Below are 115343 nucleotides of genomic sequence, written 5' to 3' on the forward strand. Positions count from 1 at the left end.
TGCCGCCCTTTGCCTCTGTCTCCTTTATCGTTTTCGCTTCTGCGAGCAGATCCTGTCCCGGTTCCACCGGCTCTGCTCCGATGCCCATAAGACCCGCAAGCCCCGACGGCGTGACCATCTCGGTATTCACATCCGCTGTACGGAAATCATAGCTGCAGTTTTCCCTCAGAGCCATCACTGCCGGCACCGGCACGCTGATTTCTCCGTGACTGCACACAACAGTACCCTTTCCATCGTATATCGCCGATGTGCGTATTTCGTCCGCATCTATGTACGATACTGCCATACCTGTAGCCAGAGCATTGATGACAGCCTCATCTCTGCCGACCTCATGAAAATGCACCGTTTCCGGCGCAGCACCGTGCACCTTTGCCTCGGCCCTTGCTATATTCGCATAGACAGCCGCAGCTGCAGCCTTTGCAGCTTCCGGGAAACGGCTTCCCGCTATGATCCTCTTCACTTCGTCATAGCTCCTGCCGTGTCCGTGATGCCCGTGATCATGATGACCATGCCCGTCAGCTCCGTGGCTTTCGTGACCGCAGCTGCAGCCTCCGTGTTCATGATGCGATTCCTCACATATGCCGTGCTCTGCGGCTTCATTTATTTTTTCGTATATCTCATCCGAGCGTCCGCTCAGATCAGCAGCAGCTTTTAGCAGCATATCCCCGCTGATACCGTTGCTGCAGTCAAAATACAATATTTTCATCTTCGTTCGAATACCTTCTTCCTGAAAATCTGCTACCTTTTAATATACATTGAATGACAGTAAAAGTAAAGTGACAAAAAGCCCTTAGTGCCCTGTACAAAAGACATGGCGCAGACCGATCCATGCAGTCTGCGCCACGTTTCTCATCGATATTTATTCTGATACCTGCGTCTCATCAGAAACGCCCATAATACGATCACCACTCCCAGTATGATCGGAACTGCACCCTTTGAAGCCGGTACACCGGAAACCAGACCCGCCTTTACCGCCAGTCCGAACAGAATGACTGCAGCTCCTGAAATGCCGCAGATCATATTCGATATTTTCATAAAGCCCATATCAACCCTTCTTTCAACGCTGTACCGAAAGATTACTCTTTATGTCTCTGACCTGTCCTTCGAAGATCGTGAATGCCACTTCCGTTTCAGAGATCTTCTCTGCCGGCATCTCGAATATGTCATTCTCCAGAACGACCATATTAGCCAGCTTGCCTTCCTCTATCGAGCCGATCAAATGATCCAGGCGCATCCTTATCGCATTAGTCATGGTGTAGCCGTGTATAAGCTGCTTCAGGTCCAGCTTCGCGCTTGCCGGCGGACGAACGCTTCCCGGATACCGGTCAGGATCCAGCGGGACAAGCGGGTCTACTCGAGTCATCGCCACCTGCATTCCGAAATAAGGATCAGCTCTCATCGCCTCCTGATAGCTGAATACATCGCTGGAAAATCCGACATGCTCACCTGCATTGATGATTTTCGTAAAATCATACATCGTATCCCATCGCTCACGTCCCAGATAATTCTGCGCTTCCTCTCCAAAGTATCCTCCTGACCAGTGAGTCGACCAGTCTATGTATATCCCGAGCTCATGCACCCTGTGCACGTCATCCGGATGAATGATCTCGCAGTGCGCCAGAGTCACCTTGATGCTCCAGTCATCCCCGCATATCTTCTGCGCCGCTTCAACAGCATTGCACATGCGCCTGAATGCGCCGTCGCATATCGTGTGCACATGCAGGTCTATCCTTTCTTCGTTCAGGCGAACGAGTATATCACGTACCTCTTCCTCTTCTGCAAAAGCACTGCCGTAGTTCGTTCCGGTCGGATCATTTGCAAAAGGCTGTGTGCTGAGACAGTCTCCCATTTCATTGGTACCGTCTATGAAAAACTTGATCGTATTGCAGTGTACATGCTCACTCGTATATTTTTCCTGCCACTCTCTTACCCTTGCGATAGAGGCCTCCAGATCCTCAGGCTGACCTAAAATAGACGTCGCCTCATAGAACATTCCCAGCCTGCCGGCCTTGTCAAGTTCATAGAAAAACTTCATGTTCTCATCGCCCTCTGTGAATCCATCCATCATGCACATGATCCCGTAATGCCTGAAAAAGTCCAGCAGCGGTTTTATCATCTCTTCATCGACGACTTCCGGCGGTTTCCATCCCAGTTTTTCATATATACCATAATCTCCATCAGCCCCCGCTTCATGGCACCAGCCCGTATACTCACCGTTTTCATCTTTTTTGAATTCCGCGCCGCCTACAGGGCTTGCCGAAAACGGCTTGCCGTCCTCTCCCGTGAGCATTTCAAGCGCCATGGAATTATACCAGCAGGCATGATCGGTGAAGTCCTGGATCCTTGCCGGTCTGTCGCTTACAAGCGCATCCAGTTCTTTTTTATCAGGCCCGTTCGGTCCGAAAACTTCAGCAAAATAGTTTTCACAGAAGAAATAAGGCCGTTCCTCTTTAGGATATTTTTTCAGAGCCTTCCTTATATTATCGAACAGCTCGTCCTTGTCATGAGTAAGCGGGATCCTCACTCTCCAGAAGGTTTTCGCCACTGTCGTCGGATGAGTATGCCCGTCGATCAGCCCCGGTATGACAGTCCTGCCGCCGAGATCTATCACCTCTGTGTTCTCCGAAGCAAGCTGCCTTGCTCCTTCATTGCTCCCTGTATATACGATTTTCTTTCCCTGTATCGCCACAGCTTCCACCCACGGTTTTCGCGGGTCTTCTGTATATATTTTTCCATTTAATATTATTTTTTCTACAGACATTCGTCTCCTCCTAAAACTCTATTCGATCGGTATCTGTATTTCTGCAAGATGGTCCGACAAGTTTTCACGATCCCATGGTCCATGTATCGCGCTTATCCTGCTGTCTCCACAGACAGTAAATCCTGCTTTTCCGATTTCTGAAAACGCACTTCTGATCGTCTTATCAATAGTTCGGAATGATCCCCTGTGCATCATGCACGCTGCCCTGATTTTCGGCACGACGACGAATCGATATTTTCCATCGGCATTATCTATACCTGCACGATCCACCATATCATAATAGTGGATATGCATCCTTCCTTTCGGAACAACACCCTGCGGATGTGTAAAATAATTATAATCGTTCGGCATCTCAGGCACATTCACGTCGGGATTTTCCCTATGCATCAGTTCTTCTAAATCAACCAGCGAATTACTATCAGTTTCAAAATCAAAAAAGTCATAGTAATCATCGATATCAAATTCAGCAGTATAAGCAATATGCTCAGGTATTTCCTTTATCTTTATATCAGTCATATAGTTCTTCCCTTTCTATATACATCGAAATCAGCTGCTTTTTTACCAGTCCGTCGATCTGAGACTGTGCATCCCTGATCTCAACTAACGTCTCAACATTATCCTTTTTCATCTCATTTCGATATTTCCGCCTGAATTCATTAGGTTTGCATTTATACCAGAATTCAAAGGCAGCATACATGTATTTAGGTGATGAAAAATGACATTCAGCTGAAATCTCTGCAATGCTCATATCCGTAGTCAGAAGCATCCTCTCTGCTTTCCATGATCTTATATATGTCAAAATATTATTGAAACCTATCGCATATCTGGAGAGCATACTGCTCATATATCCTTCTGTAACGCCTGCAAGATCTGCTACCTGTCTGAGCGTTACGGTTTCACTGCAATGCTGCAGCATATATTCGACGATTTTCTTCAAACGCAGAAGCGTTTTTTCCGTCATATCATTATCCCTGCTGCTCCACTGACATATATCGAATCTGTAATAGATAAGATCCATCAGCTTGTCTGTCGCTTTCCATATGTCTTCAATGAATCTCCGCTCCTCTCTGTCGTATTTCAGTAAATACTCCAGTATCGCCAGCAGTATGCCCCGCAGTTTCTTGTGATCTGCAGTGTTATACGGGACCTCACTGTCAGCGGTGCCTTCACATACGAACATCTGATCGATAAACTCTCTGTATATCCCTCTGTCCTGTTCCAGGTCTATGTAAAAAGATGCACATAAAGCTCCGTTTTCACTGTAGAGATAATGAGTATCTCTGTCTACCAGAATGAATTCACCAGCTCTCAGCTGAAATTCTTCAAAGCAGTAGGAAAATGTAACGCACCCTTCCAGGCACATCGTTATCTCGATCATTTTTTCATGAGCATGCGGCATAATAAAATTTATGTTCCGCATCGTTACGCCCAGCGCTGTTCCTTCGATCCACCTGATCGTTTCATTCTTACTCTCATACATGCTTCTGATATCCTGTTTACCTGTATATTACTGCAAAATATGACTATATTTCCATTTCCGGCGGCAACTCTTTGAATCCCTTTGTCTTGACTGCCAGATAAATAATCCCCAGCGCTGTCCAGATACATCCCAGGATCTTCGCACTTGTCCCGACAAATATGAATGCAACGACAAGTACGGCTACGCCGGCCCATGGTAAAATCAGATACATTACGATGTTCTTCAGGCCTTTACGCTGGCGTTTCTTTACAAAGAACAATACGAATACTGAGAAATTCACCATGATAAAACCTATTATAACACCAAATGATACCAGCTCCATTGCAGCCATTAAATTGTCAGCAAAGAAAATCCCCATACATGATATCAGCGTTATCAGTATGATATTCTTTACCGGCGTATTGAATTTCGGTGAAACCGAACCGAAAAATTTCTTCGGCAGCGCATTGTCACGACCCATACCAAGAAGTATTCTCGACGCAGCTCCTACGGCAGCTAACGAACAGATAAACGAGGCACAATTATCTACTACAAAGAAAATATCTCCGGCCCAGCCGCTTCCGATGCCATCATAGAATTCGTACACGCCTGTATCCGGATCCTGTATCAGCTGCACACCTTCCGGCCAGGCTATATTCATGCAGTATGATGTGATAAAGAACAATACGCCTGCGCCGACACAAGTCAGCATGATAGCCGGTGTCATGATTTTCTCCGGATTCTTTGTTTCCTCTGCCATCGTAGTGACTGCATCAAAACCTACAAAAGACAGACACAACACTGCTGAAGCATTTATAACTGCAGAGATGTTGAAGGTGTCCGGATCGTATATCGCTCTGGCAGATAAGATCGACCCCGCGCCTCCGCCTTTACATACATATATGATACAGAGAACGATCGTCAGTACCGTGAATGCGATCTGCGCAACAATGATTATCGTATCGACGATCGATGCGAGCTTTGCCCCTACTATGTTAAGGAAAGCTGCTATCGCTGCTACAATCAGCATTGCCAGCCATGTAGGTACTACCGGAAAATATAGATTCACATAAATTCCTATGAGCAGAAAGCCCGACATCGGCAGCAGAAGGTAATCCAGCAGCATTATCCATCCGGTAATAAAGCCTATATGCGGCTGTACAGATTTATGCACATAAACATATGCAGATCCTGCTACAGGGAATTCCTTTACCATCCTCGTGTAGCTGTATGCTGTGATAGTCATCAGTACCGTTGTTATCAGCAGTGCCAGTGGATAATGTCCCGCGGTCCCTGATTCCGCAGTCCATATCCCGTAATAATTGAATACTACAGTAGGCGCCAGATACGCAAGACCGAAGCCTACGAGCAGCGGCAGATTAAGCGTTCTTTTCAGTTCGCCCTGAGTTTGTGATTGACTCATGTCATTTTCTCCTTTTATTCTTATTTTTCTGATAACTGCATGTTATCACTTGAAAGACTTTTGCTCAATTTCAATTATTCCTTTTTTGTCAAAAAAAAATATAAAAATAAGCAACTGTTCTGTCTTTGCGGCAGCCATCAGACTACCCGATATCCTGCGTTTTGCATCAAAACACCGCAAAAAAGAACAAAAGTAGCTTCGCCACATATTTTCATATGAAACTTTTGTTGATATTCCGGAAATATCGAAATCGATATTTCCTACATAATAAAAAAGCACCTGTTTTATCAGATCATGATAAACAAGTGCTCTGCATCATCCTGTAAATATGTGCCGGCTTATTTCGCATCTATTGCGTTTTATGCCTTGTATGCCTTCTCTGCCGCCTCGATAACGTGCTTCATCAGCACCGCGGTCGTAACGCTGCCCACTCCTCCCGGAACAGGCGTTATCGCTGATGCGTTTTCCGATACCGCATCGAAATCCACATCTCCGCACAGCTTGCCTTCATCGTCTATATTAATACCCACATCTATTATTATCTTGCCGTCTCCGGTGATATCCGGTCCGACCATCTTCGCTTTACCCACAGCTGCAACGATAATATCGGCATCGTGCCCGACTGAACTCATGACATCGCTTCCCGTCCTGCTGTGACAGATCGTTACCGTGGCATTCCTTCGCAGCATCATCATAGCGACAGGCTTGCCTATCACGAGACTCCTGCCTATGACCGCCACGCGCTTTCCTGCCGGATCATATCCGTAATGATCCAGCATTTCCATGCATGCCTGTGCAGTGCACGGCGGAAATCCCGCGTCACTGTCCATGAACACTCCGGCCATCGACCCTGCAGTTATGCCGTCCACGTCTTTTTCCGGCGCGAGCGCGGCACACACTGCCTTTTCATCGATATGTCCGGGCATCGGTCTGAATATCAGCACGCCGTGTATGCTGTCATCTCGATTTATCTTATCCAGCTCAGCCAGCAGTTCGTCCTGCGTGATCGCTTCATCATAAATGAACTGTTTCACATCCACGCCCGTCTGCGCGGCGCGCTTCATCGCACCCCTCTCGTACGACAGGTCTCCCGGATTCTCACCGAGTCTCACTATCGCCAGAGTCGGACACATACCGCCCTTCCTGAGCTCATCTGCCTTTATCACATTTTTTTCAGTAAGTCTGTCAGCGACATCTTTCCCCCTGAGTATTTCAGTCATATATTACCCCCGCAGCCTGTCAGCGACCATCTCAAAAACTTCATCTGCCATCGTTGCGTAATTCATCAGATGCATAGCGCATATGGTGTTCAGCTCGTCAGCGCGCTTTCTGTTCGTCATCGATCCCGTGTTTATGTACACGTTTAGGCTTGCCGCCTGAAGCGCCGACTTGCAGATTATCGCGCTGGCTCCCGCATCGCTCACCGCCAGCCTGGAGCCTTTGGCAGCGAATTCCTTCGAAAGCTCTATAGCCCTGCCGCATTTTTCCATTATGCTGATCGGAACACTGCACGCATTCTCCAGAGCCTCTTCGAGAAGAGCCGCTTTATTTTCCTTTTCGATATCAGTCTCCGCTTTCATACCGTAAAGCTCGGACAGCGGCCTGAATATGTCTATGTCAGCCTGCACGAGCTCCAGAAGCTCAGCCTGCAGACTGTCCGCCTCGCGCGCGAGCTCGAGCATTTCCGCCTGGACGTCAGCATATTTTTTCTTTCCAAGCGTGAGCGAACCCACCATTCTCCCGAGTGCCGCTCCCAGCGCTCCTACAAGCGCAGAAACACTGCCGCCTCCGGGCACCGGCGTTTTTCCCGCCGTATTTTCAACGAATTCTCTGCATGTCTTATCGGTATAAAGCATGATACCTCCTGTTATCCTGCGGTCCCGGGATCAGAAGAGTCCCGAGATCTTTCCTGTACTGTCAACGTCTATTTTCTCTGCCGCCGGTCTCTTCGGCAGTCCCGGCATCGTCATAATATCTCCTGTGAGCGCCACTATAAAGCCTGCGCCTGCTGAAACCTTGAGGTTTCTTACCGTAAGTGTAAAGCCCTTCGGAGCGCCGAGCAGAGTCTGATCGTCCGAGAAGCTGTACTGTGTCTTGGCAACGCATATCGGCAGTTTTCCAAAGCCCAGAACTTCCAGCTGTCTGAGTTGCTTCATCGCTGCCGGCAGGATGCTGATATCGTCTGCGTGATATATCTTCTGAGCTATCGCTCTTATTTTCTCTTCAATAGAAAGCTCTGTATCGTATGCAAATCTGAAATCGCTGTCTGCCTCGCAGAGTCTCACGACTTCTTCCGCAAGTGCGATACCGCCTTCACCGCCCTTGCCCCATACTTCGCTGAGCGCAACGTTCACGCCGAGCTCTCTGCACTTGTCTTCGACGAGCTTCAGCTCTGCCTCGGTGTCGGTAGGGAATCTGTTGATCGCTACCACTGCCGGGAGGCCGTATACTCCGGTTATGTTCTCAACGTGCTGGAGCAGATTAGGAAGTCCTTTTTCCAGAGCTTCGAGGTTTTCCGTACCCAGCTCGCCCTTCGCTGCACCTCCGTGATGCTTGAGTGCTCTTACAGTAGCGACAACGACTACGGCTGAAGGTCTGATTCCTGACATCCTGCACTTTATATCGAGGAATTTCTCAGCGCCGAGGTCGGCTCCGAAGCCCGCCTCTGTCACTACATAATCAGCCATCTTCATCGCCATTCTTGTAGCCATCACTGAATTGCATCCGTGTGCGATGTTTGCAAAAGGTCCGCCGTGTATGAACGCAGGGGTATGCTCGAGCGTCTGTACGAGATTCGGCTTGAGCGCGTCTTTCAGGAGTGCTGTCATCGCGCCCTGTGCATTGAGCTGTCCCGCAGTTACCGGCTCGTCGTCATAGCTGTAGCCTACTATTATATTTGATATCCTCTGCTTCAGGTCATCTATCCCGGAAGACAGGCAGAGTATCGCCATGATCTCGCTCGCAACGGTGATATCGAATCCGTCTTCTCTCGGTGTTCCGTTTGCCTTGCCGCCGAGACCGTCTGTTATGAATCTGAGCTGTCTGTCGTTCATGTCGACGCATCTCTTCCATGTGATCCTTCTCGGGTCTATCCTGAGCTCGTTGCCCTGCTGTATGTGATTGTCGATCATCGCTGCCAGCAGATTGTTGGCTGCGCCTATCGCGTGCATGTCTCCTGTAAAGTGCAGGTTGATGTCTTCCATCGGCACCACCTGAGCATATCCGCCGCCGGCTGCTCCGCCCTTTACGCCGAACACCGGTCCGAGCGAAGGCTCTCTGAGAGCCACCAGCACGTTCTTGTCTATCTTTCTGAGAGCGTCGGCAAGTCCTACTGTAGTGGTCGTCTTGCCTTCGCCTGCAGGCGTCGGTGATATCGCCGTCACAAGTATCACCTTGCCGTCTTTTTCATCCTTCTTGTCATTCAGTAAATTGTAATCGACCTTCGCCTTATAGTTGCCGTACAGCTCTATGTATCTGCTGTCCAGGCCTGCAGAAGCGGCGATTTCCTGAATGTTCCTCATTTCCGTTTCCTGTGCGATCTGAATGTCGGTTTTGAATTCCATAATTTCATTCCTTTCATCTGTTTGTCGACGCATGCCGACATCAGGTTATCCTCTTGAGGGTTTCATTGGGATGTCGGCGCACGCCGACATCAGGTCATACCCTTGCGGTGTTTCATCTGTCTGTCAGCCGGAAGCCGGCATCATGCTGCACCCCTGCGTGATCCCTGATTTGAATGCGAAAAGAGCCAGACTGCCCGGGCTCTCTGCCCAGACGGTCGGCTCACTTTTTCATTATACTTCACGTGGTCGATTCCACTATTACCGTCAGTCGTATAACGGTTTTATATTACCATGAAAAGACCCTGCGGGCAAGCTTTTTTGATGCGCCCGGCGACGCTCACCGCATTCCGCAGCGCCTGTCATTCGAAATATTTTTTCAGAAACGTCTTCCTGTGTATCGGACATATGCCCCGGCTGTCGATACCCTCGTAATGCTGTCTGGTGCCGTAGCCCTTGTTCTTCTCGAATCCGTAGCCCGGGAACTCCTGCGCATACCCGACCATCATCCTGTCTCTCGTCACCTTCGCGACGATCGACGCCGCTGCGATGCAGAGTATCTTCGCATCGCCCTTTATCACCGACTCCTGGGGTATATCGATATCCTCTATCTCAACTGCATCGAACAGTACATAGTCGATCCCGCCTGCAATTCCAGCTGCATCTCCGCCGCTGCGCGCACTGCGGCTTTCCAGCATCGCATCCAGCCCCGAGATCGCCTGCCTCATGGCCTGCTTCGTCGCCTGCAGGATATTCATCTCATCTATCACATCGTGGTCTGCCATGCCTATGCCGTAGGCCACGGCTTTCTCCATTATCACATCGTAAAGCTCCTCGCGCTTCTTTTCGGAAAGCTTCTTTGAATCATCGACGCCGAGCGCATCGAAATCGTCCGGTAGCACCACGGCTGCTGCGACTACAGGGCCTGCAAGAGGTCCGCGTCCAACTTCATCGACTCCCGCGATATTGCGGTATCCCGCAGCATGCAGCTCCGCTTCACGTTCTTTCATCTCGGCCAGACGCGCTTTCTGCCTTTCCAGCCTTTCTGCTTTTGTCATTCCCATATCAGCTCTGCCTTTCTCTGCTCTCTGCCCGGCACGCCGATCAGCTGCCGCTTTCCGAAACACCATCAGAAGTGTCGGCATTCTGCGGCTTTTCCAGCGTTATACGTCCTATCTTCGCGCTTCTGAACTCGTCGAGCACCAGTCTGCCTATGCGCTCGTAGTCGATGCGCTTGCCCGGCAGTATGCAGCCTCTCTTCACAGCCATGTTCTCCATGTTTTCCAGCGGAGTTTCCGCGATCTCATCCAGCTTGTAGCGCTCCATCAGCATCTCCGGATACTGCGACGCCAGCACGCCGATCAGCTCCATCCCCAGCGTCGGCACATCGAGTATCTCGTCCTTTATCGAGCCGCAGAAGGCGAGATCCATACCTGCTTTAGGGTCTTCGAACTTAGGCCACAGTATGCCCGGCGTATCGAGCAGCTGCATGCCGTTTTTCAGCTTCAGCCACTGTTTTCCTCTGGTGACTCCCGGCCTGTCTCCCGTCTGCGCGCTCTTTTTTCCCGTCATCCTGTTTATCAGCGACGATTTGCCGACATTCGGGACTCCTACTATCATCAGCCTGAACGGCTTCTGCATGCTACGCTCTCTGTTTTTTTCTTCGGCCATTTTCTCCAGTATCCCGAACAGCTGCTTCACGCCTGTCCCGCTCATGCAGTTCATGGAAAGCGCACGGCTGCCTTCTTTTCTGAAGTGTTCCTCCCAGCTGCGGCTCATGCTGCCGTCAGCCAGATCGCTCTTGTTGAGCACGATTATCCGCGGCTTGCTCTTCACCAGCTCATCTATTATCGGATTCCTGCTCGAAACAGGTATCCTGGCGTCTATCACCTCGATTACCGCATCGACAAGCCTGAGGTTTTCCTGTATCAGCTCACGCGTTTTTTTCATATGCCCGGGGTACCAGTTGATATTTTCCATTGATTCCGCCTTTCTTCATTTTTTCTTCTGTATTTCAGTATTTTGTCTCTATATTGAAAAGGAGCCTTAAAGGCTCCTCTTTTTTATTTTTCTTCTTTTGTCTTGATCTTAGCTGATTTACCGGTTCTTTCACGCATGTAGTGAAGTCTTGCTCTTCTTACAGCACCCTTTCTTACAACTTCGATCTTCTCAACCAGCGGTGAGTGGATAGGGAATGTCTTTTCAACACCTACACCTGAAGCGATCCTTCTTACTGTGAATGTCTCGCCGATGCCGCCGTTCTGTCTCTTTAAAACAAAGCCTTCGAATATCTGGATTCTTTCTCTGTTTCCTTCCTTGATCTTAACGTGCACCTTTACCGTGTCACCAACTCCGAAAGCAGGGATATCAGATTTGATATATTCCTGTACAACTGAATCTAATACGTTCATTGATTCTTCCTCCTTAATTCCTAGACGTTCTTGGCTATGACCCGTTCATAAGACCAGAGGACCGCCCGTAATACCAAGATATTATACTACAGAACATGTACACGGTTCAAGCACTTTTTCCCGTACATCCCGAAAACTCCCGAAAAACATCAGCATACCGGAAAGCTGCAGCTTTACACCTCCATACCGTGCAGCCGTAGCGTCACTGCTGTAAGACCATTGAGCCGGGATCCCGCTGCGCACATCCGCCGGTAATGCAGCTACGCTCTCGGGTGCGACTTGTCGTATACGTCCTTGATCCTGTTTTTTGTTACCGACAGGTACACCTGAGTCGCCGTGATGTCTTCGTGCCCCATCAGCTCCTGCAGCGATTTGAGATCTGCACCGTTCTGAAGCATATGCACCGCGAAAGAAGTCCTGATGATATTCGGAGTCAGCTTCTTGTCTATGCCTGCCTTGACCCCGTATTCCTTGAGGATCTTCCACAGCCCCTGTCTCGTGATGCGCTTTCCGCTGTAATTTACAAAGAGTGCAGGTTCGTCAGTATTGTCTTTTATGAGTTTTGTCCTGCTGTCGTATATGTAGTTCTCGAGTGCGGCTCTCGAAGGTCTTCCCAGCGGCACGATCCTCGGGCGGCTCTGTTCGCCGTCGCAGGTGATGAAGCCCATCCTGAGGTTGATGTCGTCCACGTTCGCCTCTATCAGCTCGCTGACTCTGATGCCGGTCGCGTAGAGGACCTCGAGTATCGCCCTGTCTCTGATCCCCTTCACCGAATCGTCCGGTACAGCCAGAAGCCTGTCTATCTCTTCTATCTCCAGATAGTCGAGTTTTTTTCTTTCGATCTTCGGTGACTTGATGTTAGCCGTCGGATTGACTTTTATCAGCCCTGCTTCGATGAGATAATTGAAAAACGCCCTCACTGATGCCAGCTTCCTGTTCACCGTCGCCGCGGATTTCCCTGATATCTTGAGATTGTGCAAAAATGCAACTATCTCTGTGCTCGATGTATTCAGTATGTCTGTCATGCCTCTGGAGCCTTCGAATGCCATGAATTCCAGGACGTCGCGGTTGTACGCTTCAAGTGTGTTCTTCGACATTTTTCGCTCTTTCTGCAGATATTCCATAAAATCTTTAGTGTACATATGACATTCTCACCCTTTTTCTCTGACTGATGTATATAACATGTCATATTATACTCTCATGACTGATGGTTTACAATAATCTTTTCCAAACTTCAAAAAAGTGTTTTGTCTATGCCGGATTTTGCATAAATACAGAGGAGGCGCTCTTTACGCTCAAAAAAAGAAGGCAGCGGTTTTGTCATCTGCCTTCTTGTCTGCTCCTGTATGCAGGATATCATTCATCTGTTACAACATGATAATGTGTGCGATCTAGTTCTTCGCCTTTCTTCTGTAAAGTACTGCTGTGCCTGCACCGGCTGCCGCCAGCAGCAGGATACCTGCGTAAAGCATCGGATCTGCAGCATCGCCTGTCTTTGCAGCGGAATCGCTCTTATTTCCCTCAGGATCTGTCTTGCCGGCAGCGCTGCCGTCCTGACCGGGCTGCGGACCGGCTTCGTCGGTCGGAGCCATTGCCGCAACGTCGTAGAAGTATACATATCCGCTGCCTGCGGCCTTTGAAGAATACGTAACTTCTTTGCCATTCAGGATCAGCCTCGTGTTCTCATCAAATCTGCAGTTCTTCTGACCTGCCGCAGATGTCAGTTCTACAAAAACGGAATAATAATATTTCTTATCCTTTTCAAAGGATTTGAATGCATATCTGTCAGGTGTATCTGAAGCATGCACGATCTGCGTGCTGCTCACCCACGGACCTACGCTCCAGTCCTGACAGAAAAGGGTATAAAAATCTCCATATCCATCGGTCACGTTCGCGGTAAACTCCGGTGCAGCTCCTGTTTTAAAGGAAAGCTTCGCATTGTCGATACGAATAGTCTTTATGATGCCGCTTTCGATATCTGCGGTATTCAGATTCAGCTTACATTTAAAATTATATCTCGTATAGTAATCATCTCTTATTTCACCGATTACCTGCTCTTTTGTTTCCGGATCCGTGGTTGTTCCGGTATATGTCAGCATGGAACCTGTATACTGAGTGTAACTGAAACCCAGCTGGTAAGATGCTCCCGCACTGGCATCATTCACCAGAGTCATCACTGCCTTGTTTTCATCTTTATCCACGACGAATTTCAATAAAGCTTCCTCCTGTTTTTCCGTTTCAACAAGTGCTTTATTGTCCGAATTCTGGAATTTATAATACCTGGTTCCATTTCGACCTGCCAGAGCCTTCAGGGCATATGACAAATCATCTTCTTTAGTGAAATCGATGATATAACCTTCACCTGCCATCATGTCGATATCATCGGTTATACTTAAATCCGTATAATTATCTCTGACAGTTGTATCGACTCTGATGCCAGCTCCACCGGGAGTATCTTTAATACCTGACACCCCGTTCTCATCTTCTGCAAATGCAGCTGCCGGCATGAGCATTACAACCATGCACATCGCAAGCAAAACTGCGAGCAGACTTCTCTTTCTCATAGCCTTCTTCATGTGGCGCCCTTTCCTTTCCTGATCACTCGGAAAAATCATCTTATACATATACCCATACTTTAACACAACATCCCCTCCCTGTACAGATTACATATGTCTCAAATTCCTGTTTTCTGCAGTTTTTCCGTATGCATCGCGAATATCAATGTCACCGCCGGCATATCATTTTACCGGATGATTTATAACTGTGCCGCTGCGGCCGGTTTTCGGACCGCAGTGACGCTGCCGGAAAAAGAGAGGATATACATATGAAAAAACTTATACCGATATTTGTTTTCATTTTTACGACAGGCCTGTTCACAGGGCTTTTTTTCAGCATGAACCTTGCGGAGGAAAACAATTCGTATCTGTTTTCTCTGCTGATCTGCAGCTTTTCAGATCCGTCCGCAGGCTTTTTCAAAATGCTCGTGTCTGCACTTATATCAAATCTCATACCTGCCGCAGCCGCGCTGGCAGCTATACTCAGCAGATACCTCAGCCCGCTCCCACCTGTGATACTCTGGTTCAAGAGCTTTGCAGTCGGCTTCTGCAACGGTCTGATATATGTAAACGCCGACAACGCCGTATCGCTGTCGCTGTTCAACATACTGCCGCCGAACCTCTTTATCATACCTGCCTTCATAGCACTGACGGTCACCGCATTTTACGGTTCCTCGTCTGAAGTGCTCAAAAAAAACAGACCTCATCAGGAGATGAAAGGTCTGCTCATTATACTGTCTGCCGCCGCTTTCCTTATCTTCACAGGCTGTGTCACGGAAGCAGTATGTCACGCAGCTGCTCTTTAGCCATCAGCAGCCCGGCTACCGTCTTCGCATCGATCAGCTTTCCCTGCGCCGCCATTTCGTAGATCTCTCCGAACGGATACTCGACAACGTCGAGCGCCTCATCGTCGTCGAGGTCCTGTTCACCCGGCGTGAGATCCGTCATCGCGTAGATATATATCACTTCTTCCGAATACGCCACACTCGGATTTATCTTGCCAAGATACTTTATGTTCCCTGCTGTGTAGCCGGTCTCTTCCCTAAGTTCGCGAGCCGCCACCTGTGCAGGATCTGTCTCGCCTTTGTCGATCTTGCCCGCAGGGATCTCGAGCACCGCTCTGCCGCATGCATACCTGTACTGGCTCACCATGATGACATTGCCGTCATCCTTTATCGCGATCATCGCCACTGCGCCGTTATGCTCTATTATCTCCCTGTACGCGTGGCCTTTGACAGCGGTCACCTCGTCGCGTCTGACATTGAGGATAGCTCCCTCGTATATCCTTTCGCTGGCGATCTTCTTTTCTTCAAAAATCATTATTCTTCCTTCCCCATCTCTATGGATCTGTCCACAGCCGCCTGGAATCCTTCCTTGACGTCGTCCATGAACCCGTTTGCAAAGAGCCTGTCGACCGCTTCGATAGTGGTGCCGTTAGGCGAGCATACGTTTATCCTCAGCTGTTCGACTGACTCGCTGCTTTCCAGCACCATCCTGGCTGCTCCGAGCACCGACTGCGCCGCGAACACTCTCGCCTTCTGCTCGTCCATGCCGTTTGCTGCCGCCGCCTCGATCAGCGCCTGGATATACATGTACGTGTACGCAGGGCTGCTGCCGCTCACTCCGATCACGCAGTCTATCAGACTTTCATCGATGTGCTCGGCTCTTCCTATCCCCGCGAATATCTCTGTCGCCTCATCGAATATCTCATCGCTGACATTGTCATTGCGGCACATTGCGACCATTGCTTCTCCGACCTTTGCCGGAGTATTCGGCATTATCCTTATTATCTTCGCACCGTCTCCGAGATAACGCTGCACCTTTTCGATGCTGATACCTGCTGCCATGGAAATCACAGTCTTGCTGCTGTCATACGAGCCTGCGATCTCCTCGAGCACTCCGCCTATCACCTGCGGCTTCACGCCTATGATCACAGTGTCTGCTATTTTGCAAAGCTCGCTGCCGCTGCTGCAAAGCTCAAGCTGCGGGATCTTTTCCTTCGTGCTGCTGCAAAGCTCGCTGTTCATGTCGAATGCCAGAAGCTCCACATTCTTTGAGTTTTCCGACTGCGCATATCCTGCGAGGATAGCGCCGCCCATATTTCCTATGCCTATAAATCCTATTTTTTTCATGATATATACCTCTGATCCGCCTGTGGCTCTATTTGTTTATCGTTCCGAGGAACAGCGTTCCTCTGCCGTTCCCTTCGATGCTGTCTTTGATGATATTCTTTTCGGATCCATTCAGAAGTATCATCGGGATACCGAATTTGTTGACCTTTGACGCGGCTTCTATCTTGGTCTTGATGCCGCCGGTGCCGAACGAACTCTTTTCTCCGATGCTGATCGAAGACAGCAGCTTTTCTGCGCTTTCCACGGTCTCTATCAGCTTCGCGTCCTCGCAGGCCTTAGGATCCTTGTCGAACACGCCGTCTATATCGCTGAGTATTATCATCAGATCAGCGTTCCACAGTATCGCGGTGAGTGCCGCCAGTGTGTCATTGTCTCCGATCTTGATCTCTTCTACGCACACGCTGTCGTTTTCGTTGATGATCGGCACGACGCCCTCGTCTATCAGCGTGAACATCGTGTTCCTTATGTTCAGCGTCCTGTGATTGTCGTCGAAATCATCTCTCGTGAGCAGCATCTGTGCCACGTGTATATCGTAGTCGCCGAAATATTCCTTGTATGCCATCAGCAGCTCGACCTGTCCGATGGCGCACAGCGCCTGCTTGTAGTTGATATCGCCGCGCCTGCTCCATTTGTTGATCGCTCCGACTCCGCAGATGCCGGCTCCCGATGATACGAGTATCACCTGCTTGCCCATTTCCATGAGGAAATTGACCTGTTCGACTATGTTATGTATGACCGCTTTGTTGACGGCCCCGTCTTTATCTGAAAGGACGTTGCTTCCTATTTTTATAACTATTTTCCTGCTATCCAGGATATGATTTTTCAACTGTTCCATTTTTTCATCCGCCTCCTGCCGGCGTTAAGCTCTGCCGACTTGAAAATTATACAACAATAGCCGTAAAAGGTAAAGGGGTAGCGACATGCCGGATGCATGGTATCCGCCGTTTATGCCGGACGTAAAAATGATCCCCGCATCGAACGAGGATCATCTTTCATTTTTCTGTTAAAGCTGTGCAGATCAACTAACAATTACTGGATCTTTTTCCCATCGATCGTAACGGTGAGATGCGCTGCATCCATGCTGTTCTTGTTTGCCCACAGCTTGGAACCGGTGTTTTTGCCGTCAGCGAAGCCGTTGACAGTTGCGTTATTGATCGTCAGCGTATAAGTAGCGTTGTAATCGTTGCCGACTTCAACAGCAGCTTTACCGGCAGTACCGTTGCTGCGGTCATTGAAAGTGCAGTTGTTCACAACAAGATTTGTAGGCTTTGCTGCAGTAGCCTGTCCATAAAGCAGGATCGCCTTGCCATTTGTGTTGAATGTACAGCCCTTAAATGTCACATCCGTGCCGCCCCAGGTCCAGATGGAATACTGGTTGTCCATTGTGTTGTCAAATTTGCAGTTGATGAATGTAGCCTTGCCGTACAGAGTCAGCTTGCCCTTGATAGTGCAGTTTTTGTATGTCAGCTCATCGCAGACGATACCGTCGAAGCTGCCTTCGCCCGCCTGAATGTTGAGGTTCTCAAATGTAAATGATGAACCGCGCTGGTAGTTCAGCTGACCGCCTTCTGCGCTAATGGCATTTGTAATAACATCGACCGTCTGGGTACCATCACCAACGAATGTGATGTCACGCGATTTATCTCTTTCGTTTGCAATGCCGTTATCGAGAGTGATCGTCTTTTTTGCAGGAATCGTAATGGTAGCCTTCTTGTCTGTAGCATTCTTGATTATATCGTTTACTTCATTCTGATCTTTAGCTACAACAGGGTATGCAGCATTTGCATCATATGTATTACCAAAGCTGTCATTCTCAACAGTATCCTGTGTAGCGATAACTGTGATGCTCACTCCATCGATAGCCTTGTCCTGATATTCATTGCCGGCTTCTTCTCTCATGTGGCCCTGGATCGTTAAAGTATCAAATACATCATTATCGCCGATCTTCGCAGCCAGATGACGCTCGGTGTCCAGAGAAGCAACCGCTTCTCCGCTAACACTGTATGTCCAGTCAATTACTTTATTCAGTTCTTCATCGCCCTGGATCCCTGTTATCTGGATTTTGTACTTGAGTGCAAGGTTGCCGTTGTTCACAACACGGAGTGCCGGGAGTTCATATGTACATCCAGGCTCCCAGAGAATCTGTGTTCCTTCTGCCGGAATCGTTTTATTAACTTTGAACTGTAATGTCTTTCCTTCTGCATTGACCCATTTACCATCATTGTCCTTCATTTCCAGACCTACATCCAGTCTGCCTGACTGGATCTTGTTCACGCCTGTGCTCGCAGTGTCTGTGAACCATGCGAATGTCGTTCCGATCAGCAGCACGATGCATAAGAACAATGCAAAGAGACTGCCGCGAAGGGCTTTTTTAGTTTTCGTGCTTTCGTTCATTGCTTCTTCCTTTCTTTTTTGATCATGAAATAATTGCTTTGTCTCAATCCCTTATCCTTTTTCTTTCGTTCGAAAATCCTTCCATTTCCGTATTAGAACGAATTTTAAATACAGAAATATGATATACCCCCCGATAATTTGGCAAGCATTTTTTCGTACAAAAAAGCCCGCATCCATTCACGGAACGGGCCTTGCTATCAGTCTTCCTGCAGGAAAAAGCTCCCTGCGCTTTCTTCTGTTTTCTGATTTGTTTCTAAGTTCGAAATTCTGCCGTCTGTTATCTCGGCTCTACGATCAGTTTTATCGCAGTCCGCTCTTCTCCCTCGATCTCTATATCCGTAAATGCCGGCACTGAAACGAGATCGATACCTCCGGGGGCGACGAACCCTCTTGCGATAGCTATCGCTTTCACGGCCTGATTCAATGCTCCTGCACCTATCGCCTGTATCTCTGCTCCTCCTTTTTCCCTTAAAACTCCAGCTAATGCACCTGCTACTGAATTAGGATTTGACCTAGCTGATACTTTCAAAACTTCCATTTTCATTCCTCCATAATTTATTACAATAATCTGCTGCATGGGTTTCCCCTCTGACAGTTAAATTATATAGTCGTGGAAGCGCGTTTTATATCTGTTTCACTCGACATTTACAAACAAAAAACATCATGAAGCAGTATTCTTGAATTTTTTTCGACTTTTACTTGCATTTTTTCATTAAGTAACTTATAATTTAGCTGAGGTTATCCCCCTGATAGCCTCATTAATCTCTAATCCCAATACCCCTTTTAACAAAAGAGACTAAACCAGTCTCTTTTGTTTTTGTATATAAATAATCGATTCTGAAACATATATCGATCCGCCTCATATAGCTCCATCAGCCGATTTTGCTCCATTCAGGCAGAATCTGTATCATTGTTTTTTATACCGCCGCCTTCTATAAACAGCAGCCGCCACCAGACCTGCCGCAAGCACCGCTGCACTTACCGCAAGCCATATCCATGAAGCCGCTGACAGCGAGTTTTGCATTTCTGATCCTTCCGTTTTTTCTTGCTCATGTATCTCCTGCATATCGCTTTCCCCTGGAGGCTGATCCATATCGTTTGCGACCTGCATTTCCCCACTGCCGCCGGCAGGATCCGGCACCTGCCCGGTATCAGCATTTTCGTTTGCCTCAGTATTCGTATCCCATCCAGCATTTGCACCATCCTGCGGCTTTGCAGCATCAATATTCTGATCACTGCGTTCGGAAGCATTCATCGTTCCCATATCACTGATCTTGAGATCACCGGCATCCACCAGCGTGCTGCTTTCCTGCGTATCCGAAGTCGATCCGATCTCACCGTCAAGCTGCAGCCTCACACTCTGCGCACGCAGCAGACAGAACTCCTTCAGCGTTTCCACGCCCGTCTGAAACTCCTCATAGCTGCAGAATTTCGTAGGATCCTTTTCAACATACGGCGATATCATAGAAACAACATCATCGATCATCGTTTCGAAATATCCGCCATTAAAATATTCGTCGATAAACTGCGCCAGATACTCGTGATACAGCTCGGTATACTCTTCATTTTCAAATATCCATGCTATCATCGGTCTGTCTTCCATACTTCCGCCTGAAACCGGCGAATCTATCGGATAATTGACCAGCGACTCTGCGCTTTCCGCAGATACGAACCCGCCGAATGCCAGATTGTAATCCCACGGTATCATCTGCATCTGCCCGTCATTTTCATAAAGATAATAGTTGTGGATCATCGACCCTGTGTAGCTGTCAAAATTCAGTACGAAGTCATGCACTGCGAAATATTTTATAACTTCCTCTACATCTACCGCATCTTCAATATCTTCACCGCCTGAAAGCTTTTTCAGCGACTTTATCAGCCTGTTCATATCGCTGTCTGATGCATCTGTCTTCGCATTGTCGAATATATTCGGATAGCTGTCGATATCATCGTCTATATATTTCAGCAGCACATCATCACTGCTGCCCATGCCTCCACCGGCACCTCCTTCATCCGGGGCCTGCATAGCTCCCTGCTCGCCCGGGAATGTCCCGGCACCGCCATCGTCTGCGCTTTCCATATCCTGAGGAGGGCTGCCCATATCACCGGCATCATCCTTTGAAAATCCTGACGGAGCATCAGGTATGCCACCATCCGGAGGCTGCCCGTCGCCCGCATCGGGGTTATTCTCCTGCTCCACGTCTCCGGCTTCATCAGGCAAATCCCCCATATCGAATTCGCCGCCATTGCCGCGGCCGCCTCCCATACCGGAACTGTCGGGCTTGTAAAGCTCCCCGTAGCTGCTGCCGTAATTACGCTGCAAAAAAGCATCCTCCACGCCTTCCACTGCGAGATACAGCCCCCAGTACTCACCATTGTAACTGACCAGCACCGCACTGTTCACTCCCGTCATATCTGCTATGTCGCCGATAAAAGCAGTACTGTCATCCTTCATACGTATCTCAAGATTCAGCTCTATCATCCCTTTCTGGGCTGACTTGCTCTTCACGACGCACTTCTGCACGTTTTCCTCGAGGAAAGCCAGCGCGTTCCTTTCAGCCTCGGGATCGGTGCAGGAAAGTACCACGATGTACGGATTGCAGTGCGATTTTCTGTTCACCATCACGAGCAGCATGACCCCTATGATAACGCTGCCAATAACAGCAAGCGGTATCATTCCTGCAGCCAGCACTATGCCTGCCGCGATGGACCAGAACAGGAATGCGATATCAAGCGGCTCTTTTATCGCCGTACGGAAACGAACTATGGACAGCGCGCCGACCATGCCGAGAGAAAGCACCACATTTGAAGTCACAGCGATTATCACGACTGTCGTTATCATCGTGAGCGCGACCAGCGTCGTCCCGAAGCTCGACGAATACATCACTCCCTGGTATGTCTTCTTGTAGACCAGGAAAATGAACATGCCCAGCCCGAAAGCCAGCGCGAGCGCGAGCGCCATATCCAGTATGCTCACGCTTGTTATGTGCTCCAGAAAACTCGATTTGAAAATGTCATTGAACGTCATGATTTATTATCTCCTTTATTTTTCACTTGAATGTATCTGACCTGAGGCCCCATTGTCCTGTCAGCCGTATATCCTGCATGCGGCATATTTGGAAAACGCGCCTGACCGGCACCCCGGTATCTGCACTGCGTCGCATATCACATCCGGCAGATATTCATCCCATTTGACTTCCAGTATCGCCGGAGCATCTCCTGCCGGAACGGTTATGCATCCCGGATCGAGAAAATCCGTGCATCTGAGTCCCGTCCTGATGTTATAGTCGATAGTCACGCGTACATTCCCCGGGGCATATACGAACGGCTCCCTGGTGTAATCCACGATAGTTTTCGGCATCAGTCCCTGGCTCTTTATCTTGCTGTAAAGCTCTCCGACAAGCGGTATGCTGCTGCCCCGCATCCACTCGCAGTTTCCTTCGGAAAGAGCCTGCGCCTGGCTTTTTGTCAGCCTTGCACGTTCTTTCATGCACAGTCCGTTCACCTTGCTTTTCTTTTCAATATGTATGACTGAATCATCCAGATCGTAATACCTTATACGGAATTTCTCGCGGCGATCCACACCGTCTATCTTTTCCCTGAGCGCCTTGTCATACATATTGTCAAAATACAGGCTCCGTATCATATACCGTCCGCCTGTCGCATGCCCGTCGCGCTTCATCACCGCGGAAAGCCTCTGCCTGAGTATCAGCATGTCGATATGGCTTATCTCGTGTTTCCATTCGTGCCTGTATTTCATCTCGTATTCCTCCTCATGAAAAAACCTCCTGTATTCCGATATCATCATCATACAGAAGGAAGATTGAAGTTTTATTGAAATATGAAATTTTTTTATGCCGGTATGCCGGCCTTGTCTCGTATGCCTCACCGTTCATATCATTCTGCCGGCAGCTGCACGCGAAATTCCACGAGTCCGTCATGACAAAGCACTTTTATGCTGCCCCGGTGCGAATCAGCGATCGCCTTTGCTATCGCAAGCCCCAGTCCGTAATGGCCGCTCCCGCTGTTCCTCGATTCATCAGCGCGATAAAAGCGTTCGAATATCTGCTCCCGCTGTTCTTCAGGTATCTCGTCGCCTGCGTTTGTCACCGAAAGCACTGCATCACCGTGCTCTTTTGAAAGGCTTACAGACACATTCCCGCCTGCGCTGCCGTGACGTATGGCATTATCGACCAGTATCGATACAAGCTGTTTCAGCTCTGCGCTGCTGCCCTCTGTCAGTATCCCTTCCTGTATCCTGCTTTCTATCAGCAGACCGGCCTCGAACGCGACGCTTTCAAAAGGCAGCACCTCACCGCATACCAGGTGACTGAGATCCAGTCTTTCCATCTGCGGCTGCACGTTTTCCGCCCGCGCGAGCTCCAGAAGCTGTGTTACCAGCACTCCCATACGCTCGTTCTCATGCTGGATATTGCTGAGCCACTGATTTTCTCCAAGCTCTCTCGCCAGCAGTTCGGCGTTGGCATTCACGACAGATACCGGAGTCTTCAGCTCATGCCCGGCATCCGAGATGAACTGCTTCTGTTTCCTGTAGCTTTCCTCCAGCGGCCTCACTATATTCTTCGCCAGAAACAGTGAAATAAAGAAAAATACGATCAGCGCGGCTCCTCCGAAAATAAACGTATATCTGAGCAGCGTGGCTGCGCTTTCATTGATGACCGTATTGTCCATGAATGTCACCAGCGTATATCTGCCCTTGTCTGCAGCGTAAAAAGCAAGATTCCCCTCGCTTCCCTTCTGCGTTCCGCTGTCCGCTATGCTCTTCGCCAGAGCTTCCAGCTCGTCATCACTGTAGACCGTCGGAGACTCGTTGCTGATCGCAAGCACTTCTCCGCCATCTGACAGCGCTACCGTGTAGAAATTCGCCATCATGAATCTCGGAGAATCCGTGAATCCCGGCTCCCCGTCGCCCGGCGCACTGTCGCCCGGTTCAGGCCTTTCAGGCGGCATATCGGCCTCCTCATCCGGAAGCGTATACATATCAGAATGAGCCTCCAGCATACGTTCATTCTGCCTGGACATCTCAAAATAGCTTGACGCATATATCATTCCCAGCGTTCCTGCCCACAGCAGCACGAGTATGGACATTATAGATGCAACGATTTTCTTTCTCGATTTTTTAAACATCACCGTACCTCAGTTCATAGCCTACACCGCGGACAGCCTTTATCACCGTCTCCGATCCGACAAACGCCAGCTTCTTTCTCGTGAACGACATATATACCTCTACGTTGTTGTACTCCGCATCACTTTCGAATCCCCAGATCTTGACCGCGAACTGCTCTCGTGTAAGTATCTGTACTCTGTTCGATATCATATATTCCAGTATCCGGTACTCCTTTTCACTCAGTCTGGCGATCTCATAGCCGTTCATTCCCGGCAGCATGACATCCAGTATCATCATATCGTAAACGCCGCTCTCTGCGGCAGCCAGACCGCTTATACCGTCTTCATAATGATCAACATCGTAATTTCAAAGCGCAGTATCTCGCACAGGGCCTGCGCCATCCTTTTTTCATCTTCTACGAGCAAAAGTCTCATTTCGACACCTCCACAGCTGATATTATACCATCAAAGATTGAAAAATCATTGAAATCCGCTTTATGCATTTTTTCTTTATTTTAACACACGCTCTTGTTATAATAGGCATTATGAAACATTTGACTATGAAGTACGAGGGCCCCCTTTACACCAGCAGCCTGCTGGATTTTTACTTCAGCGGCATGCGTATCGGAGTCCTCGACATAGAAACGACAGGGCTGAATCCTGCGCGCAACAAGTTCATACTCGGCGGCCTGCTCGACCTGCAGACCATGACGATGCATCAGTATTTTGCAGAGAACCGCGGCGAGGAGCGCCAGGTGCTTGAAGACTTTGCAGAAAAAGTCTCGGGACTCGACATGGTGATAACGTACAACGGCAGACACTTCGACATGCCGTTCATCAACAGGAGACTGCAGCGGTTTTCCGCAGGAAGCTGCACGCCGTACGATCTGGATCTTTACCTCGTCGTCAACGGCCACTCGCCGATCAAAAAATTCGTTCCCAATCTCAAGCAGAAGACCGTGGAAAGCTACATGGGGCTGTGGTCGAACAGGGCCGATGAGATCTCCGGAGCCGAGAGCGTGGAGCTTTATGACCGCTATGAGAAGACCGGCGATCCTGAGCTTTGCAGGAAGATCCTGCTGCACAACAGCGATGACGTGCTGCAGCTTGCCAGGCTGCTCAAAGTCGTGAGCAAGACGGATTTTCACAAGGCGATGTTCCATCTGGGTTTCCCGGTATGCGGACTGAATGTGGAAAAGATCGGGATCTCGGGATCCATCATGACGGTGAGCGGCAGTCAGCGCGCTGAGCCGTTCGACTACACGGGTTTCAGCTTCGGTGATTATCCTGCGGAGATCAGGTTCAGCCGCAGGGATTCGGATTTTCATATAAAGTTTCCGGTCATCCGGGACTCGGGGCTCGTTATCGCGGATCTGGACGCCGCCGGGCTGCCTCGCGAAGATTTCGCGATCTATCCTTCATACAGCAGCGGATTCATCGTGCTGGAGGATCACGACAGGAAAAACCATATGGAAATAAATCAGTTTATCAGAGATTTTATCAAATCGTTTATCAGGAATTTATGAAAGGAAAAATCACATGGATTTTATCGACAGTATCAAACAAGTAAAAGGTGACAGTTTTACGATGGCGTCGCTCAGCGAAGATACGAGAAACAGTGCGCTGGAGGCGGTCGCAAAGGCGCTGACGGCAAACAAGGCCGAGATCTTCAAAGCAAATGAGAGAGACCTCGCAGCTGCAAAAGAAAGCTCCCTTGCCGACCCGATCGTAAACAGGCTGAAGTTCGACGACCACAAGCTTTCCACGTGCGTGACAGGCATATACGACCTCATCGACCTGGAAGATCCGCTTTTCAGAGAGCTGCTGAAGCGTGAACTCGACGATGATCTCGTGCTGACAAAGGTGACATGCCCTATCGGCGTGATCGGCGTCATCTTCGAATCGAGACCTGATGCGCTGGTGCAGATCGCGTCTCTCTGTATAAAGAGCGGCAACTGCATCATCCTCAAGGGCGGCAGCGAAGCGAAACACACGAACAGAGCACTCTTCGACGTGATCTATGACGCATGCATCAAGGCAGGACTTCCTGAGCATTTCGCAGTCCTCATCGAGGACAGAGCTGAGATCGGCGAGCTGCTCAAATGCCACGACTATGTCGACCTGCTCATACCGAGAGGTTCGAACCAGTTCGTTCAGTATATCATGGAAAATTCAAAGATCCCTGTGATGGGTCACGCTGACGGCATATGCCACGTGTATGTCGACGGCGCGGCCAGCATCGAAAAGGCGATCCCGATCATCATCGACTCCAAGACTCAGTATGTAGCTGCATGCAATGCGGCAGAAACACTGCTGGTGCACAAGGATATCGCGGACGTGCTGATACCGCTTCTCGCAGACGCATCCGGCAGCAGGATCAAGTACCGCTGCGACGCGGCCTCGATGGGCCTGATCCAGTGTGAGCCTGCGACTGACGAGGACTACGAGACGGAATACCTCGACTACATACTCACTGTCAAGATCGTGAATGATATAGACGAAGCGATCGAGCATATAAACAGATATGGCTCACATCACACCGACTGTATCATAACAGAAGACAAAGATTCAGCCGAAAAATTCATGTCGCTCGTCGACTCCGCAGGAGTATACCTCAACTGCTCCACCAGATTCGCCGATGGGTTCAGATACGGCTTCGGCGCTGAGGTCGGCATCAGCACCGGCAAGATACACGCCCGCGGTCCTGTAGGTCTGGACGGACTCGTGACATACAAGTACCGCCTCGCCGGCAACGGCCAGATCGTCGCTGATTATGCCAGCGGCAAGTCGACATTCAAATTCAGGGATCTGATATAAAACTGCGAAATTTTAACAGAACGCCGCCGTATGGCGCGCAAAAAACAGCGATGCCACTGTACGCCCCCCGATCGTTAGATTTCTGATCTAGCTTTTGAAAGTTTGTACATTAGCTATCGCTGTTTTTGATTTGACCTTTATATCGCTTTTATATTCTCATATCTATGCCCGCGCGCTATATGCGCGTCCGTACCTGATGGCTCACCGGCGTTCGGCCGGTGTTATGCCGGTATTTACATATCCTTAAACCCTAAAACGACTTTGTTTTCAGGAAATGGCCGAGCGCTTTCACGGCATTGTCGACATGACCGCTGACAGACAGCTCTTCTACGCTGACGATATGTATGTGGCAGCGGTTTATCGGAAGCAGTATCTTGTACGTATGGCTTCCGCCTATCGCTGACGCCATCGCCGGAGACATCTCTCCCATCATCGAATTGGCATTTATTATTCCTACTACGCCCATAACGATATCGACATGCTGCATATTATGTATTATGGCGTTTTCGCCCGTTGCACCGTCATCTGCGCCTGCCTTGAGCATCTGCCCTGTGGCCACTGAATTAGTGCCGAGCGCCACCACCTCGAGCTCCGGAAAAACTTTCTTGACCTTCTCAACGATGGCCCTGCCTATTCCTCCGCCCTGTCCGTCTACGACTGCTACTCTCATGATCTCCTCCATCTACAGATGTTTCCATCCTCTGTCATAACTGCTGAAGCATTCTATGCATACAGGCTTGCCGTCATGCACGCGCATCTTCGTCTCTGCCGCCGCTTCTCCGCATATACTGCACTTGACAGATCTGAGAGATCTGGCTTTTTCCGGAAGTGCGACCCTTGGCTTTCCTGTATCGAAGACTTCTTCCAGAGGCGCCGTCAGCACGTATTCTATGTATTCGCTGCCGTGCAGGCCTGCCTTCTTGTCCTTTGCCATGAGCCGGAAGCTGTCTCCTGTGCTCCTGTCAAAGAAATTGAATGCGAATTTGCCTGTGCCGTAATAGATGAGATTGCCTTTTCCCAGCGTACACCCGAGCACCGACTGTATGCCGTCTACTCCGCATGCATCGTTTTCCGTGATGCATACGATCTCTTCATCACCGCAGCGTTCCCTGCCGAATCGCTTCTGCGCCTCCATCGCGGCTCTCACTCCCAGAGCGAGTCCTCCGCACGTATGTCCGTGAAAATCAACTGCCTTTTCCCAGATTTGCCTGTTCATATCATAACTCCAGTTTGTAATCTCCGTCTTTGATCTTACCGGTCTTTCGCATGAACTTGTCTATGATGATCGTGAGTACCGCCGGCAGCACGATCTGGAGCAGCAGTACCTTCCACAGTGTGTCGAATGAGAATCCCATCGAATTGAATGTTCCGATCTGCCCTACGAGTCCGGATGTTCCCATTCCCGCGCCTACAGGAATGTTCGTCATCTTGAACACGCACGTCGAAATCGGCCCTATTATTGCTCCCGACAGCGTTGCCGGAAGCAGGATCCACGGATTCTTTATGATATTGGAAACCTGCAGCATGGACGTTCCAAGTCCCTGTGCCACCAGACCTCCCACACCGTTTTCCTTATAGCTGGCAACTGCAAAGCCTACCATCTGAGCACAGCATCCTACCGTCGCCGCACCTGCCGCCAGACCGCTGAGATCCAGCATGATACACAGTGCCGCACTTGAAATAGGTGCGGTCAGTACAAGTCCTACTATTACCGATATAACTATTCCGAAAACGAACGGCTGCCATTCCGTCGCTGTCATGATCAGATCTCCCAGTCTCAGCATGCACCAGCCTATAGCCGGTCCCACCAGTTTGGCAACTATCGCTCCCGATATCAATGTTACCGCAGGAGTCACCAGTATGTCAACTTTTGTTTCCTTTGAAACCATCTTTCCGAATTCGGCGCCTACCGCAACTGCCAGGAACGCTCCCGCAGGGCCTCCTGCCACTTCTATGCCGAAGCCTGTCATGCTGGCGCCCATCATTCCTGTCACGACACTCGTAAACAGTACTAGCGGCGGACTTTTGAGGCTCCATGCCACAGCCACGCCGATAGCCGCACCCATATAAGTCTTCGCCTGTGCTCCGACCTCTACGCAAAACGCGGATATCACGTTGTCTCCGAACAGATTTGCCGTCTGCACGCCTATAGTATCAAAGATAACACCTATCAGCAGCGATCCGAACAGACCCAGCGCCATAGCGGACAGCGCATCCTGCAGATAGCGTTTTACCGATATCTCGATATCCTTGCGTTTAAAAAAACTTTCCTTCTTGACTGTTGTTTCTTTCCCTTCCATGTCTTCTGCACCGTGCCGCAGCTGCATGCGATGCCGCATTCATGCGCGGATACGGTACACTCCTTTCTTCTTTTCATCAGATTTAGCCTGCCATATGATTTTAACAGGTGTATATACACTTATCAATATAATTGTATATATTTATTTCCTGTTTGCCTGTAAATCCATATTATGCTATTATGTTTTCATAGAAAATCGCACTTGTCTGCAGGTGTACCGATGACTGCTGAAAAGGAGGCGCATGGATGACTACAAAGAAAAACGGCAACAGTAAAGAAATATCAGCTGCAAAACGCAGAGATGTCATAAAGAAAGAGCTTGAGGGCGCTTCCGGACCGGTGACTGCGAACTATTTCGCAAACCGCCTGTCAGTCAGCCGTCAGATAATCGTCGGAGATGTCGCCATCCTCAGAGCTTCAGGCCTGGATATCCTGGCAACTCCGAAGGGATATATAATGAATATCCCCGAAAATGATACCGCCTTTCCTTTCACAGGGATCATCGCATGCAGACATACGACTGAAGAGATGCGCGACGAGCTTTACACGATCGTCGACTTCGGAGCAACAGTCATAGACGTAAGGATCGAACATGCAATATACGGCGAGCTCACGGCAAAGCTCGACCTTTCATCAAGATATGATGTGGATGTGTTTGTAGATAAAGTCGAACATGAAAACAATTCAGCGCCCATAAGCTCTCTTACCGGAGGTGTGCATCTGCACAGCATCGGCTGCCGTGACAGCCAGAGCTTCGAGCGTATCAAAGCCGCTCTCTCAGACAAGGGTTTCCTGATGAACTGATTTTTTTATCTTCAGGTAATATATCACTCCCGTCGTGTCTGCCAGTATCCATCCGATCGGAACTGCCCACCAGATACCGATCAGTCCGACTGCCGGAAGTGCAGAAAGCATGTATGCCAGGCAGACTCTGCTCCCGAGTGATATCACCGTCAGGACAAGCGACATTCCCGGTCTGTTGAGTGCACGGTAAAGGCCGTACAGCATGAACAGTCCGCCTATCCCGAAGTAAAACGCCCCTACCACATGCAGATATGTCACTCCGATCGATAAGATCTCCGTCTCGCTGCCTCTTATGAAGATCATCAGCAGCGGCTTTGCAAAAATAAGCACACACGTCGAGATCACCGCGGAAAAGATCAGCATACTGCAAAGTGCCGAGCGTATTCCTTTTCTTATCCTTTCCTCTTCACGCGCACCGTAGTTCTGTGCTGTGAATGTCGAAAATGCATTCCCGAAATCCTGCAGAGGCATGTATGCGAATGCATCTATCTTCACGGCTGCGGCAAAAGCGGCCATCACTGCCGTTCCAAAGCTGTTCACAAGTCCCTGGACCATCAGTATGCCCAGATTCATCATGGACTGCTGCAGGCATGTCAGTACTGAAGCACCTGTGATCTCGCCCAGGCCTGCTGCCGTGATCTTCATATCCTTTCGCTGAGGCCTCAGCTCCGGGCACTTTACAAGAGTATAGAGCATCATTCCCGCCCCTGCGATCCACTGTGAGATCACCGTTGCCAGTGCCGCTCCACCTACTCCCATATCAAAGCCAAGCACGAATACAAGATCCAGCGCGATGTTCAGGACTGCAGAAACCCCCAGAAAAACCAGCGGCATCATCGAATTTCCCACCGCTCTCAGCAGCGATGCGAAAAAATTATACAGAAAGCTCGCGAATATCCCGCAGAAGACCACCAGCAGATATTCACGCATGAGACTGTAGACTTCATCAGGTACAGAGATGAAACGCATTATCGCATCGATCATCACAAATGACAGGATATTGAGCACAGCAGAAAAAAAGGCGATCATCACGAATGAAGTGAATATGTTCGCCCTCAGATGAGCCCAGCGCTTTTCTCCGAATCTTATCGAAAATATCGCTCCGCTGCCCATGCACATTCCGAGCAGTATGGAGATGATGAATGTCATCAGCGTATATGCCGATCCCACTGCTGCCAGAGCTCCTGTCCCGATAAAACGGCCGACTATGAGCGTATCTACGATATTGTAAAGCTGCTGCAGCAGATTGCTGCATATCATAGGCAGTGCAAACATGAGCATGCCTTTTGTGACTGAACCTTTTGTCAGATCTAGCTGCATATCAAATTCTCTTTCTCTGAATATTACTATTACTTATGACCTGCGCGCAGTACAGAAAACACGCGCATATTTTGAAACAATACTTTGTTACCACTTTGGATCCGGATCCTCTTCGAAAAAAAGCAGCGATGCAATCTGCACCGCTGCTTTGAAATCACTGTTTAACAGTTTTCAGCTTTGCTTATTTTGAGCAAGTCTTGATAGCGTTTTCAAGGATTTCCAGACCTGCGTTCAGCTGTGCATCAGTTACGCACAGAGGGCAGAGGAATCTGATAACGTTTCCGTAAGTACCAGCTGCTTCGAGCATAAGTCCGTTGTTCATAGCTTCCTGAACGATAGCGCCTACGAGTGCTGCATCCGGTTCTTTTGAAGCCTTGTCTTTTACGAACTCGATACCGATCATTGCGCCGAGACCTCTTACATCGCCAACGCATTCATACTTTTCTTTCCATTCGTTGAATGCCTTTGTTGCAACGTCTGCGATGTGCATAGCCTTTGCAGGATAGTCATCTCTTTCCATAACTTCAACAACCTTCAGAGCTGATGCTGCTGATACAGCGTTAGCGCCGTAAGTTCCGCCGATAGTTCCGCCAGGAACTGCATCCATGATCTCAGCTCTTGCAGTTACTGCTGATAATGGAAGTCCGCCTGCGATCGACTTAGCTGTTGACATGATGTCAGGAGCTGCGCCTGCTTCTGCAAAGTACTGGGATGCGAACATCTTACCGCTTCTAGCCCATCCGCACTGTACTTCGTCACAGATCATCAGGATTCCGTGTTCGTCACAGATCTTTCTAACTGCTTTTACCCATTCGATAGGAGCCGGAACGAATCCGCCTTCGCCCTGTACAGGTTCGAATACGATAGCTGCGCATGCATCATATGGAGTAGCTTCGATGAATACTTCTTCGAGCTTCTTTACATAGTAAGCGATAGCTTCTTCTTCAGTCATGTGACCAGGAGCTCTGTAGAGGTTAGGGAACTCAGCTCTGTAAACGCCGTCAGGGAAAGGTCCCATGCCAACTGCGTAAGCTTTCTTAGCAGTCATTGTCATTGTAAGAGAAGTTCTTCCGTGGAATGCGCCTGTGAATACGATGATGTTAGGTCTTCCTGTATAGCTTCTTGCAATTTTAACTGCGTTTTCGTCTGCTTCTGAACCTGAGCATACGAACATAGTCTTTTTCTTGTCTCCCTTTACAGGAACCAGTCTGTTCATCTGTTCAGCAAGTGCAACATATCCTTCGTGTGTAGTGATGTTGAACATTGAGTGGAAGAACTTGTCTGCCTGTTCTTTTACAGCTGCGATACACTCAGGATTGCTGTATCCGATGTTTAATACGCCTACGCCGCCGATCCAGTCGAGGAAGATGTTTCCGTCAACGTCTTCGAACATAGCGCCTTCGCCTCTTTCGATAACTGCTTTGTAAGCTGTTCCGATACCATTAGGAACTGCTGCAGCTCTTCTGTCCATGAGTGCCTTAGCTTTAGGACCAGGTAATGTTCCTGTAACGATTTTAGGTAATGCTTCTCTTAACATAACAAACCTCCATAATTTATTATTTATAAAAATTAATTTATATCCAGTTCAGCGAGCTTCCTGTAAAGGGTAGCCCGGGAAAGACCAAGATCTCTGGCGACAGTTTCCTTCACCCCGTTGTACTGCCTGAGCTTTTTCATGATCACCTCTTTTTCAAAGAGCTTGACCTGCTCGGCGAGAGGCCTGTCGAGATTCCTGAACTTGACCGTTTCCTCTTCTTTCTTCAGGATACGTGCAGGAACCTCATCTATGCCTATCACGTTGCCGAACGCCATATTGGCGCCGTACTCAACGGCATTTTCGAGTTCTCTGACGTTTCCCGGCCAGTCATGGTTTGTATAGATTTCTTCCACTTCCGGTGAAAATCGTTCTATCTTTTTGTTCATGAAGCTGTTGTACTTTTTAAGAAAATGATACATCAGCTGTTTTATATCATCCTTTCGCTCCCTGAGAGGCGGGATCGAAAGGGGTATTACACTCAGTCTGTAGTAAAGATCCTCTCTGAAGCTTCCTTCCTCTATCAGTTTCTCCAGATCCTTGTTCGTCGCAGCAATGACTCTGACATCCACGATGATGCTCTTGCTGCCGCCGACACGATCGAATCTCATGTTCTGAAGCACGTGCAGTATCTTTACCTGAAGGTGCAGCGGCATATCTCCTATTTCATCCAGAAATATGGTGCCGCCGTCAGCGAGCTCGAATTTACCTTCCTTGCCCTTTTCACTGGCTCCTGTGAAAGCGCCCTTCTCGTATCCGAAAAGCTCACTCTCCAGCAGGTTCTCCGGTATCGCCCCGCAGTTCACTGTGATGAACGGTTTATCTTCTCTCGGGCTTGCGTAGTGTATCGCCTTGGCGAACATCTCCTTGCCCGTACCGCTCTCTCCCGTGATCAGGACCGTCGAATTGCTTCTCGCCGTGATCAGAGCCTGCTTCTTGGCTATCATTATCTTCTCGCTGGTTCCTATTATATCATCAACGGTGTTCTTTATCTTGCGTGTATTGAAATTATACACGAGTTTCTGAGCTTCTTCAATATCCCTGAAGGAAATAACTATTCCGTCTATTTCCTCGCCGGATAAAAAGGGCTGCACAGTTACGATAAAGTGATGCTGTCTGCCGTCCACCTTGAAGATCTCTTCGTTCTCGGTATATCCCCTGCCTGTGTCCAGGACCTTTATCGCGGGGCTTCCAGGCATTATCTTGCTTATATGCTTGCCGATCAGATCGCCCTTGTTCGTACCGAACAGTTCGGCGGCTCTGTTGTTGCAGTGCTTGACATAGCCTTTCTGATCGAGTGCAAATATGCCTTCGTGCGCTGTTTCAAGAACGATCGACATCTCGTCTCTGGAAACCTCGACATTCTCAAGCGTCTCCTGCTGGTCAGCCTTTGCAGAGAGGAGATCCGCCATTTTCTCGACGAATACGGTCATGCTCTCGCGCTTGTCCTTGATGATGTGTTTCTGATCTTCAGTAAAAGCGACGAGACCTATGATCCCTATTATCTCTCCTTTGAGCACTATCGGAGTGCATATCTCAGCGAGCTCTCCGAGTCTGGTGTTGCCGACCACCGGCTGATCGTATCCCTTGAAGTTCTGGGCGTCCTCCACGTACTGAGTCTTTCCCGTACGCAGCACTCTGGCATAGAGATAATTGCCCTCCAGGTTGCCATCCTCTTCCTTTTTGCCGATACGGCCGTGATAGTAACCTGTACCGCCGATTATCCTCAGCCTATTGTCCACGATCTCAACTTCCAGACCGACAGCAATACTGATCGCCTCCGCGACCTGCTGCACGCTTTCCTTAATGCCGCTCAAAACAGACATTCTATTCCACCTTTATCTAATATAATATTAACTAAATACCTGTCTACATTTTAACACATGCTCCGGATTTTTAAAGCAGTTTTTTCGTCCTAATTTTAGTTTCTGAGGGTATTTATATGTCTTTTTTTCACTGATTTCGCTCTGAATTCTCTGTCATTTTATCATCAGTGACGGCAGCTCCGAGATTGATCGTCGATTTCTCCAGTTCAAGCACCATATTGTTTATCTGACTCAGCTTTTCAGAAGACATATCTTCACCGACAGCAAGCTTCGCATTGTACAGTATATCCTCTATTCTTCTGTGTATATCGTAAAGGTTCGTTCTGACGTCGTTGAGCATCTCCACGTCGACATCATCCCTCATGGCATCTGCCATATCAACGACCTCGTCTTTTTCAAGCACATATTCTGAATTTCCTCTGACAACTACAGGCTGATATCCGAGCTCCTCTTCGACGGTCTTTGCAAAGTCCTCCTTTGCCTCCATCTCTCCGTGTACGAGGAATATGTGCTTAGGCTCCTTTTGAAAGCCTTTGAGCCATTCAAGCAGACCGTCTCTGTCCGCATGACCTGAAAATCCCTGGAGATTATAGATCTTGGCATTTACCTGCACTTTGTCGCCAAACAGCGTGACTTCCTGCGCGCCGTCTATGAGCATCCTTCCCAGTGTGCCTTCCGCCTGATAGCCTACGAATACTATGCTGGATTTTCTGTTCCACAGATTGTGCTTAAGGTGATGTCTGATCCTGCCGGCGTCGCACATGCCGCTCGCCGAGATTATCACCTTCGGCTCGGGATCAGTATTGAGCCATACGGATTCCTGGCTCGTTCTGGTGAACTTGAGATTTTCGAAATCCAGAGGGTTGTCGCCCTTTGCAATGTATTCTTTCGTCTCTTCATCGAAAACCTGCGCGTTTTTCTTGAAAACCTCAGTCGCTGTAGTCGCCATAGGACTGTCGACATATACGTTCAGATTTTTGAAAGCCTCGTGGTATTCGCTGTTCGATTCATATACTCTGTTCAGCTCATATATCAGTTCCTGTGTCCTGCCTACTGCAAATGACGGGATCACGGTCGTTCCGCCTTTTTCCGCTGTATCGCGTATTATATCCAGTAATTTCTTGACATCCAGCGGATTCTTCGGATGCAGCCTGTTGCCGTATGTCGTCTCCATGATGACGTAGTCCGCCTTCTTTATTATCGTCGGATCTCTCAGTATCGGCCTGTCCTTTACGCCAAGGTCGCCCGAAAATACTATCTTCGATACGCTGTCGCCCTCGGTGACCCACAGCTCTGTTATCGCAGATCCGAGTATGTGTCCGGCGTCATTGAAAACTATTTTCATTTCGTCGTTGAGTTCTATAAGCTGGTCGTAAAGCACAGGCTTCACGTATTTCAGCGAATCCACCGCGTCATTATATGTATAGAGCGGCTCCACCAGAGGTCTTCCCGCACGCTCGTTCTTCTTGTTTTTCCACTGTGCTTCTTTTTCGTGTATGTATCCGCTGTCCTTGAGCATAACGTCCAGAAGATCCGCAGTCGCGTCTGTGCAGTAAATGCTGCCCTTGAATCCTCTCTTTATCAGGAGCGGTATCCTGCCGCAGTGGTCTATATGGGCATGGCTAAGCACCATGTATTCGATTTCTGCCGGGTCGAACGGAAACTCCTCATAATTGAGAGCTTCCTGCGCCTTTCCGCCCTGAAACTGCCCGCAGTCCAGCAGGACCTTGTGCTTTTCCGTTGTTATGAGATGGCAGGATCCCGTCACACCTGACGACGCCCCGCAAAACTGTATTTTCATTGCGATTTCCTCCCTGTTGAAACGTTGTTACCATGTTACCGCTATTATACTACCTGCCGCCTGTGATTTCCATGTGCAAAATCCGCAGACTGCAAAAAACGGGCAGACACATGCCGTGCCTGCCCGAATGCATTTCACTATCTTATATACTTGTTACCTGCTCTATTCGTTAAAACGCTTTCTTCCAAAGATCGCAGCTGCCATACCGAGCAGCGAGATGCACGCCAGGACGATCCGCAGCGTCGTGCTGCTGTCATCACCTGTCTGAGGTGATGACGGTGTGGTCTTATCGGAAGAAGAGCCGCCGCCCGCAGTTCCGCCATCGCCTGATCCCTTTGTCCACTTGGCATAAACAGTCATGTTTTTATCCAGTGTCACAGAAGTGATCTTTTCGGTCAGAGCTTTATCTGCATACCATCCGTCAAAGGTATATCCGCTCCTCGACGTCGTGTAATCGGCTAATGAGATCACGCTTCCATCGAATTTTGAAACAGGTGAAATATCGCTGCCACCATTCGTTTCAAAGCTCAATGTGTACTTGACCGCAGACTCATCCTCTTCAGTAGGAATGATCAGATATATCTCATGATCTGTATCGTCCGGTCCCCAGACACCGCTCAGCCATTCGCTGCTCGGAGCCTTGATAGAAACAGCACTTGAAGAATTCGAGACGTTGTTACTCCCTGACTGGATGCCGCCGAATCTGAGGATGACGCAGTCCATCCACTGTCCTACCTTGTATCCCGGGTTCATAACGATGCTCACTTCGAGCAGTTCTGAAGGCGAAGCCGCTTTTTGTCACTTCTGACTGGCTTCTGCGATAATATCATAAATAGAGGCGGATCATAACCGGCAACCGTTTTCTTTGCTGAAAACCATGTATTTGATCGTGCAGTATCCGCACTTTACGCGTTCCAGCGCTTTACATTATCAAGCAGCCAGCTGCACCACGCGTCCATCCCCTCGCCTGTCTTCGCCGACACAGGGAATATCTCAAGACCGGGATTTCTCATATGCGCATATTCTCTGACCTTTTCCATGTCGAAATCGAAGTACGGCAGCACATCGATCTTGTTGATTATCAGTGCGTCGCACACGTTGTAGATCAGCGGATATTTCAGCGGCTTGTCATGCCCCTCCGGTACCGAAAGTATCGTGACATTTTTAACAGCTCCTGTGTCGAATTCAGCAGGACATACCAGATTCCCGACGTTTTCCAGCACGGCCAGATCCAGGCCGTCCGTGCCGAGCTCTGCAAGTCCCTGCCTCGTCATTTCCGCATCGAGATGGCACATCCCGCCCGTATGCAGCTGGATCGTCTTCACCCCTGTCTCCGAGACTTTGACTGCATCGACGTCCGAATCTATATCTGCCTCCATCACGCCTATTTCTATCTCGCTCTTCAGCCTCTCTATGGTCTTCAGCAGTACCGAGGTCTTGCCGCTCCCCGGCGAAGACATCACATTCAGCAGAAACGTGCCTTCCTCTTTGAGCTGTGTTCTCAGCTGCTCCGCATCTGCGTCATTGCTCGCGAACACGCTCTGCCTGACTTCTATTATCCTCATAATGTCACATCCTTTGCTTTTTCAGCATGCTTCTATCTCTTTTATATTGCATTCATTTCCTTTGAGAAGGTACGTCCTGCCGCTGCCGCACTGCGGACACTGTCTGCCGAAACGCACCGTCTCATACCGTGCTCCGCAGTCTTCGCAGAACGTGACGGCCGGCAACGTCTCGATCTCGAGCTCCGCGTCTTCAAGAAGAGTAGTCTTTTTCCTGTAAAATTTCCAGCAGTCTTCGAGAAGCTCCGGTACGATGCCGCTGACTTCTCCAAGCTCCAGCGTCACTCTGCTGATCCTGCTCACACCGTTGTCCGCTGCCACTTCCGCGAGCGTCTTATTTATATTGACGATTATACCGAGCTCATGCATAGCTATTTCTTCCTCTTGAATTTTATCTTTATCGCACGTTTTGCAGCATAAGGCAGTATCGCCTTCATCTTGTCTTCCGACTTGTACATGCGGCTGGCTTCAGGAAGCTCTCTGTTCAGATGTATCGCATCGAACTCGCACTTCGTCGTACAGACGCCGCAGCCTATACACTGGTTCGGATCGACCGTAGTCGCACCGCATCCCAGGCAGCGCGCAGCTTCTTTCTGCACCTGCTCCTCAGTGAACGTGCATCTCATATCGCGAAAGCTCTTCTGCGATCCGCCGCTTCTGACAGCCGGGACATTGCGCTTTCCATTATCGTACGAATCCGGTTCGATCTTCAGATCATCTTTGTCAAGCGCGATGAAGTGTCTGAGATTTCTCCCCAGCGTGAGACTGTGTCCCGGATGCACGAATCTGTGTATCGACACAGCTGCCTCCTTACCTGCCGCTATCGCATCTATCGCGAACTTCGGCCCTGTGTATACATCGCCTCCGACGAATATATCTGCCTCTGCAGTCTGGTAAGTCACCGGATCTGCCTTGACCGTGCCGTTGGCGTTGAACTGCACGTCAGTACCGCTGAAAAGTCCGCCCGGCACTACGCTCTGACCTACAGAGAACAGCACATTGTCACACTCGGCCAGCAGTATGTCTCTCTCATCGTATACCGGTGCGAAGCGGCCTTCATCGTTAAATACCGATACGCATTTTTTAAGGATCACGCCTGTGACTTTTCCGCCTTCGCGAACGATCTCTTTCACGCCCCACGAATTGCCGATACTGATGCCTTCCGCAGCTGCCTCTGCCAGCTCATCCCTGTCCGCAGGCATCATGTCAGCAGGCTCGAGCGCGAACATCGATACATCATCGGATCCGGCTCTCAGTGCTGCTCTCGCCACATCGACCGCCACATTTCCACCGCCTATCACGACAGTCCTTCCGTGCAGACGTGTGCCGTTTTCATCGAGATTGAGCTTTCTGAGAAAATCTATACCGGACATGACACCGTCGCCTTCTTCGCCCGGAACTCCCGCAAGACGTCCTCCCTGCGCTCCTATAGCTGCGTAAAATGCCTCGTAGCCCTCCTGCCTGAGTGCAGCGATCGTGACGTCTCTGCCGACCTCAATGCCGCATCTGAACTCCACGCCCATCTGCCTGAGCACATCTATCTCCGCTTCTATCACATTTTTCTCCAGGCGGAATGAAGGTATACCGTTCATCAGCATGCCGCCCGGCCTGTTTTCCTTCTCGAAAACAGTGACAGGATATCCCTTCTGCGCGAGATAGAATGCTGCGGACATTCCCGCCGGCCCGGCTCCGATCACTGCGATCTTCTGAGTGAACGGCACGTTGTCCTGGTTGAGCATCTGAGGTATGTACCTGCTGTCGCTGTCGATCTCCTGCCATGCGATGAATTTCTTGATCTCATCGATCGCCACCGCTTCATCTATGCTCCCTCTGGTGCATTCGTCCTCGCACCTGCGGTTGCATATCGCTCCACATACCGCTGGGAACGGGTTTTCTGTCTTTATCAGCTTCAGCGCATCCATATATCTTCCCTGCGCCGCCATTTTTATGTAGCCCTGCACCGGAAGATGTGCAGGACAGGCTGTCTTGCACGGTGAAGTTCCCGTGTCATAGCAGTTTATCTGATTGGCATCTCTGTAATCCGGGCTCCACTTGTCCGGTCCCCATTTCGCGGCATCAGGCAGCTCGCGCTTCGGATATTCGATCTCGCCATGCGCAGTGCAGAGCTTCTGGCCGAGCTTAGCAGCTCCCGACGGACAGAATTCCACACATCTGCCACAGGCCACGCAGTTCTGCTTGTCGACCGATGCGATATATGCGGAACGCGACATATTAGGTGTATTGAACAGCTGCGACGTCCTGAGTGCATTGCAGACTCCGGGCGCGCAGTTGCAGATCGCGAAAATCTTTTCCTCTCCGTCGATATTAGTTATCTGATGCACGTAGCCGTTATCCTCCGAACGCTGCAGTATCTCCATGACTTCGTCTATATCTATGTAGCGTCCCTTGCCTGTCTCCACGAGATAGTCCGCCATATCACCGACTCCTATGCAGAGATCCGCTTCTATGTCTCCCGTTCCTTCGCCTCTGATACGCTGCTGTCTGCGGCATGAACATGCACCCACCGCATATTTGTCCTTGTATTTGTTCAGCCAGTGCGAGATATGCTCAACGCTCGCTGACTTCTGATCTGTCGGGATGGCCTTTTCCACGGGGATGACGTGCATGCCTATCCCTGCACCTCCCGGAGGCACCATCGGAGTCACTTTTTCGAGCGGCATTCTAGACATCTTCTCAAAGAAGTCCGCGATCTCCGTATGCTCTTCCACCTGCTCCTTGTTCATCACCATGAACTCCGCGCATCCCGGCACGAACATCGGCAGCACGTACTGTTTGTGCCTGTCTTCGTTCTCCCAGTTGTATTCTATAAGTCCGATCACGCCCATTTCCTGCAGCAGTTCTTCTGTCCTGGCCAGATCCTTGCCGCACCTGCCGGCGATCTCTTCGGCAGTCACAGGCACTCTCACCTTCATGGAAAGCGCCACCTCTGCCATTTCATCTGTTACTACTCCTGCCAGACCCCAGTATTCGGGATCGTCGACCGTTACTTTAACTCCTATCCTGTCTGTTATCTTCTGTCCCAGCTTTATTATCAAATCACGCTGTTCTGACATAGCGACACTCCTCTCGTTTTTCTCAGTTCGCTCCGTTTATTCACAGTGTCCCGTGATGCTGCACATCTGCGCACCGGAATCACCGTTTCTTTCCCTTATTGTAGTTTTTTTGTCAATAAAAAGCAATGATTTTCAAAATGAATGTAAGTGTAAACTGGAGATATCATGGACAGTTTGACGCAGCGTTTTCAGCCAAAGATCATCATTTTGGCATACCTTACGGCTGAAATCTGGAAATCATATTCTCTGCTGCCATATGAAATACAAGTTTCCGATGACCTGCAGCATAAGCATCGCGACTGCTTCAGCCATACGACACTATATCCGCCTGCTTTACAGCTGAAATCTGGAAATATATATCCATTCCCACCGCCGGATGACCTAGATAAAATCCCCTGCTCTGATATGTAAAAGCTATAATTTACATATTTCAGCCATAACGGACAGTCAGACACACACTTATGGCTGAAACAGCTGCGACATACCACCCGTAAAACCACAAAAGCGGACCGGTATTACCGGTCCGCCAGTTCTGTTCCTGATCCATGAGCGCCGTCAGATCCAAAGCCGACTCTGCTCACATCTCACACTATTTGTTTTTCTCCATCCTGATCTCTGCGGCACGCGCATGTCCGATCAGCCCTTCGCCTCTCGCCAGATTCGACACCAGCGGAGCGATACCCATCATCGCATCTCTGCTCATACTCTGATATGTACAGATCTTGAGGAATGTCCCGACCCATACGCCGCCTGTATATCTCGCCGCTCCCAATGTAGGCAGAGTGTGGTTCGGACCCGATGCGTAATCGCCGAATACCTCCGCGGTATTTCCTCCGATGAACAGCGAGCCGTAGTTTTTAAGTCCGCTGACCACCCTGTCAGCATCAGCCTCTGCCACATTGACTTCAAGGTGTTCAGGCGCATATGCGTTCGCATATTCCACAGCTTCGTCCAGCGAATCTGCGATCAGTATCTCGCCGAAATCATTCCATGAGCTCCTCGCGATCGGCTCAGTTTCCAGAGTCGACAGCTGCACTTCGACAGCATCGATCACCGCCGCCCCGAGCTTTTCATCTGTGGTCACCAGTATACCCTTGGCTTCCTTATCGTGCTCTGACTGCGCCAGTATATCTGCAGCGAGCACCTCCGGATCCGCATTGCCGTCTGCGATTATCAGTACCTCGCTCGGTCCTGCGACAAAATCTATACCCACCTTGCCGTAGCACTGCCTCTTGGCCTCGGTCACGAAGCTGTTGCCAGGTCCCACGATCATATCCACCGGCTGTATCTGATCAGTCCCGTATGAAAAAGCAGCTATCGCCTGTGCGCCGCCGACAGCGTATATCTCGTCCACTCCCGCTACGTCCATCGCCACCAGAGTTTTCGGATGTATGCAGTCAGTGCCTTTTATCACCGGCGAACATGCCGTGACACGCTCCACGCCTGCGACCTTTGCAGGGATCCCCAGCATCAGTGCCGTCGAATACAGCGGATACCCGCCTCCCGGCACATAGCAGCAGCACGATCCCACCGGTATCACTCTGTGTCCGAGCACTATCCCCGGCGACGGTGAGAAATCCTCAAGCGCTCCGACTGTCGCTCTCTGCGCCTTTGCAAAATTCTCGATATTCACAGCCGCTTTCTTTATATCTTCTATCTCCTGAGCGGAGACTTTGTCGTATGCATCTCTGATCTCCTGCTCCGAGATCCTCAGCGCCGTTCTCTCACACCCGTCGAACCTGCGGTTGTACTCCATCAGCGCCGCGTCTCCGTTCATTCTGACATCTGCTATTATATCTCCGACTGTAGCCATCAGCCGGCTTCTGTCTTCTTCCGTTCTTTTCTTTGAAGGCTTCAATTCTTTTATCATGTCAGTACCTCCTGTGCTTTGTCTTTTATTTTATCGCTTTACTATATTAATATACAACAGTGCCTTTTCTTTGTCAATACTGCCTGTTTCTCATACGTCATTCCCATGTTCGATACGCAAAGGCGCACGCATGTCACATTCCGGCGCTATGCAAAAGTGCACACATGCCGCATCATGGCGCTATGCAAAGGCGCACGCATTCTGTAACCTGGCGTTTTGCAAAAGCCGCACACATCATTCCCGCTTCAGTGAAATGAAAACTCCGGCGATGCAGATCGCCGTAAAAACGATGAATGAAACTCGTATCACCTTTATCAGCACGTCGGCCGGCACATCTGCCAGTGCCATGTCAGAAGCAAGCACCGTCACCGTTATCGTGACGATCACCATGCTAAACGTGTGCCCTATCGACCTCATCGTCGCCAGTATAGACGAGGCCACGCCGTAATCCTCCTTTTCCACGCATGACATCACTGCATTGGTATTAGGCGATGAGAACATCGCGAACCCGAGACCGGTAACTACCAGAGCTGCTATTATGAACACTAGATGCGTCTGCAGCCCCGTAAATATGAACATGAACGTTCCCGCGGCACACAGCGCCATCCCCAGAGACGACATCCTGAACGGAGAGAACCTGTCCGAAAGCCGCCCTGCGACAGGTGAAAGCAGCGCCATTATCAGCGGCTGGAATATCATTATCAGCCCGGCCGTCTGCGACGAATATCCCATCACCACCTGCAGATATATCGAGATCAGATAGCTGATCGCAAATGTGGCCCCGTAGTTCAGCATCGCCGAAAGATTCGAGAACGCATATCCTTTGTTTTCCCGAAACAGCCTGATATCCACGACAGGGTCCGCGCTTTTCATCTCATGACTTACGAATATGATGCCCGCTGCCGCACCCGCCGCGGCGACTGCGATATACACCGCGCCGTTTCCCGCTTCTGACAGACCGTACATCAGCAGGAATATGGATATCATATATATCACGTTTCCCGCCGCATCAAAGCTTCTCCTGCCCGCACCCGGGGCATGCGGCTCCGTGCGCTTTTCCGCAGGCAGCTTCATCAGTGCCGCTGCGAGCGCCACCACACCGAGTATCCCTATGAACACGAATATCGACCGCCATCCAAAATTGTGATTGAGTGCTCCGCCTATCACAGGTCCCGCCGAAAGCCCCACATATGTCGACGCAAGGGAGTATCCCAGCGCCCTGCCGCGCTGCTCCCCTGGAAACGCACTGATCAGTACCGCCGTATTGGTGCTGAATATCATAGCCGCTCCGACGCCCTGCATCACTCTGGATATCAGGAGCATCGCCATCGATCCTGACAGCAGAGCCGCGATGCAGCACGCCACGAACAGCGCGATGCCCGCTATCAGCACATTCCGTCTCGACGTGATGTCAGCCAGCCTGCCGAAAGGCACCGAAAACGCCGCTACCGACAACGTGTATCCGCTCACGAGCCACCCCATGCGTCCCGCACTCGCACCGAACTGCGATCCTATATCAGGTATCGAAAGATTCAGTGCGCTTCCCGTAAATGTCGTTATGAACGCCGTTATCACGACTACTGTTATCACTGCCCTCCGCAGATCTTTTTCCACGCGTTCCTTATCCACATGGCACTTTTCAGTATGACTGTTTTTCGCATGATTCTTTTCCATACGGTTATTATATACGATATACGACAGATTAAATACAGTAAAAGGCGAGATACGTTTAAAAAATCAGCATGCCCGGCGCCCGGCAATGGCACTGCGTCCTGTATCCGGCACCGCATCCAATGTCATGTGCTTCACGATCGCACTCGCCAGTTCATACCGCATGCCGGATCACACCGCACTCCTCTGCCATCCGATCGACAAACGTCCGGCGCTATATCACGATGCAGATGAAATATTCCTTGCCTTCATCGCTGATCTTCTGCAGAGACTTCTGCATCTTGACTCTGATGTTGTCAGGCACGCCCGCGATCTTGTTTTCCATCTGCTCTGCCACCATCTCGTACAGCGACTTGCCGAATATATTAGTGTCCCAGATGCCATTCGGCGACTCCTTCATCTCCTCACGCAGACTGTTCACCAGATCCTCGGACTGCTTTTCGCTGCCGACCACCGGCGATATCTCTGTCGTTATGTCTGTCTTTATTATATGGAGCGTCGGCGCCTTTGCCGTTATCCTCACTCCGTACTTGTTTCCCTGCCTGAACACTTCCGGCTCTTCGATCGTCATTTCGCTAAGTCTAGGCTGCACTATGCCGTATCCGCCGTTTTCCACCTGACTGATCGCTCCTTTGAGCTTGTCGTATTCCTGCTTGGCTGCAGCAAACTCCCGAAGAAGACCAAAGAACTCACTGTCATCATTCACCTGTGTGCCCATCATCTCCGTCACGATCCTGTAATAAAGATCCGGCGCCATATCGAGCCGCAGAGCTGTTTCGCCCGTGCCCATATCGATGCCCGTTATGCCGGCATTCTCTATCAGCTCTCCGTCTGCGAGCTCCGCTGCCGCTTTTCTGAAACCCGCAACCGTATCGAAGCTGCCTGCCCATGCTTTTATCCGCCCTATCACCTGAGCTTTGAGCCAGTGATCCAGTCCCAGACCTTCCATATACCCCGGCATGTCGAATATCACTTCCCTTACAGGGAATCTGCCGAGCAGCTCCGCCATCACACCGTCTATCTCAGCTTCCCCTGCTCTGGCACAGTTCATCCTCATCACAGGCATGCCATATTTTTCCTCCATTTTCGCAGCGACAGCCGCAGCGTTGTCAGATGAAGGCTCTGTGGAATTCAGTATTATCACGAACGGCTTTCTCATCTCCGTGAGCTGCCTTATCACCTTCTCCTCCGCCGCCTCGTAGCTGCTCCTCTCCAGTGTGCCGATCGTGCCGTCAGTCGTAACGACGATCCCGACTGTCGAATGCTCGCGGATGACTTTCTCCGTACCGATCTCCGCCGCTTCCTCGAACGGTATCTTTTCATCGCTCCACGGAGTGTCCACCATGCGCATCACCCCGTCTTCCATCTGACCCAGCGCACCCGGTATCATATACCCCACGCAGTCCACCATCCTGACCTTCAGACTGAGGCTGCCCGAGATCTGCAGTTCGGCCGCATCCGCCGGTATGAACTTCGGCTCTGTCGTCATCACTGTCCTGCCCGTTCCGCTCTGAGGCATCTCGTCGATCAGCCTCTGCTTCTCATATGCGTTTTTTACATTGGGGATTACCATCAGATCCATGAAACGTTTTATGAACGTGGACTTTCCTGCTCTGACAGGGCCTACCACACCTATGTAAATATCGCCGCCGGTACGTTTTCCTATGTTTTCGTAAATATTTATGTTTTCCAAAATAAAACCCTCCCCATGCTCGACTGTAAATCAATACAGTATATTGGGAAGGGTCTGTTTTTATTCTTTATTTTAAGATTTATATATCACGAGGTCTTCTACGATCGTCATGCTGTAGTCGCTTATGCCTTTTCCCTCGTTCGGATGTCCGGACGAGTACATCTGATCGGCTGCAAATATGCAGATCAGCGCGAGGCATACAGGTATCAGCACCTTGAGCTTTATCTTCCTTATCATGTTGTCGAGCGAAGGCGCCAGCGCATATACTACCGCCATTCCGCCGAGCCCGAATGTGATCAGACCTTCCGCGCATATCCTGCCGTCGAGGTTGAGAAAGTACCCGCTGTAGTCCCACCATCTCAATCCTTTTGTCATCTCGAGATAAAGCGATGTGAAATACTCCACAAATCCGCTCAGTATCACTGCCGCAAAAAATTCTCCCAGCGGATTGCGCCTGAACTTGTTCAGCAGTATCAGTATCAGCACTCCGCCGGCTCCGTATATCGGCAGCCACGGACCGTACATCGTGCCGCGGTTTATGAATACCCCGTCCTTTACGAGATGGAGGCTCACCTCCCACGTCCATCCTATGAACGAAAAGATGAAGAACATCAGCACCAGCGACGGTATCGAATAATTTCTTATATAGTTCGGCGTCTCCAGACTTATCTTCTTTGCCCGGTGCTCCAGCGGCGAAAGTCTCGCCGGATAGATCTTCCCGTCGAAGACGTATTTCAGACGCCTGATATTGTCAGCTCTTGCCTGCTCCTTTTCATACTCGAGATCGCCGGGAGTTCCCAGCAGCATCACGCCGAGCCAGTTCTCCATGAACCCTCTTATGCCTTTTGCCTTTCTTGCTTCCGGCACCGGCTCATTGATGTAGTGCATCACATCGGCATAGCTTTTTTCCATCGCGGAAAGCTCAGGTCTCCTGAAAAGATATGTATCGTTGAGCTTTTCAGCGTAAGGGAGCCCTTTCTCCTTAGCAAGCTGGCGCAGCTTTACATAATATTCACAGTAGACTGCTGTCCTGTATGCGTTGCTGTAAAACACGGACACGAGTCCCAGCGATATATAATCCAGCAGGAACCAGGGTATGAAGCTCAGGAATATCCTGAAGCACTCCCACTTGTGACCTTTCATCATGTGCCTTGAAAGCGTTATCGCTTCATTTGCCCTGATATCCGGGTTTTCTGCAACTATGTACGGCACCATGAAATATGAGTAATGCTTTATCGGGATCGCGATCACTGTCATTCCCCAGAGCAGCTTGTACACGAAAGTAAGCATCATCGTGAAAGCCGATTTTATCCATTTTCTGGACTTTACGAGATATACGAATGTGTAAAGCGGCACTTTGTCGTATATCCGGCCTTCCAGGAAAAGCCGCCTTGTCGTCACGACATAGCATTCCTTCAGCATGAACAGCAGCGCCAGATGATACAGCGCCGCGATGATCACGAACATCAGCACCACGAAGCTCTTCGATTTGAACACGCGCGTCGCTCTGTCGAACACGTCCACATATATCTTTCCCGAGCTTATCGAATTCGCCAGATCCGCAAACACGCCCTTCTGCCGCTCCAGTATCCTGTTGCCGTCTGCGCTTTTCAGGTTTTTCTCCACCTTTTCCGAAATTCGCCGGCTCTCCTCTGCCTGCCCTTGTATAAGATTCGTTATCACTGCGTCTGCAACATTGGCATTAGTTATTCCCAAACCTTCTTTCGCCGAGTCGAGCGTCGAATATTCCTTCACATTTACCGGTGCGATATTGGCACGGATGCCGTCCAGCGATCCGCCGAACTCAGATCCCATGAATACCGCTATCAGGCAGATCGCAACGAAAAGCCAGTAATTTTTCTTTAATGATCTCCTGCCGTTCTGCTTCAGCTCTTTTCTGTCTATCATTGATATCTTTTGTCCCGTTTTTCCTTTTTATACTCTTGTCTGTTCTTCCGTTTTCTGTGCTGTTCTTACTGATCCCGACTGTTTATTCTGCTATCTTTCCTGTCAGGCTGAAGGTCTTTCCTTCTGTTATCTCGACATTGACCATCTGTCCTATGAGCTCTCTGCCGCCTTCAAAGTCGACGAGCTTGAACCCCTCTGTCCTGCCTGTCAGTGTGTTTTCATTTTTCTTGCTCACGCCTTCTACGAGGACGCGCTCGATACGACCCTTATAGGCTGCGTTTTTCTCGGCGCTGTCTGCATTGACCGCATCCACCAGCCTGTCAAAACGCTGATGCTTGACCTCTTCCGGTATCTGATCCTCGTACTCTGCCGCAGGTGTGCCTTGTCTCACCGAATACAGGAACGTGAATGCCGAATCGTATTTCACACTTCGCACGAGAGACAGCGTCTCCTCGAAGTCTTCTTCTGTCTCCCCCGGAAATCCCACTATGATATCCGTGCTTATCGCTATATCCGGAACTGCTTTCCTGAGCCTTTCCACTACCTCGAGATACTTCTCCCGCGTATACTTCCTGTTCATCCGTCTGAGCACTCTGTCGCTTCCCGCCTGCACCGGCAGATGTATGTAGTTGCACAGCTTGTTGCAGTCGACGAATGCCTGTATCAGCTTGTCCGACAGATCTTTAGGATGCGAGGTCATGAATCTGATACGCTCGAGTCCTTCTATATCGTTTATCATATATATAAGATCTGCAAAATCGCACTCGCTGCCGCTTTCCCCGGCGCCTCTGTATGAGTTGACGTTCTGGCCCAGCAGGGTGACTTCCTTTACTCCGTCTGCGACAAGTCCCGTTATCTCTCTTACGATATCTTCCGGCTTCCTGCTCTTCTCTCTGCCTCTCGTGTACGGCACGATGCAGTACGTGCAGAAATTGTTGCAGCCGTACATGATGTTCACGAATGATTTGTGCTTGTAAAGCCTCTTCGCAGGCAGTCCCTCGACGATCTGATCGCTGTTCTCAAAAGTCTCCGCGATCTTTTTCTTCTCTGAGTACACTTTTTCGAGCAGTTCCGGGAATCTGTGTATGTTGTGGGTCCCGAAAATAATATCCACCCACGGATATTTGCTCTTGATGGTGTCGATGATGTGCTGCTGCTGCATCATGCATCCACATACGCATGCGACGTATTCGGGATTTTTCTCCTTGAGCTTCTTGAGCTGCCCCAGTGTTCCGAAAAACCTCTTGTCTGCGTTTTCTCTGACACTGCATGTGTTGATGATCGTGATGTCCGAATCGTCTCTCGACATCGTCTCGACACAGCCCTTTTCCTGGAGCATACCTGCGATCGTCTCTGAATCGTGCTCGTTCATCTGGCACCCGAATGTTATGATATTGTACTTCTTACCGTTGAGTAAATCCATCTCTTTATCCTTGTTCATGTTTCTTGTCTCTGCCCATCAGGAGTTCTACAGCCTGAGCAGCTGTTATCTCTCCCTTTATAGCTCTGTAGATCGCCTCTGTTATAGGCATCTCCACGTTTTCTCTCTTTGCAAGCTCATAAGCGGCTTCGGTCGTGAACATTCCCTCAACGACCATGCCGACTTTTTTAGTCGCTTCATCAGGCGCCATGCCTTCGCCGATCATGATGCCGCATCTGCGGTTTCTTGAATGCATGCTGGTACACGTAACGATCAGATCGCCCGTGCCTGTCAGGCCTGCAAAAGTCTCAGGCTTTGCTCCGAGCTTCAGCCCCAGCCTCGTTATCTCTGCCAGGCCTCTGGTCATCAGTGCAGCCTTTGCATTGTCACCGAATCCCATGCCGTCGGATATCCCCGCGCCGAGCGCTATGATATTCTTCAGCGCTCCGCCGAGCTCGACGCCTACGACGTCTTCTGTCGTGTAGACTCTGAATCTGTCTGTCATGAAAAGATCCTGCACTTTTTCGGCAGCCTCGATATTATATGATGCAGCCGCTACAGTCGTCGGCAGTCTCCTGCCTACTTCCTCGGCATGAGAAGGTCCCGACAGCACGACGTATCTGTCCATGTCGATATGATCTGCCGCTATCTGAGACATCCTGAGCAGAGTTTTCTGTTCTATTCCTTTAGCTACATTTATGATCAGCGCATCGTCTTTGATATGTCCGAGAGCTGACGTCAGTGCGCTCCTGAAATGCTGCGCAGGTGCGGAAAACAGCACCACATCTGCATCAGCCAGTGCTTCCTCCACCGTATACGCTATCTTTATATTTTCATTGAGCGGTACTCCCGGAAGATAGTCGACGTTTTCCCGATTTTCTTCCATGGATCTCAGATGTTTTTCATCTATGTCCCAGATCTTTACGCTGCCGCCTTTTCCGGCCAGAACCGTAGCAAGTGCTGTTCCCCAGCTGCCTGCGCCTATCACTCCTGTGGTCTTCATTCAGTTTACCTCCTTTGCAGCCTCTTTCCTGTCTTTCTTTTTCTCAAATATGCTCATCACCGGCTCCTGTCCCTTGAAGAGTCTGACGATGTTTGCTCTGTGCTTTACGAGTATTATCACTGCCAGCACGACTCCGTACCATACGAACTCGGGCTGCATGAAATACGATATCACAGGGAAGCATGCCGCGCCCAGTATCGAGCCTACCGACATCCTCCTGGTCACGAGCACGCCTATCACAACTACTCCGAGCGTCACAAGACCCATCAGCGGGTTCAGGCCCATCAGTGCTCCGAATGCAGTCGCTACGCCTTTGCCGCCCCTGAATCCGAAAAACACCGGCCATACATGTCCGCAGAACACTGCGACCACGCACCACATCGCTCCGACATGGCCCGCCAGCAGCAGACCCAGCAGCACCGCAGCCGTTCCCTTGAGAACATCGACGATAAGAGTTATCGCACCCGCTTTCTTTCCCATGACTCTGAGCGCGTTCGTCGTGCCTGCATTCCCGCTGCCTTCTTTTCTTATGTCTATTCCTTTGGCCTTGGCAAGCAGTATCGACGGCGAAATATTACCGATCAGATATGCGATCACAACGGCCAGTATCCTGAGCCAGATCTCATTCATCTTCTTTCTCTCCCTTTTCTCTGAACACGAATTTTATCGAAGTCCCTTCGAACCCGAATGCCTCTCTGATCTTGTTCTCCATGTATCTCGCATACGAGAAATGCATGAGAGGTCTCGAATTGACCTTGAACGAGAACAGCGGCGGCTTTACACCTACCTGTGTCACATAGTATATCTTGAGCCTCCTGCCCTTGTCGGACGGCGGCTGTTTCATCATGATAGCATCAGAAATGAGATTGTTGAGTCTTCCTGTCGGAACTCGCATAGCTCTGTTTTCTGCAACGTACTTTGCCATCTTTATCACGTTGTTGACTCTCTGTCCGGTGAGAACGGAGATGAACACTACAGGGGCATATGACATGAACGTGAGCTCTCTGGCGATATGCTTCCTGAATTCGTTCATCGTGTTGGTCTCTTTTTCGATAAGGTCCCATTTGTTGACTACGACTACGATGCCCTTGCCCGCTTCATGCGCTATGCCTGCGATCTTCTTGTCCTGTTCGGTTATTCCCTCCTGCGCGTCGATCATCAGCAGGCACACGTCGCATCGCTCGATCGCCGCCACGGCTCTGATCACGCTGAACTTCTCTATGTTCTCGTTTACCTTGCTCTTTCGCCTTATACCTGCCGTATCGATAAGCAGATATTTTTCCCCGTCTTTTTCAAACGGTGTATCTATCGAGTCTCGCGTCGTTCCTGCTATCGGAGAAACTATCACGCGGTTCTCTCCGAGCAGCTTGTTTATCAGCGACGACTTGCCGACATTCGGCTTTCCGATCATCGCGAGCTTTATCGAATCTTCCTCCTCAGTCCCCGCGCCTTCCGGGAAGCTCTCGACTATACGGTCGAGCAGATCTCCGAGGTTCAGCATGTTCGCTGCCGAGATCGGTATAGGCTCGCCGAGCCCCAGCTCGTAAAAGTCATAAAAATCCTCGGGCAGTTTAGCCGTATCCACCTTGTTTACAGCGAGCACGACCTGTTTTCCTGTCCTCATCAGCATTGAAGCCACTTCACGATCCGATGCTGTCACGCCGTCTTTCCCGTCGGTCATGAACAGTATCACATCAGAGGTGTCCATCGCCACCTCTGCCTGCTCTCTCATCTGCGACAGTATTATATCCTTGCTGTCAGGCTCTATGCCGCCTGTATCGATCAATGCGAAATGTACGCCCGACCACTCCGCTTCAGCGTATATCCTGTCACGCGTAACTCCCGGGGTATCCTCTACGATCGACACTCTCTTTCCCACGACTTTATTGAAAAATGTTGACTTTCCAACATTCGGCCGTCCTACGACGGCTACTAACGGTTTACTCATACATTATCCCTTCCGCGAATTCTGCCGGATCGAACTCCTTCAGATCCTCGATGCCTTCTCCTACTCCTATGAACTTGACAGGCATGTCGAATTCATCCGCTATTGTTATAACGATGCCTCCCTTTGCGGTGCCATCGAGTTTTGTAAGTATTATTCCTGTGATATCTGCAACATCTCCGAATTCCTTGACCTGAGACACGGCGTTCTTTCCTGTCGTCGCGTCGAGCACCAGCAGATTTTCCCTCGCAGCCTCAGGAAATTCGCGTCCGATGACTTTGTTCATCTTGTTAAGCTCGTCCATCAGGTTCTTTTTGTTCTGGAGCCTTCCTGCAGTGTCGCAGATCAGCACGTCTATATTCTTGGCCTTCGCCGACTGGATCGCATCATAGATGACTGCCGACGGATCGGCGCCCTCAGCGTGCTTTACTATATTTATCCCTACTCTGTCAGCCCATATGGAAAGCTGCTCCGATGCCGCCGCTCTGAATGTATCTGCCGCTGCCAGCATCACTGTCTTTCCCTCGAACTTCAGCTTATATGCGAGCTTTCCTATCGAAGTCGTCTTGCCTCCTCCGTTTATGCCTATCATCAGTATCACGAGCGGAGTCTGGCTGCACAGCTCCTGCTTGTCGTTCTTGTTGATGAGTCTCGCTATTATATTGCTCAGTATCCTCTTCACGTCGTCCGGTGCTGCCGAGCTGTACGACTTGATCTCCTTGCGGAGAGTCTCTATTATCTTCATCGTAGTCTCCATGCCCACATCCGAAGTGATGAGTATTTCCTCAAGTTCCTCCAGGAGATCATCGTCTATCGAAGCTCTGCCCATCAGAGCGTCTCCGATCTTCTTCGAAAGTTTTCCCAGGAAGGAACGCTTTTTTCCTTCATTAAGCATCTGTCAATTCTCCTTCTGTATCATAATTCAAAATCATTGTCAAACGAAAGTGAAAGCACTTTCGACACACCCTTCTCCGGCATAGTTACTCCGTAGAGCGCGTCTGCATGTTCCATCGTAGCCTTCTGATGTGTCACCAGCGTGAACTGTATGCCGCTGAATTTCCTGAGACAGTTTATGAACCTGTCTATATTCGCATCATCCAGCGCAGCCTCTACCTCGTCCAGTATGCAGAACGGAGTCGGCTTTGCCTCGAGCACTGCAAACATCAGCGCTATGGCAGTCAGCGTCTTTTCTCCTCCCGACAGCAGATTTATGTTCTGCAGTCTCTTTCCCGGAGGCTGTGCCACTATATCGATATCAGAGCTCAGCGGATCCTTTTCATCCGAAAGCCTCAGCTCTGCATGGCCTCCGCCGAACAGCTCCTTGAATTTGTTCTCGAAATTCACCACTATCTGATCGAAGCTTTCCTTGAACTTGACTCTTATCGTCTTGTCCATATCTGCTATCATTCCCGTCAGGCTGTCGACCGCTTCCTGTATGTCGGCTCTCTGCGACGCCAGGAAATCGTAACGTTCCTTTACCGTCTCATATTCTTCTATCGCACCGACATTGACTTCACCAAGCTCGCGCATGCGGTTCCTGATCTGCCTGCTTTCCTTGACCGCCATCGACATCACGAACTCACTGCTCCTGAACTCCATCGCCTGTATGTACGATACTCCGAAGTCCTCCCACAGCCTGTTCTTGTAAGTGTCGAGCTGCGTCTCGTTTTTCGCGTTCTTTATCTCAAGCTCGTATTTCTGGTCCTGTACGCTGCCGAGCCTGCTGCTTATGCTTTCCTTTTCGGCATTCAGCTCTGCCGTGGTCTCACCGAGTCTGCTCTTCTCCGCCGCAAGTTCGGAAAGATACGTTTCAAGCCTGAGCTTTTCGCTTTCTTTCTCCCTGACCGCTGTATCGGTGTTGCCGCTTTCCGAAATTATGCGGACTTTTTCATTCTCCATATCTGCGAGCTCTGTCTGCCTTGCTGTGATATCAGCTTCGAGTTCATTCAGCGATGCAGTTATCCTGTCCGCCATCGAATCGACGTGCTCTTTTTCACGCTCACAGCTGTTCACCTCGATCCTCGCAGCTGTTATCTCCTCGCTTATATCGTCAAATGACGATTTCTGTTTTTCGTAAAGCTCACGCTGTTCTTCAGCCAGCTTTTCAGCATCCTGCGCGGCTTTTTCATCGGCTTCGATCCCGGCTTCGAGTTCCCGGATCATCTTTCTGGAATTCTGTTTTTCAGCCTCTATGTTCGCAAGCTCTCTCTCCAGTCTGTCGCTTCCTGATCTTATATCCCGCAGCATGGTCTCGATCATCCTGATCTCGCTTTCCATGGAAAAATCCTGCTGCTCCTTTTCGCGAAGCTCAGCTTCGAGTTCCGTGATCCTGTCTGCCGCACGGCTTACTGTTTCACGCACCTGCGTGAGCTCTGCCTCATGTCGCTGTATCGCTTCGCTTTTTTCTCTGATCTGATTTCGCAGCGATCCTATCTCTGCTTTCCGATCCAGTATATTCGCAGTCTTGTTTCTGTATTTTCCTCCGGTTATCGCTCCTCTGGCATTTATCACTTCGCCGTCCAGCGTAACGAAACGGAATTCAGCTCCGGATTTTGACATCCTGAGCGCATTGTCCATATTGTCCACTATGACTACTCTGCCAAGCAGATAATCTATGATCCCGCTGTACTGTCTGTCGTATTCGAGACAGTCCGGCCCGAATCCCACGAAACCCGGCTCTCTTTCGAGCCTGCCGTTTCTGAATGCTCTGCCGTTCACCGAGCTTACCGGAAGGAACGTCATTCTTCCTGCTCTGTTTTCCTTGAGTGATCTGATCGCGGCCTTTGCACTGCTGTCATCGTCGCAGACGACATTCTGCAGCGCCGCTCCCAGCGCCGTCTCCATCGCGGTCTCGTATCCTGCCGGCACCTTTATCAGATCCGCCACAACGCCTCTGATGCCGCGAAGCCCAGATTTCATCACGTGTTTTACAGCATAGTTGTAGCCCTCGTAGTTGCTCTCCATCTCCTCGATGGTTTTCATTCTCGAGGAAAGCTGTCCCTGTGACAGTCTCAGGTCTTCCACGATCTTCACGAGTTCTCTTTCCCGAAGTCCGGCCTGCACGGAAGCCGATTTCTGCCCGGCGACCTGCTCCTTTACAGCTGAAAGCTCCTGCTGCAGCTGTTCGCGCTGGCCTTTTATCCTGTTCAGTCTGTCTATCGTCTCCTTGCTGCTGTCATCTCCCGATGATTTCTCCCGGAGCAAAGATTCCTGACGCTTTTCAAGAGTCTCCTGCAGCCTTTCCAGACTGCTTATCTCGGCGCGCCCCGAGCTCACGGAAGCTGTCAGTTCGAAAATATCGCTCTTATATCGGTCTGCCTGTGCCGCTATCGCAGCCAGCTCTCCCGCCGCGGTATCATACAGCTCTGTCTTTTCATGCAGCGTGTCCGACGCTTCTGCGAACTTCCTGTCGATCTGCGCTTTCTTTTCTCTGAATTCACTCTGAGACAGCTTTTCCTTGTCATATTTCTGTTCCAGCTGTCTGATCTCTTCGGAAAGCCGCGCGGTGCTGACCTCTATTGACGCCAGCTTTTCTCTGTCGACCTGGCCCTTGTTCACAGCGGAATTCAGCTCATCTATCGCCGTCAGCAGCTTTTCCTGAGTCTCTGCTGCCAGTTCCTCCAGCGCCTGATTCCTGCTGCCGTTTTCAGCAAGTGCACGCTCCAGCTCGGTTTTCCTGTCGCTGCACTCATCTATCAGTAACTTCAACTCAGCGAGATCCTCTTTTATATAATTGTTTTTGCTCTCGAGATTTTCAATATTTTTGAGTGTTATATTGATCTCAAGCTCTTTGTATCTGTCTCTGAGTTCAAGATACTCCTTCGCCTTTCTGCTGTCTTCGGCAAGTCCGCCGATCCTGCCTTCAAGCTCGCCGATGATATCGTTCACACGCTCCATGTTCGAGCTGGTCGAAGCGAGCTTCCTTTCGGACTCGGCTTTTTTTGTCCTGTACATCACGATGCCGGCAGCTTCTTCGAAGATCTCTCTCCTGCTGTCGGTCTTGTTGCTGAGTATATCGGAGATCTTTCCCTGGCCTATGATGGAGTAGCCGTCCACCCCTATCCCTGTATCCATTATCAGATCTCTTATATCTCTGAGTCTGCACTGATTGCCGTTGATGCGGTATTCGCTTTCTCCGGATCTGAACATGCATCTCGTTATCGCTACTTCCTTGTAATCTATAGGAAGGCTTCCGTTCTCATTGTCTATCACGAGTGTTACTTCAGCCATTCCTCTCGATTTCCTGCTGTCGGTACCCGAGAAAATGACTTCTTCCATTTTCCCGCCGCGCAGCATCTTCGGACTCTGCTCTCCCAGCACCCATCTTATAGCGTCGCTTATGTTGCTCTTTCCGCTTCCGTTAGGTCCAACGATGCAGGTGATCCCCTTGTCGAATTCTATCACAACAGGCTCTGCGAAAGACTTGAATCCGTGCATTTCTATTTTTTTAAAATACATCTATCACTGCTCCTTTTCCAGCATCGCCTTCGCAGCATTCTGCTCAGCCTGTTTTTTACTCTTTCCTCTGCCTGTGCTCACAGGTCTGCCGTTGACTGCAAGCTGCACCACGAATGTCTTGTCGTGGTCCGGCCCCAGTTCCTCCAGCATATTGTAGCGTATGTTCGCAGCTCCATTTATCTGCAGCTTTTCCTGAAGCCTCGTCTTGTAATCCACGATGATATACTTCCCGCGTTTTACATCCTCTATCGCATCCCTGAACAGACAGAGCACCACGTCTTTTACAGCTTCAAATCCGCCGTCAATATAAACAGCTCCCATTATGGCTTCCATCGTATCCGCCAGGATCGACTCTCTGTTTCTTCCGCCATTATGCTCTTCGCCGTTGCCCAGCAGTATATATTCACCCAGCCCGAGCTGCTTCGCTTTTTCCGCCAGTGATTTCTCACAGACAAGCGTCGCTCTCGTCCTGGACAGGTACCCCTCTTCCTTCTGAGGGAACATCCTGAAAAGCTTCTCGCCTATGATCGCGTCAAAAAACGCATCTCCCAGGAACTCCAGCCGTTCATTGCTCTTCGTGCTCCTGTCGTGCTCCTTGATATATGAACTGTGGGTAACAGCGGTTTTAAGGATCGAAATATCATTGAACCGGTATCCGATCTTTTCTTCAAGCTGCCTTATATCCTCCATGTACCGATCTACTCCTCTTCATCCTTTTCTATGATCTCTTCCAGATCGAGCATAGACTGCCTTATGATCTCGACCACATTTTCCTCGCTGTACGGTATCCCCTTGATGATCGCATTCTTCACAGCATTCGCTCCGGAAGATCCGTGTATCTTTATTACGGGACCGTTGACTCCCAGTATCGGAGCTCCGCCGTATTCCTCATAGTCAAAATCCTGCTTCAGTGATGACAGATCGGATTTCAGCATCAGTGCCGCCATCTTTGTCTTTATGTTTCTCATCAGCTTGTTTTTTATCAGCTTCAGGATATTCCATGCGAGTCCCTCGGTCAGCTTGAGGATGACATTTCCGACGAAGCCGTCGCAGACTATGACTTCACATGCGCCCACTGGGACTTCACGAGCCTCGACATTTCCAATGAAATTTATCGACGCTGTTTTGAGCTTCTGGTATGCATCCTTGGTGACGCTCGTTCCCTTGCTTTCTTCAACTCCCAGGTTGACAAGCCCTACTCTTGGATTTTCTCTGCCCCATACCTTCTCCATGTAAATACTTCCCATGAGTCCGTATTCAAGCAGGTTCTGCGCCTTTGCTTCAGAGCTTGCACCGGCGTCCACGAGCAGTGACGGTTCACCGCCGAGGCACGGATATATGCTCGCCAGTACAGGTCTGTCTATACCTTCGATCCTGCCCAGTATCATTCTTGATCCCACGACGAGAGCGCCTGTGTTGCCTCCCGAGATGAATATGTCTCCGTGTCCGTCTCTGACCATGTTCAGACCCACTACCATCGAGGATTCTGTCTTCCTTCTTATCGCTTTCACCGGACTGTCGTCCATCGTGATCACTTCCGCCGCGTCTACGATTTTTATATTCTTACCTTTGAACTTGTTCTTCTGGAGTTCGGCTTCTATCGCATCTTTTTTTCCCACGATATATATATCGTGCTTTATCATGCCTGCCGCCATCACAGCTCCCTTTACGATCTCTGCAGGTGCGTGATCTCCTCCCATTCCATCGAGTACTATTTTCATTTTGTCCTCCTATTCAAATGCAGCAATAAACTCTCTGACACTTCCTGCGATATCGCTGCTTCCAAATACTGACGATCCGGCCACTACTATCTCGACGCCCGCATCAGTCACTTCTTTTACATTTTTCAGATTTATACCTCCGTCGATCTCAATCCTGAGCTCCGGATTGCGTTCCTGCTTCATCCTGTAAAGCTCCCGGACTTTTCTGAGTGCTGACGGTATGAATTTCTGTCCTCCGAATCCCGGATTCACAGACATCACAAGCACCATGTCCAGATCTTCGATGCAGTAGTCCAGCGTCTCCAGCGGTGTTGCCGGGTTGAGCGCAACGCCTGCCTTGACTCCCTGTGACTTTATGTGCTGTATCGTCCTGTTCAGGTGCGTGCATGCTTCCTGATGGACCGTTATATATTCAGTCTGGTCTGTAACGAAATCCTCCAGGTATCTGTCCGGATCTTCTATCATCAGATGCACATCGAACGGCATCGCTGTCTTTCCCAGCAGGCTTTTCATCACTGCTGCTCCGAAGCTGATGTTCGGCACGAAATGTCCATCCATCACATCCACATGTATGAGGTGCGCTCCGGCCGTTTCTATCGTCCCCACATTTTCGCCTAGTTTTGAAAAATCCGCCGATAATATTGACGGAGCCAGTTGTATCATTTTGATTCCTCCTGTATGTTCCTAATACTGTTTCGATCGTTTTATCTCATCCATCATGCTTATATACGAGTCATATCGGCTCCTGCTGATCTCGTTGTTTTCAAGTGCGGCCCGCACGCTGCATCCCGGCTCTGCCATATGCCTGCAGTCACTGTATCTGCATGTGCCGAGTCTTGCTGCTGTTTCCGGGAAAAAATGCTGCAGTTCGTCTTCATCTGCCTCCAGCACGTCAAAGGAAGTGAACCCCGGGGTATCGAATATCATCGTCCCGTCTTCCTCATCGATCGTAAAAAGCTCGGAGTGTCTCGTAGTATGCTTTCCGCGCTGGGATTTTTCGCTTATCTTGCCGGTCTCAGCCTCCGCATGCGGTATCAGTCTGTTCAGTATCGTCGACTTTCCCACTCCGGACGGACCTGCAAGCGCTGTCTTTTTTCCTTTTATCACGCGGCGCAGCTCGTCAAAGCCTGTCTCGTTCACGCTGTCTATGCATACGACAGGATAAAGCGGCCCGTATGTCTCTTTAAGGATCTCTATGTTTTCAGCAGCCTTCCTTCCGCTCTTGTTTTTTCTATCGTCTGCATTTTCCGCAAGATCGCATTTGTTTATGCATATGACTATATCAGTCTCCGCCTTCTCCGCCATCACGAGAAATCTGTCGATGACCGGAAGTACAGGCGCCGGCTTCAACGCTGCAGTTACTACTGCAAAACAGTCGACATTAGCAACGAACGGCCTTATGAAGCTGTTCTTTCTTTCCTTTATATCGGTTATCACGCTGTCATCGTTGTCCGGTATCACTTCTATCGTCACTTCATCGCCCACAGCCGGCTTTATATCGCGCTGCTTGAATATCCCGCGAGCTTTGCATCTGTAGACTGCAACGCCGGATTTTACATAATAAAACCCGGCGATACCTTTTACGATCGTGCCGTTCAGATGACCGGCACAAGTTGTTTCATTAATTATCATCATCTTCATCTGTCGGTTTGGTAGTCGGCTGATCTGCAGGCTTGTTGCCCTTGCTCACTCTGATCTTGACTGCAGTGCCCTTGTCGAGCTGTGCATTCGCATCGTACTGCTGCCACATTACCTCGCCTTCCGCATATGTGCTGCTGTAGTCATAACTTATGCTGCCTATCGTCAGTCCTGCGTTCAGCAGTGCCGCCTGCGCATCCTCAAGACTCTTGCCTACGAGATACGGCACGACTGCCTTTGCCTTTGAGCCATCGCTCACGACTACGTTTATCGTACTTCCCTTTTCTGCCTTTGAACCTGCTTTAGGATCCTGTCTGAGGACTGTTCCTGCTTCTTTTTCGCTGGCTTCCGTAGTGACTGTTCCCAGCTTGAAGCCTGCCGCCTCAAGATACGATTCTAGCTCATCCTGGCTCTTTCCTTCGAGATCAGGCACATCTCCGTCTCCCAGGCCTTTGCTTATGTTTACCTTTATCGTGCTTCCTGTCTTGATCTTGGTCCCGGCCTTAGGATCCTGCGAAACGATCTTGCCCTTTTCGACCTCGTCGCTCACAACCTCGTCACCTTTCTTGACCTTGAGATTATATGTATCTGCAGCCTGCTGTGCTTCTTCGAACGTCATGTTCTTGAAATCCGGCGCATCTATCTCTTCTCCGCCGAACACTCCCGCCGCGAATGCTATCACAAGTCCCAGCACCAGTGCTCCGACAACCGATGCGATGATTATTATCATCTTTTTCTTCTTGTCCATCGGTTTCCTGTTCTTCTTGTCTTTCTTCCCGCCGCGAGCGTCATCATCGCCATCACGATCCTCACCGTCATCGTAATCTGTTTCAGCGATCGGACCTCTGCCGTTTCTCACGCCGTTCATCGTGCCTGTAGCTCCGCCCATGAGCACTGAATCGCCGACAACGCTTCCCACGAATTCCAGATTGTTCAGCGCCTCTATCAGTTCCTCAGCTGAAGCATATCTGTTTACCGGATATTTGTCCGTACATTTGAGGATTATGTGTTCAAGAGCCGGCGGAACGCCCGGCACCAGCTTTGACGGCGGTATCATTTCACCGTTTATATGCATCAGCGCAATGTTCACAGGATTGTCCCCGTCAAACGGGACTCTGCCTGTAAGCATCTCGTACATCACTATTCCCAGTGAATATATGTCTGATTTTTCATCTACATAACCACCTCTTGCCTGTTCCGGTGAAAAATAATGAACTGAGCCTATGATTCCTTCCGTATTGTCAACTATCGTCGCTGCATTGACAGCTTTCGCTATACCGAAGTCTGTTATCTTCGCAGTTCCGTTAGGCGTTATCATGACATTGTGAGGTTTTACGTCCCTGTGTATGATATGGTTCTTATGCGCAAAGGCCAGCGCTGCAGCGATCTGCTTCGACAGTGCTATCACCTTCGGATAGGACATCGGCCCCTGCTCTTTTATATAATCGCTCAGAGTCCGCCCCTCTATAAGCTCCATCACTATGTAATGGATGTTGCCTTCTCTTCCGACATCGTAAATGTTTACTATATTGGGATGCGACATGCTCGCTGCCGCCTGTGATTCTCTTCTGAAGCTGTCAATGAATTTGCTGTCATTGATAAACTGCGGCTTCAGTATCTTTATCGCCACAAAACGATTGAGCAGCTTGTCTTTTGCCTTGTACACAACGGACATACCGCCCTCGCCTATTCGCTCAAACAGTTCATATCTCCCTGCCAGAACTTTATTGCTCATAACTTCCTCCTATATTCAATCCTCTATATCTTTAAACAAACAACCGTTATGTTATCTCTTCCACCGCATCTTATCGCTTCATCCACAAGCTGTGTGCATATATCGTTCATATTGCCTTCACCTGCGAGTATCTCCGCTATCTTTTCCGGAGCGACCTCACCGTAAAGGCCGTCCGAACACAGCATGAGTATGTCGTTTCTGGACACGTCAAGACGGTAAAAATCCGGTTCTACCGATTTTTCCGCCCCCAGCGCCCTGGTTATAACATTTTTCTGTTTGTGATTTTCCGCCTCTTCTTCCGTGATCACGCCTTTGTCTATAAGCTCGTTCACATATGTATGATCTTTCGTTATCCTGCTGAGCGTCCCCCCTCTGAACAGGTACGCCCTGCTGTCACCTAGGTTTGCTATGTATGCGACGCTTTTATATATGTAAGCGGTCACGACTGTCGTCGCCATGCCGCGATTGTCTTCGTTTTCAAGTCCCAGCCTGTAGATCTTCCCGTTCGCGCTGTCTATCGCAGATGCAAAAAACCCGAAAATATCATACGGCTCCCTGCATTCTCTGAGATCGTTGCTCGTGACATAGTTTGCGATCTCGCTCACAGCCGTCCTGCTCGCCACTTCACCGGAATTGTTTCCGCCAACTCCGTCGGCAACTATGTACACATCATGACTCGGTATGACAAAACACGCATCTTCGTTTTTTTCACGAACCAGGCCTTTGTTGCATTTGAATCCTATCTGAACCATCACCTATTGCCCTTTCCTGCATTTTTCAACGCTACAGCAGACTTGTGCTCTTTTCCATAACGCAGATGAAAAATCCGTCCGTGCCATTTATATTAGGCAGCAGCAGCGTTCTTTCGATTTTTGAGAATGACGGATTCCTCTTGAGGAAAAGCTCTGTCACTCTTTCGTTCTCGTTCGGGTTTACAGTGCAAGTACTGTAGACAAGTCTTCCGCCCGGTTTTACGTAGCTCGATGAAGCTGAAAGTATCGCCAGCTGCTTCTTAGGAAGCAGTTCCATTTCTTCTGTCATAGGTTTGTATTTGATTTCCGGTTTTCTGCGGACTACTCCAAGACCCGAACACGGTGCATCCACCAGCACTCTGTCCGCCTTGTGGAGCATCGAGGAATCCACTCTCGTGGCGTCCCATGATCTTGTTTCTATATTGGTTATCCCGAGTCTTTTCGCTTCTTTATCGATAAGATCGAGTTTTCTTCTGTAAATATCAGACGCTATTATCCTGCCGGTATTGTTCATTCTCTCTGCTATGGCTGTAGTCTTTCCTCCCGGAGCAGCACATACATCCATCACGAGCTCTCCGTGCTTGGGATCGAGCTTCTCTGCCACGAGCATCGAGCTCTCATCCTGAGGAGTGAACATCCCGAGCTTGTACATTTCTGTGTCCAGCAGCCTGCTGCCCCTGACATTGAGTGCATTCTGGCAGAGTCTGCCTTCCTCAACGCTGAAATGCTGTTCTTCAAGCTTTTTTATCAGATCCTGTTTCATGACCTTGAGCCAGTTCAGTCTGACAGTCATAGGCGGCGTCACATTGCCGGCCTTGAGAAGCGCTTCAACAAAATCCGCACTGTAATTCTCCAGCCAGAGCTGTACGATCCACGGCGCATATGAATATTTTATGGACAGATACTCCACTTCGCCGTCAGCTCTGTCAGGAAGCCTTAGCTGTATCTTCTTGCTCAGGTACTCACGCAGCACTCCGTTCACGAGTCCTGCCATGCCCTTGGTGTATCGCTTCGCGAGAACGACGCTTTCATTCACTGCAGCATACTCCGGAACGGAATCCATTCGGCTGAGCTGATATATGCCCATCCTTATGATATTCAGCTCCTGCTGCCTCAGACTTTCTATACCTTCATTGAGCAGCTGGTCTATATAGTAGTCAAGCGTCAGCTTGTTTTCCAGTACGCCGTAAACCAGTTCGCGGACAAATGCCGGCGAACCCGGCTTGTTCAGTGCGATCTGGTGATTTATCGCCAGATTGGAATACGCTTTACGTGATTCCACATCCATAAGTGCAAGATATGCGGTCTTTCTGTTTATATCCATCAATCGCGCCCCCTTATCATTAATATCCTTATCAGATTTGCGACTGCTGTAGCCAGTGCTGCCACATAAGTCATCGCTGCAGCCGACAGTACCTTCCTCGCACCCTTCACTTCGGACGCGTCTATTATATTCAGAGCCTGCAGCTGCTTCACAGCTCTGCTGCTCGCATTGAATTCAACCGGCAGTGTGATCGTATGGAACAGCACTACCACGGCAAAGAATATCACTCCAAGATCAAAGATGAGGTTGCCTGTTGTCCTGTTTCCTGCCCAGATTATCATCAGTCCTATCAGCAGGAGCGGCCACGATGCCGCCGACACGAGATTGACGACCGGCGCTATCGCATTCCTGAAACGCAAAAAGCCATAGGCAGTCCCGTCCTGTATCGCATGCCCCGATTCATGGGCCGCGATACTCACAGCTGCTATGGATGTTCCGTTGTGTACCTGCGCCGAAAGACGCATCACATCTTTTGATGGATCATAATGATCTGTAAGTGTCCCTGATACCATTTCTATAGGGACATGTCTGAGTCCGTTGCTGTCCAGTATCATCCGCGCCGCCTGACGTCCTGTCAGGCCTCTTCTGTTTGCTATACCCGAATATCTGCTGTATGCGCTTTTCACCTTAGCCTGAGCATACAGGGAAAAAATGATCGCCGGTATCAGCAAAATGACTGTTGGATCAAACATGCCAAAATACATATATTATTCCTCCAAATCTGATTTTATCCTAAAACCGTTCCAATTTCAATGGAATTGCCTTTTAAATATTCTCTGACAGCAACTCTTTTTTTGCCGGGCACCTGTATCTGCGTTATTCTCAGCACTTCTCCGGCCGCTGCGACATCGATCCCGTTTTCTCCCGTTCCGATCACTGTACCGTTCGCCGCTCCGGTTTTGATACCCGGTACCTCTGCCTGCCACAGCTTCATCATCTTGTCACCGCAGTATGCATATGAACCCGGCCACGGGTCGAAGGCTCTGATGATACGCTCGATCTCATCCGGAGTCCTGGAAAAGTCTATATGACCTTCACTCTTTGATATCATAGGCGCATATGTGGATTCTTCGTCATTCTGCTTTTCAGCAGTGATCGCATCAAGATGCGGTATCGTCTCCACCAGAAGCTCAGCACCCATCTGCGAAAGCTCGTCATGGAGCTGCTGGCCCGTCTTCCCTGCAGTGGACGTCGACCGCTTGGCGATCATATCACCCGTATCGAGTCCTTCCTCCATATACATGAGCGTGATACCGGTCTCTTCGTCCCCGGCTATGATAGCCCTCTGTACAGGTGCTGCACCTCTGAACCTCGGCAGCAGCGACCCGTGTATATTTACACAGCCCTTGGCCGGTATGTCCAGCACTTCCTTCGGAAGCAGCTGACCGTATGCAGCTACTACGATAAGATCCGGCGCCGCATCTCTGAGCGTTTTTATGAACCCTTCGTCTTTTCTCATCTTCTCCGGCTGCATCACCTGCAGTCCCAGCTCCAGCGCCTTTTCCTTCACCGGAGGGAATTTCACCTTTTTGCCGCGATCCCGCAGCGCATCAGGCTGAGTCACGACAAAAGGTATCTCGTAGCCTTCCTTGTGAAGGGCTTCAAGCGCAGGTACCGCAAAATCCGGAGTCCCCATATAAACGATCTTCATCTGAGCATCATTCCCCCTCTGCTGTTATCTGGTACACTTCTTTTGCCTTGTCGGTATAAAGTATCCCGTCGAGGTGATCGTATTCGTGACACATCACGATGGCTCTGAACCCTTCGAATTCATATTCCTGAGGTTCTCCGTCCCTTCCAAGGCCCTTTATCCTTATCTTCTCCGGACGGTCTACCAGACCCGAATATCCCGGAACTGAAAGGCATCCTTCCTCGCTTTCCTGAGTCCCTGTCATGCTTATTATCTCCGGATTCACGAAATAATATATCTCATCCGGCTCAGGCTCTGCCACGAACATCCTTCTCATCATGCCGATCTGAGGCGCCGCCAGCCCTACGCCGTTTGCGTCTTTCATCGTCTCTACCATGTCGTCTAGGATCGTCCTTATCCTGTCATCCACTTTATCGACTTCACGACATTTTTTTCTGAGGATAGGATCCCCTTCTGTGACTATGTTTCTGAGTGCCATCGAATCAAAACCTCCTATTCAAAGCTGTACGGATTTATGTCCGTGACCGCCGTATAATTCTTCTTTCTGTCCTTCTTGTCTTCTTCCCTTATGGAATTTATCATATCCGAATATCCTCTGCGCCTGCCCTTCGGGCACTTTATAAGCATCGAATATCTGTATTTTTCCTTTATTTTGCTCATGTACGCTTCCTGCGGTCTGAAAAGATTCCCCTTTTCTTCTTCAGGCAGTGCTTTCATCAGCCTGTCGTGCCAGCTCTGTGCGCCTCTCAGCGCCTCCTGCTGATCTGCAGATGTGAACAGTATCTGGAACATGTCGCTGAACGGCGGATACCCCATGTATTTCCTGAGCTGTATCTCCGTTTTGTAAAAGCCTTCGTAATCCTGTGCCGCCGCAAATGCTACGGCATAGTGTTCAGGGCTGTACGTCTGTATCACGACTTTTCCCTTTTCATCTCCTCTGCCGGCACGGCCCGCCGCCTGTATGATAAGCTGCAGCGCCCTTTCCGGCGATCTGAAATCCGGTATGTTCAATGCGACGTCAGCTGATACTATCCCTACGAGTCCGACATTTTTAAAGTCGAGTCCCTTTGCGATCAGCTGCGTCCCTATCAGTATGTCTGTCTTTCCTTTCTGAAACGCTCTGAGCCTGCGCTCGAGCTCCCCTTTTTTCCTGACTGAATCAAGGTCCAGTCTTTCCGTGCTGTACTCCGGAAACATAGCCGAAACTGTCTCTTCAACTTTTTCGGTACCGCTGCCGAAATATTTCACATATCGGCTCCCGCAATCAGGACAGCTGCTTATGGCCGCTGTCTGATACCCGCAGTAATGGCATACCGCGCTGCCGTTTTTTTTATGATAAGTCAGAGAAAGCCCGCAAGTCGGGCATTTTGCGACATAACCGCATTCTCTGCACGAAATGAATGTCGAATATCCTCTTCGGTTCAGGAAAAGCATCACCTGCTTACCCGCGCCGAGCTGCTCTTTCATCGACTGATACAGCCTGCCGCTTATCACCGACGTGTTCCCGGATCTGAGCTCATCACGCATATCAGTCACCGTCACTTCCGGCATGCTCACTTTATTGTATCTTTCCGTGAGCTTTATAAGTCTGTATATGCCTTCTTCGCTTCGCCTGTACGTCGCTACCGACGGTGTGGCGCTGCCGAGTATCAGCACACCCCTGCTGTCTTTATCCTGAAGGCGTTTTACTGCCACTTCTACAGTATCATACTTGGGAGTATGGTCGGATTTGTACGTGGATTCGTGCTCCTCGTCCACAACGATCAGCCCCAGATGCTCAAGCGGCGCGAACACCGCCGATCTTGCTCCGATGACGATATCCACGCCGCCGTCTCTTATCTTTTTCCACTGATCGTATCGCTCTCCCAGTGACAGCCTGCTGTGCAGCACCGCTATCCTGTCGCTGCCGAATCTCCCGATGAATCTGTCTATTATCTGCGCAGTGAGCGATATCTCAGGTACGAGAATGATCGCCTTCCGGCGCTTATCAAGCACCTTTTCAGTCGCTCTGATATAGATCTCAGTCTTGCCGCTTCCGGTGACGCCGTGTATCAGAAACCTCTCATGCTGTCCGCTTTCGACAGCTTCTCCGATCTCCGCAAGCGCATCGTTCTGCTGCTTCGTCAGCTGTGCGACTTCGGACTCCACTCCCTGCCTGCCGGCGAACGGATCTTTTCTCGTGCCCTTCTTCAGTTTGCTGCCTGCAGGTGTGAAGCACTTTATCGCGTCTATATATCTGCAAAGATATCTCTGCCTCATCCACAGTGCCGTACGCACCATTTCAGGCGTGAGCGAAACGTCCGGATCCACGCTGTCTACATATCTGAGCTTTGCGCCCAGACCTTCCGGCGCACGATCCGAAACCGCAGCCACATAGCCGTCTCTGAGATTCCGGCTTTGTGCAAAGGGCACGTATACCTTGCTTCCGACGCAGACGCTGTCGTCTTCACATCCGTATGTATAAAGGATGTCTGTGCTGTCGCTTTTGTTGTCTATGACCAGGTCTACGTATTTCATCAGCTACAGCAGGAAAATATCGTTTTCCCTGCACTCCCTGATCATTTCATCAGGCCATATCGACGCCTGCACTTCGCCTATGTGCGCTTTTCTGAGGAAATACATGCAGAGTCTGCTCTGACCTATACCTCCGCCTATAGTATACGGAAGTTCGCCGTTAAGGATCATCCTGTGGAATTCCATGCCGCGTCTGTCATCAGCTCCTGCAAGAGTCAGCTGTCTGTCCATCGCCTTCTCGTCGACTCTGATCCCCATCGAAGAGATCTCGAATGCGCGATCCAGCACGTCGTTCCAGAGGATTATATCGCCGTTCAGCTCCCAGTCATCATAATCCGGAGCTCTTCCGTCGTGCTTCTGGCCCGATTTCAGCTGTCCGCCTATTTTCCTGATGAAAACGGCACGTTTTTCTCTTGCTATGATATCCTCGCGTTCCTTCGGAGTCTTGTCAGGATACATATCCTCCAGCTCCTGCGAGGTTATAAAGAATATCTCGTTCGGAAGCTCTGTCTTCAGTTCATTGTAAAGTCTGTTGACATAGTCGTTGAGGTTCTTTATGGCATTGTAAAGCGTTACCACGGTCTCCTCCAGATATTCTTCCGTCCTGTCTTCCTTGTTTATGACTTTCTCCCAGTCCCACTGGTCCACATAGATGGAGTGAAGGTTGTCGAGCTCCTCATCGCGCCTTATCGCGTTCATGTCCGTGTAAAGCCCTGTACCCGGCTTGAACTTGTATCTTCCGAGCGCCATTCTCTTCCATTTTGCAAGAGACTGCACGATCTCTACCTTTTTTTCATCCATGTCCTTTATCGTAAAGCTTACAGTACGTTCAACTCCATTCAGGTTGTCGTTCAGTCCGGATTCCGGCGCCACGAACAGCGGTGCGGAAACTCTGCGCAGCCTGAGACCGTAAGCCAGCTCCTGCTGGAAAAAGTCCTTTATTTTTTTAATCGCTCTCTGACTTTCCATGTAGTCAATGAACGGCGTGTAGTTCTTAGGGATTATAAGTCCACTCATTATCACTCATCTCCTCTTCTGTTTGAATATTTACAACCGCAGTAGTTCTGGCGGTATAATCCGTATTTTTTTGACAGCTCAACAGATCGTCTGAAGCCGTCTTTTTTCTTGAAGTCTCTGTCCAGAAACGAAAGTCTGTATCGCAGCGCCAGCTCACTGCCTATCCTGGAAATAAGCTTGTAATTCTTGTGCGGGCTGACTGTCAGCGTAGTGCCGAAATAGTCATACCCCGAAAGGCTTGCTGTTTCAGCTGTTTTTTCCAGTCTCTGCTTAAAGCATACGCTGCATCTGGCCCCGCCTTCAGGCTCATCCTCGAGTCCTCTGACTGCCTCGAGAAAATCGCGCGGTCTGTAATCCAGCTCCATAAAGTAAACTCTGGTCACTCCTGCGTTTTCCTCGTTGAACTTTTCCAGATACTGCAGCTGAGCGCTTCTCCTGAGCTGGTATTCCTTTTCCTCCGTTATGCATGGATTGTAAAAGAACACCGTCACATCGAATTCATCGGTAAGCCGTTCTATCACCGCAGTGCTGCACGGTCCGCAGCAGCTGTGCAGAAGCAGCTTAGGCTTCTCAGTCGTTTCTCCGAAATCATCTCCGGGCATATATTTTTTTTCATTTTCCAACAAACACTTGTTACTCTCAATCATAATGGTTTATTATATCATATAATCAGACTATTGAAAATGTACTTATAATGAAATTTTAAAGGAGCACGATACTATGGCATGCAGCCGCAAACCGCTGATTTTCGACGACTCTGACGGTCAGGAGCTGAGGATCAACACTGTAAACACTTATCTGAAGAAAAAGTTCGGGATGAAGATGGTCAAACTGTCTATCGACGGCGGATTCACATGCCCGAACCGTGACGGCACCAAAGGTGTAGGCGGCTGTCTTTTCTGTTCAGCGAGCGGCTCAGGTGACACTGCTGCCGGTTCGGGAGATATCATAGCCGACCTCGACAGCCAGATAACGTTGCTTTCGGACAAATGGCCCAGCGCAGGCTACATAGCGTACTTCCAGAGCCACACGAATACATATGCACCCGTTACTGAGCTTCGCGAAAAGTTCTGTGCGGCTCTCGAACACCCGTCTGTAAAAGGCATCGCCATAGCTACACGGCCGGACTGTCTGCCGGATGACGTGGTCGATCTGCTCGCAGAGCTCAACAAAAAAACATTCATGTGGGTGGAACTCGGACTTCAGACCATACATGCAGAAACTGCCGCAAAAATGAATCTCTGCTACACGCTTGACGATTATGACCTCGCAGTCAAAAAACTGATAAGCCGCGGCATTCCTGTCGTGACTCATCTGATCCTGGGACTCCCCGGAGAGACCCGTGAAATGATGCTCGATTCCGTAAAACACGTATGCAGCCGGGGAATATTCGGAATAAAACTGCATATGTTCAATCTGGTAAAGGGTTCTCCCATGGAAAAGCTCTATCCTGACTATGTTTCCTTTGACAGTATCGAAGAATACACCGATCTGGTCATATCAGCTCTGGAGCTGATCCCGCCTCAGGTCACAGTACACAGGATCTCAGGCGACGCACCGCGCTCAACGCTCATTTCGCCCGCCTGGAGCTACAAAAAACGTACGATCCTGAACGGCATACACAGCACTATGCGCGAAAGAAATACCTGGCAGGGCAGGAAAGCGCAGTCGAAAGCGCAGGAGCAGACGCAACTGCACTTAAACTTCGCCGGCTCCTCTGTGACGAGTTCAGATACCGCCCCTTTTTTAACGTGAGCGAAGATGCGGATACTTCACAACAATAATCAACGATCACAGACATACGAGTATTTTAAAACGGATCCTGAAAAACAGGATCCGTTTCGTCATTTTTATCGTTGATTCCACCGTAGTCCAGCATGTCGCTGCAGCATCATATCTGAATAGCAGCAGACTTCCGCGCAACATTTCACACTCCGTAAGAATCACTCTTTAGGGCCTATACGGCCTTCATTGTAGTGTTTCCTGCATAGAGAAACATACATATCGTTGCCGCCGACCATGATCTGCTCTCCGCTTTTCACGAATTTGCCATCGATCACTCTCGCCACCATCGTGGCTTTTCTGCCGCACCAGCAGATAGTTTTGATTTCTTCGATCTTATCCGCATATATCAGCATATAATACGAGCCCTCGAACAGTTCATTTTTAAAATCATTCTTCAGACCGTACGCGAGCACCGGTATATTGAAGCTGTCGACTATCTCCACAAGTTCTTCGACATGATGCTGCTTCAGGAACTGACACTCATCCACGACCACACAATCGATCGTCTCTATGTCGTTTTCCCTCATGAAGATCTCCAGTATATTAGTATCTTCATTGACTATAGTAGCTTCACGGCTGAGCCCGACTCTCGAAGTTATCTTCCCTTTTCCATACCGGTCATCTATGCCCGGCACCAGAGCAAGCACCTTTTTTCCGCGTTCCTCGTAATTATATGCCACTTTTATAACTTCTATGGACTTTCCGGCATTCATCGTGCTGTATCTGTAATATAACTGTGCCATTTTCCGTCTTACCTCCTCGCATTGCGTCCAGGTGAATCCGTCAATTTCTCTATGAGAAATTTTCCTATGCTATAAAAAAATAATCCCTCGGACATAGTCAGCAAGAGATTATCTTTATAAATAAGTGGTGCCCAGACTCGGAATCGAACCAAGGACACGGGGATTTTCAGTCCCCTGCTCTACCAACTGAGCTATCTGGGCATACTACTTATAAACAATATTATGGTGGGCCATCAGGGACTTGAACCCCGGACCTGCCGGTTATGAGCCGGACGCTCTGACCAACTGAGCTAATGGCCCATCTGTTGTCAAATAATGGTCGGGGTGGCAGGATTTGAACCCGCGGCCCACTGGTCCCAAACCAGTTGCGCTACCAAACTGCGCTACACCCCGATTATGTTTAGTTATTGGCAGGGGCAGTAGGATTCGAACCCACGGCACGTGGTTTTGGAGACCACTGCTCTACCAACTGAGCTATACCCCTGCATGACTGTGAATCAAGTCCGGCTAAAACCGCTCCACAGAAATGGCGGAGAAGATGGGATTCGAACCCATGCGGCCCTTGCGAACCCTAACGATTTAGCAAACCGTCCTCTTCAGCCTCTTGAGTACTTCTCCAGGCTAAACTAAACTTCTATTCAATTATATGTGGTATAAACCAATCGACTTCCGACAAAGTCTCCGCATATATGGCGGAGAGGGTGGGATTCGAACCCACGGCCCCTTTCGGAGTCACTGGTTTTCAAGACCAGCTCCTTAAACCACTCGGACACCTCTCCTCATGCTTCTGCGACAAGTCCATGCCTGTTATTTCAGATGACCCCAAGCCTTTTCGATGGTGACCCATCGGAGATTCGAACTCCGGACACCTTGATTAAAAGTCAAGTGCTCTGCCGACTGAGCTAATGGGTCATATTGGCTGGGGTAGCAGGACTCGAACCTACGCATGACGGAGTCAAAGTCCGTTGCCTTACCGACTTGGCTATACCCCATCTTTTTTTAAAATGGCGAGCCCACAGGGATTCGAACCCCGGACACACGGCTTAGAAGGCCGTTGCTCTATCCAGCTGAGCTATGAGCCCTTAAAAAATTGGAGCGGATGATGAGAATCGAACTCACGCCATCAGCTTGGAAGGCTGAGGTTCTACCATTGAACTACATCCGCAAATTGGAGCGGAAGACGAGATTCGAACTCGCGACCCTCGCCTTGGCAAGGCGATGCTCTACCCCTGAGCCACTTCCGCTTATTATTGGTCGAGGGAGGTGGATTCGAACCACCGAAAGCTCAGCTAACGGATTTACAGTCCGCCCCCTTTGGCCACTCGGGAATCCCTCGAAAAAGTCTGCTTTGCTATCTTATCATACTTCACGAATTTGTCAAGCACTTTTTTAACAGCATTTCCAATATTTTTTTAATTGGAGCTGGTGGAGGGAATCGAACCCCCAACCTGCTGATTACAAATCAGCTGCTCTACCGTTGAGCCACACCAGCATATTAATATGTATGTTTTAAAATTGGCGATCCGGAACGGGCTCGAACCGTCGACCTCCAGCGTGACAGGCTGGCATTCTAACCAACTGAACTACCGGACCGCATCGTCTGTACCTTTTAAAGTTTGGTGGGCGCTATAGGGCTCGAACCTATGACCCCCTGCTTGTAAGGCAGGTGCTCTCCCAGCTGAGCTAAGCGCCCTCACTTTTTATCTGTTTGCTCGGCACATTTACTAACTATACAGCATGACCTCTAATCTGTCAACACCTTTTTTATATTTTTTTCAACAAAGTTTTTTCCTCGAGGATCTCAACAGCTCCAGACGTAGTATTTGTAAGCAAAGCAAGCACATTATCCTTTCTGTCGAAAGTTGTGAGAATATCCATTATGACCTTGTCCATATACTGTATTTCATCGATAATAAATGCTGTTTCAGGTGCATTTTCTTCAAAAACACCCGAAGCCATATTCTGCAGTTTTGCCAAAAAAGTATAGTCTATTTTGATTTTAAGCAAACAAATCTCGCAAACAGCGCAAACTTGTGCTGCATCTATTCCGAGTTTCGCACTGCTGGTATATGCACGCACAAGACCACCTGTCCCGAGCTTTATTCCTCCGAAATATCGAGTGACCACGACCGCAACATTTGTTATGCCTTCCTTTACCAGCATCTGCACTATCGGCGCACCTGAAGTCCCCTGCGGTTCTCCGTCATCGCTGGCCCACTGGATCTGAAACTTGTCGCCCAGAACCATTGCCGGCACATTATGGGTCGCATCTTTATATCTGCTCTTTACAGAGGCGATGAATTCATCTGCCTCCTCCTTTGTCTCGACCGGTTTTACATGAGCCGTAAACCTCGATTTTTCTATGATCTGTTCCGCTTCCGCTTCTTTTTTCACGGTTTTATATAATTCCATCTGTTTTCCTCTGTCATAACTGCAAATTTATTTCGACGGCATCAGGCTACTGTAAAGCTTTTGTATTTTTCATAATCTGCCACTTCAAAATTGCCTTCGAGCACGGTTCCTTCCGCTTCATACTGCATCGAGGTTATTTCTCCGTTTTCACACAGATATGACGTCACACCGCCTTTATCATACGGTATGACGAATCTCGCATGTATGCGTTTTCCAAAAAGACTGTTCTTTACAGCAGCAAGCAGCTCGTTCATATTCCGGCCGGTTCTGGCCGAAACATATACCGCGTCATTTCCACTGACATCGATCGGCATCTCATCCGCGAGATCGATCTTATTGTACGCCATGAGTTTTTCCTTGCTGCCTGCGCCTATCTGTCCCAGAACACGATCCGTGACTTCGATCTGAAAATCACGTTCTGCATATGAACTATCTACAACGTGTATCAGCAGATCTGCATATTTTACTTCCTCCAGTGTGGATTTAAAGGCCTCCACCAGTCCGTGAGGCAGCTTGCTGACAAAACCTACGGTATCTATAAGTATGAACTCGTTTCCCTGCTCCAGCGTTATCCGTCTGTGCTGCGTGTCAAGCGTGGCGAAGAGCATGTCTTTAGATGCGACAGTCTTTTCCTCGTTGTCAGCCATTGAAAGCAGCCTGTTCATTATCGCAGACTTTCCTGAATTCGTATATCCTACGAGTGCCACGACAGGAAGCCGTGACTTCTCTCTGCCTGCTCTCTGCAGCTGGCGGCTCTTCTCCGCTTTTCTGAGTTCTTCTCTGATATCGTCTATCCTTCTGGTGATATGCCGTCTGTCAGTCTCAAGCTTCTTTTCGCCCGGGCCTCTTGTGCCGATACCTCCGCCGAGACGCGACAGCGATTTTCCGAAGCCTGTGAGACGCGGCATCCTGTACTGCAGCTGCGCAAGCTCCACCTGCAGTTTTCCTTCCTTTGATGCTGCTCTGTCTGCGAATATGTCGAGGATCAGTATCGTCCTGTCGATGACTCTTACACCGGTCGCTTCTTCGAGGTTTCTCAGCTGCACGCCGGAAAGCTCTTCGTTGAATATAACGGTATCGACATCCATCGCCTCGCACATCTCTGCCAGCTCCGCCACCTTTCCCTTACCTATCAGCGTCGCTGTATCCGGCTTTTCACGAGCCTGCACCATCATGCCGGCGACTTCGATACCGTCAGCCTCGGCCAGTCCGGCGAGCTCTTCCATCGAATACGATATATCTTTGTCAAGCTGTATCCCGACGAGAACAGCCCTGTATTCTTCTGTGATTATTTCATTTTTATCGTTAAATCTAAGCATGTTCTTATATTACCACATTTTTATCATTCTGTTACATCTAAAATATCATCTTTAGGCACCTGCACGAAGCTGTCCGGTACATCTCCGAGTATCACGGTTTCTGCAAGCAGTATCTTGCTCGACGTATCGAAAGTCCTGGATGAAAAAGGCGCCATGACCTTTACACGGCATTTGAGGACTATGTATATCTTGTATTTAGTCTGATTTATGGCCTTAGAGTCAAACTCTGTCCTGAAATCCGTGGAAATCACGCTTACGGGCTTTATGACCACATCTGCACACGGTCCTGTCTGCGAAAGCATCTTGCTGCCCATCAATGCGCCCAGCGGTACCTGCAGAGGTTCTTCATCCATCGTCCTGAATGCCTCTTGCAGATTCAGCGCAAGCTGTGTGAGCAGTATGTTGATGGCTATAGAATTTGCCTGTACAAGCTCTGTTTTTCCGTTTTCATCCTTTTTAAGCAGAAAAAGGTCTTCTTCTACAGTCTGCTCCTGAAAAAGCTCTGAAAGCGCTCTGTTTATAGTTCTTGTCACGAGAACTTCCGCCCTCATTCTGGATATATCCTCAAGATTCGGATCTATGACCGCCTGCAGATATACGAATATCGCAGAAAAGAGCACGACTGCCGTAACGAGCGGCACCAGCACAAGCCTTCGCACTTTTCTCTTTCCGCCGCAGCTTCCGCGCTTTCCCAGTCTTCTTTTTCTTTTTCCGCATGACTTACCCGACATATCTCCACAGCTCCTCAAAAACGAAAAACTCCTGCTTTACATATTATGCAAAGCAGGAGACTTCTGTCATTATTTCAGATCGCATTCAGAATATAAGCATCTGTCTTATATAGCCATCTTGTTGAGTTCTTCCTTGAATTTGGAATTAGTGATCTTGATCCTCGTTCCTTTCATACCGAGCGATCTGGATTCTACGACGCCTGCACTCTCAAGCTTCCTGAGCGCATTGACGATAACAGACCTGGTGATCCCTGATCTGTCCGCGATCTTGCTGGCAACGAGAAGTCCTTCATCTCCATCAAGCTCGGCAAATATCTGCTGTACAGCTTCTATTTCCGAATACGAAAGAGTGCCTATCGCCATCTGCACCATTGCGATCTCTCTCTCTTCTTCTTCTCTTTCGAGAGACTTTCTTCTCTGTATCTCCATTCCGACTATCGTTGCTCCATATTCACCGAGAACGAGATCTTCCTCTGTGAACTCAGGAGTGTATCTCGTAAGTATCAGTGTTCCCCATCTCTTTCCTCCGCCTAATATCGGAATTATAGTATGGAGCTTGTCCGATGTGTCATAATCGTACTTGAATATCTTGAGCGCCTCTTCGCCTGAAACATTCGCAACAGTTTCTCTGACACGCATCAGTTCTTCATTATATTCCTCCGGGAATACCTGCGAACCCGTCTCCGCATCTGAAATAGCCATGCTGTCTGACTTTATTTTATATCCTACACCGATCACTTTTCCGGTCCTGTTCGCGATATAAACGTTCGCATCCATAAGTTCGCTCATAAGCTCACACATCTCATCAAACGAGAATGCCCCTGTCGGGCTCTCCTGAAGCATCCAGTTCAGCTTTCTTACCTTTGATAACATATTCATCTCCTACCTCATCTGATTTAAACTGTTATATTTTATTTATCATATTTGAATTTTTACATATTATCTATATTATATACATTTATATTCAACAAAGCAACGATATTTTTTGATTTTTCCAAAAAGTATCATTTTTCACACAATTGACACAAAAGTGCTGTTTTCATCGTATTTAGCCTGTTTAATTTGTTCTTTTGCAAACAATCGACAGAACTCCACCAACATCTGTTGTTTACAGATACCAATGGAGTTCCTGTCAGGCCGCCTGATCACAATATATACTTGTCTATATCTTCCGGATGTATTTTCTCAGCAAATTTTTCTTTCACATACTGCTGATCGATCGTAATTTTCTCATCATCCATATCCGGGATGTTAAAGGAAATGTCCTCCAGAAGCTTTTCCAGTATCGTATGCAGTCTTCTTGCACCTATATTTTCGGTCTGTTCGTTCATCAGAAACGCCATAGTGGCTATCTCGTCAATAGCTTCATCTGTAAACTCGATCTCTATGCCTTCAGTTTCAAGCAGCGCCTTGTGCTGCTTCAGCAGAGCATTCTCCGGCACCGTAAGGATCTTTACGAATGTATCCTTGTCGAGTTTTTCCAGCTCCACTCTTATCGGGAAACGCCCCTGAAGCTCCGGTATGAGATCGGTCGGCTTCGCCGTGTGGAACGCACCCGCGCCTATGAAGAGTATATGATCAGTCTTCACCGGACCATGCTTTGTATTTATCACACTGCCTTCAACGATAGGAAGGATATCTCTCTGCACACCTTCCCTTGATACATCAGCGCCGCTTCTGTAGCTCGAGCCAGATGCGATCTTATCGATTTCATCGATGAATATTATACCGTTCTGCTCAGCATTCTGCAGTGCATCATCTGTGACCTGATCCATGTCTATCAGATTCTGCGCTTCTTCTTCGCGCAGGATCCTTCTGGCGTCTTTTACCTTTACTTTCTTATTCTTCATCCTTTTCGGCGCCATATCACCGAAAATATTTCCTATCGCTATGCTCATGCCCTCATTGCCCATATCCAGAGCGTTCGTTTTAGGGGCATCCGTCACCTGTATCTCTATATACTGTTCTTCCAGGAGTCCTTCACGAAGCTGCTGTCTGACCTGCTCTCTGGCAAGCATATCAGGTTCAGTCTTCTGTTCCTCTGCCTGCTGCTGTTCGTACTGCTCCTTCTGACTGAGATATCCGCTGTTCCCCAGGATGAAATCAAAAGGTCCTCTGTTCTGATTTCCTGATGCGTTCTTCTTGTTTCCCGGGATTATCGCTTCGATTATCTTTTCTTCCACGATCTCATCCGCAACGGAATACTTTTCTTCGAGCATCGCCTGCTTCGTTATCCTCACTGAAGCCTCGACAAGGTCTCTCACCATGGAATCCACATCACGTCCCACGTATCCGACTTCCGTGAACTTCGTCGCCTCTACCTTTACGAACGGAGCGTCCATCAGTTTCGCAAGCCTTCTTGCGATCTCTGTCTTACCACATCCTGTAGGTCCCATCATAAGTATATTTTTAGGAGTTATCTCCTCTCTCATCTCTTCTGAGAGAAGACTTCTTCTGTATCTGTTTCTCAAAGCGATCGCTACAGATTTTTTTGCTTCATCCTGTCCTATTATATATTTATCCAGTTCGCCCACTATTTCTTTAGGCGTCATCTGGTAAAGCTTGTTGGCCATCCATCTACCTCCTATAATTTTTCTACAGAAATATGATCATTGGTGTAAACGCAGATCGACGCCGCGATTTCCAGTGATTTTCTTACTATTTCCTCTGCTCCGAGATCTGTATTATTATAAAGGGCATTAGCCGCGGAATACGCATAGTTGCCCCCTGAGCCTATCGCAACAAAAGGCTGGTCAGGTTCGATCACTTCACCGGTTCCCGAAAGAACCAGCATATCAGATTTATCAGCAACGATCATAAGCGCTTCAAGGTTTCTCATAGCCTTGTCCGAACGCCACAGCTGCGCCAGTGCGACCGCAGCACGTTTCAGATTGCCGCCGTGTTCATCGAGTTTGCTTTCGAATTTCTCTGTCAGCGAAAAAGCATCGGCTACAGATCCCGCAAAGCCTGTTATCACTGTATTCTTATAGATCTTCTTCACTTTTTTAGCGCCGTTTTTCATTATAGCGGTCTCTCCCATCGTGACCTGACCGTCTCCGCCGATGCAGATATCGTCCGGTCCTCTTCTGACTGCTACGATAGTTGTTGCATGAAATTGTACCATGTTCCCCTCCTTCTGTCACTGACACGAGTCAGCATATCTTTATATCTCTATTCTTTGTAATCACACTCGCTGTTGGAGCATGCATATTTTGCATCTTTGCTTTTTTTCTCGACCAGCAGCTCGCCGCATTTAGGACATTTTCTGTCTATCGGCTTGTTCCAGTATGACTGCGTGCATTCCGGATAGCCGCTGCATCCGTAAAACACTCTGCCTTTTTTGCTTTTTCTTGCCACTATATCTTTGCCGCACTTCGGGCACTTGACATTTATGGACTGTACGAGAGGCTTCGTGTTTTTACATTCCGGATAACCTGTGCATGCTGCAAAAACGCCGAACCGACCGTGCTTTACAGCCATAGGCTTGCCGCATTTCTCACACATCTCACCCGTGAGCTCTTCTTCGAACTCCACCTTTTCGATCTGCTTGTCCGCGATATCCAGTTCTTCCTTGAGCGTACCGTAAAAGTCCTCTATGACGCTCTTCCACCGTACTCCCTTGGATTCTATATCATCAAGATTATCCTCCATCTGAGCTGTAAATCCTGCATCTACTATCTCCTTGAAGTACTGTTCCATCATATCAGTTACTATAAACCCTAGTTCTGTTGGAATCAATGATTTTTTTTCTTTCGAAATATACTTTCTGTCTATGAGAGTAGCAACGATAGGGGCATAGGTGCTCGGACGCCCGATATCCTTTTCTTCCAGGTCCTTCACCAGGCTGGCTTCTGTGAATCTTGCAGGAGGCTGCGTAAAATTCTGCACTCCTTCGACCTTTACAGCCTTGAGCACTTCGCCTTCATCCATATCAGGAAGCCATCTGTCCTCCTCATCATCCCTGGCATGAGAATAAACTTTAAGAAAACCGTCAAAAACAAGCTTCGATCCCACAGCCTTCAGGTCGTAATCACCATTCTCCACGATGACATTCAGAGCCTTGAACTTTGCAGGAGCCATCTGGCTGGCCACGAATCTGTTCCATATCAGACGATACAGGTTGTACTGATCCTTGCTCAGCGAATCTTTGATGCTTTCAGGATCGAGTTCTATATAACTCGGTCTTATCGCTTCGTGCGCATCCTGTACATCTTTTTTCTTGTTTTTATATACATTCCCGCCATAATACTGTTCGCCCATATTGCTGATGATATACTCTTTCGATGCAGCCCTGGCTTCATCGGATATCCTGACGGAATCTGTTCTTATATATGATACCAGACCGATGGTACCGCGTCCTTTTACTTCTACGCCTTCGTAAAGCTGCTGCGCGATCATCATAGTCTTTTTTGTCGTGAAATTTATCTTGTTTGCAGCATCCTGCTGCATGCTGCTCGTAGTGAAAGGCGCTGCCGCCCTTCTCGATCTGTCTTTTTCTTCTATACTCTTTACGATATATCTGCCCTGTTCAAGCTGCGCCAGTATCTCATCGTTCTGCTCCCTGTTTTCTATCAGAAGCTTTTCACCTTTGTACTCGATTAGCTTCGCGATAAAGTTTTTATCCTTTTCGAATTCTGCAGTAATGTTCCAGAATTCCTGCGGCTTGAATTTTTTTATCTCGTTTTCTCTGTCGCAGATTATCTTTAATGCAGCTGACTGTACTCTTCCGGCACTCAGCCCTCTGCGTATCTTTCTCCAGAGAAGCGGACTTATCTGATATCCCACAAGTCTGTCCAGCACTCTTCTGGCCTGCTGCGCATCGACGAGCTTGAGATCGATAGGCCTGGGACTTTTTATAGCTGTTTTTATGGCCTTTTCCGTTATCTCATTGAAAACTATCCTGCACGGCGAATCTATATCTATACCGAGCAGAAACGCCAGATGCCATGATATCGCTTCTCCCTCACGGTCCGGGTCGGTCGCGAGGTAGACTTTTGAAGCATTCTTCGCTTCTTTTTTAAGTTCTTTTATTATATCACCCTTGCCCCTTATCGATATATATCGGGGCTCGAAATCGTTGTCTATATCTATTCCAAGTTTACTCTTAGGAAGATCGCGCACATGTCCGACCGAAGCGATCACTTTATAGCGGCTTCCTAAAAACTTTCCTATGGTTTTAGCCTTCGATGGTGATTCGACAATTACCAGTATTTTCTTTGCGGCAGCCATGAAGACTCCTCCTTTTTTTGTTAAATTTAGCTTCTAGTATTTGATTATATGTATATTTTTATGCTTTTGCAATAAAAACTTTACCCATATCTGAAAAAACAGCACCTTTCATCTCCATTACAGTCACTATACCTGCAACATACGACGGCGGTTTTTCCATGATCCTGCACAGCTCATCAGTGCTCAGCTCGCCGTGCTCACACAGAAGTCTGTATATCCTCAGCTCTGTTTCACTGAGTATCCGCTCAGCCTCTTCCCGTCCAAACGCACCTGCACCCAGCATCTCAAGCAGATCACCTGTGCTCAGCACCGGCGTGGCACCTTCCCTGATGAGCTTATTGCTTCCTATATTATACTGGCTGTCTATATTTCCCGGCAAAGCGCACACCTCTCTGCCCTGCTCTGCTGCAAGCTCTGCAGTTATCAGGGCTCCGCTGTCATTTCTCGCCTGAACGATCAGCGTGAGTTCTGAAAGTCCGCTTATTATCCTGTTTCGCTGCGGGAAAAAATAACGCTGCGGTTCAGCATCAGGCGGATATTCAGAAATCACAAGCCCCTTTTGCTCGATTTCCTTTTTCAGTTTTCCGTTTTCCTTCGGATAACACACATTGACTCCGCATCCGAGCACCGCTATCGTATCTCCCCCGGCATCAAGAGCTCCACGGTGCGCGCACGTGTCTATCCCCCGTGCCATGCCGCTCACTACAGTAAAACCTGCGCGGGCGATATCTCCTGCAAATCTCACCGCCATATTCCTGCCATACACGGTAGTGTTCCGCGATCCCGCAACAGCTACACAACGCCGTTTGAGCAGAGATATATCACCGATACAGAACAGCTCTTTCGGACAGTTTTTTATCCCCCTGAGCATATCCGGATACTGTGCCATACTCGAAGTGATACGTTCTGCATTTATTTTTGTTTCCATTATATAACCCTTTTCCTGACCCTTTATGATAAAATTTCTCTTTTATTTCACATCGCGCCGCGCGCTTCATTTTTATCCGAGATCCGGTACATCAGCGCTTCAGCTATATGACTCTCCCCGATATCATTTTCGCCATCTATATCAGCTATCGTTCTCGCCACTTTCAGCACTCTGCCATAAGCACGCATGGATATCCCCATTCTGCCGTATGCCTCAGTCATAAGTTTCCGGGCCTTTTCATCCGGTGTACAGAATCGTGATATTCCCGCTTCATCAAGAGAGCCGTTGCTCTCATACATCGTTCCCTTATACCTGCATTTCTGTATCTCATAAGCCTGTGCGACTTTTTCTCTCATTTCTTCAGACGAGATACAGCTGCCGTCAGGCTGGCAGCTTTCCTGATCTGCACTTTTTCTAAGTTCTTCTTCCGGCACGGGCCGCATCTTTACATGCATATCTATACGATCCGAAAACGGCCCCGAAAGCTTGCGCATATAATTCTGTATCTGCCTCGGCGTGCACGTGCATATTTTCTTTTCATTCCACAGATTGCCGCATTTGCACGGATTCGCCGCTGCAACAAGCATGATCTCCGCCGGAAAGATGACTTCATCGAGGTTCCTGTGTATCCTCACCATACCATCCTCGATCGGCTGACGCATGGCGTCGATCGCTCTGCTGTCAAACTCTCCAAGCTCGTCCAGAAACAGCACTCCTCTGTGTGCGAGAGAAAGCTCTCCCGGCCTCGGTCTTCTCCCTCCGCCTATCAGCGCTGCCGGCGATATCGTGTGATGCGGACTTCTGAACGGCCGCTGTTGTATTATCGGCATTCTTTCGCCCAGAAGGCCTGCAACACTGTATATCCCTGTGATCTCAAGCTTTTCTTCATATGTCAGCTCCGGCAGTATCGTAGGTATGCGCTTTGCAAGCATCGTCTTCCCGCAGCCCGGATCGCCAATCAGCAATACACCATGTCTGCCGGCCGCCCCGATCATGACAGCTCTTTTAGCAAGCTCCTGTCCTATCACCTGAGAAAAATCACCGTTCCATGTTCCTCCTGTCACCGTATGAACCGGTTCATATGCATGGATAGGCCTGTCCCCTGTTATGTGCTCGATCACCTGCCTGAGATCATCCGCAGGCAGTATGGTGACATCTTGCAGTATCGCGACCTCTTCAGCATTTTTTCGCGGCACCACTATATCCTTCACGCCAGCAGCTCTAAGGCTCATCGCCAGCGGGAGCGCACCGTTTACCCTGTTTATCCTGCCGTCCAGCGACAGTTCTCCCAGAAATGCTGTATCATTGATATCTGTTCCGGCCGGCACGATCCCTGACGCTATTATCCCCACAGCTATCGGCAGGTCGAAATGACTGCCTTCCTTGGGTTTTCCCGCAGGCGCCAGATTCACAGTGACTCTTTCATTCGGAAAATCATAGCCTGAATTCATTATCGCAGGCCTGATGCGCCGGCACGCTTCTTTTATCGTCGTGTCTGCCAGTCCGACCACCATGAAAACAGGCAGTCCCCGCCTTATATCTGTCTCGACCGACACCACGCTGCCGGCAACACCCGCAAGCGTTGCTGTTTTTATTTTCGTAAGCATCTCTCATCCCTCCATATATTCCTGCTCTCCACTGTCAGAAGCTGTCTATGATGTGTTCCATCACTATCTCTATCACGTCAAAATGCATCCGTCTGAATACGCACTGCCTCTTACAGACATCCCTCAGATAGCAGATCGCCGCATCCCTTATATGCCGCTGCTTTCGGTGATCTACAGCTTCACACGGTCTGCCGTAGATACTGTTTTTCCGTGTCTTGACTTCGACGAAGCTTATCTCCGCATCCTTTACAGCTATTATATCTATCTCGCCGCAGCTGCATTTATAGTTGCGGTCCAGTATCTCATACCCCTGCGCTTCCAGCAGCATTACCGCGGCATCCTCTCCGACCCTGCCGAATCGTATATTGTTCAACGCATCGCCTTCTTTCTGTTTCGTTTTACATTATTTTACATTTTAATATTAATATGTAAAATAATTCATGTCAAGTAATTTTTTGCCATATTCTGCGAATCTGCATTTCTTTTACATATCCTGTTATCATCCTGCTGCTCTTTCCTGCGTATCAAAAAAGCCCCCTGACTTCTACAAGCCAGAGAGCATTTCTAAAAAATCCTATATCGTATTTTCATTCAGCACAAAATGCCTTACAGCATCTGCGACACCGTGACGATAATTTTCCGGCGCTATATAGCATGCGACTGCCTTTACCTCGTCCTTTGCATTACCGACTGCCACAGGAGTGCCCGAAGCTTTGAGCATAGCTATATCGTTGGGACTGTCACCGACTGCCATCATTTCCGCGGTGCTTATCCCGAGGATCCCGCACATGCAGCGCAGCGCCTCCGCCTTGCTGGTCGTCGCTCCGCCGATCTCGAGATTATGATCAAAGGAGCTAGTTATCGTCGCTTCCGGTATCTCCAGCATTTTCTCACGCATCGCGGGCTTTTCGGAAATATCCTCGAAGTTCACATTGATGTTCTCGATGTGATCTCTGTGATCCAGAATGAACTGATAGATATCATCGACCGGATTTCTCGTTTCCAGTATATATTTGACGCTCCTGTAACTGCGTCCCGAAGCCTTGACCATCTCAAAATATGCTCTGTCTATATAAGCGATGCCGTCGACGAAGCATTCTATCACATAATCGTGCTGCCTGAGAAGCTCGACTGACTTTTCTGCCGTCACTCTCGCCATGCAGTTCTCATAGATGTTTCTGCCAGTTTTCAGATCAGTTATCCTGGCGCCGTTTGACGTGAGAACATACCTTATCGAATCTATATCAAAAACATCCTTCGGAAGCGCCGAGTAAGGTCTTCCTGTCGCGATAACGACGTTCACCCCACGCTCTGCAGCCTGTTCCAGAGCCGTTCTGTTTTCCTCGCTTATGACCCCCTCTTTATTGAGAGTAGTTCCATCGAGATCAAGTGCTATAAGCTTTACCATATCTTTGTCACCCCATTTCACTGTTTCCTGTAATATTCTAATCTATTTGAGCTCTTCTTGCAATTAGATGTTGAAATTACAGCGATTAGTGGTAGAATTATTATGTATGTAAATAATATATCCATAGGCAGCTCTGCTTTTACAGATGTACCTAAGCACCGGAATCAAAACAGTATGTGTGGTGCAGGACCACTGTATACAGTATGTTCCTAAATATGGATACAAATAAGGAGATTTTATGAAAATAGTTATAGTCGGCGCCGGCAAACTTGGAGTCAATGTTGCAAAGGCTCTGCTGGGCGGCGACCATTCAGTTACGATCATAGACTCTGAGGATTCAGTTCTTCAGAAGATCAGTTCACAGATGGACGTCATGACCATCAACGGAAACGCCAAAGAAATCAAATTACTGAAACAGCTCCATATCGATTCGTATGACTTCCTCATCGCGGTAACAGGCGACGATGAAGCCAATCTTGTGATTGCCTCGTTTGCCAAAAAACTCGGATGCAGCAAGGTAGTTGCCAGAATACGCGATCCGGAGCATATGCAGCAGATCAATTTTATAAAAGAAGCACTCGATATAGATCATCTGGTAAACCCTGACCAGGGTATCACTGTTGAGATCTACAAATATCTTGCAGAGAAATATACACTCAGCAACGGTATCTTTTCATCCGGAAAAGTGTCGCTTGTGGAATTTTCAGTGCACCGCATGCCTAAACTGATCGGCAAGTCCATGAAAGATATCACCAAGATACTCCCTGACATGCTGGTCGTTGCGATTTCAAAAAATGGAAAAGTCATAATCCCTCACGGAAAAGAAGTCATCGAACCCGAGGATTTCGTATATGTCATCGGTGAAAAAGGCCCTATCCTGGCTCTCAATTCGAAAGTCCACGAGCGCGGCAAATATACAGACCTGCAGAAGGTCATGATAATAGGCGGCGGTAAAACAGGATTCTACCTCGCGGAGATGCTCTCCGAATTCGGTGCTGCAGTAAAAATAATCGAAGCTAAGAAAGAAAGGTGCCACTATCTGTCTGCTCACCTCGAAGACGTCATGATACTTCACGGTGACGCGACCGATCTGACACTTTTAGAAGAAGAAAATCTCGACATGATGGACGCAGTCGTGACCGCTACCGGATTCGACGAGGATAACCTGCTGCTCGCGCTCACAGCTAAGCAGCACGGTGTGGATGACGTTATCGCAAAGGTCAGCAGGACAAGCTATGCGGAAATAATATCACGCATGGGCATAGATATGGCTCTCAACCCGCTGGACATAACGACAAGCAATATCCTGCATTTCGTACAGGGTTCAAAGAAGATACTGTCCTCACAGCTTATCGAAGGACAGGCTGAGCTTATGGAGATCATCGCCACTCCGCACATGAACATACTGGATACTCCTATATCGGAGCTGGATCTTCATGACGGCATCATCATCGCCGCTATACACAGAGGCAGTGAAGTGATCATACCTAACGGCGATACGGAAATTCACGAAGATGACAGGATAATCCTCCTAAGCCTTCTGAGAGACAGAGTCATAACTGAAAGTCTGCTCAAAGACACAGGCAAGCTGGGATTCTTCAGACGATAAGAGACGGGTGGTTTTATGAATTTAAATTTAAGTTCAGTATTCAGGATAATAGGCATAGCGATGGCTGTTATCAGTCTTTCTATGCTTCCGTCGGTCATCGTCTCATTTATATACGACGATTCATCGATATATATACCGTTTCTTATGACTATGCTCATCGCCGGCGCCATCGGTATCCTGCTGATGAAACTCTGTCAGTACAGGATGCAGCATCTCAAAGTAAGAGACGGTTTTCTGATAGTCACATTATGCTGGCTGATATCAGCGATACTCGGCGCAGTGCCGTTCGTCATCACAGACAGCATCCCGCACTTTGCAGATGCATTCTTCGAGTCGTGTTCAGGTTTTTCTACAACAGGCTCCACAGTGCTGGCTGAACCGGAACTGCTGCCGAAAGGTATACTTTTCTGGCGTTCTTTCACGCACTGGATCGGTGGCATGGGTATCCTGATCTTCGCGATCGCACTGATGCCTTCGCTCGGTATCAGTGGTCAGAATATCGCAGTATCTGAGGCTCCGGGTCCTTCGCTCGACAAGGTGACACCCAAGATGTCTGACACTGCAAAAACGCTCTACATCATCTATCTTTTATTTACGATAATAGAAACGATCATGCTCATGCTCGGCGGCATGAGTCTTTATGATTCGCTTATAACATCGTTCGGCTCAGTAGGTACCGGCGGACTTTCGAACTACTCCGACAGCATAGGACACTTTGACAGCACCTATATCAGGATGGTGATCACCGCATTCATGTTCCTGTGCGGAGTCAACTTCAATCTCTATTTTCTGTCGCTGAAGCACGGTCTTAAGACCTTTACGCGCGATTCTGAGTTCAAGCTGTATGTATTCGTATTCGCAGCTGCGTCATTATTTATCTTCGCCGCACTGCTCATCAGCGGGCAGTATGATGAAGTGCTGCCGGCCTTCAGCGATTCGGTGTTCCAGGTATCTTCGATACTGACGACTACCGGGTTCATCACTGCAGATTACGAGACCTGGCCGATAGTATGTCAGATGGTGCTGCTGATGCTGATGTTCATAGGCGGCTGTTCATCGTCCACCGGCGGCGGTATCAAAGTCGTGAGGATACTCGTGCTGCTAAAACTCATACGCCGCGGCATATCGACGAGACTGCATCCGAACATCGTAGAATCTGTCAAGCTCAACGGGAAAAACATGCCGGGCGACGCCGTTTCTGCGATCGTAAATCATTTTTTCCTTTGTCTTGCGATGGTGTTTGCAGGTGCGTTCATAGTTTCATTTGAAAACGCAGACATGATGACGTGTTTTTCCTCAGTCATCACATGCATGGGGAATATCGGCCCGGGATTCGGTGCTGTAGGTCCGGTCGACAACTTCGGCGGACTTTCCGTACTTTCAAAATACCTTCTGTCGATATACATGCTTGCCGGAAGACTTGAGCTTTACACAATGTTCATCATACTGACTCCTAGATTCTGGAATCCTGATCGCTGATAACGACTGACTGGAGAACTCAAATGTCAAAATTAACACTTAACTACAAAGCAATAGTAAAAATAATGGGGATCATAATCCTGATCCTGGGCATCTCCATGATCATACCATGGATCTACTCTGAAAAAACCGGAGACATAGATGCTGTTCACGCTTTCAGGATATGCTGCCCCGCGTCTGTGATCTTCGGACTTCTGATCACACTGCTCATAAAATCGCATAAGACAAAATTCAGAACCCGAGAAGGATATATAGTAGTCGCATCCTGCTGGATAGTTGCTTCTGTCATCGGTGCTTTCCCGTACTACCTCGCAGGTTTCGCGGAGCATTATATCGACGCGCTCTTCGAATCCACATCAGGATTCACTACGACAGGCTGTTCTGTAGTTGCCGGAAAATTCCTTTCAGGTGGTCTGCTGCTGTGGAAAGCGATATCGAACTGGCTGGGCGGCATGGGAATACTTCTTTTCGTCATTTCCATCCTTCCTGCACTGGGAATAAACGGTCAGATAATCGCGAAGGCTGAGACCCCGGGACCCGTGCTCAAGAAGATGACCGTAAGGATGAGCGATTCTGCGAAAATACTGTATATAACCTATATATCATTCACGATACTGGAAATAATCCTTCTGATGCTTTCAGGCAAAGTTCCGCTCTTTGATGCGGTCATCAACACCCTCGGAAGTATCAGTACAGGCGGAGTCCTCGTACATCCCACAGGCATCGCATACTATGACAGCGTATACGTCGAAGTGGTTATCGCCGTGTTCTGCATCCTTTCATCGCTAAACTTCGTGCTTTACCACTATCTGATAACGGGGAAATTCGCGGAGGTCTTCAAGGATATCGAGCTCAGAGCCTTCCTCATCATCATGGCTGTCTCCATAGCAGTGTGCACCATCGCACTGATGGCCGCCACTGACACCGGCTTCGGAACAGCTCTTCGTGATTCGTTCTTCCAGGTAGTCAGCATGAGCACGACTTCCGGATACACCAGATCACCTTATATGACATGGCCTTCGACCTGCCAGATAATCCTGGTAGCACTGATGTTCGTAGGAGGATGTGCATCTTCTACATCCGGTTCACTCAAAGTCGTACGTGTGCTGGTAATGTTCAAGCTGATATGGAGAGGCTGCATCAAGAGGATACATCCGCGTTCAGTCGTCGCGGTGAAGCTCGGAAAAACTGCAATCCCCGCTCCTGTAGTATCAGGAATATCAGCATTCGTAGTAACATATATGGGCATATTCCTGTTTTCATCATTCGTGCTGTCGTTTCAGGGCCTCGGTCTGGATGATACGCTGACATCAGCTCTTGCAATGCTTTCCAACACAGGCAGCGCTTTTGGAGAAACTGCTTCGCTCGGCAATTTCTCCGCATTTCATCCTGTACTCAAACTTTACATGAGCTGCCTGATGATAATAGGACGTCTCGAGCTTTTCACGATAATAATCCTTTTCAGCAGAAACTTCTGGGGACGCGACAGATAGACATAAAACACTGTAGAATAAAACCGCAGTGTGCCGGTAAATAATAAGTGTGGATAAAAACTTCAAAAACCAGTAGAAGGAGCATTCACATGAAAGTAAAAGAACTGATGAGCACCGGCATCACCTGCATAATGGAAAACACTCCGGTAGCACTGGCTGCGCTTTACATGAAAAAAGACAACGTAGGCTCCATGCCTGTATGCGACAGCGCCGGACACCTCAAGGGCATAGTGACCGACCGCGATATCGTGCTGCGCGCGCTGGCATGCGAAAACAGCGACAGCAGCGAGTCTGCGCTTTCCATACCTGTATCGGACATCATGACCTGCGATCCGGTGACCGTATCTTCCGATATGAGCGTACATGACGCCGCACTGCTTTTTTCTTCCTATCAGATAAGAAGGCTCCCTGTTACGGAAACCTCTAAACTCGTCGGTATGCTGTCTCTCGGGGACGTCGCCGCAAAACCGGTATGCATCGATGAAGCCGGTGATGCGCTGTCTTCGATAAGCGCTGCAGCCTCTACAGATGTCCCGCGATCAGAAAATCGATCTCATGTTTTTCAAGGTCGACGTGATCCACGATGACGCGCACTTCATCCCCCAGCCTGTATACGTTCCCGGTACGCCTTCCCTCGAGGGCGTATTTTTCTTTGTGATAATCGTAGTAATCATCCCGCAGCTCATCTATCCTGACAAGCCCCTCCACGGTGTTCTCAAGCTGCACATATATCCCGAATCCCGTCACTCCGCTGATCACGCCGTCGAAGATCTCTCCGACATGATAGCTGATGTACTCGGCTTTCTTGAGCTTTTCGACCTCGCGTTCGGCTTCGACTGCTTTTCTCTCGGCGATCGATGACTGATCAGCCGCATATTCTGCTTTTTTGCGGAAATGCTTCAGCGCCTTGTCACTCAGGCCTTCATGTATGCTCTGCTTTATTATCCGGTGGATCATTAGATCAGGGTATCTTCTTATCGGAGATGTAAAGTGGCAGTAATACTTGAGTGCCAGGCCGAAATGGCCTTCGCACGACGTGCTGTAAAACGCTTTCTGCATCGATCTTAGCGTCACAGAATTTACCACGTCTTCACCCGGTTTGCCTTTGGCGCTGTCGAGCACTGAGCATATAGCCTTCGGGTGTATGCCGTCGGCATTTCCCCTGAGCGTGATCCCGAAGCCTTTGAGGAAGATCCTGAGCTGCTCTATCTTATCGGCTGCCGGCTTTTCATGTACTCTGTACACGAATGGTGTCTCCATCCAGTAAAAATGCTCTGCAACCGTCTCGTTGGCAAGAAGCATGAACTCCTCTATCAGCTTGTTCGCACTTCGCCTCTGAGCTATACCGATGCCGGACGGTATACCGTTCTCATCCAGTGTGATATATGCTTCATCGAGGTCAAAATCGAGGCTTCCCCTGTCATGCCTCAGTTTTGAAAGTCTGACTGCCAGATTGTGCATCATGAATAGCTCATCTCTGATATGTGCATATTTTTCAGCGATACGTTTCTCGTTCCTTTCAATCAGATCCGATACATCATCGTATACGAGCCTTTCGACGGAATTGATCACGCTCTCATATATCTCATGTCTGACCATGGTGCCATCCGCTGTTATCTCCATATCTACGGACAGTGTCAGCCTGTCCTCATGCGGATTGAGGCTGCAGATACCGTTTGACAGAGACTTCGGCAGCATCGGGATCACCTGATCCAGCAGATACACGCTCGTTCCCCTCTCAAGCGCCTCCTGATCCAGAGGGCCGTCTTCTTTCACGTAATGAGCCACATCAGCGATATGGACGCCCAGCAGATAGTTGCCGTTATCAAGCAGCTCTATCGATACCGCATCGTCAAAATCCTTTGAATCAGCTCCATCTATAGTGAATATCTTCTTTCCGCGAAGATCACGCCTGTTTTTCAGATCTTCGTCGCTTATCTTTCTCCTGCTTACAGCCTTTGCCTCTGCATTCACCTTTGACGGGAAAGTCTCGCGCATATTGTAGTTTCTTGCTATCGCTTTGATATCGCCGCCTGCCTGCCCGGCACGGCTTATTATCTCAATGATCCTGCCCTCGGCACTGTTGTGCCTGTCCGGGTATTTGATGATCTGCGCAACTACCTTGTCGCCCTTTTTCGCTCCGGAAAAATGCTTTTTCCGGATAAAGATATCCTCATTGAACTTTTTGCCGTCAGGCACAACGAATCCGAATTTCTTGCTTTTCTCGAATGTTCCTGCGACCTCTGTGATCTCTCTGTTCAGGACTTTTGTGATTATCCCTTCCGGGGAATCTCTCCAGAAATATTCCGGGATCAGATCCACTTCGACTTCGTCTCCGTTCATCGCTCCGCCCATCGAATCTGCCGAAATGAATACATCCTTTTCAAGGCCTTCGCATTTTACGAATCCAAAACCGCGCCTGTGCTTGCTGAGTATACCTGTAAGATTTTTTCTCTTTTTCTTTTTAGCCATTTGTCATATATCATGCGCGCCTGATGTCGCGCGCATTATCCTCCGATCCTTAAGATCTGCATCCCGCTCCACAGCCTTGCCGGGCGAAAACTGCAGATCTTTAGGTATTATTTTCATTTTACAGCATAAAAGGTGGCTGTGCCACCCTTTACACTAAAATTTACCTGTTGTTTCTGTCGCCGGCAGAATCGTTTCTGTCATTGCCGTCCATAGCATCTTTGACATCATCGACAGCATCTTCAGCACCGTCCTTCATGTCCTCGGCGCCGTCTTTCATATCCTGTGTCACAGAATCATCTTTGTTCCTGTTGCCGTTGTCTCTGTCTACGCTCTCTTCAGTCACACTTTTGTTGCTGTCATCATTCATACCATTATCATTATTGCTGCCGCATCCGGCAAACATCATGAGTGACAGACAGAGAACCGCAGACAGTAAAATCCTGTTTTTCTTCATGGCTTTTCTCCTCTCATGTTTTCTTTTATATTATTTGCCGCTTCTATGCCAAATATATATCACAGTCTATTCCAAATTATGTATTTTTTATATCGCCGACTTACAATTCGATGATTATAGCAAACAAAGGTATCACTGCGAGAGAAGAAAGCGTGGAAAGCAGTACTACTTTCGTTGCAAAATCCGTTTCCCCATGGTACTGTCTGCTGAACAGAACGCTCGCTGACGCTGCAGGCATCGCAAAGCACAATACTATGACTTTCTCCATCAGAGAAAACTCTTCTGCCAGGATTTTTACAAATACAAGCGCCAGTACAGGAATTACTACCAGTTTGAAGAAAATAACAACGTATACCTGCCATTCTCCTAAAAGGGTTCTCACTTTCATGCTCCCCAGCTGGTATCCTATAACAAACATGGCCAGCGGAGTAGTTGCATTTCCTATCATTTCCACTGAACCACCAAGCATTTCCGGCAGTCTGAAATCAGCAAGAAACAATATCAGTCCGATCAGCACTCCTATCATCCCCGGGCTCAGCAGCTCCTTTGGTTCCAGCTTTGATTTCTTACCGGCAGACAGCTGTATCAGCGTTATGCCGACAGTAAACATAAATATATCATTCACCAGCTCTATTATCGCTGTAAAAAACAATGCTTCTGAACCATACAATGCTTTCATCACCGGTATCCCTATAAATCCTGTATTGCCAAATATCAATGCGAATACCATGAGATAGCGCTTGCCAGAAGATAGTCTCATCAATTTCGCCACAGAGAAGCCTATAAGCGCTATAACTGCAAACAGCACCATACTTACTGCCATTATATACCCACTCTGTTTAAGTATATCAATGCTGAAATTCACCTGCATGGCATCTATTACCAGGCATGGCCATGTGAGATTCACTGTTACCGAAGTCACTGCATCTACTTGATGTTCATCCAGTATATCTTTTTTTCTAAAAATAAAACCGGGCACCATCATTATAAAAATCATTGCCAGAGAACTGAGTATTTCACTTATCAGCATCAACTACCTCCTGCTTTCTACTTCCGCACAAATGATCACATAAGAGTGATAAAGCGCATTATTATCGTACAACCTATCATTTTTTCACAAGCTTATCAACAAAAAAACAGTATCAGAAACCAAGACTCACTCTCTTTATATACATCGAGACTATAAAAATAGAACAGCCTGCTGGATATATCAGCGACAGACCGTCCCATTTTATTTAATATGCTGTTTCTGTTTTTTCTTTATTTTTTCTGCTGAATGAACTCTGAATAAGCTTTTGCCGATGCCGCTTCCACAAGCTTGTCTGCATGTTTCAGCGAATATTCAACAGTCACGTCATCAGGTTTTATACAGTATATATCACTCACGCCATTCTGATAAAGAGCTTCTGCGCCTTTCCCTACTATGCCCGCAAGCATTACCACCGGTACATCGTACTTCTGCGCTATCCTGGCCACTCCATAAGGAGTCTTGCCGTTAAGCGTCTGTCCGTCGCATTTGCCCTCTCCAGTAAGCACGAGGTCTGCTGTTTTTATTTTCTGATCCAGCTCTGAAAGCTCCGTCATTATCGTTATTCCCTCAGCGAGTCTACCGTTAAGGAAAGCTATCGCTCCTCCTCCAAGTCCACCGGCTGCACCTGAGCCCGGGACCTCTGCGATATCCTTGCCGAGACAGTCTCTGATAACTCCTGCAAAGTTCTTAAGGTTGTCGTCCAGCACTTTTACAGTTGCTTCATCCGCGCCTTTCTGCGGTCCGAAGATCCGGCTTGCACCGTTCTCACCGCAAAGAGGATTCTTTACGTCACATGCGATCATGAACTCAGATTCTGCTATACGCGTGTCTGCGTTCTTCGCATCTATCCTGACCAGCTCGCTGAGCGCACCGCCGCCGTATGCGATATCATTTCCGTCTTTGTCAAGCAGCCTGTAGCCCAAAGCTGCAGCCATGCCTGCTCCGCCGTCATTCGTCGCACTTCCGCCCAGACCTATTATAAATGATCTGTAGCCTTTATCCAGCGCCGCCTTTATCAGCTCTCCAAGACCGAATGTCGTCGTTTTGAGCGGATTCAGCTCATCCTCGGTCAAAAGTGTTATCCCGGACGTCTCTGCTACTTCTATGACGCAGATATTCTCGCGAAACACTCCGTACTTTGCCTTCGTCGGCTTCCCTGCAGGTCCGGTCACTTCCAGATATTCAGTCCGCCCGTTGAAAAGCTGGACTATATTATCCGTTATACCTTCTCCGCCGTCCGCCATTGGCGCTTCACAGATGACTGCTGCCGGGTCGATAGATGTTATGCCCTTTTTCATGGCCTCTACAACTTCGATCGCAGACAAACTTCCCTTGAATGAATCTGGCGCCAATACTACTTTCATGCTTTCACTCCTTCAGCTTCAAAACTTTCTCTCTTCCCAATCCTTTTAAATGCACATGTCCGGCTGTGCCGGCGCTCAGCATCGACTAATGAACTGCCTCACTCTCTTCTTCCTCGTCTTCATCATCATCATTCTTGAATACGCCTTTTGCAACTTCTATAAGATAGAGTATAAAGCAGAGCGGTCCGTATATAAGCGCACCTATGCCCAGTATAAGAGGCAGTGCCTGATCTGACTGCTTGTATATCAGCACTCCGAAAAACAGGGTGAGCAGTATAGTGCAGACAGCAGTTATATTCGCCATTTTATGTTTTGCTTCAAGACTAAGTCCTTTTTTCTCCATAATTACACCTCCTGATCTATACGCCTGCGTCCAGTTTAGCTTTGCTCTTGGAATACCTGCCGTAAGTTGCGTTGCATACTATAAGATAAACTACTGTATTGAATGCAAAGCATATCAGGCTGGATGGTATATCGTAAGGGCATTCCAGTACGAATTCCCATACCATGTACATAACTATAGTAAGCGTCATGCTCCAGAAACCTCCGGCAGGTGTTCTTCTCTTGTAGTAAAGTCCGAACAGCATAGGTACTATGAATGCTGCTACAGAGAATCCGCCTACATAATACCATGCTTTCTGGATCCCGCCTTCCCAGAAGTATGTACAGAATATCATCGCGACACCGATAGCCCATACAGCTATTCGTGTACCCATGAGGTCGCCTTTGTCCGTCATGTTCTTATTTATGAAGCCCTTGACGATATCATGCGATATTGCAGCGCCTCCAACGAGATAATCGGCACTTACCGTAGACATTACCGCAGCAAGCAGTGATGCTACGAACAGACCCCGGAGACCTATAGGAAGTGTCGTGAATACTACTGCCCAGAATGCTTCTGCAGGTGATTCAGCTGCAAGTTCCGGGAACATCGTCAGTGCAGCCATTCCTGCGAAAACATTTATCGACATGAAAAACTGACCGAACAGTATGATGAATGAATATGCGACCTTGAGATCTGCAGCGGATCTTGCGGATTCGAACCGCTGATAAGACTGTGCGTTCGCATATATCGCCACCGCACTTACCAGCCATGCCGCTATTTCCATCGCATTGTTGCCTCCGCTTATCGTTACGAAATCAGGGTTTACTGCCGCCGCCTGACTGAACAGAGGTCCGAAGCCTCCATAGTAATTGTATATCCCCAGACACAGTGTTCCTGCTGCAACAGTCATGATAACGAACTGTATCATGTCTGTGAGTGCAAGTCCCCATAAACCTGAAAGCGAAGTGTAAACGATACATATAAGTCCGAGAAGTGCGAACGACAGCCACATGTTTATGCCTGTAACATACGCGATTACCTGTCCGCCAGCTACTAACAGAGCTGAGTCATAGAACATCTGCGGGAGTATTCCCAGTGCAACTACGAGCTTTGTCTTGTTGTCATACAGATATGACATCAGGTCTGGCATCGTAACGACCCAGTCAGGGAATTTCTCTCTAACACGAGGACCGATCCACAGTGCAAGAGGAAGCTTCATGATAGTCGTCGGAATCAGATAGAAGAACAGGATACATACACCCATTGTCGTTCCGCATTCTGCCGCACCTACTATCGACCATGAATCCTCCCAGCTGGCAGCTCCCACGCCGATCAGAATAGGTATCGTGAGACGTCTTGAGGCAACGAAGAAGCTCTTCATGCTCTTTCCTGCCTTTCCTCTCATGAGGATACCTACAGCAATGATACCGGCAAAATACAGCAGTATCAGTGCCGTGTCCAGTCCGGACCATAAACTTTGAATATCAACCATTACCTTTTTCCCTCCATTCATAATTAATTAAATAATTCAGTAATGTAAATAAATGTATAGTGTGAATATAAATTTATTGTCTCTGTAAAAATCAGACTCTTTCCGTCATCAGTGAGTCAGTCTGTATTTAAGTCCCAGGATATGCTCACTCTTGACTCCGTACGAATCAAGATATGCATACCTGATGTTTCTGTTCACTCCTCTGAAAAAGATCTCCATTTCGACTGCAGGTCTGAGGAATATTATACTTTTCACAGGCTTTATCGTCCCTCTGCGCCCGAAAGTCCTGTACATGACCTTCATCTGAATGAACTCCTCAACAAATTCAGTAGCCTTTCTTTCAGACATCTCGCTTTTTATTATCGTCCAGTCGTCTTCTGCAAAGTCTTTTCGCTCGAGAGGAAGATCTCCGCTCTCCTTCTCATCGTACTGCATGCAGTGTTTTTCATTGAGGTCACATATTATGTGCACTTGCCCGCTGCGTTTAGCCTTCAGCAGTCCCTTGCCGCCGACTTCATAATCATATACGAAGTATCCATACGGCACCCACACATCTCTTAAAGTGCCTACATCGACTTTATTCACAGGCTTTCCGAAGAAGCTGCCCTGAAGCTTTTTAAGCTTGGCATCGATGCTTTCCTGGCGATCCGCAACGACCGGCATATAATATGCCATGCTGCTTTTACCCGACTTTTTCTTAGGAGCCGCTGCCTGTTTCTCTTCAGTTTTCTGTTTATTTATAGTTTCTTTAAGTTTTTTCATCATCCATCACCATTTAATATCAGCTTTGCTGCTGATTCAATTAGTTACAATTTGAATATATCACACCGTATTTTATAAGTATATGTTACAGGTACTAATTAATTAATGAATATTATGTGCTTGTTAATTTTCAGTGATCAGTGCGTGAAGTCTCTGCATGCTGCAAACTGGCGCAAACCAGGGTTCTTGCAGTATTGCACCACACCGTATCATCACACTCCTATATATTTCCATGGGCCGTGAAACAAAAACAGCTGTCTGCATATGCAGACAGCTGTGATGCTTGTCCTTATTTGATCCACCAGCTCTGACTAGAACAGTGAAGTAAGAAGTCCGCCGATCTGTACGAACAGTGGTGCGAATACCAGTGATACGATAGTCATCAGCTTGATAAGGATATTGATCGAAGGACCGGAAGTATCCTTGAACGGATCTCCTACAGTGTCTCCAACAACTGCAGCCTTGTGAGGATCTGATCCCTTGCCGCCGAAGTGACCTTCTTCGATGTACTTCTTAGCATTGTCCCATGCTCCGCCGGCATTTGCCATCATGAGAGCCATGAGAACACCTGATGATAAAGCGCCGCCCAGCATTCCGCCGAGTGATGCAGGTCCTAATACGATACCTACAACCAGTGGTGCAAGTACAGCCATGAGACCAGGAACGATCATTTCCTTCAGAGCAGCCTGAGTTGAGATATCAACGCAGTGTGCATAGTCAGGCTTTGAAGTTCCTTCGAGTATTCCCTTGTCTGATCTGAACTGTCTTCTAACTTCTTCGATCATCTGGTTAGCAGCTTTTCCTACAGAATTCATAGTGAACGCTGAGAACAGGAACGGAAGCATTGCTCCGATGAACAGTCCGATAACTACTAACGGATCGAGCAGGTCTACTGCTGAAAGCTGTGTAACCTGTGCATATGATGCGAACAGAGCCAGAGCTGTAAGTGCTGCAGAACCGATAGCGAATCCCTTACCGATAGCTGCTGTAGTGTTACCTACTGAGTCGAGCTTGTCAGTGATCTCTCTTACGCTGTCAGGAAGCTCTGACATCTCAGCGATACCGCCGGCATTGTCAGATACAGGACCGTAAGCGTCTACTGCTACAGTCATTCCTGTAGTTGAAAGCATACCTACTGCTGCGAGTGCGATTCCGTACATTCCAGCTGTGTAGTAAGCAACGAATATACCTACTGCGATGCAGATGATCGGCCATAATGTCGACATCATACCAACGCCGAGACCGCTTATTATAGTAGTTGCGGAACCAGTCTGTGACTGTTCTGCGATCTTCTTAACTGATTTGTAGTCTCCTGAAGTGTAGATCTCAGTGATCTTACCGATAGCAACGCCGACTACCAGACCTGCGATGATCGCGATCGAATAATTGAACGATCCGAGCATTACCTTTGACAGGATGATAGTTGCGATAATAACGATTATACTTGCTACATATGTACCCATGTTAAGAGCGTTTGCAGGGTTTTTGCCTTCCTTGCCTCTTACCATGAATATACCGATAACTGATGAAAGGATGCCTATACCTGAAAGGATAAGCGGGAATATTGCAGCAGTAGTCTCGTCGAATAAACCGCCTGAATTAGCTGCAGCAACAGCAGCAAGTGTAACTGCTGAAATGATCGATCCAACATATGATTCGAACAGGTCTGAACCCATACCTGCAACGTCACCTACGTTGTCGCCTACGTTGTCAGCGATAACTGCAGGGTTTCTAGGATCGTCTTCAGGGATACCTGCTTCTACCTTACCTACAAGGTCCGCACCAACGTCAGCAGCCTTAGTGTATATACCGCCGCCTACACGTCCGAACAGAGCCATCGATGATGCACCGAAACCGAATCCGGTGATGCATTCAGTTACTGTAGCGAGATCGAGTACACAGATAACAACGCCAAGTCCTAAAAGTCCGAGACCTGATACAGCCAGTCCCATTACAGCTCCTGATCTGAATGCGATCTTGAGCGCTTTGTTCATGCCTGATTCCTGAGCTGCATTTGCAGTTCTTACGTTACCGAGTGTAGCGACCTTCATTCCGAAGAATCCTGCCAGTACTGACAGCAGCGCTCCTACTACATACAGAATAGCTGTAGTAACGCTCTGCAGGCCGAATCCTATGAGCAGTGCCAGAACGACGATTACGATCGCCATGATCTTGTACTCTCTCGTAAGGAATGCCATAGCGCCTTCTCTTATGTATCCGGCGATTTCCTTCATTCTGTCATTTCCTTCATCAGCCTTAGCTATCCATGAAGCCAGACCGATCGCAACAACAAGTCCGATTGCCGCTGCAATTACGGAAACAATTGCAATAACGTTCATTTTGATGATACCTCCCCCTCGTACTCCGGCATCCACAATTATAAGAGGCGTCAGTGACACCTCTTATTATCAGACATGCAAAAGCACGAATTATTAAATTAATAATTAAAGACAATAATTATATATTCTCAAGCCATCTACTTTTCGACAGCTACAAGAATCAGCGAAAGCACGATAAACAACACTGCTGTGACTGCCGATATCTTGCTTAAAATAGCATCGTAACCCTGGCTCTTTCTCTTGCCGAAAAGCTGTTCAGCCCCTCCGCCTATCGAACCTGACAGACCGTCACTGTTGCTCGACTGCAGCAGAATCGTTATTATTAAAATCACACTTGCTATTGCAAGCACTATTTTCAGAGCTATTCCCATTTTTGATCCTCCTCATATATTAACCATTTGAGTGTATCACAGTGCCTGCAAAAAATCAATGATTTTGATGTCGGCGCATGCTATTTTTTGCTGATATTGTAAAATGCGCTCTTTCCGGCATACTGTGCGGAAGTGTCAAGCAGCTCTTCTATTCTCAGCAGCTGGTTGTACTTCGCAATCCTGTCTGTTCTCGATAACGAACCGGTTTTTATCTGACCTGCGTTCAGACCCACAACGATATCTGCGATAGTAGTGTCTTCCGTCTCTCCGCTTCTGTGCGAAACTACTGCAGTGTATCCTGCCTTCTTCGCCATTTCGATAGCATCGAATGTCTCTGTAAGAGTTCCGATCTGGTTCACCTTGATCAGGATCGAGTTTGCGATGCCTTTTTCGATACCCTGTGCAAGTCTTTCAGTGTTTGTTACAAAAAGGTCGTCTCCAACGAGCTGGATCTTGTCTCCGAGCTTTTCAGTGAGATATGCCCAGCCTTTCCAGTCGTCTTCTGCCAGACCGTCTTCGATCGAGATGACAGGATACTTGCTGCAGAGCATTTCATAATATGCGACCATTTCTTCCGCAGTCCTGCTCACGCCTTCTCCAGTCAGGTTGTATATGTCTTTCTCAGCATCGTAGAATTCGCTTGCTGCAACGTCGAGCGCGATCTTTACATCATCTCCCGGCTTGTAGCCTGCTTTTTCGATAGCTTCGATTATCACCTGTATAGCTTCTTCATTGGTAGCAAGGTTCGGTGCAAATCCGCCTTCATCGCCTACTGCAGTATTGAGGCCCTTGCCCTTGAGCACGCTCTTGAGGTTATGGAAAACTTCAGCACCCATTCTCAGAGCTTCTCTGAAAGATACCGCACCTACAGGCATGATCATGAATTCCTGGATGTCCACTGTATTGTCTGCATGTGAACCGCCGTTGAGGATATTCATCATAGGTGTAGGGAGCACCTTGCCGTTCACTCCTCCGAGGTACTGGAAAAGCGGCAGTCCCAGTGATTCTGCTGCTGCTCTTGCAACTGCCATCGATACTCCGAGAATAGCGTTTGCTCCGAGCTTTCCTTTATTAGGAGTTCCGTCGAGAGCTATGAGCATATTGTCGAGACCTACCTGGTCAAACGCATCCCATCCGAGGATCTCGTCTGCGATGATGCCGTTCACATTGTCCACTGCCTTGAGCGTACCTTTGCCGAGATATCTCGCCTTGTCTCCGTCTCTGAGTTCCACTGCCTCGTGAACGCCTGTCGATGCTCCCGAAGGAACGATCGCTCTGCCCACGCTGCCGTCTCCGAGCATAACTTCAACTTCTACTGTAGGATTTCCTCTTGAATCCAGGACTTCTCTTGCTATCACGTCTTCGATATAAGCCATGTTTATTACCTCCCTGTTATCTTTCCGATACTCTAAAAATCTATTATCTCCATGAAATCTTTAGCTTTCAGGCTTGCTCCGCCTACGAGAGCTCCGTCGATCTCATCCATATTCATGATTTCCGTTGCATTTGCAGGCTTTACACTTCCGCCGTACTGTATGATCACCTGATCAGCAGTCTCCTCATCATAAAGTTCGATAAGCGTGCTTCTTATAAAGGCGCACATTTCCTCTGCCTGCTCCGGCGTCGCTGTTCTGCCTGTGCCTATAGCCCATATAGGCTCATATGCGATGACGATCTTTGCGGCATCTGCAGCTGCTATATCTGCCAGACCGAGCTCGAGCTGCGACTTTACTCTGTCGAAAGCCTTTCCGGCATCACGTTCTTCAAGGCTCTCGCCCACGCACATGATAGGCCTGATACTTCCTGTGAGCAGCTTCTTCAGCTTGAGGTTCACAGTCTCGTCGGTCTCTCCGAAATACTGTCTTCTTTCCGAATGACCTATTATGCAGAAATCCACGCCGATCTCTTCCAGCATAGCCATCGAGATTTCTCCGGTATATGCTCCCTCATCGGCAAAATGCATATTCTGCGCACCTACCTTTATATCTGTGCCTTTAAACGCCTCGACCAGCGCCTCCAGGTCTGTAAAAGGTGCACAGATCGCAGTCTGGACGTCAGTGTCCTTATACAGCTCTCTGAACTCTTCTGCAAATTCAAGCGCTTCTTTCTTCGTCTTGAACATTTTCCAGTTTCCTGCAATGAACGGTAGTCTCATTTACTTTTCCTCCAAACATGATATCCCCGGCAGATCCTTACCCTCGAGGAACTCGAGTGAAGCTCCGCCTCCTGTTGAAATATGTGTCATTTTATCTGCAAGACCGAACTGCTCTACAGCTGCCGCCGAATCACCGCCTCCGATTATCGTGACAGCGCCGCTTGATGCGAGGGCTTCTGCTATGGCTTTCGTTCCTGCTGCAAAATTCGGCATTTCGAACACTCCTGCGGGTCCGTTCCATACCACAGTCTTCGCTTCTGCAATCGCAGTCTTGTAAAGTTCTACTGTCTTAGGACCGATATCCATGCCCATCATGTCGGCAGGGATACTGTCTCTGTCGAATACTCCGCTCTCACTGTCGTTGTCGAACTCTTTCGCGCATACGGTATCCACAGGGAGCAGCAGCTTGACTCCTGCGTCCTCGGCCTTTTTCATGAGCTCCTTCGCCAGATCGATGCTTTCCTCGTCAAGGATCGACTTGCCGATCTCATATCCCATAGCCTTGAAGAATGTGTAGCTCATTCCTCCTCCGATTATAAGGGAATCTACTTTCTTGAGCAGATTTTCTATCACAGGTATCTTGTCTCCGACCTTTGCGCCTCCCATGATGGCAAGGAAAGGCCTCTGCGGATCTTCCAGAGCGTCGCCGAGGAACTTGACTTCCTTTTCGATCAGGAATCCCGATACGCTAGGCATATATTTTGCGAGCCCTGCAGTCGAGCAGTGAGCTCTGTGCGCCGTACCGAAAGCATCGTTCACGAATATATCTCCCAGCGATGCGAGCTCTCCGGTGAACGGTTCCTCATTCTTCGTTTCCTCTTTCCTGTATCTTACGTTTTCAAGCAGCATCACCTGCCCCGGCTTGAGTTCATCAGCCTTTGCGCGGACACTGTCGTCAACCACGACATCAGACGCTGCGAAAACAACATCCATACCGAGAAGCTGTGCCAGTCTGTCAGCTACTGGTTTAAGAGAAAACTCAGGCTTCGGTTCTCCTTTCGGTCTGCCCATATGAGACATCAGTATGACTTTCGCATCATTTTCTATCAGGTATTTTATGGTCGGCAGTGCAGATGTTATCCTTATATCATCTGTTATCACGCCATCCTTCATCGGTACATTGAAATCGCATCTCACAAGTACGCGTTTACCTGAAACATCAATATCTTTAACAGTTTTTTTCATTTGAAAACCTTCCTTTTCCACTCCGGCAGCTTCAACTTCAACGACCGACAGCCGGCACAAAATGTCGGCTGTCGATTTGATATCATATTATTTATTATGCGTTATCCACGCTGTACATATGCTTGATCAGTTCAAGAACCTTTGTGGAGTAACCGTATTCGTTGTCATAGAATGCGATCAGCTTGAAGAACTTGTCGTTAAGCTGTATACCTTCTCTCGCATCGAATATCGAAGTGTGCGGATCTCCGATGAAATCGCTCGAAACGACCTCATCATCGACATACTCGATAACGCCCTTCATAGCGCCTTCAGATGCTTCCTTCACCTTTCTGCAGATCTCTTCGTAGCTTGCTGATTTCTTCAGCTGTATGTTAAGGTCGATGACCGAAACATCATTAGTAGGAACACGGTAAGCGATACCTGTCATCTTTCCTACCATCGACGGGATAACCAGACCTACAGCCTTTGCAGCACCTGTGCTTGTAGGAATGATGTTGCCGAATGCCGATCTTCCCGTTCTCCAGTCTTTCTGTGAACGCGCGTCAACGACCTTCTGCTTTGCTGTAGCAGCATGTATAGTCGACATAAGACCCTGCTCGATGCCCCAGTTGTCTTCGATTACTTTTGCCAGAGGTGCCAGGCAGTTAGTAGTGCATGAAGCATTTGAAACGATCGTCATATCTTTTGTATATTCTTCATGGTTTACACCCATAACGAAAGTAGGCGTAGTCTTGTCCTTTGCAGGAGCTGTGATGATAACCTTCTTTGCGCCCTGGTTGATATGTACCATTGCCTTTTCCGTAGTGTTATATGCACCTGTTCCTTCAACGATGTACTCTGCACCGCATGCATCCCAAGGGATATTCGAAGCATCGCTTTCGCTGTAAACAGGGATCTTCTTTCCGTCAATGATCAGTCCGTCATCGTATACCCCAAGCTCTTTCGGAAAACGTCCAAATACTGTATCGTACTTCAGCATGTATACCATGTATTCTTTGTCAGCGTTACGAACATTGATACCTGCGATCTCGATCTCAGGCATGTCCATTGCTGCGCGAATAACCACACGCGAAATACGACCAAAGCCGCTTATTCCGATTTTAATTGCCATTTTTAAATTCCTCCTAAAAATACCACTAAGTTTAATTCATTTATATCAATCTTTAAAAGATCAATAACGTCTTCGTTTGGATGAGGAGAGTATGTTCAGCTCATCCCTGTATTTTGCCACGGTCCTTCTGGAAATACTGATGCCTTTGTCCTCAAGCATCTTTACCATGGCCTGGTCGCTGTACGGCGATTTCGGATCCTCGCTGTCAACGATCTCTTTTATGAATTCCTTTATGCTGTTCGACGAGATGCCTTCTCCATCGCTTCCTGACACGCCTGCCGAGAAGAAATACTTTATTTCGAATACGCCCTTCGGACACTGCAGATATTTACCGTTTATCGAACGCGACACCGTGGATTCATGTATCCCCAGCTCTTCCGCTATATCCTTGAGGGTCAGTGTCTTCAGATACTTGCTTCCTTTATCCAGGAACTCCTTCTGATGCCGGACTACTGCAGTCACTACATTATATATGGTCTGTTTTCTCTGCTCTATGCTCTTGATCAGCCACATTGCAGAATTCACTCTGTCTGAAAGATATTCCGACAGCTTTTCATCCTTCTCCGCCTGGTGCATCAGTTTGCTGTAATACGAACTCACCATGAGACGAGGCGCACTGTTTTCATTGACAGTCACCACATATTCATCGTCAACTCTTTCGACTATGACATCCGGCACGATATACTTCGTATCGCCCTGTGATGCGAAAAGCCTGCCGGGTTTCGGCTCGAGAGTGCGGATAATGTCGCTCATCTCCTGCACATTCTGCGGAGATATACCCATGTCCTTTGCAATGACTCCGAATCTGCTGTTTGCCAGCTCTTCCAGATGCTCGTTGATCACTTTTTCAAAGATATCCGTAAGCTGACCGGTCTGTCTGAGCTGTATGATCAGACATTCCGCCAGATTCCTGGCACCCACGCCGATCGGATCGAATCCGTGTATCACTTCCAGGACTTCCTCGACCTTATCCTCCGGAGCATCTGTCGCCTTTGCTATCTCCTGTATGGTCGAAGTCATATAACCGTTTTCATCAAGAGACTCTATTATGTATTTGCCGACTTTAAGACATGCCTTCTTGCTGTACGCGAGCTGAAGCTGGAACAGCAGATGTTCCGGCAGAGTAAGATCCGAAGACGTGTACTGCTCGTACGCATTCTCCTTTTCTTCCCCGTTGCGGTCTTCCCACTGTCTGTAGCTTATATCGTCATACTGTCTGTCTTTTATGTATTCTTTCCAGTCAAAATCATCGTCCTTGCGGCTGGATGCACTTTCCCTCTTATCCATCATCGGTTCTTCCTGACGCTCGGCAGTGCTGTTTTCGCTGCTGTCACGCCCCGGATTCTCTGGTGCATCTCCATGTGCCTGTTCAAGGACAGGATTCGCCAAAAGTTGCTCCTGCACATACGAATCGAGTTCCTGCGTATTGAACTGCAGGATCTGGATCGCCTGTATAAGCTCAGGAGTCATTACCAACTTTTGAGACTGCTCAATTTTTAAATCATAACCAAGTCTCATACTCATCTTTTAAATACCTCGATTTACATTATAGCATATCGCTGTTTTTTTGTCAGTGCCTACCATATAAATTTTGGTTCCAATTATTTCAGATCCGGGAAACCAAGCTGCCTCAGAGCCTCAAAAAGAATGATGTTCACCGAATTCGCAAGGTTCAGCGACCTGAGTCTCGTATCCCTGCTCATCGGTATCCTGATCGCGTTCTCGCTGTGTTCCGCTATAAAAGGCCGCGGCAGCCCTGCCGTCTCTCTTCCGAACAGGATCATGTCTTCATCCCGGAATTCTACATCTGTATATATATGTCCGCCTTTCGTCGTCGCCAGGAACATCCTTCTGTCTCCGCCCCCGTACTCTGCCATGAATTCGTCCAGGCTTTCGTGGACCTGCAGCTTTACGAACGGCCAGTAATCGAGTCCCGCTCTCTTGAGGCTCTTGTCATCTATGGAAAATCCCAGCGGTTTCACAAGGTGCAGGACCGTGCCCGTCGCTGCACAGCTTCTAGCTATGTTGCCTGTGTTAGGCGGGATCTCCGGTTCAACAAGTACTACGTGTATAGCCATTTCTTTCCTTCTTTCTAACATTTTTCTAACATCGGATATGATCACCGCGGACACATGTCGCGCCCGGCATTCTGTATATCGTATCTGCGGATCGACAAAAATCGACCACATTTTATTATTTTACTTGCTTGCCGTAAAAAGTTCAATATGTTAAATCCAGTAGCGCATTCGTATGTTTTCCGGCAGGCACACACTGCGATTTTGCAAAAACACGATTTCTCCCCGCCCGAAGGCAAAAAAATTGCAGACAAACGTCGAAATTTATTATATAATCAGTGTTGATCGTTGAATTCAGTGGAGGATAATATAATGAAAACAATCAAAATCGGATTACTCGGTATGGGAAACATAGGTACCGGAACATACAAGACTCTGGAAATGAACAGACCGGAAATAGAATCTACAGTTGATGCAAAAGTAGAGATCGTAAAGATCCTCGAAAGAGATACTGAACGCGACAGAGGCATCGCTGTACCAAAGGAGAAGTTCACATCGGATCCCGACGAAATATTCAAGGATCCTGAAATAGATATCGTTATCGAGCTTTTAGGCGGTATCGAACCTGCAACGACATTCATGCTCACAGCAATGGAAAACGGCAAGCATGTCGTTACAGCAAACAAGGCTGCTATCGCAGCAAACTATCACAAGCTCATGGACACTGCAAAGGCAAACAACGTGGCATTCAGATTCGAAGCCAGCGTAGGCGGCGGCATCCCTATCCTGGGAACGCTCACAGGTCCGCTCAGAGCTAACAAATTCGAAGAAGTTCTCGGAATCCTCAACGGGACCACGAACTACATACTCACTATGATGACTCAGGAAGGCCTCGACTACGACACAGCCCTCAGGGACGCACAGGCGCAGGGCTTTGCAGAAGCAGATCCTACAGCTGACGTCGAAGGTATCGATGCTGCAAACAAGCTAACGATACTCATGGCTCTGATGTTCGATAAATACGTCGCTCCTCAGGACATCCCTACTACAGGCATAACTCAGATCACCAAGGAAAAGATCGAGGAAGCGCGAGCAAACAACTGCACGATCAAGCTGATCGCACATGCCAAAAAGCTTGAAAACGGCGAAGTGGAATACGAAGTAAAGCCTATGAACATGGATAACAGCCACCCGCTCGCAAGCATCAACAAGGAATTCAACGCTGTGTTCGTAAAGGGCAATGCAGTTGACGATGTGATGTTCTACGGAAAAGGCGCAGGTCCTCTTCCTACGGGAAGCGCAGTTCTCGGTGACGTCATCGATATCGCAAAGAACGTAATGAAATAAACTCGCTATAAAATACGAATACGATATGGGGCATTACTGTCCCATATTTAATGTTTAGATGTGCAGAGCACAAAACCTAACTACAGGAGGTCAAAATGACTTTATTTGAAGAATGGAAGAATCTGATCGAAAATCAGACCGAAGACTCATTTCCGGAATTCTGGAAAGAGTACAGCGAAGCCGAAACAAAGCTTTACAGCGACATCCTCGACAATCCTGAGGAAAAGATCAGCGGCACATTAGGCGAGCTGGCAGCAAAACACGAAGTGAGACCTGTCATCTACATGGGATTTCTGGACGGCATCGACAGCAGTCTGAAGAACAGCAATGATTTTGAGAACTTTGACGAAAACTCGGAAGTCGAGATCGAGATCGAACCCGAAACACTGTTCTACAACATGCTCGCAGCCGGAGCAGACTACCTCTACGGACTTCCGCAGTGGACCGACATCCTCGGCGAAGAAAAAATGACTGAGATAGCTAAAAAATACAAGAAATCCAAGACAGTCGTAAAAGGCAAGAAAATCGGAAGAAACGAGCCTTGTCCATGCGGCAGCGGCAAGAAATACAAGCACTGCTGCGGCAGATAGGACGACCTTCAGGAGATATCATCATATCAAAAATAAACAGCAGATCGATGCACAGTACATACTACATTTCGTGTCTGCTGTTTTTATTTTCCATATGACAATGCCGTGCCGGATGTGAATGCCTGGTTCACTTCACGCCTGCCTTTTTGCATAAATCTGCTATCACGCAGCTCTCACACTTCGGATTTCTCGCACTGCAGCAGTTCCTGCCGTGAAAAATGAAGCTGTGATGCGCTTCCGTCCAGCGATCTTCCGGCAGTACCTTCATGAGCGCCAGTTCAGTCTTTAGCACGTCCTTTTCCTTTACTATACCGATCCTGTTCGTGACTCTGAAGACATGAGTATCCACAGCTATCCTCTGATGGCCGAATCCCACCGACTGGACGACATTCGCAGTCTTTCTGCCTACTCCGGGAAGAGATATAAGACTGTCATAATCATCCGGCACCTCGCCGCCGAACTCGTCGACCAGCTTTTTCGCCAGCGCTATTATGTTCTTTGACTTCGTCTTGTACATGCCTATCGTCTTTATTATATCTATCACATCATCCTGGTCAGCCTCAGCCAGCTCAAAGGGCGTCGGATACGCTTCGAACAGTCTTCCGCTTATCCTGTTGACACTTTTGTCAGTAGCCTGCGCCGACAGGACTACTGCTATCAGCAACTGATATGTATCTATATGCTCGAGTGCACATCCCGCTTCGGGATATTCCGCTCTGAGAGCATCGAGTATCTGGTTTATCTGTTTCTTCGTAAAAGCCATATCCGTTCCTCCATAAATGCGAACTTCCTGAAAAAAACTGTCCGCTGGTCACTATGATCGATTACAGTATACCATTTTCTCACGCATCTGAAAATCGGCTTATTTTTCACGTAAAGAGCAGGCCGTCTCGAGCGCATATTGTACACCAGCCGTCATTTGTATACAAACTTTATCAATGCAGGGGCATATACAGTACAATCTTGCTTTATTTTAATACTTTCCGGTCTGAGCTGTGAGAATTTTGCAATAAAAGTATCAAAAGGTCATTGACGAAATGCATCCGAAATAGTATCCTATAAACAGGCTGGAGAATTGATAAGGATTCTTCATAGTAAGAATTAAAATTTGGAGGAGTAAAAAAATGAAAACACCATTAGATTGTATTATGGAAAGAGAAAACAACCCGCAGATCATCGGACAGTATGTAAATCTTAAGACTAGAATGTCAGCTGGCGATGCTCACTATGCTGGTGAACTGGTAGAAGGCGCTCACATCGTAACTGCATGGGGAGACGTTGGTACTGAACTGGCTATCAGACTGTTCGGAGACGAATCACTGTTCGTTGGATATTCAGAAATCAGATACACTGCTCCTGTATACGCTGGAGACTGGATGGAATACGGCGGATACATCGAAAAGGTTGGTAACACTTCACTTACTTGCAAATTCTTCGCTTACAAGTGGATGAGAGATTCAAAGGACGAAAACGGCAACGTAATCAACGGATCAGGTGCTGAAATGATCAACCCACCTGAACTTTGCGCATACGGAACTGGTACTCTGATGGTTGCTAAGCACCTGCAGAGACTTGAATGCGCTGATCCTAAGTTCGCAGCAGACGCTAAAGCAGCTGGAGCAAAGGCTTTTGCATAAATCCAACAGGATTATAAAAGTACATCAATCAAAAGGATCGTGCCGGACGGCATGGTCCTTTTTTATTATGTAGCTATTTGCGCTCCGTTATTGTATAATTAGCTATTATGACGATCAACAAAATACATCACGGAGGTTTTTATGTCGACATATACACAAGTTGAAACGAATGGTCTGTACGAACTGACTGATGCAGCGCGTTCTGAACTGATATCTTCAAAATACTACAACGAAGATCTTGCGCCTACATCTGTATCCCAGAGAACATGGACCACATACAATATTTCCATGCTGTGGATAGGCATGGCAATATGCGTCCCTTCCCTTACACTGGCTACCGGGCTCGTAACCGCAGGGATCTCACCCTGGCTCGCCATACTCAACGTAGCCCTCGGAAACTTCATAATCCTGATCCCTATACAGCTCAACGCCAATATCGGATGCCGGTACGGCATTTCGTTCCCCGGCTTTGCCAGGATCACATTCGGCAGCAGAGGCGCCCAACTCCCGATACTGACAAGAGCATTCACCGCATGCGGCTGGGTCTCCGTACTCGCATGGGTGGGCGGCGGCGCTATTGCTGCAGCGCTTGGCTGTTTCATTCCAAAATTCGCTGACCCCGACTGGACAGTGACCCTTCCATCATGGGGCGGTATGCAGACACATTCTGCCGGCATCTTCATCGGCTATATCATCTTCATACTGCTGATGGCGTGGGTGGCATACAAGGGAGTCGGAAGGATCCGCGTGCTCCAGAACATAGGCGGACCGATACTTCTTGCGCTTCTGATCGGTCTTCTGGCATGGTCTGTAAAGATCGGCAGTGATGCAGGTTTCAGCTTCGGCGATATCATGAACCAGCACAGCACACTGCACGGCAGAGCGTTCTGGGGAGTTTATCTGACAGGACTTATGGGAAATATCGCTTTCTGGGCGATGATGGCTTTCAATATACCGGATTTCTCACGATATGCGCGTTCGCAAAAGGCATATTTCAGAGGACAGCTTTACGGCCTGCCCGTGCCTATGGTATTCTGTGCATTCGTCGGCGCATTTTACGCTCAGGCAGCGACGCTTTTCAATGCTGCAAACGGACTGTCTGAAGGCAAAAGCGGATGGTATGACCCGTTCGATGCGATACACGTGCTTTACAACATAGACAGCAAAGCAACAGTTCTCATAACCGCCCTGGGCGTCGTGATCGCAACACTCACGACCTGCATAGCAGCAAACCTGGTAAGTGCGGCAAACGGCTTTGCCAATCTCTCACCTGCAAAGATTTCCTACAAAAAAGGAGTGTTTATTTCTATCCTCATCGCATTCTTCGTGCTGCAGGCATGGTGGATATACGGATCCGGCAACCAGTCATACGTGACATGGCTCAACGCATACGGTACTGTACTCGCTCCGCTGGCAGCGATATTCATTTCAGACTATTTCTTCTGCAAAAACAAGAGGATCGACCTTGCCAGCATTTTCAAGGGTGCAAACGGCAGGTACTGGTATTCCGGCGGATTCAACACTGCTGCGATAATCGCATGGGTAGTCGCTTTCATCTGCCCTCTCCTGACGTATTTCGGCCTTGATGGTATGTTCTGGAAATTAATCAATTCGATCAGCTATATATGGTCGTTCACGATAGGATTCATCGTGTACACCGTCCTGATGAAAACAAGGATGACAAAAGGCTCATACGTTTCGGAAGAAGAACACGAAAACTTTACAAAGAGAGTATCTGAAGAAAACTGACATAGAAAAACAGCATCGTGACCTCATACGCAGGCTGCGATGCTGTTTTGTATTCATTCTATATCATTTTATATTCGATCTACACCCACTCTATGTCTGCACGTTTGAAGCGCTGAGGTATATGTAAAAATTCTTCATTTTCCGGGTAGCCCAGCATGAACGCTCCGTAAAAGCTGTGATGCTCCGGCAGTTTTGGAAGAAGCGCCTTTATTTCCGGTATCGTGTTCGCCATCCTTTTAAGATATCCGGCCCAGCAGGTCCCGACGCCTTTCGCCTGCAGATAAAGCTCCGCCGTCGTCATTGCTATCGCCGTATCGGTTTCCGGCGATATGGAGTTGTCATCAGCATATGCAAGCAGCAGCGACGTCGCTGTTCCCATCACTACATTGTTGCCGATTTCCATCTCCGTTGCGATCTCCGGAGACACCCCGGTCTTCTTTACATGATCAAGAATAAGATCCATGATCCTGTTCATCACATCCTGCGACTCGATTATCATCCATTTCGTAGTATGCTGATTCTTAGCGCTCGGCGCCCACGAAGCTAGTTCCAGCGCATCTTTTATCACCTCGCGAGGCACCTGCTCTTCAGTAAAATGCCTGTGCGATCGTCTCATCATAACATGATTTTTCAGATCTTTGATGAATCCGTCCCCGATCACCGGCAGCTCATCGCTGTATATAGCCGATTGACCTTTATATGATATCGCATCAGTAGGACAGACCGCCCCACAATGCATACAGTCTATACATATTTTACCCTTTATCGGCCTTATCCCTTTCTCCGACTCTTCCAGTACAGTGAACGGACATATCGTAACACATGTCATACATTCTATACAAACATCTCTGTTGACCTTGATCATCGTCTGCTTCTCCTCCAAAATCCAACATCCTTCGTATATGTTAATTAATTAACTTGCGCTTATACTATCACAGCCATCGCATTCCGTCAAATTTTTTTGCCAGATAATGCGATTTTTCATTGACAGTTGCATATGCATTCAACTATAATACAGTCATGGAGAACAGTTGAATGTTTATGCAATCGTTTTTAAGCATTTCAGAGCATTCATCAGCAGATATATAAATGACAACAAGGAGGGAGCATATGGGAAAAAGTGAAGTCGGCTGTGACTGTGCCGCGATACACGGCGATGTCCTCGAACATGTACAGAGCGAGATCGTTCCCGATGAAAGCCTCAACAGCATGGCTAAGCTGTTTAAGGTTTTTGGAGACAATACCCGGATACGAATCATGTCGGCGCTCAACTGCCATGAAATGTGCGTATGCGATCTGGCAGTCCTGCTGGACATGACGAAATCGGCAATATCACATCAGTTAAAGGTTCTCAGGGACAACAACCTGGTCAAATTTCAGAAGAAAGGAAAGCACGCCTATTATTCTCTGGCAGATGATCATGTAAAAGAGATACTGGACGTTGCACTGGAACATATCAATGAGTAAAGGATTATACAGATATCACCACGAAGAACATGACCACCTCGAGCATGAACACTATCACCATGATGATGGATGCGGCTGCGAATGCGGACACGACCATGAGCATGATCATGATGAACACGATCATCATCACCACCACGATGACGACGACTGTGACTGCGGCTGCGGACACGACCACCATCATCATGAGCACGAACATGAACACGAGCATCATCACCACGACGATGACGACTGTGACTGCGGTTGCGGGCACGACCACCATCATCATGACCATGACGACGACTGCGGCTGTGGATGCGGGCACGATCATGATCACGAAGAACACGATCACAGCCACGACCACGACTTCGACAATATTTCAAAGGCTGACCAGCGCGTTTACATCATAGAAGGACTCGACTGTGCAAACTGCGCAGCCAAGATGGAACGCAGGATCCAGGCTCTGCCCGAAGTCAAGGCAGCATCCATCATCTTTGCAACAAAACAGCTCAGAGTCGCTGCAGACGATCCCGACGCACTCATGGCACAGCTCGAAAAAGAATGCCAGACCATCGAGGACAACGTAAAACTCGTTAAAAAAGAAAATACCGCTGCAAAACCTAAAGCAGAGAAAAAAGGCTTCTTCAGGGAAAATGCATCTGACCTGATATCGATATCCATCGGCATCGTCCTTTTCGCAATAGGAGTCATATTCGAACACACCGGACTGTTCGAACCTGCCCTGCTGCCGATATTTATCGTGGCATATCTCGTCCTCGGCTGGGAAGTCCTGCTCACATCAGGAAAGAACATCCTCAAGGGACAGATCTTCGATGAAAACTTCCTCATGTCGATAGCAACGATCGCAGCGTTCTGCATCGGAGACTTTGCCGAAGGCGCAGGCGTGATGCTGTTTTACCGCATAGGTGAGCTTTTCGAGCACATAGCTGTAGAAAAGAGCCGTTCACAGATCATGGACGCTGTCGATATGCGACCTGAAACGGTTACCATCGTCGATGGAGACGAAACAAGAACGATACCGGCAGGTGAAGCGAAGACCGGCGATATACTCATCGTACGTCCCGGAGACAGGATCCCTCTCGATTCAGTCGTTACAGAAGGCGAAAGCCGCATAGACACATCCCCTATCACGGGCGAGCCAGTACCTGTGAAAGCCGTTCCGGGCAGCGAAGTCATCTCCGGCTGCGTGAACGAACAGGGACTGCTGAAGATAAGAGTGACGAAGCCGTTATCAGAATCCATGGTAACAAGGATCCTCGATTCAGTCGAAAATGCTGCTGCAGGCAAACCTAAGATGGACAGATTCATCACCAGATTCGCAAAAGTCTACACACCTATAGTCGTAGGCCTCGCAGTCCTCACGGCTATAATCCCTTCGATCGTTACAGGCAGCTGGAGCGAATGGATCACGACAGCGATCACGTTCCTCGTTATAAGCTGCCCTTGCGCACTCGTTATCAGCGTGCCGCTCGCATTCTTCTCCGGCATCGGAGCTGCATCCAAGCTCGGCATACTGTTCAAAGGCGGACTTTCGATCGAAGCACTCAAAAATGTAAAAG

At 48.7% G+C, this 115343-nt stretch carries 101 protein-coding genes, 15 tRNA genes, 1 pseudogene and 1 riboswitch (2 of these 118 cut by a window edge); of the genes and pseudogenes, 15 read left to right on the plus strand and 102 right to left on the minus strand.

The window, feature by feature from the left end:
* The 14 genes from larC to OCV59_RS04040 all read right to left on the minus strand — a co-directional run.
* On the minus strand, nucleotides 1–706 hold the 5' portion of the coding sequence (gene larC, locus OCV59_RS03975; protein WP_147593218.1) for a nickel insertion protein. 47 nt of this gene lie to the left of the window's left edge; only the first 706 of its 753 coding nucleotides appear in the window; its start codon is at nucleotides 704–706; the stop codon falls past the left edge of the window.
* Nucleotides 707–849: 143 nt separating this feature from the next.
* Nucleotides 850–1044, minus strand: a complete 195-nt coding sequence (locus OCV59_RS03980; protein WP_147593219.1) for a hypothetical protein — start codon at nucleotides 1042–1044, stop codon at nucleotides 850–852.
* Between the two features lie 13 nt (nucleotides 1045–1057).
* A complete protein-coding gene (locus OCV59_RS03985; RefSeq protein ID WP_147593220.1) occupies nucleotides 1058–2761 on the minus strand; it encodes an amidohydrolase in 1704 nt (567 codons plus the stop codon).
* An 18-nt stretch (nucleotides 2762–2779) separates the two neighbouring features.
* Nucleotides 2780–3277, minus strand: a complete 498-nt coding sequence (locus tag OCV59_RS03990) for a hypothetical protein (protein ID WP_147593221.1) — start codon at nucleotides 3275–3277, stop codon at nucleotides 2780–2782.
* On the minus strand, nucleotides 3270–4241 hold the full coding sequence (locus OCV59_RS03995) for an AraC family transcriptional regulator (RefSeq protein WP_147593222.1): 972 nt from the start codon (nucleotides 4239–4241) through the stop codon (nucleotides 3270–3272). Before OCV59_RS03995 ends, OCV59_RS03990 begins: the two co-directional genes overlap by 8 nt.
* A gap of 43 nt (nucleotides 4242–4284) precedes the next feature.
* Nucleotides 4285–5643, minus strand: coding sequence for an APC family permease (locus OCV59_RS04000; RefSeq protein WP_147593223.1), 1359 nt, complete (start codon nucleotides 5641–5643; stop codon nucleotides 4285–4287).
* Between the two features lie 359 nt (nucleotides 5644–6002).
* Nucleotides 6003–6863, minus strand: coding sequence for a bifunctional 5,10-methylenetetrahydrofolate dehydrogenase/5,10-methenyltetrahydrofolate cyclohydrolase (locus OCV59_RS04005; RefSeq protein WP_147593224.1), 861 nt, complete (start codon nucleotides 6861–6863; stop codon nucleotides 6003–6005).
* 3 nt (nucleotides 6864–6866) lie between these two features.
* Nucleotides 6867–7499 carry a cyclodeaminase/cyclohydrolase family protein gene (locus OCV59_RS04010; RefSeq protein ID WP_147593225.1) on the minus strand — a complete coding sequence of 211 codons (633 nt, stop codon included), beginning with the start codon at nucleotides 7497–7499 and terminating at the stop codon, nucleotides 6867–6869.
* A gap of 30 nt (nucleotides 7500–7529) precedes the next feature.
* Complete coding sequence (locus OCV59_RS04015) at nucleotides 7530–9206, minus strand: formate--tetrahydrofolate ligase (protein WP_147593226.1); 1677 nt, start codon at nucleotides 9204–9206, stop codon at nucleotides 7530–7532.
* A 198-nt stretch (nucleotides 9207–9404) separates the two neighbouring features.
* Nucleotides 9405–9488, minus strand: a riboswitch (ZMP/ZTP riboswitch).
* A gap of 77 nt (nucleotides 9489–9565) precedes the next feature.
* Nucleotides 9566–10267: a ribonuclease HII gene (locus OCV59_RS04020; protein ID WP_262584101.1), complete on the minus strand. Its 702-nt coding sequence runs from the start codon at nucleotides 10265–10267 to the stop codon at nucleotides 9566–9568.
* Between the two features lie 40 nt (nucleotides 10268–10307).
* Nucleotides 10308–11183, minus strand: a complete 876-nt coding sequence (gene ylqF / locus OCV59_RS04025) for a ribosome biogenesis GTPase YlqF (RefSeq protein ID WP_147593228.1) — start codon at nucleotides 11181–11183, stop codon at nucleotides 10308–10310.
* Between the two features lie 83 nt (nucleotides 11184–11266).
* Nucleotides 11267–11614 carry a 50S ribosomal protein L19 gene (rplS, locus tag OCV59_RS04030; RefSeq protein ID WP_147593229.1) on the minus strand — a complete coding sequence of 116 codons (348 nt, stop codon included), beginning with the start codon at nucleotides 11612–11614 and terminating at the stop codon, nucleotides 11267–11269.
* A gap of 260 nt (nucleotides 11615–11874) precedes the next feature.
* Complete coding sequence (locus OCV59_RS04035) at nucleotides 11875–12756, minus strand: site-specific tyrosine recombinase (RefSeq protein ID WP_147593230.1); 882 nt, start codon at nucleotides 12754–12756, stop codon at nucleotides 11875–11877.
* Nucleotides 12757–13005: 249 nt separating this feature from the next.
* Nucleotides 13006–14190 carry a hypothetical protein gene (locus tag OCV59_RS04040; RefSeq protein WP_147593231.1) on the minus strand — a complete coding sequence of 395 codons (1185 nt, stop codon included), beginning with the start codon at nucleotides 14188–14190 and terminating at the stop codon, nucleotides 13006–13008.
* Nucleotides 14191–14438: 248 nt separating this feature from the next.
* Here OCV59_RS04040 and OCV59_RS04045 point away from each other — a divergent pair, with 248 nt between their 5' ends.
* On the plus strand, nucleotides 14439–14975 hold the full coding sequence (locus OCV59_RS04045; RefSeq protein WP_147593232.1) for a stage II sporulation protein M: 537 nt from the start codon (nucleotides 14439–14441) through the stop codon (nucleotides 14973–14975).
* Here the strand turns inward: OCV59_RS04045 and OCV59_RS04050 are convergent.
* From OCV59_RS04050 to OCV59_RS04095, 10 genes and pseudogenes are all read right to left on the minus strand, one after another.
* Nucleotides 14941–15489: an NUDIX domain-containing protein gene (locus tag OCV59_RS04050; RefSeq protein WP_147593233.1), complete on the minus strand. Its 549-nt coding sequence runs from the start codon at nucleotides 15487–15489 to the stop codon at nucleotides 14941–14943. The genes OCV59_RS04045 and OCV59_RS04050 overlap by 35 nt on opposite strands.
* Entirely contained in the window at nucleotides 15489–16301 is an 813-nt protein-coding gene (gene proC, locus OCV59_RS04055) for a pyrroline-5-carboxylate reductase (protein WP_147593234.1), read from the minus strand. The genes OCV59_RS04050 and proC overlap by 1 nt, the downstream gene beginning before the upstream one ends.
* Nucleotides 16302–16329: 28 nt before the next feature.
* Complete coding sequence (gene proB / locus OCV59_RS04060) at nucleotides 16330–17136, minus strand: glutamate 5-kinase (protein WP_262584102.1); 807 nt, start codon at nucleotides 17134–17136, stop codon at nucleotides 16330–16332.
* Between the two features lie 194 nt (nucleotides 17137–17330).
* The gene (locus OCV59_RS04065; RefSeq protein WP_147593235.1) at nucleotides 17331–18695 is read right to left on the minus strand and encodes a right-handed parallel beta-helix repeat-containing protein; all 1365 of its coding nucleotides are present in this window, start codon (nucleotides 18693–18695) and stop codon (nucleotides 17331–17333) included.
* A 277-nt stretch (nucleotides 18696–18972) separates the two neighbouring features.
* A complete protein-coding gene (locus tag OCV59_RS04070) occupies nucleotides 18973–19233 on the minus strand; it encodes a stage V sporulation protein S (protein WP_147593236.1) in 261 nt (86 codons plus the stop codon).
* Between the two features lie 369 nt (nucleotides 19234–19602).
* Nucleotides 19603–20961 carry a CotH kinase family protein gene (locus OCV59_RS04075; protein ID WP_317239835.1) on the minus strand — a complete coding sequence of 453 codons (1359 nt, stop codon included), beginning with the start codon at nucleotides 20959–20961 and terminating at the stop codon, nucleotides 19603–19605.
* A pseudogene (locus tag OCV59_RS04080) lies at nucleotides 20953–21723 on the minus strand (DUF4956 domain-containing protein); the annotation flags it as partial. The pseudogene OCV59_RS04080 and the gene OCV59_RS04075, both read right to left, overlap by 9 nt.
* Before the next feature lie 60 nt (nucleotides 21724–21783).
* Nucleotides 21784–22455 carry a polyphosphate polymerase domain-containing protein gene (locus OCV59_RS04085; RefSeq protein ID WP_147593238.1) on the minus strand — a complete coding sequence of 224 codons (672 nt, stop codon included), beginning with the start codon at nucleotides 22453–22455 and terminating at the stop codon, nucleotides 21784–21786.
* 137 nt (nucleotides 22456–22592) lie between these two features.
* A complete protein-coding gene (locus tag OCV59_RS04090; RefSeq protein WP_147593239.1) occupies nucleotides 22593–23843 on the minus strand; it encodes a sensor histidine kinase in 1251 nt (416 codons plus the stop codon).
* Complete coding sequence (locus tag OCV59_RS04095) at nucleotides 23836–24120, minus strand: winged helix-turn-helix domain-containing protein (RefSeq protein WP_317239804.1); 285 nt, start codon at nucleotides 24118–24120, stop codon at nucleotides 23836–23838. Before OCV59_RS04095 ends, OCV59_RS04090 begins: the two co-directional genes overlap by 8 nt.
* Nucleotides 24121–24367: 247 nt before the next feature.
* Here OCV59_RS04095 and OCV59_RS04100 point away from each other — a divergent pair, with 247 nt between their 5' ends.
* Both OCV59_RS04100 and OCV59_RS04105 read left to right on the plus strand, forming a co-directional pair.
* Nucleotides 24368–25348 (plus strand): ribonuclease H-like domain-containing protein, encoded by a 981-nt coding sequence (locus tag OCV59_RS04100; protein ID WP_262584103.1) that lies wholly within the window; start codon nucleotides 24368–24370, stop codon nucleotides 25346–25348.
* Nucleotides 25349–25361: 13 nt separating this feature from the next.
* Nucleotides 25362–26639: a glutamate-5-semialdehyde dehydrogenase gene (locus tag OCV59_RS04105; RefSeq protein ID WP_147593241.1), complete on the plus strand. Its 1278-nt coding sequence runs from the start codon at nucleotides 25362–25364 to the stop codon at nucleotides 26637–26639.
* A gap of 250 nt (nucleotides 26640–26889) precedes the next feature.
* Here the strand turns inward: OCV59_RS04105 and OCV59_RS04110 are convergent, their stop codons facing one another.
* Genes OCV59_RS04110 through OCV59_RS04120 form a run of 3 tightly spaced genes read right to left on the minus strand, consistent with a single transcriptional unit; the run spans nucleotide 26890 to nucleotide 28939 of the window.
* On the minus strand, nucleotides 26890–27309 hold the full coding sequence (locus OCV59_RS04110; protein WP_147593242.1) for a DUF3842 family protein: 420 nt from the start codon (nucleotides 27307–27309) through the stop codon (nucleotides 26890–26892).
* A 12-nt stretch (nucleotides 27310–27321) separates the two neighbouring features.
* Complete coding sequence (locus OCV59_RS04115) at nucleotides 27322–27855, minus strand: FmdE family protein (protein WP_147593243.1); 534 nt, start codon at nucleotides 27853–27855, stop codon at nucleotides 27322–27324.
* A gap of 1 nt (nucleotide 27856) precedes the next feature.
* On the minus strand, nucleotides 27857–28939 hold the full coding sequence (locus OCV59_RS04120; protein WP_147593244.1) for a PTS transporter subunit IIC: 1083 nt from the start codon (nucleotides 28937–28939) through the stop codon (nucleotides 27857–27859).
* A 245-nt stretch (nucleotides 28940–29184) separates the two neighbouring features.
* Between OCV59_RS04120 and OCV59_RS04125 the strand changes: the two genes are divergently transcribed.
* Nucleotides 29185–29742 (plus strand): transcription repressor NadR, encoded by a 558-nt coding sequence (locus OCV59_RS04125; RefSeq protein ID WP_147593245.1) that lies wholly within the window; start codon nucleotides 29185–29187, stop codon nucleotides 29740–29742.
* Here the strand turns inward: OCV59_RS04125 and OCV59_RS04130 are convergent.
* The 31 genes from OCV59_RS04130 to OCV59_RS04280 form a co-directional block, all read right to left on the minus strand.
* Nucleotides 29716–31062, minus strand: coding sequence for an MATE family efflux transporter (locus OCV59_RS04130; RefSeq protein ID WP_147593246.1), 1347 nt, complete (start codon nucleotides 31060–31062; stop codon nucleotides 29716–29718). The two genes, OCV59_RS04125 and OCV59_RS04130, sit on opposite strands and share 27 nt — an antisense overlap.
* A gap of 181 nt (nucleotides 31063–31243) precedes the next feature.
* A complete protein-coding gene (locus OCV59_RS04135) occupies nucleotides 31244–32599 on the minus strand; it encodes an aspartate aminotransferase family protein (RefSeq protein ID WP_147593247.1) in 1356 nt (451 codons plus the stop codon).
* A 32-nt stretch (nucleotides 32600–32631) separates the two neighbouring features.
* Complete coding sequence (locus OCV59_RS04140; RefSeq protein WP_147593248.1) at nucleotides 32632–34422, minus strand: sigma 54-interacting transcriptional regulator; 1791 nt, start codon at nucleotides 34420–34422, stop codon at nucleotides 32632–32634.
* Between the two features lie 127 nt (nucleotides 34423–34549).
* Complete coding sequence (locus OCV59_RS04145) at nucleotides 34550–36223, minus strand: MBL fold metallo-hydrolase RNA specificity domain-containing protein (RefSeq protein WP_147593249.1); 1674 nt, start codon at nucleotides 36221–36223, stop codon at nucleotides 34550–34552.
* Between the two features lie 162 nt (nucleotides 36224–36385).
* Nucleotides 36386–36976 (minus strand): InlB B-repeat-containing protein, encoded by a 591-nt coding sequence (locus OCV59_RS04150; protein ID WP_147593312.1) that lies wholly within the window; start codon nucleotides 36974–36976, stop codon nucleotides 36386–36388.
* 152 nt (nucleotides 36977–37128) lie between these two features.
* Nucleotides 37129–37788, minus strand: coding sequence for a hydrogenase nickel incorporation protein HypB (gene hypB / locus OCV59_RS04155; RefSeq protein ID WP_147593250.1), 660 nt, complete (start codon nucleotides 37786–37788; stop codon nucleotides 37129–37131).
* A 21-nt stretch (nucleotides 37789–37809) separates the two neighbouring features.
* Nucleotides 37810–38154, minus strand: coding sequence for a hydrogenase maturation nickel metallochaperone HypA (locus OCV59_RS04160; RefSeq protein ID WP_147593251.1), 345 nt, complete (start codon nucleotides 38152–38154; stop codon nucleotides 37810–37812).
* A gap of 2 nt (nucleotides 38155–38156) precedes the next feature.
* Nucleotides 38157–40859 (minus strand): FAD-dependent oxidoreductase, encoded by a 2703-nt coding sequence (locus OCV59_RS04165; protein ID WP_147593252.1) that lies wholly within the window; start codon nucleotides 40857–40859, stop codon nucleotides 38157–38159.
* A 589-nt stretch (nucleotides 40860–41448) separates the two neighbouring features.
* A complete protein-coding gene (hisD, locus tag OCV59_RS04170) occupies nucleotides 41449–42729 on the minus strand; it encodes a histidinol dehydrogenase (protein ID WP_262584104.1) in 1281 nt (426 codons plus the stop codon).
* Nucleotides 42730–42963: 234 nt separating this feature from the next.
* Complete coding sequence (locus tag OCV59_RS04175; RefSeq protein ID WP_147593253.1) at nucleotides 42964–44403, minus strand: MFS transporter; 1440 nt, start codon at nucleotides 44401–44403, stop codon at nucleotides 42964–42966.
* A 211-nt stretch (nucleotides 44404–44614) separates the two neighbouring features.
* Nucleotides 44615–46093, minus strand: a complete 1479-nt coding sequence (gene spoIVA, locus OCV59_RS04180; protein WP_262584105.1) for a stage IV sporulation protein A — start codon at nucleotides 46091–46093, stop codon at nucleotides 44615–44617.
* A 72-nt stretch (nucleotides 46094–46165) separates the two neighbouring features.
* Nucleotides 46166–48001 carry a DUF975 family protein gene (locus OCV59_RS04185; RefSeq protein WP_147593255.1) on the minus strand — a complete coding sequence of 612 codons (1836 nt, stop codon included), beginning with the start codon at nucleotides 47999–48001 and terminating at the stop codon, nucleotides 46166–46168.
* 82 nt (nucleotides 48002–48083) lie between these two features.
* Nucleotides 48084–49442 (minus strand): tRNA (N6-isopentenyl adenosine(37)-C2)-methylthiotransferase MiaB, encoded by a 1359-nt coding sequence (gene miaB, locus OCV59_RS04190; protein ID WP_147593256.1) that lies wholly within the window; start codon nucleotides 49440–49442, stop codon nucleotides 48084–48086.
* Nucleotides 49429–50424, minus strand: coding sequence for an NAD(P)H-dependent glycerol-3-phosphate dehydrogenase (locus OCV59_RS04195; RefSeq protein ID WP_147593257.1), 996 nt, complete (start codon nucleotides 50422–50424; stop codon nucleotides 49429–49431). The genes miaB and OCV59_RS04195 overlap by 14 nt, the downstream gene beginning before the upstream one ends.
* Nucleotides 50425–51054 (minus strand): glycerol-3-phosphate 1-O-acyltransferase PlsY, encoded by a 630-nt coding sequence (gene plsY / locus OCV59_RS04200; protein WP_147593258.1) that lies wholly within the window; start codon nucleotides 51052–51054, stop codon nucleotides 50425–50427.
* Nucleotides 51047–52372, minus strand: coding sequence for a ribosome biogenesis GTPase Der (gene der / locus OCV59_RS04205; RefSeq protein WP_147593259.1), 1326 nt, complete (start codon nucleotides 52370–52372; stop codon nucleotides 51047–51049). The genes plsY and der overlap by 8 nt, the downstream gene beginning before the upstream one ends.
* The gene (gene ftsY, locus OCV59_RS04210) at nucleotides 52365–53264 is read right to left on the minus strand and encodes a signal recognition particle-docking protein FtsY (RefSeq protein ID WP_147593260.1); all 900 of its coding nucleotides are present in this window, start codon (nucleotides 53262–53264) and stop codon (nucleotides 52365–52367) included. The genes der and ftsY overlap by 8 nt, the downstream gene beginning before the upstream one ends.
* Before the next feature lie 20 nt (nucleotides 53265–53284).
* On the minus strand, nucleotides 53285–56827 hold the full coding sequence (smc, locus tag OCV59_RS04215) for a chromosome segregation protein SMC (protein ID WP_147593261.1): 3543 nt from the start codon (nucleotides 56825–56827) through the stop codon (nucleotides 53285–53287).
* 3 nt (nucleotides 56828–56830) lie between these two features.
* The gene (gene rnc, locus OCV59_RS04220; protein ID WP_147593262.1) at nucleotides 56831–57517 is read right to left on the minus strand and encodes a ribonuclease III; all 687 of its coding nucleotides are present in this window, start codon (nucleotides 57515–57517) and stop codon (nucleotides 56831–56833) included.
* An 8-nt stretch (nucleotides 57518–57525) separates the two neighbouring features.
* Nucleotides 57526–58548 (minus strand): phosphate acyltransferase PlsX, encoded by a 1023-nt coding sequence (gene plsX / locus OCV59_RS04225; protein ID WP_147593263.1) that lies wholly within the window; start codon nucleotides 58546–58548, stop codon nucleotides 57526–57528.
* Between the two features lie 9 nt (nucleotides 58549–58557).
* Nucleotides 58558–59211, minus strand: a complete 654-nt coding sequence (gene rpe, locus OCV59_RS04230; protein ID WP_262584106.1) for a ribulose-phosphate 3-epimerase — start codon at nucleotides 59209–59211, stop codon at nucleotides 58558–58560.
* 21 nt (nucleotides 59212–59232) lie between these two features.
* On the minus strand, nucleotides 59233–60183 hold the full coding sequence (gene rsgA, locus OCV59_RS04235) for a ribosome small subunit-dependent GTPase A (protein ID WP_262584107.1): 951 nt from the start codon (nucleotides 60181–60183) through the stop codon (nucleotides 59233–59235).
* A complete protein-coding gene (gene pknB, locus OCV59_RS04240) occupies nucleotides 60170–61921 on the minus strand; it encodes a Stk1 family PASTA domain-containing Ser/Thr kinase (protein WP_147593264.1) in 1752 nt (583 codons plus the stop codon). Before pknB ends, rsgA begins: the two co-directional genes overlap by 14 nt.
* Before the next feature lie 23 nt (nucleotides 61922–61944).
* Entirely contained in the window at nucleotides 61945–62673 is a 729-nt protein-coding gene (locus OCV59_RS04245) for a Stp1/IreP family PP2C-type Ser/Thr phosphatase (RefSeq protein ID WP_147593265.1), read from the minus strand.
* 31 nt (nucleotides 62674–62704) lie between these two features.
* The gene (rsmB, locus tag OCV59_RS04250) at nucleotides 62705–63997 is read right to left on the minus strand and encodes a 16S rRNA (cytosine(967)-C(5))-methyltransferase RsmB (protein ID WP_147593266.1); all 1293 of its coding nucleotides are present in this window, start codon (nucleotides 63995–63997) and stop codon (nucleotides 62705–62707) included.
* A complete protein-coding gene (locus OCV59_RS04255) occupies nucleotides 63997–64701 on the minus strand; it encodes a zinc metallopeptidase (protein WP_147593267.1) in 705 nt (234 codons plus the stop codon). The genes rsmB and OCV59_RS04255 overlap by 1 nt, the downstream gene beginning before the upstream one ends.
* 23 nt (nucleotides 64702–64724) lie before the next feature.
* Nucleotides 64725–65648 (minus strand): methionyl-tRNA formyltransferase, encoded by a 924-nt coding sequence (fmt, locus tag OCV59_RS04260; protein WP_147593268.1) that lies wholly within the window; start codon nucleotides 65646–65648, stop codon nucleotides 64725–64727.
* A gap of 7 nt (nucleotides 65649–65655) precedes the next feature.
* Nucleotides 65656–66126 carry a peptide deformylase gene (gene def / locus OCV59_RS04265; RefSeq protein ID WP_147593269.1) on the minus strand — a complete coding sequence of 157 codons (471 nt, stop codon included), beginning with the start codon at nucleotides 66124–66126 and terminating at the stop codon, nucleotides 65656–65658.
* A gap of 14 nt (nucleotides 66127–66140) precedes the next feature.
* Nucleotides 66141–68165 (minus strand): replication restart helicase PriA, encoded by a 2025-nt coding sequence (gene priA / locus OCV59_RS04270; RefSeq protein WP_147593270.1) that lies wholly within the window; start codon nucleotides 68163–68165, stop codon nucleotides 66141–66143.
* Between the two features lie 3 nt (nucleotides 68166–68168).
* Complete coding sequence (asnA, locus tag OCV59_RS04275) at nucleotides 68169–69179, minus strand: aspartate--ammonia ligase (RefSeq protein ID WP_262584108.1); 1011 nt, start codon at nucleotides 69177–69179, stop codon at nucleotides 68169–68171.
* 2 nt (nucleotides 69180–69181) lie between these two features.
* Nucleotides 69182–69781 (minus strand): epoxyqueuosine reductase QueH, encoded by a 600-nt coding sequence (locus OCV59_RS04280; RefSeq protein ID WP_262584109.1) that lies wholly within the window; start codon nucleotides 69779–69781, stop codon nucleotides 69182–69184.
* Nucleotides 69782–69899: 118 nt separating this feature from the next.
* On the opposite strand from OCV59_RS04280, the gene OCV59_RS04285 reads away from it, so the two are divergent.
* The gene (locus OCV59_RS04285) at nucleotides 69900–70934 is read left to right on the plus strand and encodes a TIGR01212 family radical SAM protein (RefSeq protein WP_147593273.1); all 1035 of its coding nucleotides are present in this window, start codon (nucleotides 69900–69902) and stop codon (nucleotides 70932–70934) included.
* Nucleotides 70935–71122: 188 nt separating this feature from the next.
* Here OCV59_RS04285 and OCV59_RS04290 read toward each other — a convergent pair whose 3' ends face one another.
* From OCV59_RS04290 to OCV59_RS04420, 27 genes are all read right to left on the minus strand, one after another.
* Nucleotides 71123–71707 carry a thymidine kinase gene (locus tag OCV59_RS04290; RefSeq protein WP_147593274.1) on the minus strand — a complete coding sequence of 195 codons (585 nt, stop codon included), beginning with the start codon at nucleotides 71705–71707 and terminating at the stop codon, nucleotides 71123–71125.
* Nucleotides 71708–71832: 125 nt separating this feature from the next.
* Nucleotides 71833–71908 (minus strand) — tRNA-Phe (locus tag OCV59_RS04295).
* A gap of 22 nt (nucleotides 71909–71930) precedes the next feature.
* Nucleotides 71931–72007 (minus strand) — tRNA-Ile (locus OCV59_RS04300).
* Nucleotides 72008–72023: 16 nt separating this feature from the next.
* Nucleotides 72024–72100: transfer RNA gene (locus OCV59_RS04305), tRNA-Pro, on the minus strand.
* Between the two features lie 15 nt (nucleotides 72101–72115).
* Nucleotides 72116–72191: transfer RNA gene (locus OCV59_RS04310), tRNA-Trp, on the minus strand.
* Nucleotides 72192–72234: 43 nt separating this feature from the next.
* A tRNA-Ser gene (locus OCV59_RS04315) sits at nucleotides 72235–72325 on the minus strand.
* A 72-nt stretch (nucleotides 72326–72397) separates the two neighbouring features.
* A tRNA-Ser gene (locus OCV59_RS04320) sits at nucleotides 72398–72486 on the minus strand.
* 57 nt (nucleotides 72487–72543) lie between these two features.
* A tRNA-Lys gene (locus OCV59_RS04325) sits at nucleotides 72544–72619 on the minus strand.
* Between the two features lie 4 nt (nucleotides 72620–72623).
* Nucleotides 72624–72699: transfer RNA gene (locus OCV59_RS04330), tRNA-Gln, on the minus strand.
* A gap of 13 nt (nucleotides 72700–72712) precedes the next feature.
* Nucleotides 72713–72789: transfer RNA gene (locus tag OCV59_RS04335), tRNA-Arg, on the minus strand.
* Nucleotides 72790–72798: 9 nt separating this feature from the next.
* A tRNA-Gly gene (locus tag OCV59_RS04340) sits at nucleotides 72799–72872 on the minus strand.
* 4 nt (nucleotides 72873–72876) lie between these two features.
* Nucleotides 72877–72951 (minus strand) — tRNA-Gly (locus OCV59_RS04345).
* Between the two features lie 7 nt (nucleotides 72952–72958).
* Nucleotides 72959–73043: transfer RNA gene (locus OCV59_RS04350), tRNA-Tyr, on the minus strand.
* An 81-nt stretch (nucleotides 73044–73124) separates the two neighbouring features.
* Nucleotides 73125–73199: transfer RNA gene (locus OCV59_RS04355), tRNA-Thr, on the minus strand.
* A gap of 24 nt (nucleotides 73200–73223) precedes the next feature.
* Nucleotides 73224–73300: transfer RNA gene (locus OCV59_RS04360), tRNA-Asp, on the minus strand.
* 24 nt (nucleotides 73301–73324) lie between these two features.
* Nucleotides 73325–73400, minus strand: a tRNA-Val gene (locus OCV59_RS04365).
* Between the two features lie 71 nt (nucleotides 73401–73471).
* On the minus strand, nucleotides 73472–74119 hold the full coding sequence (locus OCV59_RS04370; RefSeq protein ID WP_147593275.1) for a YigZ family protein: 648 nt from the start codon (nucleotides 74117–74119) through the stop codon (nucleotides 73472–73474).
* Between the two features lie 41 nt (nucleotides 74120–74160).
* The gene (gene hflX, locus OCV59_RS04375) at nucleotides 74161–75438 is read right to left on the minus strand and encodes a GTPase HflX (RefSeq protein WP_147593276.1); all 1278 of its coding nucleotides are present in this window, start codon (nucleotides 75436–75438) and stop codon (nucleotides 74161–74163) included.
* A 23-nt stretch (nucleotides 75439–75461) separates the two neighbouring features.
* Entirely contained in the window at nucleotides 75462–76169 is a 708-nt protein-coding gene (yunB, locus tag OCV59_RS04380; RefSeq protein ID WP_147593277.1) for a sporulation protein YunB, read from the minus strand.
* A gap of 105 nt (nucleotides 76170–76274) precedes the next feature.
* Nucleotides 76275–77048: a GTP-sensing pleiotropic transcriptional regulator CodY gene (codY, locus tag OCV59_RS04385; protein WP_147593278.1), complete on the minus strand. Its 774-nt coding sequence runs from the start codon at nucleotides 77046–77048 to the stop codon at nucleotides 76275–76277.
* Between the two features lie 266 nt (nucleotides 77049–77314).
* A complete protein-coding gene (gene hslU / locus OCV59_RS04390; protein ID WP_147593279.1) occupies nucleotides 77315–78742 on the minus strand; it encodes an ATP-dependent protease ATPase subunit HslU in 1428 nt (475 codons plus the stop codon).
* An 11-nt stretch (nucleotides 78743–78753) separates the two neighbouring features.
* Nucleotides 78754–79293, minus strand: coding sequence for an ATP-dependent protease subunit HslV (gene hslV, locus OCV59_RS04395; protein WP_147593280.1), 540 nt, complete (start codon nucleotides 79291–79293; stop codon nucleotides 78754–78756).
* 47 nt (nucleotides 79294–79340) lie between these two features.
* Entirely contained in the window at nucleotides 79341–81398 is a 2058-nt protein-coding gene (gene topA / locus OCV59_RS04400) for a type I DNA topoisomerase (RefSeq protein WP_147593281.1), read from the minus strand.
* Between the two features lie 58 nt (nucleotides 81399–81456).
* Nucleotides 81457–82326, minus strand: a complete 870-nt coding sequence (dprA, locus tag OCV59_RS04405; protein ID WP_147593282.1) for a DNA-processing protein DprA — start codon at nucleotides 82324–82326, stop codon at nucleotides 81457–81459.
* Nucleotides 82327–82373: 47 nt separating this feature from the next.
* Nucleotides 82374–83933 (minus strand): YifB family Mg chelatase-like AAA ATPase, encoded by a 1560-nt coding sequence (locus OCV59_RS04410; RefSeq protein ID WP_147593283.1) that lies wholly within the window; start codon nucleotides 83931–83933, stop codon nucleotides 82374–82376.
* Between the two features lie 34 nt (nucleotides 83934–83967).
* Nucleotides 83968–84306: a YraN family protein gene (locus OCV59_RS04415; protein WP_147593284.1), complete on the minus strand. Its 339-nt coding sequence runs from the start codon at nucleotides 84304–84306 to the stop codon at nucleotides 83968–83970.
* Between the two features lie 201 nt (nucleotides 84307–84507).
* Nucleotides 84508–85341: an HAD family hydrolase gene (locus OCV59_RS04420; protein WP_147593285.1), complete on the minus strand. Its 834-nt coding sequence runs from the start codon at nucleotides 85339–85341 to the stop codon at nucleotides 84508–84510.
* Nucleotides 85342–85579: 238 nt separating this feature from the next.
* Between OCV59_RS04420 and trkA the strand changes: the two genes are divergently transcribed.
* The 4 genes from trkA to OCV59_RS04440 all read left to right on the plus strand — a co-directional run bounded on the left by trkA (nucleotide 85580) and on the right by OCV59_RS04440 (nucleotide 90509).
* Complete coding sequence (gene trkA / locus OCV59_RS04425; RefSeq protein WP_147593286.1) at nucleotides 85580–86950, plus strand: Trk system potassium transporter TrkA; 1371 nt, start codon at nucleotides 85580–85582, stop codon at nucleotides 86948–86950.
* A gap of 15 nt (nucleotides 86951–86965) precedes the next feature.
* Nucleotides 86966–88429 (plus strand): TrkH family potassium uptake protein, encoded by a 1464-nt coding sequence (locus OCV59_RS04430; RefSeq protein WP_147593287.1) that lies wholly within the window; start codon nucleotides 86966–86968, stop codon nucleotides 88427–88429.
* 23 nt (nucleotides 88430–88452) lie between these two features.
* Nucleotides 88453–89922 (plus strand): TrkH family potassium uptake protein, encoded by a 1470-nt coding sequence (locus OCV59_RS04435; RefSeq protein WP_147593288.1) that lies wholly within the window; start codon nucleotides 88453–88455, stop codon nucleotides 89920–89922.
* A gap of 89 nt (nucleotides 89923–90011) precedes the next feature.
* Nucleotides 90012–90509, plus strand: coding sequence for a CBS domain-containing protein (locus tag OCV59_RS04440; protein ID WP_147593289.1), 498 nt, complete (start codon nucleotides 90012–90014; stop codon nucleotides 90507–90509).
* Here the strand turns inward: OCV59_RS04440 and rnr are convergent.
* The 15 genes from rnr to trmL form a co-directional block, all read right to left on the minus strand.
* On the minus strand, nucleotides 90445–92394 hold the full coding sequence (rnr, locus tag OCV59_RS04445; RefSeq protein ID WP_147593290.1) for a ribonuclease R: 1950 nt from the start codon (nucleotides 92392–92394) through the stop codon (nucleotides 90445–90447). The genes OCV59_RS04440 and rnr overlap by 65 nt on opposite strands.
* Before the next feature lie 160 nt (nucleotides 92395–92554).
* A complete protein-coding gene (locus tag OCV59_RS04450) occupies nucleotides 92555–92848 on the minus strand; it encodes a hypothetical protein (RefSeq protein ID WP_147593291.1) in 294 nt (97 codons plus the stop codon).
* Between the two features lie 100 nt (nucleotides 92849–92948).
* Nucleotides 92949–93878, minus strand: a complete 930-nt coding sequence (locus OCV59_RS04455) for an AEC family transporter (protein WP_147593292.1) — start codon at nucleotides 93876–93878, stop codon at nucleotides 92949–92951.
* 230 nt (nucleotides 93879–94108) lie between these two features.
* The gene (locus OCV59_RS04460; RefSeq protein ID WP_147593293.1) at nucleotides 94109–95242 is read right to left on the minus strand and encodes a glycerate kinase; all 1134 of its coding nucleotides are present in this window, start codon (nucleotides 95240–95242) and stop codon (nucleotides 94109–94111) included.
* Nucleotides 95243–95327: 85 nt separating this feature from the next.
* Complete coding sequence (locus OCV59_RS04465) at nucleotides 95328–95585, minus strand: hypothetical protein (RefSeq protein WP_147593294.1); 258 nt, start codon at nucleotides 95583–95585, stop codon at nucleotides 95328–95330.
* 16 nt (nucleotides 95586–95601) lie between these two features.
* Nucleotides 95602–97059 (minus strand): sodium:solute symporter family protein, encoded by a 1458-nt coding sequence (locus OCV59_RS04470; protein WP_262584110.1) that lies wholly within the window; start codon nucleotides 97057–97059, stop codon nucleotides 95602–95604.
* Between the two features lie 108 nt (nucleotides 97060–97167).
* Complete coding sequence (locus tag OCV59_RS04475; RefSeq protein ID WP_147593296.1) at nucleotides 97168–97821, minus strand: hypothetical protein; 654 nt, start codon at nucleotides 97819–97821, stop codon at nucleotides 97168–97170.
* A gap of 311 nt (nucleotides 97822–98132) precedes the next feature.
* A complete protein-coding gene (locus OCV59_RS04480) occupies nucleotides 98133–100160 on the minus strand; it encodes a sodium-translocating pyrophosphatase (RefSeq protein WP_147593297.1) in 2028 nt (675 codons plus the stop codon).
* Nucleotides 100161–100297: 137 nt separating this feature from the next.
* Complete coding sequence (gene secG / locus OCV59_RS04485; RefSeq protein WP_147593298.1) at nucleotides 100298–100531, minus strand: preprotein translocase subunit SecG; 234 nt, start codon at nucleotides 100529–100531, stop codon at nucleotides 100298–100300.
* An 80-nt stretch (nucleotides 100532–100611) separates the two neighbouring features.
* Nucleotides 100612–101907: a phosphopyruvate hydratase gene (gene eno, locus OCV59_RS04490; RefSeq protein WP_147593299.1), complete on the minus strand. Its 1296-nt coding sequence runs from the start codon at nucleotides 101905–101907 to the stop codon at nucleotides 100612–100614.
* Between the two features lie 32 nt (nucleotides 101908–101939).
* Nucleotides 101940–102686 carry a triose-phosphate isomerase gene (gene tpiA, locus OCV59_RS04495; RefSeq protein WP_147593300.1) on the minus strand — a complete coding sequence of 249 codons (747 nt, stop codon included), beginning with the start codon at nucleotides 102684–102686 and terminating at the stop codon, nucleotides 101940–101942.
* On the minus strand, nucleotides 102687–103871 hold the full coding sequence (locus OCV59_RS04500; RefSeq protein WP_147593301.1) for a phosphoglycerate kinase: 1185 nt from the start codon (nucleotides 103869–103871) through the stop codon (nucleotides 102687–102689). It lies immediately after the preceding gene.
* Nucleotides 103872–103965: 94 nt separating this feature from the next.
* Complete coding sequence (gene gap / locus OCV59_RS04505; protein ID WP_147593302.1) at nucleotides 103966–104982, minus strand: type I glyceraldehyde-3-phosphate dehydrogenase; 1017 nt, start codon at nucleotides 104980–104982, stop codon at nucleotides 103966–103968.
* Nucleotides 104983–105042: 60 nt separating this feature from the next.
* Nucleotides 105043–106506 (minus strand): RNA polymerase factor sigma-54, encoded by a 1464-nt coding sequence (gene rpoN / locus OCV59_RS04510; RefSeq protein ID WP_262584111.1) that lies wholly within the window; start codon nucleotides 106504–106506, stop codon nucleotides 105043–105045.
* 77 nt (nucleotides 106507–106583) lie between these two features.
* Nucleotides 106584–107060 carry a tRNA (uridine(34)/cytosine(34)/5-carboxymethylaminomethyluridine(34)-2'-O)-methyltransferase TrmL gene (gene trmL / locus OCV59_RS04515; RefSeq protein WP_147593303.1) on the minus strand — a complete coding sequence of 159 codons (477 nt, stop codon included), beginning with the start codon at nucleotides 107058–107060 and terminating at the stop codon, nucleotides 106584–106586.
* 309 nt (nucleotides 107061–107369) lie between these two features.
* On the opposite strand from trmL, the gene OCV59_RS04520 reads away from it, so the two are divergent.
* Together OCV59_RS04520 and OCV59_RS04525 are read left to right on the plus strand one after the other, a co-directional pair.
* Nucleotides 107370–108344 (plus strand): homoserine dehydrogenase, encoded by a 975-nt coding sequence (locus tag OCV59_RS04520; RefSeq protein ID WP_147593304.1) that lies wholly within the window; start codon nucleotides 107370–107372, stop codon nucleotides 108342–108344.
* A gap of 95 nt (nucleotides 108345–108439) precedes the next feature.
* Nucleotides 108440–108934: an SEC-C metal-binding domain-containing protein gene (locus OCV59_RS04525; protein WP_147593305.1), complete on the plus strand. Its 495-nt coding sequence runs from the start codon at nucleotides 108440–108442 to the stop codon at nucleotides 108932–108934.
* 127 nt (nucleotides 108935–109061) lie between these two features.
* Here OCV59_RS04525 and nth read toward each other — a convergent pair whose 3' ends face one another.
* Nucleotides 109062–109697: an endonuclease III gene (nth, locus tag OCV59_RS04530; RefSeq protein WP_147593306.1), complete on the minus strand. Its 636-nt coding sequence runs from the start codon at nucleotides 109695–109697 to the stop codon at nucleotides 109062–109064.
* A gap of 361 nt (nucleotides 109698–110058) precedes the next feature.
* Between nth and OCV59_RS04535 the strand changes: the two genes are divergently transcribed.
* Together OCV59_RS04535 and OCV59_RS04540 are read left to right on the plus strand one after the other, a co-directional pair.
* The gene (locus OCV59_RS04535) at nucleotides 110059–110571 is read left to right on the plus strand and encodes a hotdog fold domain-containing protein (protein ID WP_262584112.1); all 513 of its coding nucleotides are present in this window, start codon (nucleotides 110059–110061) and stop codon (nucleotides 110569–110571) included.
* A gap of 141 nt (nucleotides 110572–110712) precedes the next feature.
* Complete coding sequence (locus tag OCV59_RS04540) at nucleotides 110713–112320, plus strand: cytosine permease (RefSeq protein WP_147593307.1); 1608 nt, start codon at nucleotides 110713–110715, stop codon at nucleotides 112318–112320.
* Nucleotides 112321–112399: 79 nt separating this feature from the next.
* On the opposite strand, the gene OCV59_RS04545 is transcribed toward OCV59_RS04540, so the two are convergent.
* Complete coding sequence (locus OCV59_RS04545) at nucleotides 112400–113203, minus strand: nitroreductase family protein (protein ID WP_147593308.1); 804 nt, start codon at nucleotides 113201–113203, stop codon at nucleotides 112400–112402.
* A gap of 227 nt (nucleotides 113204–113430) precedes the next feature.
* On the opposite strand from OCV59_RS04545, the gene OCV59_RS04550 reads away from it, so the two are divergent.
* Nucleotides 113431–113787: an ArsR/SmtB family transcription factor gene (locus OCV59_RS04550; RefSeq protein ID WP_147593309.1), complete on the plus strand. Its 357-nt coding sequence runs from the start codon at nucleotides 113431–113433 to the stop codon at nucleotides 113785–113787.
* On the plus strand, nucleotides 113780–115343 hold the 5' portion of the coding sequence (locus OCV59_RS04555; RefSeq protein WP_147593310.1) for a heavy metal translocating P-type ATPase. Its footprint extends 911 nt past the window's final position; the window shows 1564 of its 2475 coding nt (coding positions 1–1564); its start codon is at nucleotides 113780–113782; its stop codon lies off the right edge, out of view. The genes OCV59_RS04550 and OCV59_RS04555 overlap by 8 nt, the downstream gene beginning before the upstream one ends.

Source organism: Brotomerdimonas butyrica, assembly GCF_025567305.1.
In the GTDB taxonomy this organism is placed as follows: Bacteria; Bacillota; Clostridia; order Peptostreptococcales; family Anaerovoracaceae; genus Lentihominibacter; species Lentihominibacter butyricus.

What these genes read in the sequence shown, in the direction of transcription:
- OCV59_RS03980 (WP_147593219.1), bottom strand. Translation starts at nt 1,044, where the DNA reads ATGGGCTTTATGAAAATATCGAATATGATCTGCGGCATTTCAGGAGCT.
- OCV59_RS03985 (WP_147593220.1), bottom strand. Translation starts at nt 2,761, where the DNA reads ATGTCTGTAGAAAAAATAATATTAAATGGAAAAATATATACAGAAGAC.
- OCV59_RS03990 (WP_147593221.1), bottom strand. Translation starts at nt 3,277, where the DNA reads ATGACTGATATAAAGATAAAGGAAATACCTGAGCATATTGCTTATACT.
- OCV59_RS03995 (WP_147593222.1), bottom strand. Translation starts at nt 4,241, where the DNA reads ATGTATGAGAGTAAGAATGAAACGATCAGGTGGATCGAAGGAACAGCG.
- OCV59_RS04000 (WP_147593223.1), bottom strand. Translation starts at nt 5,643, where the DNA reads ATGAGTCAATCACAAACTCAGGGCGAACTGAAAAGAACGCTTAATCTG.
- OCV59_RS04005 (WP_147593224.1), bottom strand. Translation starts at nt 6,863, where the DNA reads ATGACTGAAATACTCAGGGGGAAAGATGTCGCTGACAGACTTACTGAA.
- OCV59_RS04010 (WP_147593225.1), bottom strand. Translation starts at nt 7,499, where the DNA reads ATGCTTTATACCGATAAGACATGCAGAGAATTCGTTGAAAATACGGCG.
- OCV59_RS04015 (WP_147593226.1), bottom strand. Translation starts at nt 9,206, where the DNA reads ATGGAATTCAAAACCGACATTCAGATCGCACAGGAAACGGAAATGAGG.
- OCV59_RS04020 (WP_262584101.1), bottom strand. Translation starts at nt 10,267, where the DNA reads ATGGGAATGACAAAAGCAGAAAGGCTGGAAAGGCAGAAAGCGCGTCTG.
- ylqF (WP_147593228.1), bottom strand. Translation starts at nt 11,183, where the DNA reads ATGGAAAATATCAACTGGTACCCCGGGCATATGAAAAAAACGCGTGAG.
- rplS (WP_147593229.1), bottom strand. Translation starts at nt 11,614, where the DNA reads ATGAACGTATTAGATTCAGTTGTACAGGAATATATCAAATCTGATATC.
- OCV59_RS04035 (WP_147593230.1), bottom strand. Translation starts at nt 12,756, where the DNA reads ATGTACACTAAAGATTTTATGGAATATCTGCAGAAAGAGCGAAAAATG.
- OCV59_RS04040 (WP_147593231.1), bottom strand. Translation starts at nt 14,190, where the DNA reads ATGAAGAAGGCTATGAGAAAGAGAAGTCTGCTCGCAGTTTTGCTTGCG.
- OCV59_RS04045 (WP_147593232.1), top strand. Translation starts at nt 14,439, where the DNA reads ATGAAAAAACTTATACCGATATTTGTTTTCATTTTTACGACAGGCCTG.
- OCV59_RS04050 (WP_147593233.1), bottom strand. Translation starts at nt 15,489, where the DNA reads ATGATTTTTGAAGAAAAGAAGATCGCCAGCGAAAGGATATACGAGGGA.
- proC (WP_147593234.1), bottom strand. Translation starts at nt 16,301, where the DNA reads ATGAAAAAAATAGGATTTATAGGCATAGGAAATATGGGCGGCGCTATC.
- proB (WP_262584102.1), bottom strand. Translation starts at nt 17,136, where the DNA reads ATGGAACAGTTGAAAAATCATATCCTGGATAGCAGGAAAATAGTTATA.
- OCV59_RS04065 (WP_147593235.1), bottom strand. Translation starts at nt 18,695, where the DNA reads ATGAACGAAAGCACGAAAACTAAAAAAGCCCTTCGCGGCAGTCTCTTT.
- OCV59_RS04070 (WP_147593236.1), bottom strand. Translation starts at nt 19,233, where the DNA reads ATGGAAGTTTTGAAAGTATCAGCTAGGTCAAATCCTAATTCAGTAGCA.
- OCV59_RS04075 (WP_317239835.1), bottom strand. Translation starts at nt 20,961, where the DNA reads ATGGGAGGCGGCCGCGGCAATGGCGGCGAATTCGATATGGGGGATTTG.
- OCV59_RS04085 (WP_147593238.1), bottom strand. Translation starts at nt 22,455, where the DNA reads ATGAAATACAGGCACGAATGGAAACACGAGATAAGCCATATCGACATG.
- OCV59_RS04090 (WP_147593239.1), bottom strand. Translation starts at nt 23,843, where the DNA reads ATGTTTAAAAAATCGAGAAAGAAAATCGTTGCATCTATAATGTCCATA.
- OCV59_RS04095 (WP_317239804.1), bottom strand. Translation starts at nt 24,120, where the DNA reads ATGATGATACTGGATGTCATGCTGCCGGGAATGAACGGCTATGAGATC.
- OCV59_RS04100 (WP_262584103.1), top strand. Translation starts at nt 24,368, where the DNA reads ATGAAACATTTGACTATGAAGTACGAGGGCCCCCTTTACACCAGCAGC.
- OCV59_RS04105 (WP_147593241.1), top strand. Translation starts at nt 25,362, where the DNA reads ATGGATTTTATCGACAGTATCAAACAAGTAAAAGGTGACAGTTTTACG.
- OCV59_RS04110 (WP_147593242.1), bottom strand. Translation starts at nt 27,309, where the DNA reads ATGAGAGTAGCAGTCGTAGACGGACAGGGCGGAGGAATAGGCAGGGCC.
- OCV59_RS04115 (WP_147593243.1), bottom strand. Translation starts at nt 27,855, where the DNA reads ATGAACAGGCAAATCTGGGAAAAGGCAGTTGATTTTCACGGACATACG.
- OCV59_RS04120 (WP_147593244.1), bottom strand. Translation starts at nt 28,939, where the DNA reads ATGGAAGGGAAAGAAACAACAGTCAAGAAGGAAAGTTTTTTTAAACGC.
- OCV59_RS04125 (WP_147593245.1), top strand. Translation starts at nt 29,185, where the DNA reads ATGACTACAAAGAAAAACGGCAACAGTAAAGAAATATCAGCTGCAAAA.
- OCV59_RS04130 (WP_147593246.1), bottom strand. Translation starts at nt 31,062, where the DNA reads ATGCAGCTAGATCTGACAAAAGGTTCAGTCACAAAAGGCATGCTCATG.
- OCV59_RS04135 (WP_147593247.1), bottom strand. Translation starts at nt 32,599, where the DNA reads ATGTTAAGAGAAGCATTACCTAAAATCGTTACAGGAACATTACCTGGT.
- OCV59_RS04140 (WP_147593248.1), bottom strand. Translation starts at nt 34,422, where the DNA reads ATGTCTGTTTTGAGCGGCATTAAGGAAAGCGTGCAGCAGGTCGCGGAG.
- OCV59_RS04145 (WP_147593249.1), bottom strand. Translation starts at nt 36,223, where the DNA reads ATGAAAATACAGTTTTGCGGGGCGTCGTCAGGTGTGACGGGATCCTGC.
- OCV59_RS04150 (WP_147593312.1), bottom strand. Translation starts at nt 36,976, where the DNA reads ATGAACCCGGGATACAAGGTAGGACAGTGGATGGACTGCGTCATCCTC.
- hypB (WP_147593250.1), bottom strand. Translation starts at nt 37,788, where the DNA reads ATGAGGATAATAGAAGTCAGGCAGAGCGTGTTCGCGAGCAATGACGCA.
- OCV59_RS04160 (WP_147593251.1), bottom strand. Translation starts at nt 38,154, where the DNA reads ATGCATGAGCTCGGTATAATCGTCAATATAAATAAGACGCTCGCGGAA.
- OCV59_RS04165 (WP_147593252.1), bottom strand. Translation starts at nt 40,859, where the DNA reads ATGTCAGAACAGCGTGATTTGATAATAAAGCTGGGACAGAAGATAACA.
- hisD (WP_262584104.1), bottom strand. Translation starts at nt 42,729, where the DNA reads ATGATAAAAGAATTGAAGCCTTCAAAGAAAAGAACGGAAGAAGACAGA.
- OCV59_RS04175 (WP_147593253.1), bottom strand. Translation starts at nt 44,403, where the DNA reads ATGGAAAAGAATCATGCGAAAAACAGTCATACTGAAAAGTGCCATGTG.
- OCV59_RS04185 (WP_147593255.1), bottom strand. Translation starts at nt 48,001, where the DNA reads ATGATAGACAGAAAAGAGCTGAAGCAGAACGGCAGGAGATCATTAAAG.
- miaB (WP_147593256.1), bottom strand. Translation starts at nt 49,442, where the DNA reads ATGAACAAGGATAAAGAGATGGATTTACTCAACGGTAAGAAGTACAAT.
- OCV59_RS04195 (WP_147593257.1), bottom strand. Translation starts at nt 50,424, where the DNA reads ATGAAGACCACAGGAGTGATAGGCGCAGGCAGCTGGGGAACAGCACTT.
- plsY (WP_147593258.1), bottom strand. Translation starts at nt 51,054, where the DNA reads ATGAATGAGATCTGGCTCAGGATACTGGCCGTTGTGATCGCATATCTG.
- der (WP_147593259.1), bottom strand. Translation starts at nt 52,372, where the DNA reads ATGAGTAAACCGTTAGTAGCCGTCGTAGGACGGCCGAATGTTGGAAAG.
- ftsY (WP_147593260.1), bottom strand. Translation starts at nt 53,264, where the DNA reads ATGCTTAATGAAGGAAAAAAGCGTTCCTTCCTGGGAAAACTTTCGAAG.
- smc (WP_147593261.1), bottom strand. Translation starts at nt 56,827, where the DNA reads ATGTATTTTAAAAAAATAGAAATGCACGGATTCAAGTCTTTCGCAGAG.
- rnc (WP_147593262.1), bottom strand. Translation starts at nt 57,517, where the DNA reads ATGGAGGATATAAGGCAGCTTGAAGAAAAGATCGGATACCGGTTCAAT.
- plsX (WP_147593263.1), bottom strand. Translation starts at nt 58,548, where the DNA reads ATGAAAATAGTACTCGATGGAATGGGAGGAGATCACGCACCTGCAGAG.
- rpe (WP_262584106.1), bottom strand. Translation starts at nt 59,211, where the DNA reads ATGATACAACTGGCTCCGTCAATATTATCGGCGGATTTTTCAAAACTA.
- rsgA (WP_262584107.1), bottom strand. Translation starts at nt 60,183, where the DNA reads ATGATGATAATTAATGAAACAACTTGTGCCGGTCATCTGAACGGCACG.
- pknB (WP_147593264.1), bottom strand. Translation starts at nt 61,921, where the DNA reads ATGAGCAATAAAGTTCTGGCAGGGAGATATGAACTGTTTGAGCGAATA.
- OCV59_RS04245 (WP_147593265.1), bottom strand. Translation starts at nt 62,673, where the DNA reads ATGGTTCAGATAGGATTCAAATGCAACAAAGGCCTGGTTCGTGAAAAA.
- rsmB (WP_147593266.1), bottom strand. Translation starts at nt 63,997, where the DNA reads ATGGATATAAACAGAAAGACCGCATATCTTGCACTTATGGATGTGGAA.
- OCV59_RS04255 (WP_147593267.1), bottom strand. Translation starts at nt 64,701, where the DNA reads ATGTATTTTGGCATGTTTGATCCAACAGTCATTTTGCTGATACCGGCG.
- fmt (WP_147593268.1), bottom strand. Translation starts at nt 65,648, where the DNA reads ATGAAGATCGTTTATATGGGGACTCCGGATTTTGCGGTACCTGCGCTT.
- def (WP_147593269.1), bottom strand. Translation starts at nt 66,126, where the DNA reads ATGGCACTCAGAAACATAGTCACAGAAGGGGATCCTATCCTCAGAAAA.
- priA (WP_147593270.1), bottom strand. Translation starts at nt 68,165, where the DNA reads ATGAAATACGTAGACCTGGTCATAGACAACAAAAGCGACAGCACAGAC.
- asnA (WP_262584108.1), bottom strand. Translation starts at nt 69,179, where the DNA reads ATGAGTGGACTTATAATCCCTAAGAACTACACGCCGTTCATTGACTAC.
- OCV59_RS04280 (WP_262584109.1), bottom strand. Translation starts at nt 69,781, where the DNA reads ATGCCCGGAGATGATTTCGGAGAAACGACTGAGAAGCCTAAGCTGCTT.
- OCV59_RS04285 (WP_147593273.1), top strand. Translation starts at nt 69,900, where the DNA reads ATGGCATGCAGCCGCAAACCGCTGATTTTCGACGACTCTGACGGTCAG.
- OCV59_RS04290 (WP_147593274.1), bottom strand. Translation starts at nt 71,707, where the DNA reads ATGGCACAGTTATATTACAGATACAGCACGATGAATGCCGGAAAGTCC.
- OCV59_RS04370 (WP_147593275.1), bottom strand. Translation starts at nt 74,119, where the DNA reads ATGGAATTATATAAAACCGTGAAAAAAGAAGCGGAAGCGGAACAGATC.
- hflX (WP_147593276.1), bottom strand. Translation starts at nt 75,438, where the DNA reads ATGCTTAGATTTAACGATAAAAATGAAATAATCACAGAAGAATACAGG.
- yunB (WP_147593277.1), bottom strand. Translation starts at nt 76,169, where the DNA reads ATGTCGGGTAAGTCATGCGGAAAAAGAAAAAGAAGACTGGGAAAGCGC.
- codY (WP_147593278.1), bottom strand. Translation starts at nt 77,048, where the DNA reads ATGAATATGTTATCAAAGGTAAGAAAGCTGAACTGGATGCTTCAGGAG.
- hslU (WP_147593279.1), bottom strand. Translation starts at nt 78,742, where the DNA reads ATGGCCAACAAGCTTTACCAGATGACGCCTAAAGAAATAGTGGGCGAA.
- hslV (WP_147593280.1), bottom strand. Translation starts at nt 79,293, where the DNA reads ATGGTACAATTTCATGCAACAACTATCGTAGCAGTCAGAAGAGGACCG.
- topA (WP_147593281.1), bottom strand. Translation starts at nt 81,398, where the DNA reads ATGGCTGCCGCAAAGAAAATACTGGTAATTGTCGAATCACCATCGAAG.
- dprA (WP_147593282.1), bottom strand. Translation starts at nt 82,326, where the DNA reads ATGGAAACAAAAATAAATGCAGAACGTATCACTTCGAGTATGGCACAG.
- OCV59_RS04410 (WP_147593283.1), bottom strand. Translation starts at nt 83,933, where the DNA reads ATGCTTACGAAAATAAAAACAGCAACGCTTGCGGGTGTTGCCGGCAGC.
- OCV59_RS04420 (WP_147593285.1), bottom strand. Translation starts at nt 85,341, where the DNA reads ATGGTAAAGCTTATAGCACTTGATCTCGATGGAACTACTCTCAATAAA.
- trkA (WP_147593286.1), top strand. Translation starts at nt 85,580, where the DNA reads ATGAAAATAGTTATAGTCGGCGCCGGCAAACTTGGAGTCAATGTTGCA.
- OCV59_RS04430 (WP_147593287.1), top strand. Translation starts at nt 86,966, where the DNA reads ATGAATTTAAATTTAAGTTCAGTATTCAGGATAATAGGCATAGCGATG.
- OCV59_RS04435 (WP_147593288.1), top strand. Translation starts at nt 88,453, where the DNA reads ATGTCAAAATTAACACTTAACTACAAAGCAATAGTAAAAATAATGGGG.
- OCV59_RS04440 (WP_147593289.1), top strand. Translation starts at nt 90,012, where the DNA reads ATGAAAGTAAAAGAACTGATGAGCACCGGCATCACCTGCATAATGGAA.
- rnr (WP_147593290.1), bottom strand. Translation starts at nt 92,394, where the DNA reads ATGGCTAAAAAGAAAAAGAGAAAAAATCTTACAGGTATACTCAGCAAG.
- OCV59_RS04450 (WP_147593291.1), bottom strand. Translation starts at nt 92,848, where the DNA reads ATGAAGAAAAACAGGATTTTACTGTCTGCGGTTCTCTGTCTGTCACTC.
- OCV59_RS04455 (WP_147593292.1), bottom strand. Translation starts at nt 93,878, where the DNA reads ATGCTGATAAGTGAAATACTCAGTTCTCTGGCAATGATTTTTATAATG.
- OCV59_RS04460 (WP_147593293.1), bottom strand. Translation starts at nt 95,242, where the DNA reads ATGAAAGTAGTATTGGCGCCAGATTCATTCAAGGGAAGTTTGTCTGCG.
- OCV59_RS04465 (WP_147593294.1), bottom strand. Translation starts at nt 95,585, where the DNA reads ATGGAGAAAAAAGGACTTAGTCTTGAAGCAAAACATAAAATGGCGAAT.
- OCV59_RS04470 (WP_262584110.1), bottom strand. Translation starts at nt 97,059, where the DNA reads ATGGTTGATATTCAAAGTTTATGGTCCGGACTGGACACGGCACTGATA.
- OCV59_RS04475 (WP_147593296.1), bottom strand. Translation starts at nt 97,821, where the DNA reads ATGAAAAAACTTAAAGAAACTATAAATAAACAGAAAACTGAAGAGAAA.
- OCV59_RS04480 (WP_147593297.1), bottom strand. Translation starts at nt 100,160, where the DNA reads ATGAACGTTATTGCAATTGTTTCCGTAATTGCAGCGGCAATCGGACTT.
- secG (WP_147593298.1), bottom strand. Translation starts at nt 100,531, where the DNA reads ATGGGAATAGCTCTGAAAATAGTGCTTGCAATAGCAAGTGTGATTTTA.
- eno (WP_147593299.1), bottom strand. Translation starts at nt 101,907, where the DNA reads ATGGCTTATATCGAAGACGTGATAGCAAGAGAAGTCCTGGATTCAAGA.
- tpiA (WP_147593300.1), bottom strand. Translation starts at nt 102,686, where the DNA reads ATGAGACTACCGTTCATTGCAGGAAACTGGAAAATGTTCAAGACGAAG.
- OCV59_RS04500 (WP_147593301.1), bottom strand. Translation starts at nt 103,871, where the DNA reads ATGAAAAAAACTGTTAAAGATATTGATGTTTCAGGTAAACGCGTACTT.
- gap (WP_147593302.1), bottom strand. Translation starts at nt 104,982, where the DNA reads ATGGCAATTAAAATCGGAATAAGCGGCTTTGGTCGTATTTCGCGTGTG.
- rpoN (WP_262584111.1), bottom strand. Translation starts at nt 106,506, where the DNA reads ATGAGTATGAGACTTGGTTATGATTTAAAAATTGAGCAGTCTCAAAAG.
- trmL (WP_147593303.1), bottom strand. Translation starts at nt 107,060, where the DNA reads ATGGCTATACACGTAGTACTTGTTGAACCGGAGATCCCGCCTAACACA.
- OCV59_RS04520 (WP_147593304.1), top strand. Translation starts at nt 107,370, where the DNA reads ATGAAAACAATCAAAATCGGATTACTCGGTATGGGAAACATAGGTACC.
- OCV59_RS04525 (WP_147593305.1), top strand. Translation starts at nt 108,440, where the DNA reads ATGACTTTATTTGAAGAATGGAAGAATCTGATCGAAAATCAGACCGAA.
- nth (WP_147593306.1), bottom strand. Translation starts at nt 109,697, where the DNA reads ATGGCTTTTACGAAGAAACAGATAAACCAGATACTCGATGCTCTCAGA.
- OCV59_RS04535 (WP_262584112.1), top strand. Translation starts at nt 110,059, where the DNA reads ATGAAAACACCATTAGATTGTATTATGGAAAGAGAAAACAACCCGCAG.
- OCV59_RS04540 (WP_147593307.1), top strand. Translation starts at nt 110,713, where the DNA reads ATGTCGACATATACACAAGTTGAAACGAATGGTCTGTACGAACTGACT.
- OCV59_RS04550 (WP_147593309.1), top strand. Translation starts at nt 113,431, where the DNA reads ATGGGAAAAAGTGAAGTCGGCTGTGACTGTGCCGCGATACACGGCGAT.